This is a genomic window from Streptomyces griseoloalbus, assembly GCA_014650015.1.
GTDB classification, from domain to species: Bacteria; Actinomycetota; Actinomycetes; order Streptomycetales; family Streptomycetaceae; genus Streptomyces; species Streptomyces griseoloalbus.
On sequence record BMUD01000010.1, the window covers coordinates 1 to 112,961 of the forward strand.

The 112,961-nt window shown below is 73.5% G+C and carries 106 protein-coding genes and 2 pseudogenes (1 of these 108 running past the window's edge); 61 read left to right on the forward strand and 47 right to left on the reverse strand.

Going from position 1 to position 112,961, the window contains the following annotated elements:
* Together IE178_RS16735 and IE178_RS16740 are read right to left on the reverse strand one after the other, a co-directional pair.
* Positions 1–575: maltotransferase domain-containing protein (locus tag IE178_RS16735; RefSeq protein WP_193512865.1), on the reverse strand; the 575-nt coding region annotated here is incomplete at its 3' end.
* Positions 576–651: 76 nt separating this feature from the next.
* Positions 652–951 (reverse strand): DUF5133 domain-containing protein, encoded by a 300-nt coding sequence (locus tag IE178_RS16740; protein ID WP_193512866.1) that lies wholly within the window; start codon positions 949–951, stop codon positions 652–654.
* A 364-nt stretch (positions 952–1,315) separates the two neighbouring features.
* Between IE178_RS16740 and IE178_RS16745 the strand changes: the two genes are divergently transcribed.
* Together IE178_RS16745 and glgX are read left to right on the forward strand one after the other, a co-directional pair.
* Positions 1,316–1,828: a pep a2 gene (locus IE178_RS16745; RefSeq protein ID WP_184766734.1), complete on the forward strand. Its 513-nt coding sequence runs from the start codon at positions 1,316–1,318 to the stop codon at positions 1,826–1,828.
* Positions 1,825–3,969 (forward strand): glycogen debranching protein GlgX, encoded by a 2,145-nt coding sequence (gene glgX / locus IE178_RS16750; protein WP_193512867.1) that lies wholly within the window; start codon positions 1,825–1,827, stop codon positions 3,967–3,969. Before IE178_RS16745 ends, glgX begins: the two co-directional genes overlap by 4 nt.
* Positions 3,970–3,989: 20 nt before the next feature.
* On the opposite strand, the gene IE178_RS16755 is transcribed toward glgX, so the two are convergent.
* Positions 3,990–4,793 carry a VOC family protein gene (locus IE178_RS16755; protein WP_193512868.1) on the reverse strand — a complete coding sequence of 268 codons (804 nt, stop codon included), beginning with the start codon at positions 4,791–4,793 and terminating at the stop codon, positions 3,990–3,992.
* A 249-nt stretch (positions 4,794–5,042) separates the two neighbouring features.
* Between IE178_RS16755 and IE178_RS16760 the strand changes: the two genes are divergently transcribed.
* Positions 5,043–5,363, forward strand: coding sequence for an ANTAR domain-containing protein (locus IE178_RS16760; RefSeq protein ID WP_193512869.1), 321 nt, complete (start codon positions 5,043–5,045; stop codon positions 5,361–5,363).
* 25 nt (positions 5,364–5,388) lie between these two features.
* On the opposite strand, the gene IE178_RS16765 is transcribed toward IE178_RS16760, so the two are convergent.
* Positions 5,389–6,180: an RNA polymerase sigma factor SigF gene (locus IE178_RS16765; RefSeq protein WP_184766731.1), complete on the reverse strand. Its 792-nt coding sequence runs from the start codon at positions 6,178–6,180 to the stop codon at positions 5,389–5,391.
* 495 nt (positions 6,181–6,675) lie between these two features.
* Between IE178_RS16765 and IE178_RS16770 the strand changes: the two genes are divergently transcribed.
* On the forward strand, positions 6,676–7,197 hold the full coding sequence (locus IE178_RS16770) for a hypothetical protein (protein ID WP_184766730.1): 522 nt from the start codon (positions 6,676–6,678) through the stop codon (positions 7,195–7,197).
* A 7-nt stretch (positions 7,198–7,204) separates the two neighbouring features.
* Here IE178_RS16770 and hemC read toward each other — a convergent pair whose 3' ends face one another.
* The 3 genes from hemC to IE178_RS16785 form a co-directional block, all read right to left on the reverse strand.
* Complete coding sequence (gene hemC, locus IE178_RS16775) at positions 7,205–8,146, reverse strand: hydroxymethylbilane synthase (protein ID WP_193512870.1); 942 nt, start codon at positions 8,144–8,146, stop codon at positions 7,205–7,207.
* 72 nt (positions 8,147–8,218) lie between these two features.
* On the reverse strand, positions 8,219–8,995 hold the full coding sequence (locus IE178_RS16780) for an NPP1 family protein (RefSeq protein ID WP_193512871.1): 777 nt from the start codon (positions 8,993–8,995) through the stop codon (positions 8,219–8,221).
* Between the two features lie 143 nt (positions 8,996–9,138).
* Positions 9,139–10,119, reverse strand: coding sequence for an ATP-dependent DNA ligase (locus tag IE178_RS16785; protein ID WP_193512872.1), 981 nt, complete (start codon positions 10,117–10,119; stop codon positions 9,139–9,141).
* A 116-nt stretch (positions 10,120–10,235) separates the two neighbouring features.
* Between IE178_RS16785 and IE178_RS16790 the strand changes: the two genes are divergently transcribed.
* The 4 genes from IE178_RS16790 to IE178_RS16805 all read left to right on the forward strand — a co-directional run bounded on the left by IE178_RS16790 (position 10,236) and on the right by IE178_RS16805 (position 14,475).
* A complete protein-coding gene (locus tag IE178_RS16790; protein WP_184766726.1) occupies positions 10,236–10,742 on the forward strand; it encodes a MarR family winged helix-turn-helix transcriptional regulator in 507 nt (168 codons plus the stop codon).
* A 459-nt stretch (positions 10,743–11,201) separates the two neighbouring features.
* Entirely contained in the window at positions 11,202–11,582 is a 381-nt protein-coding gene (locus IE178_RS16795) for a DoxX family protein (protein WP_193513015.1), read from the forward strand.
* On the forward strand, positions 11,579–12,046 hold the full coding sequence (locus tag IE178_RS16800; RefSeq protein WP_184766724.1) for a peroxiredoxin: 468 nt from the start codon (positions 11,579–11,581) through the stop codon (positions 12,044–12,046). Before IE178_RS16795 ends, IE178_RS16800 begins: the two co-directional genes overlap by 4 nt.
* A gap of 59 nt (positions 12,047–12,105) precedes the next feature.
* Complete coding sequence (locus IE178_RS16805) at positions 12,106–14,475, forward strand: SpoIIE family protein phosphatase (RefSeq protein ID WP_193512873.1); 2,370 nt, start codon at positions 12,106–12,108, stop codon at positions 14,473–14,475.
* 51 nt (positions 14,476–14,526) lie between these two features.
* Here the strand turns inward: IE178_RS16805 and IE178_RS16810 are convergent, their stop codons facing one another.
* On the reverse strand, positions 14,527–15,141 hold the full coding sequence (locus IE178_RS16810; RefSeq protein ID WP_193512874.1) for a DNA polymerase ligase N-terminal domain-containing protein: 615 nt from the start codon (positions 15,139–15,141) through the stop codon (positions 14,527–14,529).
* A gap of 53 nt (positions 15,142–15,194) precedes the next feature.
* A complete protein-coding gene (locus IE178_RS16815) occupies positions 15,195–16,025 on the reverse strand; it encodes an aldo/keto reductase (RefSeq protein WP_193512875.1) in 831 nt (276 codons plus the stop codon).
* A gap of 183 nt (positions 16,026–16,208) precedes the next feature.
* Between IE178_RS16815 and IE178_RS16820 the strand changes: the two genes are divergently transcribed.
* Positions 16,209–17,183 (forward strand): TauD/TfdA dioxygenase family protein, encoded by a 975-nt coding sequence (locus tag IE178_RS16820; protein ID WP_193512876.1) that lies wholly within the window; start codon positions 16,209–16,211, stop codon positions 17,181–17,183.
* Between the two features lie 87 nt (positions 17,184–17,270).
* Here IE178_RS16820 and IE178_RS16825 read toward each other — a convergent pair whose 3' ends face one another.
* From IE178_RS16825 to IE178_RS16835, 3 genes are all read right to left on the reverse strand, one after another.
* Positions 17,271–18,776 (reverse strand): metallophosphoesterase family protein, encoded by a 1,506-nt coding sequence (locus IE178_RS16825; protein WP_193512877.1) that lies wholly within the window; start codon positions 18,774–18,776, stop codon positions 17,271–17,273.
* An 88-nt stretch (positions 18,777–18,864) separates the two neighbouring features.
* Positions 18,865–19,620, reverse strand: a complete 756-nt coding sequence (locus IE178_RS16830; RefSeq protein WP_193512878.1) for a dienelactone hydrolase family protein — start codon at positions 19,618–19,620, stop codon at positions 18,865–18,867.
* Between the two features lie 89 nt (positions 19,621–19,709).
* On the reverse strand, positions 19,710–20,330 hold the full coding sequence (locus IE178_RS16835) for an L-threonylcarbamoyladenylate synthase (protein ID WP_184766505.1): 621 nt from the start codon (positions 20,328–20,330) through the stop codon (positions 19,710–19,712).
* A 143-nt stretch (positions 20,331–20,473) separates the two neighbouring features.
* Between IE178_RS16835 and IE178_RS16840 the strand changes: the two genes are divergently transcribed.
* The 3 genes from IE178_RS16840 (at position 20,474) to IE178_RS16850 (ending at position 24,516) form a co-directional block, all read left to right on the forward strand.
* A complete protein-coding gene (locus tag IE178_RS16840) occupies positions 20,474–21,964 on the forward strand; it encodes a helix-turn-helix domain-containing protein (protein WP_318280095.1) in 1,491 nt (496 codons plus the stop codon).
* 268 nt (positions 21,965–22,232) lie between these two features.
* Positions 22,233–22,469, forward strand: coding sequence for a hypothetical protein (locus IE178_RS16845; protein ID WP_184766507.1), 237 nt, complete (start codon positions 22,233–22,235; stop codon positions 22,467–22,469).
* Between the two features lie 388 nt (positions 22,470–22,857).
* A complete protein-coding gene (locus tag IE178_RS16850; protein ID WP_184766508.1) occupies positions 22,858–24,516 on the forward strand; it encodes a catalase in 1,659 nt (552 codons plus the stop codon).
* Between the two features lie 4 nt (positions 24,517–24,520).
* Here the strand turns inward: IE178_RS16850 and IE178_RS16855 are convergent, their stop codons facing one another.
* Positions 24,521–25,408, reverse strand: coding sequence for a fructosamine kinase family protein (locus IE178_RS16855; RefSeq protein ID WP_193512880.1), 888 nt, complete (start codon positions 25,406–25,408; stop codon positions 24,521–24,523).
* Between the two features lie 200 nt (positions 25,409–25,608).
* Between IE178_RS16855 and IE178_RS16860 the strand changes: the two genes are divergently transcribed.
* From IE178_RS16860 to IE178_RS16875, 4 genes and pseudogenes are all read left to right on the forward strand, one after another.
* Positions 25,609–25,932, forward strand: coding sequence for a hypothetical protein (locus IE178_RS16860; protein WP_184766510.1), 324 nt, complete (start codon positions 25,609–25,611; stop codon positions 25,930–25,932).
* A 73-nt stretch (positions 25,933–26,005) separates the two neighbouring features.
* Positions 26,006–26,539 (forward strand): DoxX family protein, encoded by a 534-nt coding sequence (locus tag IE178_RS16865; RefSeq protein WP_193512881.1) that lies wholly within the window; start codon positions 26,006–26,008, stop codon positions 26,537–26,539.
* A gap of 94 nt (positions 26,540–26,633) precedes the next feature.
* Positions 26,634–27,197 (forward strand): hemerythrin domain-containing protein, encoded by a 564-nt coding sequence (locus IE178_RS16870; protein ID WP_193512882.1) that lies wholly within the window; start codon positions 26,634–26,636, stop codon positions 27,195–27,197.
* A 359-nt stretch (positions 27,198–27,556) separates the two neighbouring features.
* Positions 27,557–28,791: pseudogene (locus tag IE178_RS16875) on the forward strand (MFS transporter).
* A gap of 277 nt (positions 28,792–29,068) precedes the next feature.
* Here the strand turns inward: IE178_RS16875 and rfaE2 are convergent.
* The 9 genes from rfaE2 to IE178_RS16920 form a co-directional block, all read right to left on the reverse strand.
* On the reverse strand, positions 29,069–30,490 hold the full coding sequence (gene rfaE2 / locus IE178_RS16880) for a D-glycero-beta-D-manno-heptose 1-phosphate adenylyltransferase (RefSeq protein WP_193512883.1): 1,422 nt from the start codon (positions 30,488–30,490) through the stop codon (positions 29,069–29,071).
* Positions 30,487–31,113: a D-sedoheptulose-7-phosphate isomerase gene (locus tag IE178_RS16885; protein WP_184766516.1), complete on the reverse strand. Its 627-nt coding sequence runs from the start codon at positions 31,111–31,113 to the stop codon at positions 30,487–30,489. The genes rfaE2 and IE178_RS16885 overlap by 4 nt, the downstream gene beginning before the upstream one ends.
* A 91-nt stretch (positions 31,114–31,204) precedes the next feature.
* Positions 31,205–32,482: a glycosyltransferase gene (locus IE178_RS16890; RefSeq protein WP_193512884.1), complete on the reverse strand. Its 1,278-nt coding sequence runs from the start codon at positions 32,480–32,482 to the stop codon at positions 31,205–31,207.
* Positions 32,479–33,444 (reverse strand): glycosyltransferase, encoded by a 966-nt coding sequence (locus tag IE178_RS16895; protein WP_193512885.1) that lies wholly within the window; start codon positions 33,442–33,444, stop codon positions 32,479–32,481. Before IE178_RS16895 ends, IE178_RS16890 begins: the two co-directional genes overlap by 4 nt.
* Complete coding sequence (locus tag IE178_RS16900; protein ID WP_438874384.1) at positions 33,441–33,911, reverse strand: glycosyltransferase family protein; 471 nt, start codon at positions 33,909–33,911, stop codon at positions 33,441–33,443. Before IE178_RS16900 ends, IE178_RS16895 begins: the two co-directional genes overlap by 4 nt.
* The gene (locus IE178_RS16905) at positions 33,908–34,975 is read right to left on the reverse strand and encodes a glycosyltransferase family 2 protein (protein WP_193512886.1); all 1,068 of its coding nucleotides are present in this window, start codon (positions 34,973–34,975) and stop codon (positions 33,908–33,910) included. Before IE178_RS16905 ends, IE178_RS16900 begins: the two co-directional genes overlap by 4 nt.
* Complete coding sequence (locus IE178_RS16910) at positions 34,972–36,639, reverse strand: carbamoyltransferase family protein (RefSeq protein ID WP_193512887.1); 1,668 nt, start codon at positions 36,637–36,639, stop codon at positions 34,972–34,974. Before IE178_RS16910 ends, IE178_RS16905 begins: the two co-directional genes overlap by 4 nt.
* Positions 36,640–36,712: 73 nt before the next feature.
* On the reverse strand, positions 36,713–37,675 hold the full coding sequence (locus tag IE178_RS16915; protein WP_193512888.1) for an NAD-dependent epimerase/dehydratase family protein: 963 nt from the start codon (positions 37,673–37,675) through the stop codon (positions 36,713–36,715).
* Between the two features lie 298 nt (positions 37,676–37,973).
* Entirely contained in the window at positions 37,974–38,480 is a 507-nt protein-coding gene (locus IE178_RS16920) for a hypothetical protein (protein WP_193512889.1), read from the reverse strand.
* Between the two features lie 308 nt (positions 38,481–38,788).
* Between IE178_RS16920 and IE178_RS36015 the strand changes: the two genes are divergently transcribed.
* From IE178_RS36015 to IE178_RS16950, 6 genes are all read left to right on the forward strand, one after another.
* A complete protein-coding gene (locus IE178_RS36015; RefSeq protein ID WP_308433336.1) occupies positions 38,789–38,917 on the forward strand; it encodes a hypothetical protein in 129 nt (42 codons plus the stop codon).
* Between the two features lie 196 nt (positions 38,918–39,113).
* Positions 39,114–39,302, forward strand: a complete 189-nt coding sequence (locus IE178_RS16930) for a hypothetical protein (protein WP_184766523.1) — start codon at positions 39,114–39,116, stop codon at positions 39,300–39,302.
* A 22-nt stretch (positions 39,303–39,324) separates the two neighbouring features.
* Positions 39,325–40,020 carry a hypothetical protein gene (locus IE178_RS16935; RefSeq protein ID WP_193512890.1) on the forward strand — a complete coding sequence of 232 codons (696 nt, stop codon included), beginning with the start codon at positions 39,325–39,327 and terminating at the stop codon, positions 40,018–40,020.
* On the forward strand, positions 40,017–41,015 hold the full coding sequence (locus IE178_RS16940; RefSeq protein WP_193512891.1) for a DUF6895 family protein: 999 nt from the start codon (positions 40,017–40,019) through the stop codon (positions 41,013–41,015). Before IE178_RS16935 ends, IE178_RS16940 begins: the two co-directional genes overlap by 4 nt.
* Positions 41,012–41,929: a DUF6895 family protein gene (locus IE178_RS16945; RefSeq protein WP_193512892.1), complete on the forward strand. Its 918-nt coding sequence runs from the start codon at positions 41,012–41,014 to the stop codon at positions 41,927–41,929. Before IE178_RS16940 ends, IE178_RS16945 begins: the two co-directional genes overlap by 4 nt.
* Positions 41,926–43,023 carry a serine hydrolase domain-containing protein gene (locus IE178_RS16950; protein ID WP_193512893.1) on the forward strand — a complete coding sequence of 366 codons (1,098 nt, stop codon included), beginning with the start codon at positions 41,926–41,928 and terminating at the stop codon, positions 43,021–43,023. The genes IE178_RS16945 and IE178_RS16950 overlap by 4 nt, the downstream gene beginning before the upstream one ends.
* Before the next feature lie 76 nt (positions 43,024–43,099).
* On the opposite strand, the gene IE178_RS16955 is transcribed toward IE178_RS16950, so the two are convergent.
* From IE178_RS16955 to IE178_RS16980, 6 genes are all read right to left on the reverse strand, one after another.
* Complete coding sequence (locus tag IE178_RS16955) at positions 43,100–44,470, reverse strand: trypsin-like serine protease (protein WP_193512894.1); 1,371 nt, start codon at positions 44,468–44,470, stop codon at positions 43,100–43,102.
* Between the two features lie 171 nt (positions 44,471–44,641).
* Positions 44,642–46,306 carry an alkaline phosphatase D family protein gene (locus tag IE178_RS16960; RefSeq protein WP_193512895.1) on the reverse strand — a complete coding sequence of 555 codons (1,665 nt, stop codon included), beginning with the start codon at positions 46,304–46,306 and terminating at the stop codon, positions 44,642–44,644.
* Positions 46,307–46,575: 269 nt separating this feature from the next.
* Positions 46,576–47,343, reverse strand: a complete 768-nt coding sequence (locus IE178_RS16965) for a metallophosphoesterase family protein (protein ID WP_184766530.1) — start codon at positions 47,341–47,343, stop codon at positions 46,576–46,578.
* Positions 47,340–47,627 (reverse strand): BON domain-containing protein, encoded by a 288-nt coding sequence (locus tag IE178_RS16970; RefSeq protein WP_184766531.1) that lies wholly within the window; start codon positions 47,625–47,627, stop codon positions 47,340–47,342. Before IE178_RS16970 ends, IE178_RS16965 begins: the two co-directional genes overlap by 4 nt.
* 21 nt (positions 47,628–47,648) lie before the next feature.
* The gene (locus IE178_RS16975; RefSeq protein ID WP_184766532.1) at positions 47,649–48,338 is read right to left on the reverse strand and encodes a nucleotidyltransferase family protein; all 690 of its coding nucleotides are present in this window, start codon (positions 48,336–48,338) and stop codon (positions 47,649–47,651) included.
* Between the two features lie 144 nt (positions 48,339–48,482).
* Positions 48,483–48,953, reverse strand: coding sequence for a MarR family winged helix-turn-helix transcriptional regulator (locus IE178_RS16980; protein WP_184766535.1), 471 nt, complete (start codon positions 48,951–48,953; stop codon positions 48,483–48,485).
* Positions 48,954–49,126: 173 nt separating this feature from the next.
* Here IE178_RS16980 and IE178_RS16985 point away from each other — a divergent pair, with 173 nt between their 5' ends.
* The 5 genes from IE178_RS16985 (at position 49,127) to IE178_RS17005 (ending at position 57,229) form a co-directional block, all read left to right on the forward strand.
* Entirely contained in the window at positions 49,127–50,095 is a 969-nt protein-coding gene (locus tag IE178_RS16985; RefSeq protein WP_193512896.1) for an alpha/beta hydrolase, read from the forward strand.
* A 93-nt stretch (positions 50,096–50,188) separates the two neighbouring features.
* On the forward strand, positions 50,189–50,809 hold the full coding sequence (locus IE178_RS16990; protein WP_438874385.1) for a hypothetical protein: 621 nt from the start codon (positions 50,189–50,191) through the stop codon (positions 50,807–50,809).
* A 24-nt stretch (positions 50,810–50,833) separates the two neighbouring features.
* Positions 50,834–55,174: a cation-translocating P-type ATPase gene (locus IE178_RS16995; RefSeq protein ID WP_193512897.1), complete on the forward strand. Its 4,341-nt coding sequence runs from the start codon at positions 50,834–50,836 to the stop codon at positions 55,172–55,174.
* 237 nt (positions 55,175–55,411) lie between these two features.
* Positions 55,412–56,485 (forward strand): alcohol dehydrogenase catalytic domain-containing protein, encoded by a 1,074-nt coding sequence (locus tag IE178_RS17000; RefSeq protein WP_193512898.1) that lies wholly within the window; start codon positions 55,412–55,414, stop codon positions 56,483–56,485.
* 144 nt (positions 56,486–56,629) lie between these two features.
* Positions 56,630–57,229, forward strand: coding sequence for an Rv1733c family protein (locus IE178_RS17005; protein ID WP_193512899.1), 600 nt, complete (start codon positions 56,630–56,632; stop codon positions 57,227–57,229).
* Positions 57,230–57,301: 72 nt separating this feature from the next.
* Here the strand turns inward: IE178_RS17005 and IE178_RS17010 are convergent, their stop codons facing one another.
* Both IE178_RS17010 and IE178_RS17015 read right to left on the reverse strand, forming a co-directional pair.
* A complete protein-coding gene (locus tag IE178_RS17010; RefSeq protein WP_184765144.1) occupies positions 57,302–57,751 on the reverse strand; it encodes an SRPBCC family protein in 450 nt (149 codons plus the stop codon).
* A gap of 106 nt (positions 57,752–57,857) precedes the next feature.
* Positions 57,858–58,547 carry a class I SAM-dependent methyltransferase gene (locus IE178_RS17015; RefSeq protein ID WP_193512900.1) on the reverse strand — a complete coding sequence of 230 codons (690 nt, stop codon included), beginning with the start codon at positions 58,545–58,547 and terminating at the stop codon, positions 57,858–57,860.
* Positions 58,548–58,643: 96 nt separating this feature from the next.
* On the opposite strand from IE178_RS17015, the gene IE178_RS17020 reads away from it, so the two are divergent.
* A complete protein-coding gene (locus IE178_RS17020; protein WP_184765146.1) occupies positions 58,644–59,096 on the forward strand; it encodes a flavodoxin family protein in 453 nt (150 codons plus the stop codon).
* A gap of 18 nt (positions 59,097–59,114) precedes the next feature.
* On the opposite strand, the gene IE178_RS17025 is transcribed toward IE178_RS17020, so the two are convergent.
* Positions 59,115–60,194: a YihY/virulence factor BrkB family protein gene (locus IE178_RS17025; protein WP_318280098.1), complete on the reverse strand. Its 1,080-nt coding sequence runs from the start codon at positions 60,192–60,194 to the stop codon at positions 59,115–59,117.
* Positions 60,195–60,299: 105 nt separating this feature from the next.
* Between IE178_RS17025 and IE178_RS17030 the strand changes: the two genes are divergently transcribed.
* The 3 genes from IE178_RS17030 to IE178_RS17040 all read left to right on the forward strand — a co-directional run bounded on the left by IE178_RS17030 (position 60,300) and on the right by IE178_RS17040 (position 64,097).
* Positions 60,300–60,932 carry a GNAT family N-acetyltransferase gene (locus IE178_RS17030; protein ID WP_193512901.1) on the forward strand — a complete coding sequence of 211 codons (633 nt, stop codon included), beginning with the start codon at positions 60,300–60,302 and terminating at the stop codon, positions 60,930–60,932.
* Positions 60,933–61,162: 230 nt separating this feature from the next.
* On the forward strand, positions 61,163–61,840 hold the full coding sequence (locus IE178_RS17035) for a lytic polysaccharide monooxygenase auxiliary activity family 9 protein (protein WP_193512902.1): 678 nt from the start codon (positions 61,163–61,165) through the stop codon (positions 61,838–61,840).
* A 286-nt stretch (positions 61,841–62,126) separates the two neighbouring features.
* On the forward strand, positions 62,127–64,097 hold the full coding sequence (locus tag IE178_RS17040; protein ID WP_193512903.1) for a DUF1996 domain-containing protein: 1,971 nt from the start codon (positions 62,127–62,129) through the stop codon (positions 64,095–64,097).
* A 300-nt stretch (positions 64,098–64,397) separates the two neighbouring features.
* On the opposite strand, the gene IE178_RS17045 is transcribed toward IE178_RS17040, so the two are convergent.
* A complete protein-coding gene (locus IE178_RS17045) occupies positions 64,398–65,330 on the reverse strand; it encodes a DUF4232 domain-containing protein (protein WP_193512904.1) in 933 nt (310 codons plus the stop codon).
* Positions 65,331–65,465: 135 nt separating this feature from the next.
* Here IE178_RS17045 and IE178_RS17050 point away from each other — a divergent pair, with 135 nt between their 5' ends.
* Positions 65,466–65,657 carry a hypothetical protein gene (locus IE178_RS17050; protein ID WP_184765151.1) on the forward strand — a complete coding sequence of 64 codons (192 nt, stop codon included), beginning with the start codon at positions 65,466–65,468 and terminating at the stop codon, positions 65,655–65,657.
* Positions 65,658–65,690: 33 nt separating this feature from the next.
* Here IE178_RS17050 and IE178_RS17055 read toward each other — a convergent pair whose 3' ends face one another.
* Positions 65,691–68,285, reverse strand: coding sequence for a SpoIIE family protein phosphatase (locus tag IE178_RS17055; RefSeq protein ID WP_184765152.1), 2,595 nt, complete (start codon positions 68,283–68,285; stop codon positions 65,691–65,693).
* Positions 68,286–68,446: 161 nt separating this feature from the next.
* On the opposite strand from IE178_RS17055, the gene IE178_RS17060 reads away from it, so the two are divergent.
* On the forward strand, positions 68,447–69,028 hold the full coding sequence (locus IE178_RS17060; RefSeq protein WP_184765153.1) for an AMIN-like domain-containing (lipo)protein: 582 nt from the start codon (positions 68,447–68,449) through the stop codon (positions 69,026–69,028).
* Positions 69,029–69,059: 31 nt separating this feature from the next.
* Here the strand turns inward: IE178_RS17060 and IE178_RS17065 are convergent, their stop codons facing one another.
* Positions 69,060–69,752 carry a GAF and ANTAR domain-containing protein gene (locus IE178_RS17065; RefSeq protein ID WP_229875802.1) on the reverse strand — a complete coding sequence of 231 codons (693 nt, stop codon included), beginning with the start codon at positions 69,750–69,752 and terminating at the stop codon, positions 69,060–69,062.
* A 170-nt stretch (positions 69,753–69,922) separates the two neighbouring features.
* Here IE178_RS17065 and IE178_RS17070 point away from each other — a divergent pair, with 170 nt between their 5' ends.
* From IE178_RS17070 to IE178_RS17100, 7 genes are all read left to right on the forward strand, one after another.
* Complete coding sequence (locus IE178_RS17070; RefSeq protein ID WP_229875800.1) at positions 69,923–70,666, forward strand: restriction endonuclease; 744 nt, start codon at positions 69,923–69,925, stop codon at positions 70,664–70,666.
* A gap of 220 nt (positions 70,667–70,886) precedes the next feature.
* Positions 70,887–71,153 carry a hypothetical protein gene (locus IE178_RS17075; RefSeq protein ID WP_184765154.1) on the forward strand — a complete coding sequence of 89 codons (267 nt, stop codon included), beginning with the start codon at positions 70,887–70,889 and terminating at the stop codon, positions 71,151–71,153.
* A 106-nt stretch (positions 71,154–71,259) separates the two neighbouring features.
* Complete coding sequence (locus IE178_RS17080; protein ID WP_193512905.1) at positions 71,260–72,132, forward strand: oxygenase MpaB family protein; 873 nt, start codon at positions 71,260–71,262, stop codon at positions 72,130–72,132.
* A 97-nt stretch (positions 72,133–72,229) separates the two neighbouring features.
* On the forward strand, positions 72,230–72,736 hold the full coding sequence (locus IE178_RS17085) for an SRPBCC family protein (protein ID WP_184765156.1): 507 nt from the start codon (positions 72,230–72,232) through the stop codon (positions 72,734–72,736).
* Entirely contained in the window at positions 72,729–74,378 is a 1,650-nt protein-coding gene (locus tag IE178_RS17090; protein ID WP_193512906.1) for a phytoene desaturase family protein, read from the forward strand. The genes IE178_RS17085 and IE178_RS17090 overlap by 8 nt, the downstream gene beginning before the upstream one ends.
* 100 nt (positions 74,379–74,478) lie before the next feature.
* A complete protein-coding gene (locus IE178_RS17095; protein WP_184765158.1) occupies positions 74,479–74,973 on the forward strand; it encodes a hypothetical protein in 495 nt (164 codons plus the stop codon).
* Positions 74,970–75,851, forward strand: a complete 882-nt coding sequence (locus tag IE178_RS17100; RefSeq protein ID WP_193512907.1) for an SDR family oxidoreductase — start codon at positions 74,970–74,972, stop codon at positions 75,849–75,851. Before IE178_RS17095 ends, IE178_RS17100 begins: the two co-directional genes overlap by 4 nt.
* 73 nt (positions 75,852–75,924) lie before the next feature.
* Here the strand turns inward: IE178_RS17100 and IE178_RS17105 are convergent, their stop codons facing one another.
* The 5 genes from IE178_RS17105 to IE178_RS17125 form a co-directional block, all read right to left on the reverse strand.
* Positions 75,925–76,791 (reverse strand): hypothetical protein, encoded by an 867-nt coding sequence (locus tag IE178_RS17105; protein WP_193512908.1) that lies wholly within the window; start codon positions 76,789–76,791, stop codon positions 75,925–75,927.
* On the reverse strand, positions 76,788–78,962 hold the full coding sequence (locus IE178_RS17110) for a polymorphic toxin-type HINT domain-containing protein (RefSeq protein WP_193512909.1): 2,175 nt from the start codon (positions 78,960–78,962) through the stop codon (positions 76,788–76,790). Before IE178_RS17110 ends, IE178_RS17105 begins: the two co-directional genes overlap by 4 nt.
* A 49-nt stretch (positions 78,963–79,011) precedes the next feature.
* Positions 79,012–79,236, reverse strand: a complete 225-nt coding sequence (locus tag IE178_RS17115) for a hypothetical protein (RefSeq protein ID WP_193512910.1) — start codon at positions 79,234–79,236, stop codon at positions 79,012–79,014.
* A gap of 291 nt (positions 79,237–79,527) precedes the next feature.
* Positions 79,528–80,685, reverse strand: a complete 1,158-nt coding sequence (locus IE178_RS17120; protein ID WP_318280099.1) for a serine hydrolase domain-containing protein — start codon at positions 80,683–80,685, stop codon at positions 79,528–79,530.
* A gap of 34 nt (positions 80,686–80,719) precedes the next feature.
* A complete protein-coding gene (locus IE178_RS17125; RefSeq protein ID WP_438874390.1) occupies positions 80,720–81,802 on the reverse strand; it encodes an alpha/beta hydrolase in 1,083 nt (360 codons plus the stop codon).
* Positions 81,803–81,990: 188 nt separating this feature from the next.
* Here IE178_RS17125 and IE178_RS17130 point away from each other — a divergent pair, with 188 nt between their 5' ends.
* On the forward strand, positions 81,991–84,387 hold the full coding sequence (locus IE178_RS17130) for a helix-turn-helix domain-containing protein (protein ID WP_318280109.1): 2,397 nt from the start codon (positions 81,991–81,993) through the stop codon (positions 84,385–84,387).
* A gap of 68 nt (positions 84,388–84,455) precedes the next feature.
* A pseudogene (locus IE178_RS36950) lies at positions 84,456–84,527 on the forward strand (IS6 family transposase); the annotation flags it as partial.
* 199 nt (positions 84,528–84,726) lie between these two features.
* Here the strand turns inward: IE178_RS36950 and IE178_RS17135 are convergent.
* Genes IE178_RS17135 through IE178_RS17145 form a run of 3 tightly spaced genes read right to left on the reverse strand, consistent with a single transcriptional unit; the run spans position 84,727 to position 88,276 of the window.
* Positions 84,727–85,740 carry a DUF5914 domain-containing protein gene (locus IE178_RS17135; protein ID WP_193512913.1) on the reverse strand — a complete coding sequence of 338 codons (1,014 nt, stop codon included), beginning with the start codon at positions 85,738–85,740 and terminating at the stop codon, positions 84,727–84,729.
* Complete coding sequence (locus IE178_RS17140; protein ID WP_184765166.1) at positions 85,737–86,750, reverse strand: phytoene/squalene synthase family protein; 1,014 nt, start codon at positions 86,748–86,750, stop codon at positions 85,737–85,739. Before IE178_RS17140 ends, IE178_RS17135 begins: the two co-directional genes overlap by 4 nt.
* Positions 86,747–88,276: a phytoene desaturase gene (locus IE178_RS17145; protein ID WP_184765167.1), complete on the reverse strand. Its 1,530-nt coding sequence runs from the start codon at positions 88,274–88,276 to the stop codon at positions 86,747–86,749. The genes IE178_RS17140 and IE178_RS17145 overlap by 4 nt, the downstream gene beginning before the upstream one ends.
* 355 nt (positions 88,277–88,631) lie before the next feature.
* Here IE178_RS17145 and IE178_RS17150 point away from each other — a divergent pair, with 355 nt between their 5' ends.
* The 3 genes from IE178_RS17150 to IE178_RS17160 are packed head-to-tail and all read left to right on the forward strand — an operon-like array spanning position 88,632 to position 92,157.
* Positions 88,632–89,825, forward strand: coding sequence for a lycopene cyclase family protein (locus IE178_RS17150; protein WP_229875790.1), 1,194 nt, complete (start codon positions 88,632–88,634; stop codon positions 89,823–89,825).
* 35 nt (positions 89,826–89,860) lie between these two features.
* Positions 89,861–90,592 carry a class I SAM-dependent methyltransferase gene (locus tag IE178_RS17155; RefSeq protein WP_193512914.1) on the forward strand — a complete coding sequence of 244 codons (732 nt, stop codon included), beginning with the start codon at positions 89,861–89,863 and terminating at the stop codon, positions 90,590–90,592.
* Positions 90,589–92,157, forward strand: a complete 1,569-nt coding sequence (locus IE178_RS17160) for an FAD-dependent oxidoreductase (RefSeq protein WP_193512915.1) — start codon at positions 90,589–90,591, stop codon at positions 92,155–92,157. The genes IE178_RS17155 and IE178_RS17160 overlap by 4 nt, the downstream gene beginning before the upstream one ends.
* Before the next feature lie 44 nt (positions 92,158–92,201).
* On the opposite strand, the gene IE178_RS17165 is transcribed toward IE178_RS17160, so the two are convergent.
* The 4 genes from IE178_RS17165 to IE178_RS17180 form a co-directional block, all read right to left on the reverse strand.
* Positions 92,202–92,630, reverse strand: coding sequence for an ATP-binding protein (locus IE178_RS17165; RefSeq protein ID WP_184765171.1), 429 nt, complete (start codon positions 92,628–92,630; stop codon positions 92,202–92,204).
* 76 nt (positions 92,631–92,706) lie between these two features.
* Entirely contained in the window at positions 92,707–92,856 is a 150-nt protein-coding gene (locus tag IE178_RS17170; RefSeq protein ID WP_184765172.1) for a hypothetical protein, read from the reverse strand.
* 93 nt (positions 92,857–92,949) lie between these two features.
* A complete protein-coding gene (locus IE178_RS17175) occupies positions 92,950–94,026 on the reverse strand; it encodes a DUF6745 domain-containing protein (protein ID WP_193512916.1) in 1,077 nt (358 codons plus the stop codon).
* A gap of 55 nt (positions 94,027–94,081) precedes the next feature.
* Positions 94,082–94,408 (reverse strand): DUF8820 family protein, encoded by a 327-nt coding sequence (locus IE178_RS17180; protein ID WP_184765174.1) that lies wholly within the window; start codon positions 94,406–94,408, stop codon positions 94,082–94,084.
* Positions 94,409–94,631: 223 nt separating this feature from the next.
* Between IE178_RS17180 and IE178_RS17185 the strand changes: the two genes are divergently transcribed.
* The 10 genes from IE178_RS17185 to IE178_RS17230 all read left to right on the forward strand — a co-directional run bounded on the left by IE178_RS17185 (position 94,632) and on the right by IE178_RS17230 (position 104,850).
* Positions 94,632–95,588 (forward strand): STM4015 family protein, encoded by a 957-nt coding sequence (locus tag IE178_RS17185; protein WP_193512917.1) that lies wholly within the window; start codon positions 94,632–94,634, stop codon positions 95,586–95,588.
* 7 nt (positions 95,589–95,595) lie between these two features.
* Entirely contained in the window at positions 95,596–96,552 is a 957-nt protein-coding gene (locus tag IE178_RS17190) for an STM4015 family protein (protein WP_193512918.1), read from the forward strand.
* Positions 96,533–97,735, forward strand: a complete 1,203-nt coding sequence (locus IE178_RS17195; RefSeq protein ID WP_193512919.1) for an STM4014 family protein — start codon at positions 96,533–96,535, stop codon at positions 97,733–97,735. The genes IE178_RS17190 and IE178_RS17195 overlap by 20 nt, the downstream gene beginning before the upstream one ends.
* A gap of 61 nt (positions 97,736–97,796) precedes the next feature.
* Complete coding sequence (locus tag IE178_RS17200; protein ID WP_193513019.1) at positions 97,797–98,618, forward strand: STM4013/SEN3800 family hydrolase; 822 nt, start codon at positions 97,797–97,799, stop codon at positions 98,616–98,618.
* On the forward strand, positions 98,615–99,985 hold the full coding sequence (locus tag IE178_RS17205; RefSeq protein WP_184765178.1) for an STM4012 family radical SAM protein: 1,371 nt from the start codon (positions 98,615–98,617) through the stop codon (positions 99,983–99,985). Before IE178_RS17200 ends, IE178_RS17205 begins: the two co-directional genes overlap by 4 nt.
* A 10-nt stretch (positions 99,986–99,995) precedes the next feature.
* Entirely contained in the window at positions 99,996–100,844 is an 849-nt protein-coding gene (locus IE178_RS17210; RefSeq protein ID WP_193512920.1) for an STM4011 family radical SAM protein, read from the forward strand.
* A 56-nt stretch (positions 100,845–100,900) separates the two neighbouring features.
* Positions 100,901–101,329: a hypothetical protein gene (locus IE178_RS17215; protein WP_193512921.1), complete on the forward strand. Its 429-nt coding sequence runs from the start codon at positions 100,901–100,903 to the stop codon at positions 101,327–101,329.
* A gap of 104 nt (positions 101,330–101,433) precedes the next feature.
* The gene (gene pgm / locus IE178_RS17220) at positions 101,434–103,074 is read left to right on the forward strand and encodes a phosphoglucomutase (alpha-D-glucose-1,6-bisphosphate-dependent) (protein WP_193512922.1); all 1,641 of its coding nucleotides are present in this window, start codon (positions 101,434–101,436) and stop codon (positions 103,072–103,074) included.
* Between the two features lie 305 nt (positions 103,075–103,379).
* Complete coding sequence (locus tag IE178_RS17225) at positions 103,380–104,372, forward strand: alpha/beta fold hydrolase (RefSeq protein WP_193512923.1); 993 nt, start codon at positions 103,380–103,382, stop codon at positions 104,370–104,372.
* Between the two features lie 64 nt (positions 104,373–104,436).
* A complete protein-coding gene (locus IE178_RS17230) occupies positions 104,437–104,850 on the forward strand; it encodes a cupin domain-containing protein (protein ID WP_193512924.1) in 414 nt (137 codons plus the stop codon).
* A 13-nt stretch (positions 104,851–104,863) separates the two neighbouring features.
* Here IE178_RS17230 and IE178_RS17235 read toward each other — a convergent pair whose 3' ends face one another.
* Complete coding sequence (locus IE178_RS17235; protein ID WP_193512925.1) at positions 104,864–107,686, reverse strand: AfsR/SARP family transcriptional regulator; 2,823 nt, start codon at positions 107,684–107,686, stop codon at positions 104,864–104,866.
* A 362-nt stretch (positions 107,687–108,048) separates the two neighbouring features.
* Between IE178_RS17235 and IE178_RS17240 the strand changes: the two genes are divergently transcribed.
* From IE178_RS17240 to IE178_RS17265, 6 genes are all read left to right on the forward strand, one after another.
* Complete coding sequence (locus IE178_RS17240) at positions 108,049–108,846, forward strand: hypothetical protein (protein WP_193512926.1); 798 nt, start codon at positions 108,049–108,051, stop codon at positions 108,844–108,846.
* A 49-nt stretch (positions 108,847–108,895) separates the two neighbouring features.
* The gene (locus IE178_RS17245; RefSeq protein WP_184765186.1) at positions 108,896–109,252 is read left to right on the forward strand and encodes a hypothetical protein; all 357 of its coding nucleotides are present in this window, start codon (positions 108,896–108,898) and stop codon (positions 109,250–109,252) included.
* 167 nt (positions 109,253–109,419) lie between these two features.
* The gene (locus tag IE178_RS17250; RefSeq protein ID WP_193512927.1) at positions 109,420–110,685 is read left to right on the forward strand and encodes a glycosyltransferase family 4 protein; all 1,266 of its coding nucleotides are present in this window, start codon (positions 109,420–109,422) and stop codon (positions 110,683–110,685) included.
* Positions 110,682–111,497, forward strand: a complete 816-nt coding sequence (locus IE178_RS17255) for a transferase (protein WP_193512928.1) — start codon at positions 110,682–110,684, stop codon at positions 111,495–111,497. Before IE178_RS17250 ends, IE178_RS17255 begins: the two co-directional genes overlap by 4 nt.
* 58 nt (positions 111,498–111,555) lie before the next feature.
* Positions 111,556–111,702, forward strand: a complete 147-nt coding sequence (locus IE178_RS17260) for a hypothetical protein (RefSeq protein ID WP_193513029.1) — start codon at positions 111,556–111,558, stop codon at positions 111,700–111,702.
* 259 nt (positions 111,703–111,961) lie between these two features.
* Positions 111,962–112,961, forward strand: partial view of a substrate-binding domain-containing protein gene (locus IE178_RS17265; protein ID WP_184765189.1) — the 5' portion only. Its footprint extends 101 nt past the window's final position; the window shows 1,000 of its 1,101 coding nt (coding positions 1–1,000); it begins with the start codon at positions 111,962–111,964; its stop codon lies off the right edge, out of view.

The window sequence follows — 112,961 nt, forward strand, 5'->3', positions numbered from 1 at the left end:
AGCAGGGGCAGGGGCTCGCTGCTGGTGACCAGCTCCCGCAGCGGATGCCGGGCCAGCACCGCGTCCACCTCCGGCGTCAACGCCGCCGCCAGCCGGGTGGCGCAGGGCAGGGAGTCGTCGCGCAGGGTCCGGGCCGCGGTCAGGAGCACGGCCTGGCCGTCCTCCCGCGGGACCCCGGCGGCCGCGCGCTCGTGGAGGTCGGCGCCCTCCTCCAGGACCAGCCCCGTGTCGATGCCGGCCGGCACCTTGACGGTGGCGGTCCCGCGCCAGGTGGCCACGGGGTCCCCCCAGGCCTCGACGCGGTAGGTCCACCGGCCCGGAGCGTCCGCGACGACCTCCGCGCCCCACCGGTCCGTGCCCGGCGCCAACTCCCGCATCGGAGTGAACGGCCCCGGACGCCCCTCGGGATCCTTCAGGACCACATTGGCGGCCACCGCGTCGTGCCCCTCACGGAAGAGGGTCGCGGTGACCTCGAACGTCTCACCCACTACGGCCTTCGCCGGCCGCCTCCCGCAGTCGACGGACGGCCGGACGTCCCGTACCGGGATACGACCGATGGTCCGGGTCGTCTTCATGGGTCTGTGCACCTCCGCCGTGCTCGGGCCCGGGCCGTTGCGCCGGACGTGGGACCACCTGGCGGCGGGAAGGTCCTTACCTTCCCGCCGGGGAGCGCCGCTCGATGGCGGGCGGGCCCCGTCTGGCCGTCGCGGCCGGACGGGGCCTGTCGTTCTGTTCCTGCGGACAGGTGACCAGGGGGGTGCGCAGGTACCGTTCGGCGGCGTCCGCGGCCTCCCGGGCGCAGCGCTTGCCCATCAGCACACAGAGCGTGTAGCCGGAGTCCTCGAAGGTGGCCCGTACGGTGTGATCGGTGGGGGCCGCCAGCATCACGCGCTCCCACGCCCGGTAGCGACGCAACTGCCGGGCGACTTCGGCTTTGGCGGGTAGCAGCATGGCGCCGTTCACCTTTCCGGGGCTCGATGGGGGCGCGTTGTCCCGACGGTCGGGCGGCGGCCGTGCGCGCGGAACGCACGGACCCGTAACGGCGATCGAGGTCTTCACACATGGTGCACGGGTGATGACGCATCGTCTTGTTGGATTTTCAACCACTCGGGGCGGCATCCCGGCGGGTGGAGGCGCGGCCCCGTGCTCGGTTGTCGTCACGGGCGCCTCAGTCGTGCGCTCGTGTTGCACGGATGGACCAATGCCCTCACTCTGAAGGTGACTCAGAAGCGATACCCGCTCACGTTCCGTGTCCGGGGGCTCGCCCCGCAGGGGCGAGGAGGAACGAGAGCTTCGCGGTGAGGAGCCAACGACCATGAAGAGCGCAGTGCCCTGCTACTACCACCTCGACGTGGAAGTCAGCCCGGAGAAGGTGGGACAGGTCAGCCGCATACTGGCCGCTCACCTCCGGTTCTGGGACCTGGAGAACCTGATGGAGCCCGTCTGCGGCGGCGCCGAGATGCTGCTGCGGGCCATCGACGAGCACGCCACCGACAAGAACACGTCGATCGAGATGTGGTGGAACGGCCAGCACCTCATCACGGCCATCGGGGACAACGACCGCGCCCTGCGCCCCGACCAGGAGCTGCGCGGCTGTCTCGAGCACATCGCGGCGAGCAGCGACGGCTGGGGCTGCTGCGCCACCGAGACCGGCAGCAAGGTCATCTGGTTCTCGCAGCGCGCCCGCGCCGGCGAGCGTGTCCCGCTGGTGCCGACCGCGCCCGACCCGCGCGAGAGCGAGGGCCTGGACCTGCCCCGCGAGGTGGCCGTCGCCCAGCTGACCGGACGGGTGCGAACGCCGGGCGGCCTCCTGGAGGAGGCCCGGTGACCCGGCGACGGAACCGGAAAGGGGCGCCCGCGTGGAGCGGGCGCCCCTACCCGCTGGGTGCGGCCTTCGACGGCGAGGGCACCAACTTCGCGCTGTTCAGCGAGGTCGCCGAACGCGTCGACCTCATCCTGGTGGAGGACGACGGCCGGCACAGCGCCGTACGGCTCACCGAGGTCGACGGTTTCGTCTGGCACGGCTACCTCCCCGGCGTCGGCCCCGGACAGCGCTACGGCTACCGGGTGCACGGACCGTGGGCCCCGGCGGCCGGCCACCGCTGCAACCCGGCGAAGCTGCTCCTCGACCCCTACGCCACCGCGGTGGACGGACAGATCGACAACCACCCCTCGCTCTACGAGCGCAGCCCGCACGGACCCGACCCGGCCGACAGCGCCGGACACACCATGCTCGGCGTGGTGACCGACCCGGCCTTCGACTGGGGCGACGACGCCCGGCCGGGCCGCCCCTACGCCGACACCGTGATCTACGAGGCCCACGTCAAGGGCCTCACCCGCACCCACCCCGACGTCCCCGACGGACTCCGGGGCACCTACGCCGGTCTGGCGCACCCCTCGGTGGTCGAGCACCTGACCTCCCTGGGCGTCACCGCGGTGGAGCTGATGCCGGTGCACCAGTTCGTCCAGGACGGTGTGCTGCAGGGACGTCACCTCGCCAACTACTGGGGCTACAACACCATCGGCTTCTTTGCCCCGCACAACGCCTACGCCGCCCACGGCACCCGCGGGCAGCAGGTCAACGAGTTCAAGGACATGGTGAGGACCCTGCACGCGGCCGGGCTCGAAGTGATCCTCGACGTCGTCTACAACCACACCGCCGAGGGCAACGAGAAGGGCCCCACCCTCTCCTTCCGGGGCATCGACAACTCCTCGTACTACCGCCTGGTGGACGGCGACTGGTCGCACTACTACGACACCACCGGCACCGGCAACAGCCTGCTGATGCGCCACCCGTACGTACTGCAGCTGATCATGGACTCACTCAGGTACTGGGTCACCGAGATGCATGTCGACGGCTTCCGGTTCGACCTCGCGGCCACCCTGGCCCGGCAGTTCCACGAGGTGGACCGGCTGTCGGCGTTCTTCGACCTCATCCAGCAGGACCCGGTGATCAGCCGCGTCAAACTGATCGCCGAACCCTGGGACGTGGGCGAGGGCGGCTACCAGGTGGGCAACTTCCCGCCCCTGTGGTCGGAGTGGAACGGCAAGTACCGCGACGCCGTACGGGACTTCTGGCGGGGCGAGGAGCACACCCTCGGCGAGTTCGCCTCCCGGCTGACCGGCTCCTCCGACCTGTACGCGCACAGCAGGCGCAGGCCGCGCGCCAGCGTCAACTTCGTCACCGCGCACGACGGCTTCACGCTGCGCGACCTCGTCTCGTACAACGACAAGCACAACGAGGCCAACGGCGAGGACAACCAGGACGGCGAGAGCAACAACCGGTCCTGGAACTGCGGCGCGGAGGGCGCCACCCGCGACGCGGCCGTGCTCGAGCTGCGCGCCCGCCAGCAGCGCAACTTCCTCGCCACGCTGCTGCTGTCCCAGGGCATCCCGATGCTCTCCCACGGCGACGAACTGGGCCGCACCCAGCGCGGCAACAACAACGCCTACTGCCAGGACAACGACATCAGCTGGGTCGACTGGCGGCTGACCGACGAACAGCGCGACCTGCTGCGCTTCACGCGGACGCTCATCTCCCTGCGCCTCGACCACCCCGTGCTGCGCCGCCGCCGCTTCTTCCGCGGCGAGACCGCGCGGCACGCGGACCAGCCGCTGCCCGATCTGGTGTGGCTGCTGCCGGACGCGCGGGAGATGACCGACGACGACTGGCAGCGTTCCGACGCCCACTCGGTCGGTGTGTTCCTCAACGGCGACGCCATCGCCGAACCGGACGCACGCGGCCGGCCCCTCGTCGACGACTCCTTCCTGCTGCTGCTCAACAGCCACTGGGAGCCGGTGGACTTCCGCCTGCCGGACGCGGCCTACGGCGAACGCTGGACGGTGCTGATCGACACCGCCGACCCGGACGGCACCCCCGACGAGTCGGAGCGCAAGTGGGGAACCGCCCTCACCGTCGCCGCCCGCGGCCTGGTTCTGCTGTCCCGTCCGTCCCGCACCTCACCGTGACCGGCCGGCCCCGGGCGGTGTCATCGTTCGGGGCGTGAGGTCACCGTGAACTGGGCGCCCTCGTTGTCGCGCAGCACGGCCTCGTCGGCGGCCTCGGACAGGACGCTGCCGCCGTGCCGCTCGGCGGCGCGGGCGCAGGCCGCCACGTCCTTCACGGTGAAGTGAACCTGCCAGTGCGGCCGGATCGCCGGGTCCGGAGCGGATCCCGCGGCCCCCGACTCGATCCGCGCCACCACCTGCCCGCCGCTGCGCAGCACCACTTCCTCGCCCTCGTAGCGCACCTCGCAGCAGCCGGGCTTGTCGGACGCCCAGTCGAAGACCTCGCCGTAGAAGATGGCGGCGTCGAACGCGTCACGGGTGTGCAGCCGGATGAACGCCGGCTGCGCGCGGCGCCAGGTGGGCCAGTCGGTGAACAGCTCGCCCTCCCAGATCCCGAACGTCGCCCCGTCCCGGTCGGCCAGCAGCGCCGCACGCCCGGGCGGCAGGGAGATCGGACCGACCGCCGAGGTGCCGCCGCGCTCCTGCACCCGCGCCGCTGCCTCGTCGGCGCTGCGCACCGCGAAGTACGGCGTCCACGCCACCGCCATCTGCCACATGGTGGCGACCCCGGCGATCCCGGCCACCGGCGCGCCGTCGGCCAGGGCGATGCGGAACCGGTCGCCGAGCCGGACCTGACGCCACTGCCAGCCCAGGACGGCCCCGTAGAAGTCCTCGGTCGTCTTCACGTCGCGGCTGGTCAGACTGACCCAGCAAGGTGCCCCGAACACGGAGTGCGTCGAGAAGACGTCCGTCGTCGCGGCGGTGGAGGGCATGTCGTGGTTCATGGCAGTCGCGTCCTGATCTCGTTCGGCCCGGCAGCCACCCGGATGACACCAGTGTCCGCCGGATACCGGTCCGGGCGCCTGCCGAGTACCCCGGCGGCGGCTCCGAAACGGCGACGCCGACCGCCCGGCCCACCCCGGTGGCACAGGGCGGTCCGCGTGGTGACGATGGAGGGATCGGACACTGGGTGAAGGCACTCAAGCACTATGCGAAGGCACCAGAAGAGCGGCACACCGGACCCGGAGGTGACCATGCCCACGGAAGGGGGCGCGGACCGGATCCTCCAGCTGGAGGAAGAGGTACAGCAACTGAAGGACGCGGTCGCCTCGCACGCGGTGGTGGACCAGGCGATCGGCATGATCGTCGCACTCGGGCGGGTCTCGCCCGACCAGGGCTGGACGGTGCTGAAGGAGGTCTCGCAGCGGACGAACATCAAGCTCCGCAACGTGGCCGACATGATCCTCGTCTGGGGGCGCACCGGCCTGCTGCCCGCACACGTGCGGACGGTACTGGAAGAGGTGCTGGACCGGCTCGGGCCCACCCAGATCCCGGGCGCGCCGCCGGAGTGCTGACGCGCCCGCGCCGCGCGGATCCCGTTCAGCCGGCCTCGGCCTGCAGCTCCTCGCGCAGATGGGTGAAACAGCTGCTGAGCAGCCGGGAGACATGCATCTGCGAGATGCCGAGCTGCTCGGCGATGGAGCTCTGCGTCATCCCCCCGAAGAACCGCAAATAGAGGATGAGCCGCTCGCGCTCCGGCAGCGCCTCCAGACAGGGCCGCACCGCCACCCGGTCGACGACGGCGTCGTAGGCCGGGTCCGGACCGCCGATCGCGTCCCCGAGGGCGTATCCGTCGGTGCCCGGCATCTCCGCCTCCAGCGACAGCGCGGAGAAGCACTCCAGCGCCTCCATACCGGTGCGCACCTCGCTCTCGGTCAGCCGGGCGTGCTCGGCGATCTCCGCGACCGTGGGCGCCCGGCCCGGAGTCGTCTGCGCCAGCTCCTTCGCCGCGTGCCGCACGCGGTTGCGCAGGTCCTGCACCCGGCGCGGTACGTGCAGGGTCCACATGTGGTCGCGGAAGTGGCGCTTGATCTCGCCGGTGATCGTGGGCACGGCGTACGCCTCGAAGGCGTTGCCGCGCGCCGGGTCGTAGTGGTCGACGGCCTTGACCAGACCGAGGGCCGCCACCTGGTACAGATCCTCCAGGGCCTCACCGCGTCCCCGGAACCGGACGGCGATCCGCTCCGCCATGGGCAGCCAGACCGTGACCAGTTCGTCGCGCAGCATGCTGCGCTCGGGCCCGTCGGGCAGCCCGGCCAGACGGGCGAAGTCCCCGGCCGTGTCCGGGGAGTCGTCGTGGGGGTGCGGCTTCCTGGGCCTGACGGTACGCATGGCGCGCACCTCCCTGAGCAGGTGCCGGATGGACAGTACCCGTGGGAAGCGGCGGCTCGGACCACGGAAGGCCCGCGGCCGGCGAGCGGTCCCCACGGACGTGCCTCCTGTCCGAAGCACTGGGAATCCCATTCCCCGTACGCCGTCATTTCAAAACGGTTCCCGGAATTCCGTGGGGCGCATTCGCGGATGACGTACGGTCCGGAATCAAGAGAATTCGTTCAGTGAAATGCGCGGCGGTGGGGCGGGGGGACGGCGCCCGCCCCACCCCGCCGTCGCGGACCGCTCCCCCGGCCCGCCGGTGATCACTGCGCCGGACGTGATGTGCGGCACGCCGTCGCCGTGAGCCGGACGGCCGGTCGGGGAATTCCTCCAGCGCAGCGCTTGATCACTGATCAGATGGGGCGAACCGCCTGACCACAGCGCATTCTGCTCATTTGACAGTGCGCTGAGCCCACAGATAGGAAACAGCGGACCGAAGTCGAGAGGTGCACTGTGTACGAGCCGAACGTGGTGGGCGACTGGCAGGAGTGCGACGAGCATGCCGGTCTGCGGGTCCGCGTCCACCGTCTGGAATCCGGCGAACCGCCGCGCGGCCGGGATGACGCCGCCGAGGGGCTGACGTACTTCAGTGTCCGCGTGACCGTCGAGAACCGCGGCGAGAGGCCTTTCTGTATTCATCTCGAGGACGGCCAGATCGACGTACGGACCGGGCCCGACGGCGAGAGCGCGTTCATCGACTGGCGCAACTCGCAGTTCATCGAGGGCTTCGACGTCTACCCGTTGCGCCGGGTCACCGCGGTGCTCTACGCGGCCGCTCCCGAGGCGTCCCTGAGCCATGTCGACGTCCAGGTGCAGTTGCGGGCCGACGAGGAGTGGGCCGGCCGCCGGCTGTGGGCGGGCGGCATCGGTGTGCAGGAGGTGTCCGCCGGTGCTTCCGCGGGCGCGTGCCGGGACGGCCTCGCGCAGCAGGTGAGCGTCTTCCTGCAGGAGCAGGCCGAGGAGGGCACCGCCTGAGCCGGTGTCAGTGCGGGATGCCGTCGATGATCTCGCGGGCGCCCTGACGCAGCAGGGCCACGGCGACCGATGTGCCGAGCGTCTCCGGATCGAGCCGTCCCGCCCACTCGTGCGCGTTCAGCCGGATCTTGCCGTCCGGCGTGAAGACGCAGGCCCGCAGGGACAGCTCACCGGTGCGGTGCACGCGGGCGTGGCCGGCGATCGGGCTGTTGCAGTGGCCCTGCAGCACATGCAGGAACATGCGTTCGGCGGCGGCCTCGCGGTGGGTGTCCGGGTGGCCGAGGGCGCCGACCGCCCCGATGAGATCGGCGTCGCCCTCGCGGCACTGCAGGGCGAGGATGCCCGCGCCGATGGGCGGCATCATCGCCTCGGGGGAGAGGACCTCGCTGATCACGTCACCGCGGCCGATGCGTTCCAGGCCGGAGACGGCCAGCAGCAGGGCGTCCGCCTCCCCGGCCGCGAGCTTCTCCAGCCGCCGGTTGGCGTTGCCGCGCAACGGTACGCACCGAAGGTGCGGGTGGGTGGCGGCCAGTTGGGCGACCCGGCGCACCGAGGAGGTGCCGATCCGGGTCCCGGGGGCAAGCTCGTCCAGGGTGAGGCCGTCCGGGTGCACGAGGGCGTCGCGGACGTCGTCCCGCTTCAGGAACGCGGCGAACACCGTGCCCGCCGGGAGCGGCCGGTCGGCGGGCACGTCCTTGACGCAGTGCACGGCGACGTCCGCCTCACCGGCGAGCAGCGCGGCGTCCACCTCCTTGGTGAACGCGCCCTTGCCCTCCACCTGCGACAGATCGCCCAGCCACGTGTCCCCGGTCGTCCTCACCGGCACCACCTCGGTGCGCACACCGGGATGGGCGGCGGCCAACTCCGCCCGGACACGCTCCACCTGGGCGAGCGCCATGGGCGAGTCGCGGGAGACGATCCGGATCGGTTCGGGGGTGGGCATGCCCACACGATAGACCCCGACGGCCCCGGCCGTGCCGGGACGCCGAACGGCGCCCCGGCGTCAACGGGCGTGCCGCGTTCAGGCGTTCGGGTCGAACGGAATGCCCGACGGCTTGGCCGCCGCGAGGTGGGAGGTGAAGCTGCCGTCCTTCAGACCGAAGTTGGCGCTGCCGAAGTCGTACGAGGTGAGCTTGTCGCGCAGCCCCGCCGGATAGCCGTTCCAGCCGACCAGCGCCGGGTACTGCCAACTGCCCTTGTGGTTCTCCGGCGGCTCGTCGCCCGAGCCCGCGAGGCGGAAGCAGTGGGTACTGATGCCGTCCTTGTGGTACACGATCTTCGGATGCGTGCCGTCGAAGCGGACCGCCGAGCGCGCGTGGATCGAGAACGAGCCGTGGTTGGACGTCGAGACGTACTGCACGGTGTCGTTCTGCACCCACACCACGACGTGCTCCCAGTCGTGGCGGTGGCCCCCGAGGCTGCTGCCCGGCAGGGCCTGGTCCTTCTCGAAGTACAGGCCGTAGATGATGGCGCACCAGCCGTTGTTGCACTTGGAGCGCGCATAGCCGTTGGTGCTGTCCAGGTCCGAGGCGTCACGGCAGTTGCCGTTGAGCGCGCCGGTCGGGTTGAGGCCGGTGTTGACGGCGCCGTCCGGGCCGATGGCCGGTGTGGGGTAGCAGCCGTCGGTGTCGTAGTCGTAGGCGGGCTGGTAGGTCTGTTCCAGCCCGTCCGCGTTGGCCGGCAGGGCGGGGGGCGGTGCGGCGAAGGCGGTGGCGGGAAAGGCGATGACCAGGGCGACCGCGCCGGCCAGGCCGGTCAGCCATCTCCTGCGGTGCGTTCGGGACGTGCTCGACGACACTGCGTCCTCCTTTGGTGCGGGCGCAGCCCAACCACTGTGGGGGGCAAGAGGGTTCAGCATCCCCGCTGGACGCATACATGCCAAGAGGTCGCAGGCGTACCGCTGGTGAAGCACGGCCCAACACTCGCGGTGGCGAGTCCGGATCACACCAGGTCTTCCGGAATGTCGGCCGCCGCCTCCTCGGGTGCGAGGTCCGGCCTGAGGCGCAGCCAGGACGGCTGGCGCAGCATCCCGTCCCGGGTACGGGTGCTGTAGCGCACCTCGCCGACCAGCCGGGGCACCACCCAGCGCGCGCCCGGCACGGCCGGCGCGGGGTCGAAGGGGCACACGTCGGTCGCCCCCGCCCGTAACAGCGCGGCCAGTTCCGCCCGTTCGGCCTCGCTCCAGCCGGTGCCCACGCCACCGACGTACCGCAGCCGCCCCGCCGCCCGCTGCCCGACCAGCACGGCGCCCGGCAGGCCGGTCAGCCGTCCCTTGCCGGGCAGCCAGCCGCCGACCAGGACGTCCTCGCTGCGCATGTTGCGGATCTTGATCCAGGCGCGGGAGCGCACGCCGGGTTCGTACACCGAGTCCAGCCGCTTGCAGACCAGGCCCTCGAGGCCGTGGTGAAGGGTCGCTCGCAGCGCCTGGGCACCGTGGCCGGTGATCGCGGCCGGAGTGGACCAGGCCGGCCCGTCGAGGGCGAGGTCCAGGAGCGCCTCGCGGCGCCCGGTGTAGGGCACACGGATCAGCGACCGTCCGGCCAGATGCATGACGTCGAACAGCACCAGGTGGACGGGGACCACCGCCGCCCGCCGGGCCGCCCTCTCCGGGGAGTGCGCCAGGCCCATGCGGGACTGCAGCAACTGGAAGCTCGCGCGGCCGCGCTCGTCCAGTGCGAGCACCTCGCCGTCCAGGACCGCGCGCGTGGCACCGAGGGCGGTGGCCAGCGGCCGGAGTTCGGGGTACGCGCCCGTGATGTCCTGGCCGGAGCGGGCGCGCAGCACGACGGTGCCGTCGCCGGGGAGGTAGATCACCGCCCGCTGGCCGTCCTGTTTGGTCTCATAGGCGAAGCGGGCGTCCGCCGCCGGGGGCGGCAGGGTGCCGGGGGTGGCGAGCATCGGCGGGATCAGCGGCAGGGTCACGGGTGAGATGTGGACATCCGTGCGGACCGCCACGCGCAGGCCGCCGGGGATTCGCCCGAACGGTGGGAAGGCCGGCGATTGATTGAGTTACGCAATGAGATGGTAAAGTGCGGCGCATGCCCACACCCCCGCTCTCCGACGTCCCCGCCTCCCCGGAAGTGGCCGAGATCGAGCGCGCGCTCCACCGCATCACCTACCTGAGCACGCGCGCCCGTCAGCACGAGCGGCTGATGGCCATGGCGGGTGTGCCGCTGGACCGGGCGGCCGTCGCACTGCTGCGGCAGATGGCCGACACCGAGCCGATGCGGCCGGGGGAGCTGGCCGCCCGGCTGGGCGTGGAGGCGTCGCACGTCACGCGCACGGTGCAGCAGCTGGAGAAGTCCGGACATGCCACCCGCGTCCCGGACCCCGACGACCGCCGCGCCCAGCGCATCGAGCTCACCGACGCCGGCCGGGAGGCGATCGCCCGGATCCGCGAGACCGGGGTGCGGGGCATGCAGGTGGCCCTGGCCCACTGGTCGCCCGAGGAGCTGCGGCAGCTCGCCACCCTCTTCCACCGCATGGTCGACGACTTCCTCGCCCACCCCACCGACGAGGAAACGGAACCCGCCCCCACCGCCTGACCCGGTACCTTGCCTCGTTCCCGCCCCCGGGTGCGCTCACGGACGTACGACGAGACGAAGGCGCTCGGTCGGACGAGGACGACCGACCGGCCGGCAGGCGACGGCGCCCGGCGGGCGCGGGAGCGACGGCCCGTCGTCCCGGCAGGCCGCGACCGTGCCACCCCCGCCGCTCCCGCGGGACCCCGTCGAGCGGGTGACCGCCACGCACGGCGCCGCGCCCACCACGGCGGCCGGCGGTGCCGGCAGCGCAGAGGCGTGCGGTCCGACCACGACGACCACGACGCCCATGACTCATGACGACCATGACGCCCACGACTCATGACGATCACGACGATCACGACGCCCACGACGCCCACGGCGGCGACGAGCGGCGACGAGCGGCGACGAGCGGCGACGAGCGGCGGCGCCGGCTACTTACTGTCCGGTAATATCGCGCGGCAGGTCATCAGAGGAGGAACCGTGTCCCGGTCCGAACGCTCACCCCTGCTGCTCGCCGGCCTGCTGGCCGTCGCGGGCACCGCCCACTTCGCCGCCCCGCGCCAGTTCGACCACATCGTGCCGCGTTCCCTGCCCGGCTCGCCCCGGACCTGGACCTGCGCGAGCGGCGCCGCCGAACTGGCGCTGGCCGCCGGTGTGGCGCTGCCCCGTACCCGCAAGGCCGCCGCGCTGGCCGCGGCGGCCTTCTTCGTCGGCGTGTTCCCCGCCAACGTGAAGATGGCCGTCGACTGGCGGCACCGCCCCACCCCGCAGAAGGCCGTCGCCTTCGGCCGGCTGCCCCTGCAGCTGCCGCTGGTGCTGTGGGCGCGCCGCGTCGCCAAGGGCGCGGAGGGCCGGGCGTGAGCGGGCGCCCGGAGAAGGGCGACACGGTCGAGGACTTCGCGCTGCCGGACGAGACCGGCACCGTCCGCCGGCTGTCGGATCTGCTCGCCGGGGGGCCGGTGGTGCTGTTCTTCTACCCCGCCGCCCTGAGCCCCGGCTGTACCGCGCAGGCCTGCCACTTCCGGGATCTCGCCGCCGAGTTCGCCGCGGCCGGCGCGCGACCGGTGGGCATCAGCGCGGACGCCGTCGAACGACAGGCGGAGTTCGCCGGACGGCACGGCCTCGGCATGCCGCTGCTGTCCGACGCGGACGGCGCGGTCCGCGAGCGGTTCGGTGTGAAGCGGGGGATCGCCCTGGCGCCGACCAGACGTGCCACCTTCGTCATAGGCCGGGACCGGACCGTCCTGGAAGTCGTCCGCAGTGAGCTGCGGATGAACGTCCACGCCGACCGGGCGCTCGCCGCGCTCCGTGACCACCGCACCTGACACCACCCGGACGCACGGTCGCGGTTGATACAGGCACGTAATGGGACGATCCTGGACGAATGGAGGACGCCTCCGCCGTGGTGGTCGTCGACGCCCGCGGCATTGTGACGGGGTGGAGCGAGGGCGCCCGGCGGCTGACGGGACACCCGGCCGAGGAGGCCGTGGGACGGGCCGTGCGGGAGTTCTTGGCCGCGGACGCCCCGCCCCCCGGCACGCCCCTGGCATCCGGCCGGGCCGCGCTGCGCCACCGCGACGGCCACTCCGTACCGGCCCGGCTCACGGTCCGGCCCCTGCTCGGCGCCGTGGGCACCCCGGCCGGACAGGTGATCACCGCCGGGCCGCCCGACGCGGCGGAGACCTCCCTGGCCGCGAGAGCGTTCCAGCAGGCGTCCATGCCGATGTCGATCTTCGACACCGAGCAGCATTACCTGGGGGTCAACGACGTGGCCTTCCGGATCATGGGCGGGCCGGTGCAGGACCTGCTGGGGCGGCCCTACCTGCACACCGTGGACGAGGGCGCGGACACCCTCGGCATCGCCCGGCATCTGCGCCGCGTCGCCGAGACGGGCGAGCCCCTGCGCTACGAGAGCGTCACCCGGGCACCCGCCGAAGGTCGCTCGCACGCCTGGAACATCGAGATGTGGCCGGTCCGGGACGGATCCGGCGAGGTGGTCGGCACCGTGGTCGCGGCGTTCGACAGCACCGAACAGCACCGTGCCCGGCGGCGCCTGGCGTTGCTGAACGAGGCCGCCGCCGGCATCGGCACCACCCTGGACGTCGTACGCACCGCCGAGGAGCTCGTGGAACTCCTGACGCCGGCGTTCGCCGACTTCGCCGCCGTCGACCTGCTCGACTGGGTGCTCGGGGCCGACGAACCCCCTGCCCTCCCGGAGAGCGGGATCGAGCTGCGTCGCGTGGCGCACGGCTCCGCCGCCCACGGAAGCCACGGGGCGGCCGTGCACCTCGGCCAGACGGACGTCCACCCGTCGTACTCCCCGCCCGCGCAGGCGCTGCGGGAGTGCAGAACGGTGCTCGCCCGTGCGGGCGAACCGGACTTCGACCGGTGGATCGCCGAGCGCGTCGCGCCCGCCCCGACCGTCCGCCCACGCCCCGCCGCCATCCATTCCCTGCTGGCCGTCCCGCTGCGCGCCCGCGGCACCACGCTCGGCGTCGCGGTCGCCGTGCGCAATGTCCACCCCGACGAATACGTCGCGGAAGACGCCGTTCTCGCCGAGGAACTCGCCAGTCGCGCCGCCGTCTGTGTGGACAACGCCCGCCGCTTCGCCCGCGAACGCACCACCGCGCTGATGCTCCAGCACAGCCTGCTGCCCAGGGGACTGCCCGGCCAGGCCGCCGTCGACGTCGCCCACCGCTATCTGCCCTCCGGGTCGGCGGCCGGCATCGGCGGCGACTGGTTCGACGTCATCCCGCTGGCCGGCAGCCGGGTCGCCCTGGTCGTGGGTGACGTCGTCGGCCACGGAATCCCCTCCGCGGCGACCATGGGCAGGCTGTGCATGGCCGTGCGCACCCTCGCCGACGTGGACCTCCCGCCCGACGAACTCCTCACCCACCTCGACGACCTGGTCTCCCATCTCTCCGCCGGCGACCGCGACGACATCGGCGAGCTCGGCGCCACCTGCCTGTACGCCGTCTACGACCCGGTCTCGCGCCGCCTGAGCGTGGCCGCCGCAGGGCACCCCGCGCCGGCCCTCCTGCTGCCCGACGGAACCTGCGGGCTCATCCCCGTGAACGCGGGCCCGCCGCTGGGGGTGGGAGGGCTGCCGTTCGAGGCGATGGAGCTCCAGCTGCCCGAGGGCAGCGTCGTCGCCCTCTACACCGACGGCCTCGTCGAGGACCGCGACCGCGACATCGATCGCGCCACGGACGACCTGCGCCGTGCCCTGCAGGTGCCCGCCGACTCGCTGGAGTCCCTGTGCGACGGTGTGCTCAAGCACGTACTGCCGGAGGAACCCGGTGACGACGTGGCCCTGCTGCTGGCCCGCACCCGGGCCCTCGGCGCCGACCGGGTCGCCACCAGGGACGTGCCGCCGGACCCCGAGGAGGTGGGCGCCGCCCGGCAGTGGGCCACCGACATGCTGGCCGCGTGGGGACTGGACGAGATCGCCTTCATCACCGAACTCGTCGTCAGCGAACTGGTCACCAACGCCATCCGGTACGGAGTGCCCCCCGTCAAGCTGCGGCTGATCCGCGACCGCACCCTCATCTGCGAGGTCGCCGACGCCAGCTCCACCTCACCGCATCTGCGCCGCGCCCACGCCTACGACGAGGGCGGGCGCGGACTGCTGCTGGTGGCCCAGCTCACCCAGCGCTGGGGCAGCCGGCAGACGGGCGGCGGCAAGACGATCTGGGCGGAACAGCCACTGCCCGACCCGGCGCAGGGTCTGTCCGGCGGATCGGGCCGGGGGTGACCGTCGGCGTCCTGCGACCCCGCGTCTGCGGCATGAGCCGCCGGAGGAGCCCTATGGGGGCCCCTCGCCCTCCGCGGCGACCTGGGCGAGGGTACGGCCGGACCGTGCCGACCGCGCCCGTCGCGGATCCGGGGCGCCGCGACCGCCGGCGCCCCCCTTGGCTGCCCGGACCAGGAGCCACGCCTGCTCACCGCCGTCGTCCCCGTCGCGGAAGCGGGTGAGGGCGTACTCGCCGTGCAGCTTCGACCCGCGCAGCCGGAACGTGGCATGGCCGCGCGCCAGCGACTCCGCGAAGTCGACGGGCCGGCCCCGGCGGTCGTGGCTGAGCGGCTCGTACGTGCCGTGGTCCCAGACGATCACCGTGCCGCCGCCGTACTCGCCGCGCGGGATCACCCCCTCGAACTCCTCGTACTCCAGCGGATGGTCCTCCGTGGGCACGGCGAGCCGCTTGTCGCGAGGATCGGCGGACGGGCCCTTCGGGACCGACCAGGACTTCAGCACCTCGCCCACCTGGAGCCGGAAGTCGAAGTGCATCCTGCGCGCGTCGTGGATCTGCACCACGAAGCGGGGTTCCCGGCCCGGCGCGGCCCCGGCCCCCCGGGGCTCACGCGTCCGGCCGAAGTCCCGCTTGCCGTGGTAGTCCCGCAGCCGGTCCCGTTCGCCCACCGTGCCGCTCCTTCCCGTACCCCACACCGCACGCGCGGGCCCCGGGTACCCGGTCAGAACTCCTCGTGCACCTCCGGATCCCCGCCGATCCGGCGGTGGGCCCGGTCGGCGACGGCCCGCATCTGGGCGGCGTCCAGTTCGAAGCCGAACACGTCGAGGTTCGCGCGCTGCCGCACCGGGTCGGACGACTTCGGGACGGGCAGTGCGCCCAGCTGGAGGTGCCAGCGCAGCACCGCCTGGGCCGGGGTCACCCCGTGCGCCTCGGCGACGGCGGCCACGGCCGGGTCGTCCAGGAGCCGCGAACCACGGCCCAGCGGGCTCCAGCTCTCGACGAGCACGCCCTTGTCCGCGTGGTAGGCGCGCAGCTCCTCCTGCGGGAAGAGGGGGTGCAGCTCGATCTGGTTGACCGAGGGCAGCACCCCCGTCTCCTTCTCCAGCCGCTCGATATGGGCGGGCGTGAAGTTGGAGACGCCGATCGACCGGACGAGACCGTCCTCGCGCAGCTTGATCATGGCCTTCCAGGAGTCGACGTACTTGTCCACGCGGGGGAGCGGCCAGTGGATCAGATAGAGGTCGACGTACTCCAGGCCGAGCCGGGCCCGGGACTCCTCGAAGGAGGCGAGTGTCTCCTCGTAGCCGTGGTGCCGGCCCGGGAGCTTCGTCGTCACGACGATCTCCTCGCGGGGCACGCCGGCCCCGGCCACGGCACGGCCGACACCGGTCTCGTTGCGGTAGTTGGTCGCGGTGTCGACGAGGCGGTAACCCGCCCGAAGGGCCGTGGCCACCGCCCGCTCCGCCTCGACGTCGTCCATCGGCCAGGTGCCCAGACCCAGGGCGGGGATCGTCGTGCCGTCGTTGAGGGTGTGGCTCGGGATGGTGATCACGAGGGGGCCTTCCCGTTGACAGTGTCGTCCTCCCAGCGTCGCGGACGGTGGGGGCAATGATCAACCGGGACGGGCGGGTCCGCGCGGACGAGGCCCTGTCGCCAGGCCCGCCCGACGCTGCCACGATCTTCCCGGGACCCGGTCCGTACGGGGCCGGGGGGACGAGCGACGGAGTGGGGACGCATGACGACGGACAGGGGCGGCGTGACGGACGGGGAGCGGAGCGCGGCGGTGGAGGTCCATCCGGTCGCCGGGCACATCGGGGCCGAGGTCACCGGTGTCGACCTCGCCGGTGACCTCGACGACGCCGTGATCGCCCGGATCAGGGCGGCGGTGCTGCGCTGGAAGGTGGTGTTCTTCCGCGGCCAGCGCCTCGACCACGCCGGACAGGTGGCGCTGGCCCGCCGGTTCGGCGAACCGGTCGTCCTGCCGCGGCGCGGCAAGGCCTCGCCGCCGGACTTCCCCGAGATCGAGACGACCGCGGACCGGCTGGAGCTGGGGGGCCGGTTCGGCATGGAGCACGACGAGTGGCTGCGCCGCCGGCGCCACACCCTGCTGCGCGGCTGGCACTGCGACCACGGCGCCCGCGTCGACCCGCCGGCCGCGACGATCCTGCGCGCCGAGACCGTCCCGCCCTACGGCGGCGACACCACCTGGTCGAACCTGGCCGCGGCGTACGCCGGCCTGTCCGCCCCGGTGCGCGAGTTCGCCGACCGGTTGCGCGCCGAGCACCGTCTCGGGGTCGGCTACCAGCCCCGGCCCGGCGACGACGCCTATGTGCGCCATCTGCTGGACCACCAGACCGCCTCCGAGCACCCGCTGGTGCGCGTGCACCCGGAGACCGGGGAGCGGGTGCTGTTCGTCAACGGCTACTACGTCGAGCAGATCACCGGGCTCTCCCGCCCCGAGAGCCGGGCCGTGCTGGAGATGCTGCTGGAGCAGGCGAGCCGGCCCGAGTACACCGTGCGGTTCCGGTGGGAGCCGGGCAGCGTGGCGTTCTGGGACAACCGGGCCACCATCCATCTGGCCCCGGGCGACACCGCCCACCTCGAGCACCCGCGGATCATGCACCGGGTGATGATCGCCGGTGACGTCCCGGTCGGCGTGGACGGACGGCCCTCGCGGCCCCTCACCGGCACCGCACCCGGACGCTGGTAGCGGACGCCCGGCGGGCCGGCGGCGAGGCCCTTCCGGCGGCGAGGGCCCTTCCCGGGGGGCCTCCCCGGCGCCCCGGCGCCCCCCAGGTCACTTCAGCGGGATGGTCACCTCGTCCTCGACCGGCGGGGTGACCTCCTGAGCGCGGTGGCCGGTGGCCGCGTGACAGCGCAGCCGGATCTCGTCCGGGCCGACGTCCAGACGCAGGAAGCACTTGAAGAACGGCGGGCTGTAGGTGGCCGAGCCCGGCGAGAACACCTGCGTGTAGATCTTGCGCACGGGCAGCCGGAACCGTTTGGCCCGGTCGGGCCGGCGTCCGGTGCCGAGCAGTCCGGCGACCAGCCGCATCCGGCGGGTGAGCCGGGGCGGTGCGCCCTGGACCCTGGTGGGCCCGATGCCGAGGCGTTCCGCGATCACCGTCATCGCCTCGGACTCGGTGAGGGTGAAGAAGCGCCGCATCCGCAGCCGGCGCCCGTAGAGCGCGCTGTAGAAGGCGAGCGAGTCGCCGCGCAGCGGATAGCAGCGGAAGTCCCGTTCGGTGACGCCGGCGACGTCGACCCCGGGGATGGTGTGCGTGGCGTGCATGAACGCCCCGCCGCCGCCCGCCACCACGTACTGGATGGTCCGGCCGTCGGCCAACCGCACCGGGTAGCGCTGGTAGTTGTGGATGTCGCCGCCTATCGCCGCCACATAGTGGTGGCCGGGATCGCGGACGATGTCGTCGACGGTGCCGCCGCCGTCGATGGGGCACGGGTGGTGCGAGCCGTCCACGTACAGGGGCGAGCCCGTGACCAGGATCTTGGGGCGCGGGCCCCGGGAGACCTCCCGCAGCCAGGCGCCCTGTTCGGCGTCGAGCGTGCCCAGCAGGCCGGTGTCGATGCCTATGATCCGCACCGGTCCCGCGTCGATCGCCCAGTACGGCCCCGGCTGCACGGCCTGCTGGGCGGGCCCGGACCGCAGCGTGCGTGCCTCGGCGAGGCGCCCGCCGTCCCCGGGACGCGGCCGGTGCCACAGCAGGGAGCGCAGCCAGTCCCGGGTGAGGGGACGCGGGGCGGGCCCGGGCGGCAGCGGCGGGGCGTCGTCGCAGAAGACGCGCATGAAGCCGTCCAGGTCCTCGTACCAGTCGTGGTTGCCGGGTATCGCGTAGATCGGTGCCTGATAGTCCCGGTACGGGCGGAAGAACTTGGTGAGATAGTCGTCCGCGCTGCCCACCGGGTAGATCACATCGCTGGCGAGCACGGCGAAGGCGGTGTCCCGGCCCTCCTTCAGCAGACCGGGCACCACCGCGTACTGGGGCTCGTCGCCCTCGCCCGTGTCACCGAGGACCAGGAACGAGAACCGGTCCGGGTCGTCACGCCGGATGACCTTGTCGGCGGGTGCGCCGGCCGCCGCCCGCTGGGCGACCCGCCGGGCGCGGGTACGCCCCGTGGGATCCCCGAACCAGGAGGCCAGGACCCCGTTGCGGGCGGCCCACAGCATCCTCGGGTCGAGCCAGGAGATCCTCTCGACCCGAGACGGCATCAGCCGCCGGTACGCACCGCGTTCCGCGCTGCCCCAGCCGGCACCCTCGGCGGTATCGCGTGAAGAGTCGGACACCGGTGCACGGTAACAACGGCGCGGCCGCCCGCCGGAGGGCGGGTGGCCGGTGAACCACCCCCGGCCGGCGCCCGGTTGGCGGCGGGCTTCAGAAGGTGCGGCCCAACAGGTCGAGCAGCGCCGCCCAGTGACGCTCGTCCGCCTCCTTGTCGTACGCGGCCGTGTCGGACTGGGTGTAGCCGTGCCCGGCGCCGGTGTACACCTCGCAGCGGTGCCGGACGCCGGCGTCCGTCAGGGCCCGCTCCAGGCGCTCGATCTGCTCCCCGGGCAGCGAGTGGTCCCGGTCGGCGTGGCCGAAGTACACCTCGGCGGTGATCCGGCCGGCCACCCGATGCGGACTGTCCGGCGCGTCCGTCGCCAGCCGGCCGCCGTGGAACCCGGCCGCGGCGGCCACCCGGTCCGGGTGGGTGCCGGCGGTGCGCAGGGACAGCGCCGCGCCCATGCAGTAGCCGGTCACCGCCACCGGGCCGTCGGCCGCCGCCGGGCACTCGGCGAGCCACCGCAGATACGCTCCGGCGTCACGCATCGCCCGCTCGGGCGTCAGCTCCCGCATGACCGGCCCCAGCTGCTGGAAGATCTCCGGCCGCGCCCCCGGGTCGATGAACTCGGGCAGTTCGACCACGGGAGCACGCCCGCGCCGGTAGAACAGGTTCGGCACCAGGACGGTGTAGCCGGCCTCCGCCAGCCGGTCGGCCATCGCCCGCAGCCGCGGACGCGGACCGAAGGCGTCCATGTAGAACAGCACCGCCGGCCGGGGAGCCCCGTCGACGGGATGCGTCAGATACGCGTCCGCGGTGCCGTCCTCGGTCGGGATGTCGACCTGGGTTCCCTGTACGGCGGTCATGGCGGGGCTGCCTCCCTGAGGGCTGCGGGCCGGTACGGATCACGGCCATCGTGACACGCCGGCCGGGGGCCGCAGGCGGCGCGGTGCCCTCACTCGAACCGCGACACGTCGCCCGCGCCCCGCCGTACGACCTCCGGCTCACCGCCCGAGAAGTCGATCACCGTGGTCGGTTCGGTGCCGCAGTCGCCGGAGTCGATCACCGCGTCCACCACGTGGTCGAGCCGGTCCTTGATCTCCCAGCCCTGCGTCATCGGCTCGTCCTCGCCGGGCAGCAGCAGGGTGCTGGACAGCAGGGGCTCGCCGAGCTCCGCGAGCAGCGCCTGGGTGACGACGTGGTCGGGGATGCGCACGCCGACCGTCTTCTTCTTGGGGTGCTGCAGCATGCGCGGCACCTCCTTGGTCGCGGGCAGGATGAACGTGTAGCTGCCCGGGGTCGATGCCTTGACCGCGCGGAACACGTCGTTGTCGATCCGTACGAACTGGCCGAGCTGCGCGAAGTCCCGGCACACCAGGGTGAAGTGGTGCCGGTCGTCCAGTTTGCGGATCGTGCGGATCCGGTCGATGCCGTCACGGCTGCCCAGACGGCAGCCGAGCGCGTAGCAGGAGTCCGTGGGGTATGCGATCAGGGCGTCGGAGCGGATGCCGTCGGCGACCTGCGCGATGGTGCGCGGCTGGGGGTTGTCGGGGTGCACGTCGAAGTACTTCGCCATTCACCGAGCTTATGCCGCCCGGCCGCGCTCGTGCCGCCGGGGCGGTCCGGGTGCGCCGTCGCGCCGGGATGAGCGGCGCGCGTGGGTGCGGTAACGTCCCCGACCCGAACCCGGGGGACGGCGAGCGGACGAGGGGGGCCGAGGTGACAGGCGGTAACGACGGAACACGGCGGACGCCCACGGCGGCCGGGGAGCACCGGGCGTGGGCGCGGGAGCTGCTGCAGCATCTGCGGCCGGGCGGGCGCGACGTCCGCAGGGTCGTCGACTGGCTGGCCGGCGCCGTGCACGCGGAGGTGTCCCTGCGGGACGCCGCCGGCACGCTCCTCGCCGGGACCAGGGTGCCGCTGGACGAGTCCCTCCTCGCCGGCCTCGGGTCGGGACGGATCGCCTCCGCCGCCTATGAGGGGGCGGGACACCACGTGCGCCTGGTCAAGATCGGGCACCGCGCGCAGGTCTGTGTGCTGGCAGTCTCCCGTAAGGCCCGCTTCGACCGGCACACCTCTGACGTCGTCACGCACACCGCCCAGGTGATCGAACTCCTGCTGACCGCCCGTGAGACGACCGCGGCCGGACACCGGCTGCGGCGGGCCACCGCCGATCTGCGGCTGGCCATCCTGCAACTGCTGATGGTCGAGGACACCGTCGCGGCCCGCCGGGTCGCCGCGGGTCTCTGGCCGGGCCTGCTGGACGCCGACACGGCGTGCGTCTACGTCATCGAGTCCGAGCCGGCCCGGCGCGAGCGGCTCCTGGAGGAATGCCTCGACACCACGCGGGAGGAGGCCCTCGTCGTGCGGTGCCCGGCCATGGACGGCCATGTGATCGTGGTCAGTCCCCGCGAGGCCACCGCCGACGCTCTGCGGTCCCTGGTCGAACGGCATCCGCGGACCTTCCTCGGCGGCAGCGTCCGGCAGAGCCTCGCCCGTACCGCCGCCGCGTACGGGCAGGCCGTCAGCGCCCTGGCGGTGGCCCGGTTCCGGGCGGACAAGACGGCCGTCTACGCCGAGCGCACCCACCCGGAGCGACTGATGGACCCGGCGGCCCTGCGCGGCTGGACGGCCCTGGTGCTGCGCCCGCTCGACGCGCTGCCGCACCACACCCGTGCCGAACTCCTCGCCACCACCCGCCTCGGCCTGGAGTTCACCGCCGTCAACGCCGCCAAGATCCTCGGCGTCAGCCGCAACACCGTGCGCGCTCGCATGGATCGCGTCGAGACCATGCTCGGCGTCGACTTCGGCGACGTCACCGCCCGCGCCGTCGTGCACCTGGCGCTCCACACCCAGATCAACGTGGTGGACGGCCGGGCGGGCACCGCCCCCGGCGCGCACGCCCCGCGCCTCGCCGACCTGCTGGCGGGCCCCGCCGTCGGCGCGTGGGCACAGGAGCTGCTGGGGCGACTGGACCGGGACTCCCGCAACGTGCGCCGCACGGTGCGCACCTGGATCGCCGCCGGGGGCAACGCCGAGCGGGCCGCGCGGGGTCTGGGGGTCCACCCCCAGACCGTGCGGGAGCACGTGCGCAGCGCCGAACCGGTCCTCGAACGCCGGCTGCTGACCCCCGGGACGGACCTGTACGAGGTCGTCCTGGCCCATCTGGCGGTGGGTGACCTGCGGCAGCCACTGCTCGCGGGTGAGTAAAACCGGGCCTTTCGGACTCGGTTGTGCACGGATGAGCCCTCCGGCGGCTCCAGCGGGCATCGGTGCGATACACAGGCGCGCCCCGTTCCGCATAGTTTCGGGACATGGCGGGGGCACGACCGGAACGGGGGACCGGTCGCGTCCCCGCTCCTTTGCCGCTGTGTGCCTTCGGCCAGGACGGGTACCCGGCCGCCGCTGTGGAGGCCCGCCGGCCGGAACGCACCGGTGCGGGTGGGCCCGGAACGAGCACCGCGAAGAGGAGGCCCGGATGACCAGTGAGACGGAGACCGGCGGCGTCACCGGCACGCAGGACAAGGACTACAACCTGATCTGGTACGTCGAGGCGTGCCTGAGCAACGCGCTGCGCCTGGAGAGCTACATCCAGGACGCCGAGCGCGCCAAGGACACCGAGGTCGCCGACCTGTTCCGCAAGGCCCAGGCGGACAGCCGCAAGGGCGCGGAGCTGGGCAAGGGGCTGTTGAAGGCCCGCCTGGACGGCGGCTGAACGCCGCTTCGTGAGGCCCGGTCGCCGTGGGACGCGGTGGCCGGGCCCCGCCGTGTCCCGGCAAGGTCCGGCGGCTGGGCGGGTGAGGGCCGGGAGGGTGACGTCCGGCAGGGTGACCGCTACTGCCGATCGACAACCGCGGGTGCGCCAGGAGGCGACGCTCCATGCCGAAGCCCACTGGCGACGGCGCCGACATGACGTACGGCCGGGTGATCCGCCTCGACCTGCGGACACTCACCGGCGCACTCGGCCGCCTCCTCACCCGGCCGCCGGCCCCACACGGGCGCGGTCCGCCGCTCCGAGTCGCCGCCCGCGACGATGCGCGGCAGCATGGCCCCCGTACGCACGCCATCGGGGGGATGCCGAGCAGCGCGAGGAGCCCATCATCATGACGGACGTTTCGAGCCGGGGTCCCGCTCCGGGGGACGACCGCAAGGTACTCACCAACCGACAGGGCCATCCGGTCTACGACAACCAGAACCAGCGCACCGTCGGTGCCCGAGGCCCGGCCACGCTGGAGAACTACCAGTTCCTGGAGAAGATCAGTCACTTCGACCGGGAACGCATCCCCGAGCGCGTCGTGCACGCCCGTGGCGTCACCGCCTACGGCTACTTCGAGGCGTACGGGAAGTGGGGCGACGAGCCGATCTCCCGGTACACCCGCGCCAAGCTCTTCCAGGAGGAGGGCAAGCGCACGGACCTGGCCGTCCGCTTCTCCACCGTCATCGGCGGACGCGACTCCTCCGAAGCCGCCCGCGACCCGCGCGGCTTCGCGGTGAAGTTCTACACCGAGGACGGCAACTGGGACCTCGTCGGCAACAACCTGGGCGTCTTCTTCATCCGGGACGCGATCAAGTTCCCGGACGTCATCCACGCCCTCAAGCCCGACCCGGTCACCTTCGAGCAGCAGCCGCGCCGCATCTTCGACTTCATGTCGCAGACACCGGAGTCGATGCACATGCTCGTCAACCTCTTCAGCCCGCGCGGCATCCCGGCGGACTACCGCCACATGCAGGGCTTCGGCGTGAACACCTACAAGTGGGTCAACGCCGAGGGTGAGACCAAGCTGGTCAAGTACCACTGGATGCCCAAGCAGGGCGTGCGCGGCATGACGGCCGAGGACGCGGCGAACGTCCAGGCGGAGGGGCTCGGCCACGCCACCAAGGACCTCTACGAGGCGGTGGCGCGGGGCGAGTACCCGGAGTGGGAACTGGTGGTCCAGATGATGGACGACCACGAGCACCCGGAACTGGACTTCGACCCGCTGGACGACACCAAGACCTGGCCCGAGCAGGACTTCCCGCCGAAGCCGGTGGGCCGGATGGTGCTGAACCGGATGCCGGACAACTTCTTCGCCGAGAACGAGCAGATCTCCTTCGGCACCGGCGTCCTCGTCGACGGCCTGGACTTCTCCGACGACAAGATGCTCGTCGGCCGGACCTTCTCCTACAGCGACACCCAGCGCCACCGGGTCGGCCCGAACTACCTGCAACTGCCCGTCAACCAGGCCAAGCACGCGGACGTACGCACCAACCAGCGCGACGGCCAGATGACGTACCACGTCGACGGCGCCGGCGAGAACCCGCACGTGAACTACGAGCCGTCGATCACCGGCGGTCTGCGGGAGGGTCAGTACCCGACGCACGACGAGCAGGGCCCGGAGATCCGGGGCCGGCTCACCCGCAGGCGCATCCCGCGCGCCAACGACTACCTGCAGGCCGGCCAGCGCTACCTGCTCATGGAGGACTGGGAGCGCGACGACCTGGTGAAGAACTTCGTCGACCTGATCTCCCAGTGCGACCGGGAGGTGCAGGAGCGCATGGTGTGGCACTTCCTGCTGGTCGAGAACGACCTCGGCCGCAGGGTCGGCGAAGGCCTCGGCATCATGCCGGAGGACGTCGCCCACCTCGATCCCCTCGCCGGCCAGGACCTCACGGACGAGGACCGCAAGCGGCTGGCCAACCTCGGCGACAACCCCCCGCGTGACGTGGAAGGGCTCACCATGACCCACTGCGTCCCCGACGAACGGCACGTGGTGACCCGGTGAGGGGTCACCCGGCCGCGGCCGACCGCGCCACCGCGAGCGCCTGCTCGGCGTAGCCGCGCCCGAACAGCACGGCGTGCACCAGCAGCGGAAACAGCTGGTGCACGCCGACGCGTGCCTCCCACCCGTCGGCGAGCGGCGCCACCCGCTGGTAGCCGTCCAGCACCGCGTCCAGATGCGGACAGCCGAAGAGGCGGAGCATCGCGAGGTCGGTCTCCCGGTGCCCGCCGTGGGCCGCCGGGTCGATCAGCCGGACGTGCCCGTCATCGCCCCACAGCACATTGCCGTTCCACAGGTCGCCGTGGAGCCGCGCGGGCGGCTCGGCCGGCCCCGCGAGCTCCGGCAGCCGCTCGCAGACCCGCTCCACGACGCCCGCCTCACCGGCCCGGACGGTGCCGTCGTCGACCGCCCGGCGCAGATACGGCAGGACCCGGTGCTCGGCGTACCAGCCGGGCCAGTCGTCGCCGGTGACGTTGCGCATCGGGGCGAGCCCGATGTACGCCTCCACCGGACCGCCCGGCGGCGGAGCCCCGAAGGCGGGCGCGCCGGCCGCGTGCAGGGCGGCCAGGTCACGGCCGAACCGGACGGCGGCCTCCCGCCCGGGCGGGCCCTGCGTCACCAGATCGACGACCAGCCGGCGCGCGTCGTGACCGTGCACCACCGGTACCCGCACCGTCCCCGCCCCGGCCAGCCAGCGCAGCCCCGCCGCCTCGGCGCGGGCCGCCCCCACGCCGTCGGCCCGCTTCACGACCACCACCCGGCCGTCGTCGAGGGCCACCTCGGCGAGCGAGCCGGACAGCGCGCGCACCCCGGTGACCGTCCGCTCGGTGAACCGGGCCGCAACGGCCCTGGCCCCGTCACCGTCCTGTGCCGCCGAACCGGATGGGAAGGTCATGGCGGGGCTCCTCACTCGCGCGGGCGGGTGGCAGCGGGACCGCGTCCGCACCGGCCCTGCCACGCCGGACCGGGGCACCCGGTCGTGCCCAGCGTACGAACTCCCGCCGCGCCCGCATCCGCCGCCGGCCCATCACGCGGGACGGTGAAATCCCCCCGCCCACCGATCGAACGCCGGCGTGCCGGGGGAGCACTGGGAACATGACGAGTTCATCGTTCCAGCGCACCCTCACCCTGCCCGCCTCGATCTGCGAACAAGCGGCACAGCACCTGGAGCAGGCCGCCAGGCGGACGGTCGACGGAGCCGGAATCCCGCTGAAGGCGTTCCGCGCGGCCGCCGACAGCGACTACACCCTCCCCGTCTCCGTGGTGGAACAGGCGGCGGGCTGTCTGCTGGTCCTGGCCACGGAGACCGCCCAGACCGTACGGCCCTCGGTGCTGCGCACCACCATCGGCATCGCCCTGTGCCTGCGCGACGCCGTCCAGGCCGTCCACCAGCCCGCACTCACCACCCGGTTCTGGTGAGCGCGCGCCGAATGGTCCCCACCCCGAGGGGAACCCGGCGAAGGTCCACCACCCACACCCCCAGGAGAAGGCCATGAGTCTGTTGCGCGTCCTCGGCCGTCCGATGCTCGCCTCGATGTTCGTCGCGGGCGGGCTGGATTCCGTCCGCAACCCCGAGGCCGTCGCGGCCGTCGCCGAGCCCGTCGTACGCCCCGTCACCGACCGTGTCGCCGTGCTGCCGGACCGCACCGAGGACGCGGTACGCCTCAATGGCGCCGTACAGCTCGTGGGCGGACTGCTGCTGGCCACCGGACGCATGTCCCGCCCGGCCGCGCTCGCGATCGCCGCCACGCTCGTGCCCACGACGCTGGCCGCGCACCGCTTCTGGGACGAGGAGGACCCCGAACGGCGCACCCAGCAGCGCGTCCACTTCCTGAAGAACCTCGCCATGTTCGGCGGGCTGTTGATCGCCGCCGACGACACCGGCGCCGCCCCCTCCCTGCTGTGGCGCAGCCGGCACGCCGCCCATGATCTGCGTCGCGACGCCCACCTCGTGCATCAGTCCGTGCGGGCCGGTGCCCGCCCCGCCGCCGCGGCCGGCCGCGTCCGGGCCAAGCTGCCCGGGTGACGCACACCGCGACCGCGTTAGCTCCCCGGCGGCGAGGGGACCCGGAGGCGGAGTGGACCCGGCCGGGTGCCACCACGAACCGGAGGTGAAGGACATGGGACATGGAGGCAACGTCATCGACGAACTGGTGACCGATCACCGGGAAGTCGAGGAGATCTTCGGAAAGATCGAGCAACTGCCGCCCGGCCACAAGGACCGCAAGGTGTACGCCGACCAGGCCACGATCGAACTGGTCCGGCACTCGGTGGCGGAAGAGGCGTACCTGTACCCGGCCGTGCGGGAGCACGTGCGCGGAGGGGACGCCCTCGCCGACAAGGAGCTCGAGGACCACGCCAAGGCCGAGCAGCTCATGAAGGACATCGAACGCTGTGACGCGGGCGACCCCGAGTTCGACCGGCTCGTCGGCTCGCTGATGACCGAGATCCGCGAGCACATCGCCGACGAGGAGCAGAACCTGTTCCCGCTGCTGCGTGCCTCCTGCTCCACGGACGCGCTCGACCAGCTCGGTGACAAGATCCGCCAGGCGAAGAAGACGGCCCCGACCCGGCCGCACCCGGCCGCCCCGGACAAGCCCCCGGCGAACAAGCTGCTGGCACCGGGCGCCGGAATGGTCGACCGGCTCCGCGACGCGCTGAGCGGGCGCGGCAAGCTCGGCTGAGACGTCGGAAAGAGGGGCCCGTCGCCGGCGCGACGGGCCTCTTGCCTGCGCCCGCCCGGGCCCCGGCCGCTGTGATCAACCACACTGACCCTCCCAAGTCCCCCGTACATGGGCACATTTGGCGCGCGCCTTTTCTGCCGTGCCCCGCTCCTCGCAACGACTCGGCGGTCCCTTCTGCCACGATGGTCCGCGCCCTGTCCGGCGACGGGAGCCGCCGCGCAGCGCAGCCGGCGTTCCGCTCCCGCGCCCCTCCCGCTGAGCCCTCCGGCTCGTCTTTCGAGTAGCGCACTGTGTCTTCCTCGCCCACCCCTGCCCATCCCGTATCCCGCGCGCCCTGGCGGTCCCTGAGACACCGCAGCATGCGCTGGTGGTCCGTCGCGAACCTCGTGTCCAACGCCGGCACGTGGATGCAGCTCACCGTGCAGAACCTGCTGGTCCTGCAGATCACCGGGTCCGCCGCCGCCACAGGTCTGTCCATGTCCGTGCAGGCCGCTCCGGCCCTGCTCATGAGCGTCCTCGGCGGCGCGGCCGTCGACCGCTGGCCGCGGAAGGTGACGGCCGCCGTCAGTCAGGCCCTGCTGGCCGTGATCGCGTTCACCACGGCCGTCCTGGTGATGCTGGACCGGCTCGACATGACGTCCCTGATGGTGCTGGCCGCCGTCACCGGCATCGTCGCCACCGTCGACAACCCGGCCTGTGCCCTGCTGGGCAACGACCTCGTCCCCGCCGAGGACGTGCCCTCCGCCATCGGAGTGGGCGCGCTGGTGTTCAACGCGGGCCGGCTCGCGGGTGCCGCGTTCGCCGGGGTGACGGTCGGTTTCCTCGGTACCTCCGCGGCCTACTTCGCCAACGGGTTCTCCTTCCTCTTCGTGACCGCGGTCATCCCCTTCCTGCGCCCGGCCGCGGGGGCGGTCCGCCATGTCGCCGGGAGCGGCAAGCACCCGCGGCGCGACCTGACCGTCCGCGAGGGGCTGACCTTCTTCGCCCGCCGGCCCCGGCTCCTCGCGCTCGCCGGCGTCACCGGCATCAGCGCGGTCTTCGGCCGCAACTACGGGCTCACCCTGGCGGTCCTGGTCACCGGGCCGCTCGCGGGCGGTGCGGGCGCGTTCGGCACGGTGTCGACCGTCCTCGCCGTCGGCGGGATTGTCGGCTCGGCGCGCGGCTGCGCAGGCCGTCCGTGCGGCTCGTCGGCGCCCTCGCGGCGACGGGCGCGCTGCTGCAGGTGGTGGCGGGCATGTCGCCGTCGCTGGCCGTGCTGCTGGTGCTGGTCCTGCCCATGGCCGTCGTCGAGTCCGTCTCCGACACCGCGGGCACGGCCGTCCTGCAGACCGACCCGCCCGCCCATCTGCGCGGACGCGTGCTCGGCGTCTGGGGCGCCGTCGGCACCGTGTGGGGCCTGGGCGGCCCGCCCGCCCTCGGTCTCCTCATGGAACTGGCCGGCCCGCGTGGCGCCCTGATGAGCGGCGGTCTGATCATCGCCGGCTCGATCGGCGCGGGTCACCTCCTCCGCTCCCGCCGGACCCCGGCCCCGGTCCTCCTCCGCACACCCGACGCCGACGCGACCGGCCGCCCCGCCCTGGAGGCAGCGGCCTGACATCCCCCCTCGGCCCGTCCGGCGTGTGAGGCCGGGGCCCGCCCAGGGCCGACGGGGGTCCGGGGCGCAGCCCCGGGGGCGTCCCGCCCGTCCTCCCTCGGCCCGTCCGGCGTTCGAGGACACGGAGGGTCCGGCGCACAGCCCCGGGGACGGGGCGGGGCGGGGCGGCGGGGGCGAAGAACCCTCTCCGCCCACGGCGGCCGGTGCCGCTCCCGAGGGGCTCCCAGGACCCGGCCCGCCCGCTCCCTGCCCCGGCCGTCCCTTCCGGAAGGGGCCGTTATCCGTCCGGGGACTTCAGGGCGACCGCCGCGGCCCGTGCCGCGCGGCGGGTCAGGAGGGTCGTGGAGCGGCCGTCCAGGTAGGGCAGGACCACCGCCTGGCCGCCCCAGGTGCGCAGCACCTCCGCCTCGGGCAGGGCCTGCACGGAGTAGTCACCGCCCTTGACCCACACGTCGGGCCGCAGCCGGCCCAGCACCGCTTCCGGTGTGTCCTCCTCGAAGACCACGACCGCGTCCACGCTCCCCAGCGCGGCCAGCACCCTGGCCCGGTCCGCCGCCGGGGTGAGCGGGCGGCCCGGGCCCTTGCGTCGGGTGACGGAGGCGTCGGAGTTGAGGCACACGATCAGACAGTCGCCGATCCGCCGGGCGCTCTCCAGCAGGCCGACGTGCCCGGCGTGCACCAGGTCGAAGCAGCCGCCGGTGGCGACCACCGTCCCGCCGCGCGCCCGCACGTCCTCCGCCAGCTCGAACGCGTCGGCCGCGGGAGTGCGCGCGGGGCCCGGGACGGCCGGCGTGTGCCACAGGTCCGGGTTCCCGGCCCCGCCCGCCGCGACGAACGCGGCGGCCTCCGCGACCGCCCGCTGCAGCGCCTCCTCGGGCAGCAGCCCGTCGGCCAGCGCCGCGACGGTCGTCGCGGCGAAACAGTCCCCCGCGCCGCACGGATCGCCGTCGGCCCGGAACGGCGCCGGGATCAGCATCGGGGTGCCCCCGCCGGGCCGGGTCAGCAGCACCCCGCGGTCGCCGAGCGTCACGGCGACGCCCGCCGCCCGCCAGCGCTCCGCCAGCTCCGCCCCGCGCTCGGCGAACGCTCCCAGCGAGGAGCCGTCCGGCGATGTCCCCTGCGCACCGGCGCACAGGGCGACCGCCTCGGCGGCGTTCGGCGTGACGATGCGAGCCCCCGGCACCGGCGGGTCGCCCCTGGGGTGCGGATCCCACACCAGCGGGGTGTGGCGGGCGGCGTCCTCCAGCTGTGTGCGGACGGCCCCGGCGGTGTGCCGTCCGTAGTCGGCGACGAGGACGGCGTGCGCGTCCGCGAGCGCCTCGCGCACCGCGTCGTCCGGCTCGCCGGGTGTTCCGCCGCCCCGGTCGATGCGGACCACGGGCCGCCCGCCCGCCAGTACCCGCGTCTTCACCGGCAGCGTGCCGTGCAGCGGCAGCTCCAGCAGCCGGACCCGGCCGCTGAGCCCCCGGCGTACGGCCTCGCTGGCCGGGTCGTCACCGAGCGCGGTCACCAGGACCACGTCCCGGCCGCCGCGGGTCGCGAGCGCGGCGGCCAGCCCGGCCCCGCCCGGGTGCCGGCGGTCACCGGTGACGTCGACGACCGGGGCGGGCGCGTCCGGCGCCAGCCGGGTGGCGACCCCCTCGATGTCCTCGTCGAGCAGTACGTCCCCCACCACCACGACAGGCTTCGGTCCGGTCATGACACCCTCCCGGGTACGGCCGCCGCACGCCGCCCGAGGGGCGTGGACACGGCGGCGTCGAAACACTCGCAGAGCAGGTGCACGGCGACCAGATGCGTCTCCTGGACGGTCGCGGTGCTGCCCGCCTCCACGCACAGCGCCTCGTCGGCGGCCTCCACCAGCGGGTTCGGGCCGGGCCCGGTGAGCGCCCACACCCGCAGTCCGGCCCGCCGGGCCGCCACCGCCGCCGCGATCAGATTGGCGCTGCGGCCCGAGGTGGACAGCAGCATCAGGACGTCCCCGGGGCGCCCGTGGGCGTCCACCTGGCGGGCGTAGACGTGGTCGAAGCCGTAGTCGTTGCCGATGGCGGTGACGCTGGAGGTCTCCGCGTGCAGGGCGAGCGCCGAATAGGCGCGCCGCTCCTGGCGGTAGCGGCCGACCAGCTCGGCGGTCAGATGCTGGGCCTGGGCGGCGCTGCCGCCGTTGCCGGCGGCCAGCAGCCGTCCGCCGTCGGTGAGGACGGTGGCGAGCCGGCCGCCCCAGTCGGCGATCCGGGGCAGACCGTGCCGGCGGAAGCGGTCGAGGGCCTCCTGCAGCGACCGGCAGTGCAGATGCGCGGCGTCGAGCGCGGGGTGTTCGTTCATCCTGTTCGGGCGCACCGCCTCGGTGAGGACGGCGGCGGGACCCGCACCTCCTTCCAACTTCGGACGTCGGCGGCCGATCACGGCCGGCGGGTCAGCCGGTCCGGGTCGCGGCGGATTCCGCGTCGAGGACCTCGCAGTACGCCGCCTCGGTGGCCGCGGCGATCCGCGGCCAGCCGTAGCGGCTGAGCACCCGGCGGCGGCCGGCCACCCCGCACGCCCGGCGGGCCGCCGGATCGGCGAGCAGACCGGCCACGGCCCGGGCCAGCGCCTCGGGGTCACCGGGCGGCACCAGCCGGCCCGTGCCCGGGTCGGCGACCGTGTCGAGCTGTCCGCCGACCGCGCTGGCCACCACCGGACGGCCGCAGGCCATGGCCTCCAGCGGGACGATCCCGAAGGGCTCGTAGTCGGCCGGGCACAGCACCACGTCGGCGGAGCGCAGCAGGGGCGGCACCCGGCCGGTGCCGACCCCGCCGGTGAACCACACCCGGTCGGCGACCCCGGCGTCCCGCGCGACACCGCGCAGCCGGCGTACCTCCGGGTCGTCGTCGAGGCGGTCCCGAGGGGGTCCGCCGACCAGCACGAGCTCGGTGCCGGGCAGCCCGGCCAGCGCGGCCACCGACACCGCGGCGCCCTTGCGTGGCACCAGCCGTCCCACCTGCACCAGCCGGTGCCGGTACGGGCCGCCCGGCGCGACCGGACCCACCGGTGAGAACCGGTCCGTGTCGACACCGCACGGCACGACGCCGATCCGGTACGCCGGCACCCCCATCCGTGCCAGTTCGGCGACCTCGTCCCGGCAGGTGGCGATGACGCGGTCGCAGCCCAGCCCCACCTCGGTCTCGCAGCCGATCCGCTCCGGCGGACTGGTGTCGGCGAGTCGCTGGTGCCGCCGCTTCACCGTGCCCAGCGCGTGGAACGTGTGCAGCAGCGGCAGCCCCAGCTCCCGGGCGGCCCACAGCGAGGCCATGCCCGACATCCAGTAGTGCGAGTGCACCACGTCCGGGGTGCGCGCTCGCCACACCCGGGCCAGCCGGCGCCCGAACTCCTCCATGTACGGCAGCAGCCGGTCCTTGGGCACCGGTTCCGGGGGGCCCGCCGGCACATGGTGCACCTCGACACCCGCACGGAGCGTCACCCGGTCGGGCAGGTCGGGCGCGTCGCGGCGGGTGTGCACGGTGACGCGGTGGCCGCGGTCGGCGAGCGCCCCGGCCAGGGCGGCGACATGGACGTTCTGCCCGCCCGCGTCCACCCCGCCGAGCGCGGCGAGCGGACTCGCGTGCTCCGAGACCAGCGCGATGTCCAGCACGCCGGGGGCGAGGCCGTCGCCGCCGAACGGACCGGCGGGCAGGGAACCGGGGCTCGGCGTCATGAGCACACCTCCGTGATCAGGCGCTCCCAGTCGTCCAGGAACCGCTTGAGCCCGTACCGTTCGAGGGCCGCCTGCCGGGCCCGCGTGCCGTCCGCGGCGGCCGCCTCGGGATCCGCCAGATAGCGGCGGGCGGCCCGGACGAGGACGTCCGGCCGGGTGGACACGGTGCCCGCGCCGCTCGGCACCGCCTCCACCGCCTCCGTGGTGGCCAGCGCCAGGACGGGCATGCCCAGGTGCATCGCCTCCAGCAGGGACAGTCCGAGGGAGGTCCAGCGCACCGGGTGCAGATACATCCGCCGGTCGGCCATGGCCGCGTGCAGTGCGCGCTGCGGCAGGTCGGCCGTGCGGCACCGGTCCGGCGGCAGCCCCAGGTGCCCGGCCAGACCCTCGGTGCGCATGCCGAACACGTCCAGCGGCACCGCCTCGGCGAGCGCCGGCAGCAGGTCCGTACCGGTGTACCGGCCGCGCCGAAGCGGCTCGTTGACGACGACGGCGGCCCGGTCCAGCCGGCCGGTGTACCGGTGACCCGGGTCGACGACGCCGTGCTCGATCACCACGGTGCGGGTGGTGCCGCAGTCCCAGAACAACCGGTTGAAGTGGGTGACGTGCACGATCGTCAGATCGGGGCGGTCGGCGAACGGATGCCGGGTGTCGGGTACGTCGCCGTCCGGGGCGTTGTGCTCCAGGTACACGGCCGGCACGTCCCGGCCGGGACGACGGCCGCCGAGCAGGCGCTCGGCGAGACCCGACTCGTGGGGCCGCTGCAGGACGACCAGGTCGAACGGTGTGCGCCGCAGCTGTTCCGGCGTGGCCTCGCGCACCGACGCGGGCCAGGAGAAGGTACGGGCCCGTCCGAGGCCGTCCGGACCGCGGTCCGGGGTCACCGGGACGACGTAGGTGTGCGGACCCTGGACGAAGGCCGTCGTCCAGGAGCCGTGCACATGCCACAGCAGAATGTTCATACGGCCGCTCCTCGGTCCGTCTGCTCCCCCTGCCCCCGCCGCCGGCGCCGGGAATCCGCCGGGGAGCCCCACAGCGCCGCGACGGCGGCGAGCACATCGGCGTCGTCGATCCCGTCGAGGCAGGGACGACCCGGCACGGGGCAGCGCCGGGCCCGGGTACCGGCACAGGGCGCCGCCCGGTCGCCGAGCAGGAGGTGCGGCACGCCGTGCGGAGCCCATCGCTCGGCCGGCACCACCGGCGCGCACAGACGGACGACCGGTGTCCCGACCGCGGCGGCGAGAGGGGCGGGCCCGGTGGTGCCGGCCACCACCACCCGCGCCCGGGCCGGCACTCCGGCCGGCCGCCGCAGCTCGGTGGCACCCCCGAGGTCCGGGCCGTGCCGCCCGGCGACCCGCGCGGTCGGCTCCCGCTCCGCCGGACCGCCGGTGCCGGTCGCCGGGATCGGCGGGCGGACGGGGCGGGTCATGATTCCAGCCGTTCCCCGACCGCCGGACGGTGCTCCGGTGCCGGGCCGCCGGGCCGGTGCGAAGGATGGGGCGGGGCGGCGCGGTGGACGACGTACCCGCGCAGCCGGTGCCAGGCGGCGGCCGGCGGGATGAGCGCGCTGGTGAGGGCCATGGTGACGATCTCGTCCCGGGTGCGCGGACCCGGCAGGATCCGGGCGAGGGCGAACTGGGCGGTTCCCGCCAGCCAGCCGGCGGCTCCGACCGCCGCGACGCCCGCTCGGCCGGACAGCGCGCCGCCCACCGCCGCCAGACCGGCAGCCGTCACCGCGAGATGCACCGGCAGGCGTCCCCGGGGTGCCCCGGCCCGCCGCCACCAGCCCCGTCCGTGCAGCCGGGTCATCAGCACGTCGTCGGCGTTGCCCGCCTGGAGCCGTACGGACACCCAGCGCCCGGCCGGCCGCACCGGATGGGTGGTGGTGCGGCCGCCCTCGGACAGGGTCCAGCCGGCGTCGAGCATCCGCAGCGCCAGGTCCGCGTCCTCCCGGAAGGCCCTGCGGAACCGCTCGTCGAAGCCGCCGACGGCCTCCAGCGCCCGACGGCGGTACGCCATGTCGGCGGTGATCCAGCGGGCGGTGGCGAGACCGGCCGTGGTGCGCTCCCAGTCGGTGGGCCGGCGGTCGGCCGGCAGCGGTACCTCGATCCGGGCGGTGATCCCGGCGGTGGCGACACTGGCGCCGGCGAGGTCGAGGGCGAGGTCGTCGGCCCAGGTGGGGCCGGGGACCACGTCGTCGTCGAGGAAGACGATCCAGGGCACGTCCCCGGCGGCCCGCCACCCGGTGTTGCGTGCGGCGGCCGGTCCCCGCGCGCCGCCCGGTACGACGAGGGTGCGTGAACGCAGGGACGGCGGAACGTCGGCGGTCAGCGGTGCCCCGGCGGGATCCGGGCGGTCGTCGACCACCACGACCCTCGCCGGGCCGGGCCCGTCCGCCTCGGCCAGCGCCCGCAGGCACACTCCCAGGCCGGGCCGGCCGAGCGTCGGCACCACCACCGCGTACTCGCCGCCCGGGGCGGCGGGCCCGGTCATCGCAGACCCTCGCCGTCGTCGTCGGAGCGGAAGAGTTCGCCGCGCCGGATCGCGTACGGGCCGATGGCCAGCAGATCGACGGGGGACGAGCCGAAGCACTCCAGGGCGTCGCGTGGGTCGTCCACCATGGGCCGGCCCGCCGTGTTGAGGCTGGTGTTGACGACGACGGGCAGCCCGGTCAGCCGCTCGAACCCGGCCAGCATCCGCGCCACCAGGGGCTCCCGCGCCGGGTCGACCGTCTGGATGCGGGCGGTGCCGTCGACGTGCACCACGGCCGGGATCCGCTCCCGCCAGGCCGGGGCCACGTCGTGCACGAAGAGCATGTACGGGCTGGGCAGCGGCCCGTCGAAGATCTCGGCGGCCCGGTCGGCGAGCACCATCGGCGCGACCGGCCGGAACTGCTCGCGGCCCTTGACGTCGTTGAGCCGCTCCAGATTGCCCGCGTGTCCGGGATGCGCCAGCAGCGAGCGATGGCCGAGCGCCCGGGGACCGTACTCGCCGCGCCCCTGGAACCAGGCGACGATGCCGTTGTCCGCCAGGGCCCGGGCCACGGTGGCGGCGATGTCCGCCGGCCGCTCGAAGGGGACGGCCGCCGTCTTCAGCCACGCGCCCAGTTCCGCGTCGGACCAGTCCCGCCCGAGGTCGGCGCCGGTCATCGGCTCCGGCTCGTCACCGGCGTCGGCGGACAGCAGCAGGGCGCCGCCCAGCGCGGTCCCCGCGTCGCCGGCCGCCGGCTGCACCCACACCCGGGAGAACGGGCCCTCGCGGGCGATCCGGGAGTTGGCGACGCAGTTCAGGGCGACGCCCCCGGCGAGGGCGAGCACCCGGTCGTGGGTACGGCCGTGCAGCCAGCGCACCAGGTCCAGCAGCGTCTCCTCCAGCACGGCCTGGGCACTGGCGGCGACATCGGCGTGGTCCTGGGTCCACGGTTCGTCCGGACCGCGCGGCGCGCACAGCTCGTGCCAGGGCACCCCGGTGGCGTGGAAGCCGCCGTCGCCCGTCGGATACACGTACCGGCGCAGCTCGGGCAGCATGCGCGGGGCGCCGTGGGAGGCGAGGGCCATCACCTTGAACTCGTCGGAGGACCGCAGGAAGCCGAGGTGCCCGGTGAGTTCCTCGTAGACCAGGCCGAGCGAGTGCGGGAGGTCCTGCGCGTACAGGGGTTCGAGCCGGTCGCGGACGCGGCGGGCGGCGAGGTGGGAGGCGCGCTCGCCCCGGCCGTCCAGCACGAGGACGGAGGAGTCCTCGGCGTCGGGTGCGGCGAAGGCGCCCGAGGCGGCGTGCGCCATGTGGTGCGGTACGAAGCGGACGACGCCGGGATCCAGACCGGGCAGCGCGGTGCCCAGGAAGCCGGGGGCCTCGCGCGCGTAGGTGAGCCGGAGGTGGTCCCAGGGGTCGTCCAGGCCCATGGCGTCGGCGGGGCGGGCGAGCGCGGGGTCGAAGGAGTAGGCGACCGCGTCGAGGTCCCGGGGGCGCAGCCCGGCCCGTTTCAGGCACCAGGCGGCGGCCCGCTCGGGCAGTTCCCAGGCGGAGAACGGCACCGGCCGCTTGCCGTGCTTGCGCCGGGAGAAGCGTTCCTCCTCCGCGGCGGCGACGGTCCGCCCGTCGACCACCAGGGCGGCGGCGGGGTCGTGGAAGAGGGCGTTGATTCCGAGGATGCGCATGGGCGGACGGGCCTTTCACGGATCGGGGCGGCCGGCGGGCCGCGGTGTCCTGGGCCGGAGGGGACGGCCGCGCTCACCGGCCGGCTTCGGCGCGGAACCAGGCGATCGTGCGGCGCAGACCCTCCTCCGCGCCCACCCGTGGCTCCCAGCCGAGCTTGTCGAGGGCCAGCGTGATGTCCGGGCAGCGCACGGCCGGGTCGTCCACCGGGCGTTCGATGTAGCGGATCTCCGAGTCGGAACCGGCGAGTTCGACGACGAGCCGGGCCAGGTCCAGCATCGTGATCTCACCGGGGTTGCCGATGTTGACGGGGCCGCGCATGCCGTGGGCGGCCGCCGCGAGGATGCCGGCCACCGTGTCGTCGACGTAGCACAGCGAGCGGGTCTGGTGGCCGTCCCCGGTCACGGTGAGCGGCTCGCCCGCCAGGGCCTGCCGGACGAAGGTCGGCACGGCACGGCCGTCGTGGCCGCGCATCCGGGGGCCGTAGGTGTTGAACAGCCGCACGATGCAGGTGTCGGTGCCGTGGGTCTGCGCGTGGGCGGTGGTCAGCGCCTCGCCGAAGCGTTTGGCCTCGTCGTAGACGCTGCGCGGGCCGACCGGGTTGACGTTGCCCCAGTAGCGCTCGTCCTGCGGGTTCTGCTGCGGGTCGCCGTACACCTCCGAGGTGGAGGCCAGGACGAAGCGGGCCTCGGCGTCCTGGGCGAGCCGCAGCGCGTTGCGGGTGCCGAGGCTGCCCGTGTCCATGGTGTGCAGCGGCAGCCGCAGATAGTCCGCGGGGGAGGCGGGGGAGGCGAAGTGCAGGACGAGGTCGGGAGGCCGGCCGACCGGCAGCTCCTCGGCCACGTCGGCCTGGACGAGCGTGAATCCGGGCCGTTCGAGCAGCGGGGCGATGTTCTCCGGCCGGCCGGTGCTGAAATCGTCCACGCACGTGACGGCGGCGCCCGCGTCCAGCAGGGCGGCGCACAGATGGGAGCCGACGAATCCGGCGCCGCCGGTGACGACGGCGTGCTTCCAGTTCCGGGATATGGCGCTGGTCATGTCGCTCAGCCCTCCGTCGGAGGTGTCGGTAACCGGGCCGACACGATGCCTTCGGCGTCGGGCCGAGGCCGTCGACCCCTCGATCAGCGTGGGCCGCGCCCACCCACGTGGCACGGGCGCCTACTGCAAACCGGTGAATGACGGAGCGTGACGACTCCGTCATGTGCGCCGTTTCCGCTGGTCGCAGGCGTGAGGGGGTGACTTCTCGGTGCCGCGCTGGAACCGCCGCACAGGCCGGGCGGCGGCCCGGCCTGAGCCCGGGGCGGGCCCCGGCGGTTCGGGCGGGGGCGATGCGTGGTCAGGGGACGAGAGTGGAGTCCGGGTCCAGGCGGGCGAGGAGGGCCGAGTGGTGGAGGGTGGCCACCGGGGCGAGGAGGTCCGGGTGGCGCAGGAGGGCCGCCGCGTGGCGGTCGGAGGCGTCGGGGGTGAGGAGGCGGCGGAACTCGGCGGACGCGTTCCCGGTGAGCGCGGTCACCGCGGCGGACGCCAGCGCGGGGTCGGCGAGCAGACAGGCGGCCCAACTGGCCACGACCTCGTCGACCCACGTGCGCCAGGCCTGTGCCGCGGTGTCCTGGCCGGAGTCGGCGCCGGTGACCCAGTCGAGCCGGGCCGAACCGCCGGGGCCCGCCAGCCCCACCAGGGCCGCGTCCATCGCCGTCGGGTACCGGAGCCTGGCCGCGACCGTCACCGCCTGCCGCGCCTGCGCCTCGCACAGGGCGGAGGCCAGCGCCCCGCCGGGCGTGGGGAACGAACGCGTCAGCCACTGCGCGGTGGCCGCGATGACCGGGGAGAGATCTGTGTGCACTGCGGGCCGTCCGAGCCGATGGGGTGAGGGGACCGCACGGAACGGTAGCCCCCCGCGCCCCCGTCCCGACATGACCCGGACCTCGTTCGGCACGTGGTCTCGGCCACACCCGGACGGGTACCGCGCCCGCCCCCGGAGTGTCCCGGGACACCGCAGGGGCACCCGGCGGCCACGGACGTACTCAGCCGCCCCCCTCGTCGACCGCACCCCGAAGCGAACGGCCCGTCGGACGAGACGAGCTGATCCCTCGGGGCCGCGGCGACCCCGCCCCGGGCCACCGCTGCCCCGGCGAGGGCGTCACCGTCGGCGTGCCGGAGGCGCTCGCGGTACGGCTCGCCCGAATGGCGTACACGGTGCCCGGGCAGAACCTCACGATCCCGCTGGACCGCGTGCCGACCCGCCCGCACAGCGGAGTCCTCCTCGCCGGAATCCGCTGAGAGGGCGTCAAGGGCCGTATACCCCCGCCGGGTTCCACCGTCCGCGGCGCCGCCGCCGGCAGGGTCCTCCTCTCCCACGCACCGCCCCCGGCATGTTGAAGAAGTGACGAAAGTGGGCCACGGGAAAAGTGGCACGGTTTGTCTGATTCGGGTGATTCTGGGAGTGGACGTACTCGCTACACCTCAGGGAGATGTCATGCGTTCCGACGAAACAGTCACCCAGGAACTCACCGGTATACAGAGCACCGACATCGAGGCGGCGCTCGACCCGGTCGAGGCCGACGGTGTGTACCGCGACAGTCGGCAGTGCGCCGCCCTGGCTCTCTTCACGGGCGCGGGGAAGCTGCTGCTGTCGCCGCCGACCCCGCGTCCGAAGAAGGGCTGAACGGATCGACGGGAGTAGTCAGATGGAGCAGTCGGGCACTTCGACCCTCTTGCAGGGCGCGGTGCAGGACCTCGCTTCCGGTGTGGTCTCCGCCCTTCGGGGCGGAGACCACACGCGATCGGTCCTCCCGGCGGGGACCGACGGGGAAGCGGGAGATCTCGCGCTCGCCGCCGTCCGCGTACTGGGATCCGACGCACTGCTGCCGGCCCTGCTGCTGCGCACCCCACCGGACCCGGCGGAGGTGGCCGTGTTCCGGAAGGCCGTCGAGGCGTACCCGCCCCGCGCGGATGCCGCGCCCACCGTCCGCTGGAGCCACTGGGGCATGGCACGCACACTGCGGCGGGTCGACCCCTCCGTCACCGCCGGACCGCCGGACGAACCCGGCACCGGCTGGCTCGACGAGGCGGGCTGGCAGACCCTCACCCACCAACTCGCCGTGCTGGCCCCGCTCGCGCTGCCCGGTGAGGACTGTGCGGTGAGCCGCCTGGCCGGGTGCCACCCGGTCGACGTCGCCCGCGGATTCGTCCGCGCGGTGCGCCGCAGGGACTGGCGGCAGGCCGCCGGGGCCGGCCGCTGGCTGACCCTGCTGCCCGCAGTGCCGGACACCGTGGGCCTCGCATCGGGCCTGGACTTCGTGGAACTCATGGGCGGACAGGACCCGCTCGTCGCCCTGCACGTGCAGGCGGCGCGGCTGATGCGGTCCGGAGCACGCGTGTGACCGCGCCCGACGACACCGGGGACATCCGGCAGGTCGCCGAGGACGCGCTCGCCTGGGTGGACACGCGCCGCGCCGGCTTCGCCCTCGGCGAGGACGCCCTGGCGGTCGACGGCGAGGTCGACAGCAGCTGGAAGCCGCTGGGTGAACTGGCCCAGGTCTGCGCGACCGTGGCCCATCACACCGCTTCCTTTGACCCGCTGCACGCACGGGCCCGCGCGCTGCTGGACTTCGCCTGGCAGGAGACGGACGGAGGCGAACTGCTCCGGCGGCTGCAGCGGTTGGAGCCCTTCGCGACCTACCCCCTGGAGGTGTACGCCGCCCTGGCCTCCGCCGGGTTCCGGCACCCCGCCTTCGAGGAGGCGGCCGCCGTGGTGGCACGCACCCGGGGATGGCGGCTCACCGAACAGGACCCGACCCGGCGGCTCGGCGTCCTGCGCGCCGAGGAACGCTGCGGCATCCACCGGCCCGGGCAGGCGCCGCACATGCTGACGCGCACCTGGCTCGGCGGACTGTCCGAACCGTGGACCTTCGAGCGCGACGCCGGATACGCCCTCACCCACGTGGTCTTCCACCTCACCGACTGGGGACGTGACGCGGACGGCCTGCCACCGGACCTCGTCACCTATCTCGCCGACTGGCTGCCGCCCTGGCTCGACACCTGCCTGGAGGCCGGGATGTGGGACCTGAGCGGCGAACTGCTGGCCGTGGCCGCGATCGTCGCCCGCCGGACCGGCGATCCGGTACCGCGGGACGCCTGGCGGACGATCCGCGCCGCCCGGCGCCCCTCCGGCGAGGTCCCGCTGCAGGACCGGGACCCGGCACCGGCGGACCCCGTCGACGCCGAAGTCCCCGACGACGGGCGGTACTTCCTCCACCACTACCACTCCACCCTCATGGCCGCCTTCGCGGCGGTACTGACCAGTGCCCGCCCGGCAGGCCCACCCGCCGGCACCGGGGCGCGGCACCGGCACGGCGGACAAGGAGCGCCGGCATGACCGACACCCGCCTCATCCACACCGTCGGAGTCGGCGCCATGGAATGGCTCTGGACCCACCGCGACGGCTTCCGGCTGGAGCCCGACGCGGATCCGGAAGTCGGCTTCCTGGAACGCTTCAAACCCGTCGGTGAACTCGCCCTGGTCTGCAAGGTGCTGTTCCGCGAGGGCGTCGCGGGCTCCCGCCAGGCTCAGCTCGCCCGCCAACTGCTCGACCACGTCTGGCGCGAGACCCTGGACGGCGGCACCATGCTGGTGCGCGGACAGCGGACCGAACCGGCCTCGCCGATCCCCTTCGAGGTGTACCTGCCGTTCCGGGAGCTCGGATACAGCCGGCCCGAGGTGGAGCGCGCCGTCGTACTGAACCACCGGCTGGACAGCTGGCAGGCCTTCGAGGCGACCCCGACCCGGCGGCTCGGCCTCTCCGCGTTCCAGCGCCGCTTCGGCCTCACCCCCCGGCCCTCCGAGTCCGAGGCCCTGCGCACCACCTGGCTGGCCCGCACCCCCGAACCCTGGACCGTCGAGGGCCACATCGCCTATGACATCACCCACTGCGTGTTCCACCTGACCGACTGGGGTGAGAACCCCGAGGGCCTGACCCCGGACATCGCCGGCTACCTCGCCACCTGGCTGCCGGCGTGGATCGACGACTGGCTGGATCTGAAGCGCTGGGACCTGCTCGGCGAACTCCTCGTGGTCGACGCCTGCCTGCCCCGCCCCACCCTGGACGAGCCGGCCTGGCAGGCCTTCGCCGCCGCACAGCAGCCGGACGGCGCCATGCCCGCGATCCGGACGATGCCCGAGGGCGACCCGGAAGCGGTCTTCGACATCGTCTACCACTCGACCCTCGTCGCCGCCTTCGCCTCCGTACTGGCCACCTCCCGTGCCCTGACCGAGCTGGCCCGGGTCCGATGACGACGGCGTCCCGCACGCCCTGGCCGGGCCGGCCGCTCGACGGGGACGACGAGCCGGCGGCACGCCCGGACCCGGACTCCACGCCGGACGACGAGCCCTGGGGGGCACGGCTCGAGGACGCCGTCGCCGCGGCCGACGCCCCCGACGCCGTCTTCGCCCTCTCCCGCCACGGCCACCGCACCGTACGCACCGGCGGGACCGGCCCGCCTCCGCCGCACCCCCGCGACACCCTGCGCTACGAGATCGGCTCGGCCACCAAGACGTTCACCGGGCTGCTGCTGGCCCGGCTGACGGACAGCGGCCGGGTGTCCGGCGGGGACGCGGCCGTCACCCTCCTCGACGGCGGCCGGCCGGCCGGTACGGCACCGATCACCCTCGCCCACCTCATCACCCACACCGCCGGACTGCCCGCACTCCCGGCCGGTTTCCACGCCCGGGCCCTGCCCGCCTGGCGCACCAACCCCTACGCCCGGTACCCCGACGCGCGCGTGATCGACGCCTTCCTGCGCCACCGCCCCCGCCACCGGCCCGGCACCCGCTGGCGCTACTCCAACTTCGGTGTCGCCGTGCTCGGCCACGCCCTCGCCGCCGCCACCGGCACACGGTGGCAGGACCTGATCACCGGTCAGCTGCTCGAACCCCTCGCGCTCCACGACACGGCCCTGCGGGCGGACACCCGAGGGCGCGATGCCACCGGGCACGGCAAGGACGGCACGACAGCTGTGCCCGCCTTCGACGCGGGCGGCTTCCAGGCGGCCGGCGCCGTCCGGGCCACCCCGCTCGACCTGCTCACCTTCCTGGAAGCCCATCTCGACCCGGCCCGCTCACCACGGCTGGCCGGCGCGCTGCACGCCGTACGCACTCCCGTGCTCCGCCGCGGGCTCGGGCACCGGCACGTGCACACCGTCGCCTGGTTCCGGCACCCGACGGACGGCGGCCCGCTGTACTTCCACAGCGGGGCGACCCTCGGCCAGCAGGCCTTCCTCGGTTTCCGCCCCGACACCGGCACCGCCCTGGCCGCGGTGTGCACCCGCCGTTACCGCGCCCACGATCCGTTCCCGGCCACCGCCCACGCCCTCCTCGCGGAGCAGTGACCCGGCCCCCCGGGACGACTCGGCGCCGACCGCGGCGCCAGGCCGCCATCGGCGCCGTCCCGTTCCGGTCGGGCGGTCACAGCCGCTGCCACAGCGCAGGGGTGCCGGCGGGCGCCCACGCGCCCTGCGCCTGGTGGGTCTGCAGGCACTGGTACCGCACACCGTCGCGGGTCACCGTGGTCCCGGCCTCGTAGACCCGGCCGGACGTCCACGCCTGCGCGCCGTCGTCCTGCTGCTCCGGCGTCGTCTGCGCGGCGGCGGTGACCAGCGTGAGCCCGAGGTCGCTCAGGATCGGGTTGACGGGCTGGAAGAACGTCGTACCGCCGCTGGCGCAGTCCCCGGAACCACCGGAGGTGACGCCCTGCGCCTGGGCGCCCGCGACATACGGTCCGCCCGAGTCACCCGGCTCGGCGCACACCGTCGTCCGGGTCAGCCCGTCGACCCTGCCCTCCGCGTAGCTGACGCTCGTGTCGTGCTGCTCGATGGTCCCGCAGTGCCATCCGCTGGTCGAGCCGGAACGGCACACCGACGCCCCGACGAGCGCCTGCGCCGAACCGGTGACCTGCACCTCCTGACCGTCCCGCGCCTTGACGTCGGGCGTGGGCCTCCACTGGTCGTTGGTGGCCACCCACGCCATGTCCTTGCCGGGGAAGGCGGAGGCCTGGAAGGTGCCCTGTGCGGTGCGGTCGTACCCGGTCGTCGTCGCGCCGGGCCGTCCGCAGTGGCCGGCGGTGGCGAAGCCCGCCTGCTCGCCCTTGGTGACGGAGAAGCCGACGGAGCAGCGCGCGAAGTCGTCGATGTAGAAGGCGTCGCCGCCGGTGACGTCCTGCAGCAGACGCGGCCGTACCGTCGTCATGCGGATGCCGATGTCCTCCCCTTCGAGCCCCGCGGCCTTGACGAAGGCGCTGCCGGCGGCCTGGCTGGTCGCCTGCACCATGATCCGGTTCTTCGGTACGTCGACGTACCAGACGGGCGTGTCGAGGGTCTTGACCCGGGTGGCCGCCGCGTCGAGTTTCCGCTTGGCCGCCTGGAGGTCGGCGAGTGTCCGCTCGACCACCGCGGCCGTGGCGCCCTGGGCCTCGATGGCCGGCACGTCCTTGTCGTCGGTGGTCGCGACCGTGAGCTCATTGGAGGTCTCGCCGCGTACCCAGGCACCGGCGAACCGGTCACCCAGGGCGTTGCGCAGCCGGCCCGCGCGGGTGCCCGCCTCCGCCTCGTTGACCAGCCGTTGGGAGGCCTGCTCCGAGTTCAGGCCCAGGTCGCGCTGGAGTGCGGCGAGCAGATGCGGCGACGGCCGGTCGGCGCCGAGGGTCTGGGCGGCGGTGGGTACCGGCCCCGCCGCGGGCGTGGGGTCGGCCACCGCGGCGGAGGGGAGTCCGGCGAGGACGAGGGCGCCGAGCGCCGTGAGGGCCGACCGGCGCGCGGTCCGCGCATGGCTGGGGAGCATGCGGACGTCTCCTTCGTTCGGGGTGCCGCTGTGGGTGCAGCTGCCGCGGAGCCTTAGGCCTTGCCCGTGGCGCCCGACGCGATGTCACGACACGCGGACATTCGCCCGTTGGTGACACGAACGGGCGCCGTGTGCAGTACGCGGCCGGGGCGTCGGGCACGCGGGGCGTCGTCAGACGGGCGTCAGACCGGGCGAACCCACCTCGGTGACGAAGGAGGCGGCCGTGGAGACCGGAGCGCCGGGCGTCGTCACGGCCGGGACGATCCGGAAGTCGGCCCGCGCGTTCTCGCGGCCCAGCTCGACCCGCACATAACCGCGCCGGCCGTCGTAGAACCGCAGGTGGGGGTTGGCCCGCAGGTAGGTGTCCCAGTTGGCCGGCCGCTCGGTCCCGTTCCGGCCGCTGGTGACGGAGGTGCACGTCAGCTCCGTGCCCAGGGTGGCGGAGTCCGGGTCGTCGAAGTCGTCCTTGATGTCGAAGGCGTACCCGACATGGACGTCCCCGGTGAGGACCATCCAGTTGGCGACTCCGGCCGCCTTCGCGCCCGCGACGAGACGGCCGCGGCTCGCGCGGTAGCCGTCCCAGGCGTCCATGGACACCTTGGCCTCGGCGTTCAGGTCCATCCTGCGCTGCGAGAAGCACACCTGCTGGGCCATCACGTTCCACAGCGCCGTCGAGGTGCCCCATCCGTCGGTCAGCCAGCGCTCCTGCGCGTCCCCGGTCAGGCTGCGCGCCGGGTCGTCCGACTCGGGCCCGGGCACGTGCGGCACGTCGCCGTAGGCCTGGTCGTCGCGGTACTGCCGGGTGTCGAGGATGTCGAACTGGGCGAGTGAGCCCCAGCGCAGCCGGCGGAACAGCTGGGCGTCGGGGCCCTCGGGGAGCTGGTCGGCGCGCAGCGGCTGGTTCTCCCAGTAGGCCCGGTAGGCGGCGGCGCGGCGGATGAGGAACTGGTCCGGGTCGCTGCCGTTCTCGTCGACGGCGCCCGCGTAGTTGTTCTCGGTCTCGTGGTCGTCCCAGGTGACGACGAACGGGTGGGCGGCGTGGACGGCACGCAGGTCGGGGTCGCTCTTGTAGAGCGCGTAGCGCATCCGGTAGTCCGCCAGGGTCGTCGTCTCACGGTTGAACACGGACGGCAGCACGACGTCGGTGTAGTTGCGCGCCCCGCCCGCGGAGTTGACGGCGTACTCGTAGAGGTAGTCGCCGAGGTGGAGGACCACGTCGACGTCCTCCTGCGCGAGGTGCCCGTGCGCCGTGTAGTAGCCGTCGTGGTACGCCTGGCACGCCACCGCGGCCAGCCTCAGGCTCGCGGTGGCGGCGTCGGCGGCGGGAGCGGTGCGGGTGCGGCCGGTGGGGCTGATCCAGGCGCCCGTGCGGAACCGGTAGTAGTAGTGGCTGTCCGGATCCAGGCCCTGAACGTCGACGCGCACGCTGTGCCCGTACTCGGGGTGGGCGGCGGCGGTGCCCTGCCGCACGACCAGGGCGAAGGCCTCGTCGAGAGCGACTTCCCAGGAGACGTCGACCCGTTGCTGACCGAGACCCCCGTCCGGTTCGAAGGGAACCGGGGCGAGCCGGGTCCAGATCAGCACCGAGTCGGGCAGCGGGTCCCCGGAGGCGACGCCGAGCGTGAAGGGGTCGTCGGTGATCCGGGCGGTGTGGAGCCGCGGCGCGGCGAAGGCGCCGCGCGTGGGCAGGTTGGTGGTGAAGGCGAGGGCGGCGGCCGCGGCGGTGACGGTCAGGAAGCGACGGCGGGCCAGGTGCCGTGCAGCGGCGCGCAGTTCGGTGTCGTGCGGGGTGAGGGTGAGCTGGGACGGTGGTCCGGGACGGCCCGACAGCGCCATCTGATGTCCTCTCGTACGGGGTCGGGCGGATCGACGGGCGCAGGCCGGCGGCGGGCGTGGGCAGGCGAGCGCGGTCCGCGCCCGGGCCGGTGCGTGGCGACGTCGGCCACGGGCGCGGAGTCTGCATCTAAACAGACAAAATGCATAAAGGGGGCACGCCTTGCGGGGTGTTCACACAGGAGGCGGTACGGGCGGGGTGTCGGGCGCGGAGAAGCGCCGCCGGTGTGTACCGACGGCGCTGGGGGCTGGGGGCTGGGACGGTGACCGGCTCAGGCGGTGCTCGCCTCCGTGCCCGAGCCGGCGCTCACGCGTTCGCGCACGGGCAGGTGGTAGACGTGGAAGGCGCGGCCGATGACCGGCTGGGCGACGTTGCGCACCTTGACGCCTCCGGTGGTCATGCCGTGCTCCGTGCCGGCGTGCGCGTGCCCGTGCACGGCGAGGTCGGCGCCGGCCGTGTCGATCGCCTCGGCCAGCAGATAGCTGCCCAGGAACGGATAGATCTCCAGCGGTTCCCCGGCCAGGGTCTCCGGTACGGGGGAGTAGTGGGTGAGGGCGACGCGGACGTCGCAGCCCTCCTCCTCCAGTCGTTCCAGAGAAGTGCGCAGGCCGTCGGCGCACCGGCGGGAGAGCCGGACGAACTCCTTCATCACCGGCTCGCCGAACTCCCCGGCGCTCGCTCCGACGAACCCCCCGCCGAACCCCTTGGTGCCGGCCACGCCGACGCGTGCGTCCCCGGCCCGCACGACCGCCGCCTCCCCCTCCAGGACATGGGCGCCGGCGTCCCGCAGGACGGCCGTGACCTCGTCCGGCCGGTCGTCGTGGTGGTCGTGGTTGCCGAGCACGGCGACCACCGGAACGCCCAGGCCCCGGATCTCGTCGGCCACCACCCGGGCCTCCTCGACGGTGCCGTGCCGGGTGAGGTCCCCGGCCAGCAGCAGGAGGTCGGCGCACTCGGGCAGGGTCTCGAAGGCGGGGCGGAGCACGCCCCGCGTGTCGGGACCCATGTGGATGTCACCGACGGCAGCGATCCGGATCATGACAGCTCCTCCGCGTGATCGGGCGACGAGGGCTCGCTGACCACGATGTCGCAGTGCACTTCGAGCCCGGCGAGCTCCTCCCGTACGGTGCTCAGGACGTCCTCGCGGCACCTGGCCGAGGGGACGGTCCCGGTGACCAGTACGGTCCCGCCGCGGACCTCGGCCCGCACACCGAGTTCGCCGAGTTCCCCGGAGGCGAGGCGGTCCTGGAGGTGGGCGACGCGGTACTCCGCGCCCTGCCCGGCCGGTGGGCCGCCTGCGGATCCGGCGTCGTGGGTGTTCATGGGCGTTCCTTCCGCGGACGTTCAGATGACGTTCAGGCGTTCCAGGAGGAAGAAGAAGGCGGCGGGCATGGGCTCGTCCCCGCAGTCGCGCCGTACCCGGTCCCAGTCGACCTTCTCGCGCAGGGCGCGGGCGATGGGCAGGACCGCCCCGAAGTCGCAGTGGTGCTCCGAGAAGGCGGCGATCAGCCCGGACAGCAGATCGGTGGGTGCCAGGACTGGCATGCGCACCGATTCCACCGGGAGTTCCTGCGCCCGGTGGAGCATCTCGGCGGAGACGGGCCTGTGCGCCAGTTCGAAGATGAGGTCGACGTCCTGGCCGAAGCAGGTGGCCTTGATCAGCCAGTCCTCCGGCGGGGTGTAGACCGTCAGCCCGGCCGCGCGGAGCGTGGCGGCCACGGACTCGGCGTCCTCGGGGCGGACGCAGAAGTCGACGTCGTGCTGGAGATTCCCGCTGCCGCCATGGGCGTGGACGGCGACGCTGCCGGCGAGTGCGAAGAGGTGCCCGCCCCGTTTCAGTACCGCGCCGACCTGCTTGGCCGCCTCCAGGATGGCCTGATTGCGGTCGCGGGGCAGTTCCGGGTCGCCCTCGTGGGGCGGTGTCCCGCGGCGTACGTCCAGGGGCGGTGCCTGCCCCGGGGCGTCCGAGGCCAGACGGAGGTCCGGGTTTCCAGGGCGCCGGACGAGCGTGGCGTCCTCGCCGTTCTCCGTCATGACCACTTCCTTTCACCGACCGGACGGGTCGCACGGCCGCCGCCCGTTCCCCGCCGGGGGACGGGCCTGCGCGTGCTGCCTGCACCTAGTACCCGGCGCGTCCGTTCCGACACGGACGCGGGTGAACGGCGCGCGGCCCCCGGCTCAGCGCTCCGTCACGTTGGCGACGAGCAGGCGCAGCAGCTGTTTGGCCGTGGCGTCCTGCTCGGGGGTGAGGCCCATGGCGTCGCCGATGGCCATCGGGACCGCGCGGGCGCGGTCCCGGAGCCCGGCGCCCTCGTCGGTGAGGCGGATGGCGACGGAACGCTCGTCGTCGCTGCGTCGCTCGCGGCGCAGCAGCCCGTTCGCCTCCAGGCGCTTCAACAGCGGGGAGAGGGTGCTGGACTCCAGCTGGAGCGCGGCCCCGAGCTCCCGTACGGAGATCGAGTCCCGCTCCCAGAGCACCAGCAGGACCAGGTACTGCGGGTAGGTCAGGCCCAGCTCGTCCAGCAGCGGGCGGTAGCGGGCGGTGACCGCCCGGGACGCCGCGTACAGGGCGAAGCAGAGCTGGTCGTCCAGGAGCAGCGACCTCTCGGCCGATGTCGTGGCGCGGCTCCCGTCCGTCGTGCCGTCCATGGTGATCACCCACGTTCCCTGTTGCGGTCCTGCCCGATTCTATCGGGAGCGAACGAGTCGCCCACTAAATAGTTGCGCACGACTTAATGGTGCGCTACTTTCCTCGTGTGCCGCCGATCCCGGTGGGCTCCGCTCCAGGACCCGGCGGCGGCACCAGATCCGAGGAGTACGTCATGACCGGCACCACCGCCCACCGTCCCGTCCTCGAGCCGGCGGCCCAGGCCTTCGCCGAGGCCACCGCGAATCCGCCCTACCTCTTCGACCTGGGCCCCGTCGAAGGCCGCAAGGCCGTCGACGAGGTGCAGTCCGGCGACATCGCCCGGCCGGCCGTCGACGAGGAGTGGGTGACCGTCCAGGGCGGGCCCACCGGCAGTGTCCGCGTGCGCCTCGTCCGCCCCGCCGGCGCCACCGGACAGCTGCCCGTGATCCTCTACATCCACGGCGCCGGCTGGGTCTTCGGCAACGCCCACACCCACGACCGCCTGGTCCGCGAACTCGCCGTCGGCACCGGCGCGGCGGTGGTCTTCCCCGAGTACGACCTCTCGCCCGAGGCCCGCTACCCGGTCGCCATCGAGCAGAACTACACCGTCGCCCGCTGGATCGTCACCGACGGCGCGGGCAGGGACCTGGACGCCACCCGGATCGCCGTGGCGGGCGACTCGGTCGGCGGCAACATGACGGCCGCGCTCACCCTGATGGCCAAGGAACGCGGCGACGTCCCCCTCGTGCAGCAGGTGCTCTTCTACCCGGTCACCGACGCCAACTTCGACACCGAGTCCTACCGCCTGTTCGCCGAGGGCTACTTCCTGCGCCGCGACGCCATGCAGTGGTTCTGGGACCAGTACACGACCGACGAGGGCCGGCGCGCCGAGATCACCGCCTCCCCGCTGCGCGCCACCACCGAGCAGCTCACCGGACTGCCCCCGGCCCTGGTCGTCACCGGTGAGGCCGACGTGCTGCGCGACGAGGGCGAGGCGTACGCCGAGAAGCTCCGCCGGGCCGGGGTCCCCGTCACCGCCGTCCGCTACCAGGGCATCATCCACGACTTCGTGATGCTCAACGCCCTGCGCGAGACGCACGCCGCCGAGGCCGCCATCACCCAGGCGATCGGCGTCCTGCGCGGAGCGCTCGGCACCGCCTGACCCGGACGGGCCGGAAGACCGGCTCGGGCGTACAAGAAAAGCGCTCGGGCCGGTCAGGGCTGAATATGGGGCAAAAGGTAGGGAAGTCGATGAGTGCCCCTCAGGGATGCGCTCGTGGAGGTCGACATGGACCAGCACACGTCTCGTGCGTCGGATCTTCCGCAGCCCCTGCGGGCCGTCGTCTCGGGCCTGCGGCATCTGCCGGGCGCGGAGCAGGTGGGCAGGGTGGCCGGCGGCACCCTGGACGCGATCGGCGCGGTGTCCCCGCGCGGACGCCGGATGGCCGTCTACGCCGGAGCCGGGGTGCTCGGTGTGGCGGGCGTCGTCGAATGGCCGGTGGCACTGACCGGCGCGGCCGTCGCCTGGCTCACCCAGCCACACCCGGGACAGCGGCAGGACGGCGAGCCGGGCACACCCTCACCGGCCGGAGCGGACGGGCAGGGCGACGAGCGGGCCGAGATCGGCACGCGGAGCGACCGCGCCCCCGCCGAAACCCCCGCCGGCCCCGGCGACCGGCTCACCCCCTCCCGCCACCGGCCCGGCCAGGCCGAACACCCCGTGCACGAACAGCCCGCCAAGGTGGGCGACACCGCCACCGCCTCCGCCCTGAAACAGGTCGCCGAGGCCACCACGCACCACGGCTCACACCCCGGCCCCCACCCGGACCGGGACGGTGCACCCGGGCAGCCGCGCGACAGCCGGCCCACCCGCTGAGCCACGACCACGGGACACCCTCAGATGCTCACACGCTTCGATGTCGCCCCTCTCGCCGGGGCCGTGGCGGGAGCCGCCGCAGGCGCCGCCCGCGGCACCGCACAGGGCATGACGTCCGTCCACGACACGACACGCCGCCTGGGCCACGTCGCCCGCAACGCCCTCGGCGGCGGCCGGCACTGGCGGGCCGGACACCGCGTCCATCTCGCCCTGCGGCACCCGGACGCCGCCGTGGGGCCGCTCGCCCGCAAGGCCGCCGCCGAACTCCTCGACCATCCGGACGTACTGACGGCCTACTGGGACGAAGGGCTGTCCCGTCTCGTGGTGACCGCCGTGACGGACGCGGCCGGCGACCGCGTGGCCGAACAGGCCGTCGCGATCGCCGCCCGCCTCGGACTGACCGAGGACGCCGGCCCGGAGGACGAGACCGGGACCGCCCACCCCGGCGACCCGCGCGAGGTACGGGTCGCCGCCACCGCGCTGCTGCTGGACGCCGCCGGCACGGCCGGCGCCCTCACCGCCAGGTCACTGGGCCTGCCCCGCGGCCCCAAGGCGGTCACCGCCGCCGTCACCCTGCTGCGCGAGAACCCCCGCTTCCGGGCGCTGCTGCGGCAGCGGTTCGGCAGAAGCGGCACGGAACTCCTCCTCGCCGCCGCCAACGCCGCCGCGCACGGCGCCGCACAGTCCCCGGTGGCCCTCGTACTCGACGCACTGCTGCGCACCGGCCAGCTGACCGAGGCGGCGGCCCGCGCGGCGGCCTTCGAGGCACTGCACGACGACCTCTGCCTCGACGAACGCACCAGCATCCCCTGCCCCGCCGGCATCCGCCCGCCCCTGCGGGTGACGCCCGCCCAGGCGTACGCGGCCCACGCCGGCACCGGCAGCCTCGCGGGCGCCGCCGCCACCCTCCTCGTCACCCACGACACCGGGGAGGCGGCGGAGGCCGTCCTGGCCGGATCCCCCAAGGCCGCGCGCTACGGCCCCGGCGCCTTCGACGCGGTCCTCGGCACCCACCTCGCCCGGTCCGGCGTCCTGGTCCGCAGTGGGCAACGGCTGCGCCAACTGGAGATCGCCGACTCCCTCGTCCTGCACGCCGACGCCCTGCGCGGCCACGCCCGGCCCACCGCCGGCCACGACGACGCGCCCGCCCTGTTCGAGGACCCCGTCGACCCCTGCGCCGAAGCGGTCCTCGACGCGGCCCGCCGCGCCGGGCTGCACGTCGTGATCACCGGTGGCTCCGACCTGAAGGACATCACCCGCCTCGCCGACGAGGTCGCCCCCGCCGACCTGCCCTTCGGCGACGTCGTCAGGGCGCTGCAGAACGACGGGCACATCGTGGTGAGCGTCGCCCGGGTGGCGGAGCACGGGGACGCCGACGTGGCGGACGGACTGCCCGCCGGGGACGTGGCGGTCGCCCTCACCGACTCCCGCGCGGCGATCACCTGGGGCGCCGACGCCCTCGCCCCGGGCGGACTCGGGGACGTCTGGCGCCTGCTGACGGCGATTCCGGCGGCCCGCCGGGTCGGCCGCCGTTCGCAGACCCTGGCCCGCGCGGGCGCCGCCCTGTCGGGACTCATGGTGGCCCGCGGCGGCACACCCGGCGGCCGGCTCTGGCGGCGGCTCACCCGGCACGCCCCCGTGAACATCGCCGCGGCGGGCGCCCTGCTCACCGGCTGGACCGAGGCCGTGCGCGTGGCCCGCGCCACGCCGCCCGAGCCCCGGCTGCACGTGCCCTGGCACGCCCTGGAACCGCACCAGGCACGCGACCTGCTGCGCGACACCCGCACCGACGAAGAGCCGGGCGGACTCGCCCTGCTCGCCGAGCGTTCCCGGCAGCGGGCGGCACGGCTCACCCGTACGCCCGCGGCCGCCCCCGCCCGCTGGACCTGGCAGGCGGCGGGCGCCGTCCGCCGCGAACTCGACGACCCGCTCACGCCCGTCCTGGCCACCGGGGCGGTCGCCTCGGCGCTCCTCGGCTCGCTCGTCGACGCCCTGCTCGTCGTCGGCGCCATGGACATCAACGCGGTGGCGGGCGGCCTGCAGCGGCTGCGCGCCGAACGGGCCCTCGCCCGGCTGGCGGCCCGGCAGCAGCCCACGGCACGCCGGCAGGTCACCCGCGAGCACACCGTCACCGTCGACGCCGCCCAACTGCGGCCGGGGGACCGGATCAGCCTCGGCTCCGGCGACGTCGTACCGGCGGACGCGCGGCTGCTGGAGGTGGACGGGCTCGAGGTCGACGAGTCCGCGCTGACCGGCGAGTCCCTGCCCGTGACCAAGGCCCAGGACCCGACCCCCGGCGCGCCGGTGAGCCGGCGCACCTGCATGGTCTTCGAGGGCACCACCGTGGTGGCCGGCCGGGCCGACGCACTCGTGGTGGACACCGGCGACCGCACCGAGGCCGGCCGGGCCGTCGCCCTGGCCGCCCGCACCCCGCCGCCCGCCGGCGTCCAGGCACGGCTGCAGGAACTGACCCGCAAGGCCCTGCCGGTGACCCTCACCGGCGGGGCACTGGTCACCGGGCTGTCCCTGCTGCGCGGCAGCCCGGTACGACGGGCCGTCAGCGGCGGTGTGGCCGTGGCCGTCGCCGCCGTCCCGGAGGGCCTGCCGCTGGTCGCGACCGTCGCCCAGATGGCGGCCGCCCGCCGGCTCTCCCGGCGCGGCGTCCTGGTCCGCACCCCGCGCACCCTGGAGGCGCTCGGCCGGGTCGACACCGTCTGCTTCGACAAGACCGGCACCCTCACCGAGAACCGCCTGCGCCTGGTGCGGGTCGCCACCGCGGACGGCACCGTCCTCGCCCCGGACGCCGAACCGGCCGTGTCCGTCGTACGGCTGGCCGCGCGCGCCTGCCCGCAGGAGGAGACGGGCGAGGGACGCCGGGTCGCGCACGCCACCGACGAGGCGGTCCTCGACGTCGCCCCGCCCGACGACACCTGGACGGCCGACGGCGAACTGGCCTTCGAGGCCAGCCGCGGCTACGCGGCGGCGGTCGGCCGGGACGGCGACGCGGACGGCGGCGCGCTCCTCGTCGTCAAGGGAGCCCCCGAGACGGTGCTCCCCGCCTGCCGGGACCTCCCCGGCGACGCGACCGGCACGGCCCACACCCTCGCGGGCCAGGGGCTGCGCGTCCTCGCCGTCGCCCGGCGCCCGTGCCGGGGGACCGACGCCGGCGCCGAACTCGACGCCGACCTCGCGGACCTGGAGTTCGTCGGACTGATCGCCCTGGCGGACGTGCCGCGCGACACCTCCCAGAAGCTGCTCACGGAACTGCGCCGGGCCGGCATCCTGCCCGTCATGCTCACCGGCGACCACCCGGAGACCGCCCGGGCCATCGCCCTGCAACTGGGCTGGCCCGAGGAGACCGGTGTCGTCACCGGGGACGAACTCGTCGACATGAGCCGCAGCGACCGGGCCCGCGCCCTGCGCGGCGCCGCCGTCGTCGCCCGGGTCGCGCCCGAACAGAAACTCCACGTCGTGGAGGCCCTGCAACAGGCCGGCCGCGTCGTGGCGATGGCGGGCGACGGCGCCAACGACGCCGCCGCCATCCGCGCCGCCGACGTGGGCGTCGGCATCGAGGCCCGCGGTTCCGCCGCCGCCCGCAACGCCGCCGACCTCGTGCTCACCACCGGCGACCTGTCCGTCCTGGTGGACGCCGTCGGCGAGGGCCGCGCCCTGTGGCGCAGCGTCGCCGACGCGGTGAGCATCCTCATCGGCGGCAACGCGGGCGAGGTCGGCTTCAGCGTGCTCGGCACCCTGCTCGCCGGTTCCTCTCCGCTGTCGACCCGTCAGCTGCTTCTGGTCAACCTGCTCACCGACATGTTCCCCGCCATGGCGGTGGCGGTGACGCCGAGCGACGACCCGGCGACGGCCGCGCACGCCGCGACCGGCCCGATGGGCCTCGACGTCCTCGGCGCGCCCTTGCTGCGCTCCATCCGGCGCCGGGGCGTGACGACCTGCCTCGGCGCGGTCACGGCGTATCTGATCGGCCGTCTCACCCCTGGCACCGAACGCCGTTCCACCACGATGGCCCTGTGCGGAGTGGTCGGCGCGCAGCTCGCGCAGACCCTGTCCGGCCGCCGCCACAGCCCCCTGGTGTGGGCGACGGCCCTGGGCTCCGCGGCGGTGCTCGCCGCCCTGGTGCAGACCCCCGGCGTCAGCCACTTTTTCGGCTGCACCCCGCTCGGCCCCGTCGCCTGGCTCGGCATCGCCCTGGCCATCACCCTGTCCGCCCTCGCCCCACGCCTGGAACGCATGGAGCGGGTACGCCACCTCTACGACGCCGCCACCCGCCTCGCCGAGCACCTCGGCGACGCCGCCCGCCGGACCCGCCCCTTGCTGCACAGCGGCATCGCCCGACCGGTGGCGTGACGGCACGCCGTGGGGGTGGTCGTCACCGGCCGGCGGCTCAGCACGGCACGCCGTGGGCGGTCGTCACCGGCCGGCTCACGGGGATCGTCCGCGGCGCCACAGCAGAACCGCCGCAGTGCGCCCAGACTGGAAGAGCAGGGCGGCCCCGGCACCCACCCGGGGATCCGCCGACGCGAGGCGGGCGCGGGCGCGCCCGGCGCCGCGGCCCGCCGCACGGCGAGAAGGGTGAGGATCGGCATGAAGGGCTACGTCTTCCACGGCCCAGGGCAGTCCGCCTGGGAGGAGGTTCCCGACCCGGCAGTCAAGGAACCCGACGACGCGATCGTGCGGGTCGAGGCCGTCACCATCTGCGGGACGGACCTGCACATCCTCAAGGGCGACGTGCCCGAGGTCCGCCCGGGGACCGTCCTGGGTCACGAGGCGGTCGGTGAGATCGTCGAGACCGGCGGCGACGTGCGCACGGTCCGCCCGGGGGACCGGGTCCTGGTCTCCTGCGTCTCCGCCTGCGGTCGCTGCGGCTACTGCCGCGAGGGTATGTACGGCCAGTGCCGGGGCGGCGGGGGCTGGATCCTCGGCCACCACGTCGACGGCACCCAGGCCGAGTACGTCCGTGTCCCGTACGCCGACCTCTCGGTGTATCTGCTGCCCGGCGCGCTCGCGGACGAGGACGCCGTACTGCTGTCCGACATCTTCCCCACCGCCTACGAGGTGGGCGTGCTCAACGGGCGGGTGCGTCCCGGCGACACCGTCGTCGTGGTCGGCGCCGGGCCCGTCGGGCTGGCCGCGATCGCCACCGCCCGGCTGTTCGCGCCCGAGCGCATCGTCGCCGTGGACCTGGCCGCTTCCCGGCTCCGGGCCGCGAAGGAGTTCGGTGCCGAGGCCGTGGCCGACGCGAGCGAGGCGCCCGAACAGCTGATCGCCGACCTCACCGGCGGGCTCGGCGCGGACGTGGCCATCGAGGCGGTGGGCGTGCCGGAGACCTTCGAACTGTGCGCCCGGGTGGTGCGGCCCGGCGGACATGTCGCCAACGTCGGTGTGCACGCCGCTCCCGCCACCCTGCACCTCGAGGACCTGTGGATCAAGAACGTCACCATCACCACCGGACTCGTCGACACCCACTCCACCCCCACCCTGCTGCGGATGGCGTCCGCCGGCCGGCTGCCCACGCGCCGCATGGTCACCCACACGTTCCCGCTCGACCTGATGCAGGAGGCGTACGACGTCTTCGGCAACGCCGCCGAGACCGGGGCGCTCAAGGTCGTCCTCGGTGTGCCGCAGCACGAGGTGGTCCCCGTCCACCCGACGGTCTGACGGGCCGTACGCCAGTCGGCACGGACCGCCGCCGGTCGTCGCCGCCCCGGACGGCCGCGCGCGGCAGAACGGGTCGTGCGGCCTGTGCGGGACGAGGGCCCAAGGGTCCACCCTGGAGGTACCCGTGCGAGGAGGTGACCTCCCATGGCCAGGACGCAGGGTCCGCGGCCCCGCAGGGTGCGGCTGTGGCGATGGCGGAGGAACCCGCTGCGTCGCCGCAGCGATCTGCTCGAGGCCTGGGTACTGCTCGCCACCCTTGTCCTCGCCCTGCTGCTCGGGGCGTTCTGCGGTCTGGTGGCGGCCGGCGCCGTGGACGGGTCGCTCGCCGAGCGCCGGGAGCGGACCCGCACCGTCCCGGCCGTGGTCGCCCAGGACGCCGCTCACGCACCGTCCACACCCGTGACGGAGAACGGGGACGGCGGCGTCTGGGCGAAGGTGCGATGGACCGCCCCGGACGGCACCCGCCGCACGGGCCGCGCGGAGGTCGAACCGGGCAGCAGGGCGGGCACCGCGGTCACCGTGTGGACGGACCCCTCGGGGCGGCTCGTCTCCGCACCGCCCGAGGGCGCCGAGGCGAGCTTCCAGATCGTCATGGCCGGTGTCACGGTCGCCGTCGCCGCCGGGGGCTCGGTCCTGCTCGGCGGATGGCTCGTCCGGGCCCGGATGCGGCGGCGGCGCCTGGCGCAGTGGGAGACCGAGTGGCGGCAGGTCGAGCCGACATGGCGCAGGCGGATGACGGGCTGAGGCGGAGCGGTGGCCGCTCCGCCTCGGTACGTGCCGGTGAACAGCCGTCCGGGCGCCCGGACGGCGCCCGGGTCAGACCTCGCCGCGCCAGGCGCCCGTCTCCAGACCGCGCTGCTCGATGAACTCCTTGAACCGCTTCAGGTCACCGCTCACCTGCCGCTTGACGAAGCCGAGCTTGTCACCCACGTTCTCGGCCGGCCCGTCGGGGTCGAAGTCCATCTGCAGCATCACCTTGGTGGTGGTGTCCCGCAGACGGTGGAAGGTGACGACACCGGCCTGCCTCGCCTCGCCGTTCACCGTGGTCCACGCGACGCGCTCGTCCGGAACCTGCTCCGTGATCTCGGCGTCGAACTCCCGCTGGACGCCGCCGATCTTCGTCACCCAGTGGGTGAGCGTGTCGGTGCGCTGCTCGATGCGCTCGACGCCGCCCATGAACTCCGGGAAGCTCTCGAACTGCGTCCACTGGTTGTAGGCGGTGCGGACGGGGACGTCGACCTCGATCGATTCCTCTACCTGCGACATGGACCAGGTACCTCGCTTTCCGATGGGGAACGCGATGCGGGTACCTGATTGCGCGCCGGACAATCATGGAGATCGCGTGAGACCGGACAGCCGGTGCCGTGGGGCGTCAGCCGCCGGGTTCCGCCTCCCCGCGCCGGCAGTGCAGGAACAGCTGCGGCTCCGGCATGGCGTCGGGGTGGGTCGGGCTGAACATCACGCTCTGCTCCGACTCCACCGTCAGGCCCGCCCCGCGCACGAGGGCGATGACGTCCTCGGCCGCGAAACTGGTCACGCGCACGGGCTGCCCCATGAACACCCCGTCGAATTCCTCGACGTCCAGCGGCACCGTGGCCAGCACGAGCAGGCCGCCCGGACGCAGCGCCCGGGCCAGCCGGCCCACGAGCTCCGACTGCTCCGTCCGGGACATCTGCAGCAGCGCGAAGTACACACAGACCGCGTCGAACGAACCGTCCTCGAGCGTCATACGGCGCACATCGGCGCACCGGAACTCGGCCTCGGGCACCTGCCGGGAGGCGATCCGCACCATCACCGGGGACACGTCGACACCCAGCACCCGGTGCCCGGCCGCGGCGAGCGCGGCGGACGTGGGCCGTCCCGTCCCGCTGCCCACGTCCAGCACCCGGCTGCCGGGCGCCAGCCGTGCGAGCAGCCGGTCCAGCGACGCGCGGTGGGCCGAGGAGGAGGCGAACGCCTTCTCGTACTCGCTGCCCAGCGCGTCGAAGACCGCCGCCGCCGGTGACCCGTGTTCCTCGTCGACCACAACGCACCCCCGTGTCCGTGTACCGATGCGGGGCATCGTGTCACTCCCGTCGCGCCCCCACAACGGGGAACGGGCCGCGGCGTGGCACCGGCCCGGCTTGCGGGCGGGGGGACCGGCAGGCAGGGTCGGTGCGTGCCGACACTGCTGATCGTCCATCACACGCCCTCGCCCAACTGTCAGGCGATGTTCGAAGCCGTCCTCTCCGGTGCCACCGCCCCGGAGATCGAGGACGTCCGGGTGGTGCGCCGCGCGGCGCTGTCCGCCACCGCCACCGACGTCCTGGACGCCGACGGCTACCTCCTCGGCACCCCGGCCAACCTGGGGTACATGTCGGGGGCGCTCAAGCACTTCTTCGACCAGGTCTACTACCCGTGCCTGGACGCCACCCGGGGCCGGCCCTTCGGGTACTACGTGCACGGCGGCAACGACGTCACGGGTGCCGTGCGGGGCATCGAGTCGATCACGACGGGGCTCGGCTGGCGCCGCGCCGCCGACACCGTGACCGTCACCGGGGAGCCGGACAGGTCCGCCGTCGAACGGTGCTGGGAACTGGGCGCCACGCTCGCCGCCGGCCTGATGGGCTGAGACCGGCCGCCGGTGCCGTCAGCCCCCGTCCATGCGCCGCCGGTCCTGCTCGTCCCACGCGCGGGTGTCGCGCGGCTGCGTGTAGGGCTCCGCCTCCGGCGGATGACCGCCGGCGATGGCCCGTTGCCGGGCGATCTCCGCGTCGAACTCCAGCCCCAGCAGAATGGCCAGGTTGGTGATCCACAGCCAGATCAGGAACACGATGACACCGGCCATCGTGCCGTAGGTCCTGTTGTAGGAACCGAAGTTGGCGACGTAGAAGGCGAACCCTCCGGAGGCGATCAGCCAGATCACCAGTGCCAGGAAGCTCCCCGGCGTGATCCACCGAAATCCCCTGACCTTGGCGTTCGGGGCCGCCCAGTACAGCAGGGCGATCAGGACGACGACCAGGACGACCAGGACCGGCCACTTGGCGATCGACCACACGGTCAGCGCGGTGTCGCCCACACCGAGCGTGTCGCCCGCACGACGGGCCAGCCCACCGGTGAAGACCACGATCAGCGCACTGACCACGGCCAGCACCATGAGCGCGACCGTCACCCCCAGCCGCACCGGCAGCACCTTCCACACCGGACGGCCCTCGGGAATGTCGTAGACCGCGTTCGCCGAGCGGATGAACGCCGCCACATAGCCCGACGCGGACCAGACGGCCAGAACCAGACCGACGATCGCCATGATCGAGCCGATGCCCGCGTTGCCCTGCAGCTGCTGCACCGCCCGGGTGATGATGTCGCGGGCCGCGCCGGGGGCGAGCTGCTGCAGGTTGTCCAGCACCTTGTCCGTGGTGGACCTGCCGGTGAGGCCCAGCAGCGACACCAGAGCCAGCAGGGCCGGGAACAGCGACAGCACGCCGTAGTACGTCAGGGCGGCGGCCCGGTCGGTGAGTTCGTCGTCCTTGAACTCGCGCAGACTGCCTTTCAGCGCGGCGCCCCACGCCCCCTTGGGCAGCTTGCCCGGCGTGTCCGGCGCCGCCCGTTCCACCTCGTCGCCCGGCCCGGGCTCATCGGCCACGCGCTCCGCCCGGTCGCCCGGACGGTGCTCGTCCGTCACGCTCTGAGGGGCTTGTCGGTCGTTTCGCCCCGGGATATGCAGCTTCATGGCCGCCGGGTAACCGGGGACCGGCCCGTCAATCCAGGGTGTCCGGGCATCGTCCCTGGTGCAAAAGGGTTGTGGGAGCGCTCCCATGGATGGAGGATGCCGCGCATGACCGAGCCCCCCAGGATTCGTCCGTACCGCCTCGAGGACCGGCCGGTCCTCGACGACATCTGCGTCCGCACCGCGCACAACGGCCAGGACAGCCGCCCCTTCTACACCGACCCCGGCGTCTTCCCGGACACCTTCGCGGCCCCCTACGCCCATCTGGAGCCGGAGCTGGCCTTCGTGCTGGACGACGGCTCGGGACGCGCGGTCGGCTACATCCTCGGCACCGCCGACACGGCCCGCTTCGCCGAGGACTTCCGCGCCGTGTGGTTGCCCCTGGTCGCCGACCGTCACCCCGAACCGTCGGGGCAGCCGCAGACCCCGGACGAGGCGATGGCCCGGCTGCTGCACCACCCCGAGCGGATGGTCGTCCCGGAGCTGGCCGCCTGGCCCGCCCATCTGCACATCGACCTGCTGCCCGAGTGGCAGGGCCGCGGGTACGGCCGGAAGCTGATGCGGACCTTCCTCGCGGCTCTGCGGGACAGGGGAGTGGCGTCCGTCCATCTCGTCATGGCGACGGCCAACAAGCCCGCCCGGGCCTTCTACGACCGTATGGGCTTCGAGGAGATCGACGCGCCGATGGACGACTCGGTCGTCTGCCTCGGGCGTACGACGGGGGATCTCGACCGGCTCTGACGAACCGGTCGGACCGGTTCGCCGGAGCCACTTCGACGAACCGGTCCGGCGAACCGGCGCCCTCGTCCATCGAACGCGTCGAACGCGCCACAACCCATGGGGAAGTGGCGTGAATCACCGTTGCCGCTCCGCTATGGGAAGCGCAGCCTGTGCACTGGGAGCGCTCCCACTGTCCCTTCGTGGGTCGCGCACCCCTATCCCCACAACCCCCACAGTGGAAAGAAGGATTCATGACTTGGCATGGTCATGACGTGTTGATCCCGCTTCGATCCCGTGTGACGCTCGCCCTCAGCGTCATCGCCGCCGCGCTGCTCTGTCTGATCCCCTGGAGCGGCACCGCCGTCGCCCACGGCTCCGTGCTCGACCCCGCGTCCCGCAACTACGGTTGCTGGCAGCGCTGGGGGAGTGACTTCCAGAACCCGGCGATGGCGCAGCAGGACCCCATGTGCTGGCAGGCATGGCAGGACAACCCCAACGCCATGTGGAACTGGAACGGCCTCTACCGCAACGGCTCCGCCGGTAACTTCCAGGCCGTCGTGCCCGACGGGCAGCTGTGCAGCGGCGGGCGCACGGAGGGCGGGCGCTACAACTCCCTGGACACGGTGGGCGCCTGGAAGACGACGAACGTGAACGACGACTTCACCATCAAGCTGTACGACCAGGCCAGCCACGGCGCGGACTACTTCCTCGTCTACGTCACCCGGCAGGGCTTCGACCCGGCCACCCAGCAACTGGGCTGGGACGACCTCCAGCTGGTGGCCCGCACCGGTGCGTACGGCCCCAGCCAGAACTACTCGATCCCGGTGAGCACGTCCGGGCTCAGTGGCCGCCATGTCGTCTACACGATCTGGCAGGCCTCGCACATGGACCAGACGTACTTCCTGTGCAGTGACGTGAACTTCGGCTGAAGCGGCGGGACTTCGTCGCTCCGTCCCGAGTCCCCGCCGGACGCGCTCCGTCCGGCGGGGACTCGGGGCTTTTCCGCGTCTGCGTCTCCTGGGATCGCGCGAAGAAGTCGTGAGGGCCTTGAACACACGGCGGTCCGCCTGCGTATGGGGCGTGGGAATCCCCTGCCGACCCCCGCGACAGAAGCGTAGGAGTACTGCCTTGGCACGCAACACACGCAGACGCCCAAGAGGTCCACAGCGCGCGACCTTTGCCGCGGTCGCGCTGATCCTGGGCGGAGGGGGGCTGATGGCGGCCAATGTCTACGCTTCCGCGACGGTGGACGACGCCCCCGTCGAGGGAACGGGTCAGGCGCGGGTGCTGGGCGGTGCCACCATCGACTGCCCGGATGTGGCGACCAGCCTCACGGCGGTCCCCGAGCAGGCGCGACCCGAGGTCGACAAGGAACTCGCCGCCCTGGACGAGCAGATCGCCCAGGCCTACCAACGCCTCGGGGAATCGGCCGGGGCCGTACGGCAGGACGCCGGCTTCGCGGACGACGAAATCGTCGGTCCTCTCGAGGAGGAGCGGTCCGCGACCCTCGAGCGCATCGCCGCCGCCATCGACAAGGTGGGAGACCGCCCCGCGGGCCTCGACGAACTCGCCGCCTGCGCCGTGCGCGACTCCGGCAACGCGTCCGGCCGGCCGACCGGCGGTCAGGACGATGGTGGCCAGGACGGCGGCGGTCAGGACGGCGGCGGTCAGGACGGTGGCGGCGGCCAGAAGGGTGAGCAGGGCCAGGGCGGCAACGGGGGCCAGGCCGGCAACGGTCCCGTCGCCGCGGACTACGCGGACATCGAAAGCGTGCGGCCCGACGTCGTCGAGCCGAAGGTGACGAAGGGCGCCTCGCGCGGAACCTTCACCAGCAGTTGCGGAGTCAACGAGAACGGCCTGTTCAACTCCGACAACGTGATCGCCGCCCCCGGCGTCAGCAACGGCGCCCACCACTTCCACGACTACATCGGCAACCAGTCCACCAACGCCTTCTCCAGCGACGAGGAACTGGCCAAGGCGGACACGAGCTGTGAGGACCGGGGAGACAGGTCGTCGTACTACTGGCCCGTCCTGCGGCTGCAGAACGGAACCCAGGAACAGGACGCCAACTCCCCGGGCGGCGGCATCGAGGGCAACGCCGGTGAGATCGTCACGCCCAAGGAGGTCACGCTGACCTTCGTGGGCAACCCGCGCGGCGAGGTCACCGCCATGCCGCGGCTGCTGCGCATCATCACCGGCGACGCCAAGTCCTTCGTCAACGGCCCCGCCAACGCCAACGCCTCCTGGAGCTGCACCGGTTTCGAGGACCGGCAGCTGAAGGACAAGTACCCGCTGTGCCCGCAGGGCAGTGACGTCGTCCGCACGTTCGACTTCCAGAGCTGCTGGGACGGCCGCAACATCGACAGTGCCAACCACCGTACGCACATGGCGTTCGCGGACGCCGACGGCACCTGCCCGTCCGGCTTCCGCCCCGTGCCGCAACTGGTCCAGCGCATCGTCTACGACGTCGACGCGCCGAGCCTGGACGACGGCGGGCGGACGACACCGCTGTTCGCGGTGGATTCCTTCCCGGAGCAGCTGCACAAGCCGGTCACGGACCACGGCGACTTCATCAACGTCTTCGACGAGGACCTGATGCAGGAGATGGTCGACTGCATCAACAGTGGCCGCACCTGCGGCGTGGGTGCCGGCGGCGGCGAGGAGCCGGGCGGCGGGGAGCCGCAGGAGCCGCAGGAGCCCCAGGAACCCACGCCCTCTCCCGGTGCCCCGGACGAGGGCGGCAACGGTGACGGCGGCGAGCAGCCCGGTGACGGTGCGGAGGGACCCGGTGACGCGGAGCAGGAGAACCCGTCGGAGCCCCCGGCCGACGCGCCGGGCACCGAGGAGCCGGGCACCGAGGAGCCGGTGGACGAGGGCGCCACGCCCGAGGGCGGCGAGCAGCCCGAGGTCTACGCCTCGCCCTCGGCCGAGGACGACACGGGCGCGGGCGGCCGGACCGGGAGCAACGACGCCGACGAGGGCGAGGACGGCGACGAGGCGGCCCAGGAGACGCCCGGCGCCGGCACGCCGGCCAGTGGCGGCGACGCCTCGGCCGTGGACGGGACCGAGCCGCAGGCCGTGACGGGCGGGCTGGCCGAGACCGGCACCCAGCTCTGGCCCGCCGCGGCGGGCGCGGTCCTGGTCATCGCCGGTTTCGTCGTACTGCGCCGCGTGCGGCGCACGTGACCTGATCCCTTCCCCTGCCACGCGCTCGGTCGGACGGCGGCGGAACCCCCGGGTCCCGCCGCCGTCCTCCGTTTCCCCGGACCGACCGGCCGTCACGGCACGTCCGCCCCCGGCTCCGTCCCTCCTCCGCCCCGGCCCGGTGCCGAGGACGCGGGCCGCCGCCGCCCCGGCAGGGGGCGGGGGCGGGGGTCGGGGCGGCGCGGTCGTACGGCCCGGCCCAGGGCGCCGGCCCGACGCCGGGCAGCACGGCGGTCCGCTTCGGGGTCCACTTCGCCCCCGTCGTCGTGGACCGATCGCGCGTCAGGGCGACGACGGCGGCCTGTCCTGCGGTTCCTCCTCCCGCTTCTTCCACGGGCCGATCCCGAGCTTCCCCGTCGTCCCGAGATCGAGTTCCGGGACGACCGTCACCCAGTCCGCGCCGGACTTCGCCCGCACCCGCACGTAGGGCGCGTTGACGGGCGTGCCCGCCTGCACGGTGTTGCGCCACACCAGGCCCGCCCAGGCGCCCTCGCCCGGCTCGAGCACGAGCGGCAGGGCGGGACCGTCCGCTCCCGTACCGCCGGCGACGGAACCGCCGTCGTGCAGGATCCGCACGCCGTCCACCGGCTCGTGCCCCTCGTCGAGGAGCTGGACGTCGGGGTAGCCGTGCAGCGAGTAGGGCCGGGTGCCGCAGTTCTCCAGATGTACCGAGACGACCCGCAGGCCCATGGCGGCATCGCCGTCGTCGGCGTACACCCGCAGGCCGGAGGCCGGGCAGGGACCCGTCGTGGACGGTGCCTCGTCCGCCGGGACGCTGCGCACCTTGGCGATCCGTACCCGGCTCACGTTCTGTGGGCCCGCCATCGACTCGCCCAGCTCGATCCTGCCGGAGACGGTCCGGCCGGGCTCGACGCCCGCGACGGTCCGCTCGGTGTTGTCCAGCACGGCCCCCGCGTCGGACAGGAGGTCGAACGTGACCGTGTAGGTGTGGGGTTCGGACCCCGTGTGGGTGACCTCGAACAGGGCGCAGCCCCGGCTTCCGCCGCCGTAGCCGGTGATCCGCACCGCCTCGCGCTCCTGTTCGGCGGCCTTCCCGGGCAGGGACGGGTGCGGTGCGTGGGAGGGCTGTCCATCGCAGGACGCACCGGACGGCGGAGGCTGGGCGCTCGGCCCGTCAGCCTGCTCGGTTTCGCACGCGGTCAGGAGCAGGACGCCGGTGAGGGCGGCGGGGAGGGAGAGGAAAGTGCTGCGCATGTGAGGAGTTGATCAGTACCGGCCGCCAGTGGCTATGACGGAAGCCATGCTTCCGGCCACCGGTGTGTGACACTGGCGCGGAGGCCGCGGTGTTGCCCGAGGGGGAGCGTCGGCCGGCCGTAGAGGGGAGTTGCCGTGGACAAGGGGACGGTGCGCGCGCACGAGGACACGGATGCGGCGGCGGCGACCGCACGCCACGCCCGCTTCGGACGTCTCCCGGAGCCGGTCCGGCCGGAGGACATGGTCGAGGAACAGCCGGCCGTCGCGCCGGACCCGGCCCGGAACGCCTACGACCCCGACGAGTGGCTGGTGCGCTACTGCCTGTGAGACCGCCCGGGGTCGGCCGGTGCGACGCGGATCTCAGCGTGCGCCGGCGCAGTCGTACGCCGTCAGCAGCAGCGCCACGTCGTCCGGCCGGTCCTCCGTCCGGCGGGCGGTCCTGATCAGCTGGTCGGCGAGCCGCTCGACCGAGTCGGTGCGCTCGCGGGCCAGACAGTCGCGGATGGCCTCGATGCCCGTCTCTATGTCGCTGCCGGGCGTCTCGACGAGCCCGTCCGTGTAGAGCGCCAAGACGCTGCCGGGGGCCAGCGTGAGTGTCGTGACGGGGTAGACGGCGTCCGGCTGCACACCGAGCAGCACGCCACCGGGCAGGTTGAGGCTCTCGGTGCGTCCGTCGGGGTGGCGCAGCAGGGGCGGGGGATGACCGGCCCGGACGGCCAGGGCGCGGCCGGTTCCCGGATCGAGCTCGATGTAGCAGCAGGTGGCGAAGACGTCGGTCTCCAGCTCGGTCAGCAGCTGGTTCGTATGGGTGATGACCTCCTGCGGTGGCCGGCCGCTGGCGGCGAAGGCGTGCACCGCGCTGCGCAGCTGCCCCATGACCGCCGCGGCGCCGACGCTGTGCCCCTCCACGTCACCGATGACCAGCGCCACCCCCCGCCCCGTCCTGATCACGTCGTACCAGTCGCCCCCGATGGCCATGCCCTGCGTGCCGGGCAGATAGCGGCCGGTGGTCACCATCCTGTCGATGGCGGGCAGCCGGTGCGGCAGCAGGCCCTCCTGCAGCCCGCGCGCCACGGCCGACTCCGCGTCGTAGAGCCGGGCCCGCTCCATCGCCTGCGCGGTGAGCCCGCCCAGCGCGGTCAGCGCACTGCGCTCCTCCGGAGTGAACCGGTGCGGGGTGCTCCAGCCGAGGATGCAGGAGCCGACCGGACGGCCGGAGGCGATCAACGGCAGGAACGACCAGGCGTTCATCGGGTCCAGCGTGAGCCCGGGATAGGCGTCGACCAGCGCTTCGGGCGACTCGAAGAACAGCGGCAGCCGGGTGGTCAGGGCGTGCACGCCGGGCAGGTCGGCGTCGAGCGGGACCCCTTCGAAACGGTCGAGGAAATGCTCCGGGTAGCCGGACTCCCAGATCAGGTACATCCGCCCGTCGCGGATCGTGTACAGGGCGATCTCCTGCGCGCCGAACCCGGGCAGCACCTGTTCGGCGACGGCCCGGCACACATCCCTGACGGTGACCGCCTCGGTCAGCACGCTGGCCATCTGCACCACGCGGTAGAGGGCCCCCGCGCGGGCCGTTCCGACCAGCTCCGACGGCGGCGCCGCGGTGGCCCCGCCGACCGGCGACAGATTCCGGCCCTGCTCCGTCCTGGCGGGAGCGTTGGTGCGGAACACGCGCACGGTCAGCCCGTGCACCCCCGGATACAGCACGAACCCCAGCCAGACGCCCTCCGGGTCGTCAACCAGATACGACACCGGCTCCTGCGACAGCATCGCCGCCCGGTAGCGGTCCTCGTACGCCGGATCGCGCAGCCAGGTGAGCACCTCCCACGGATAGTGGCCGAGCATGTGTTCCAGGTCGCACCCCAGCAGTTCCTGGCAGCGGCGGTTGGCGTAGACGATCCTTCCGTCCTGGTCCAGGGAGAACAGTCCGTCGGGCAGCCGCTCGGCGGCCTCCGCCGCGGTGACGCCACCGGCCGCGTCGACGACGGCGCCCACCAGGAGCCGGGTGGCCCCTTCCGCCCGTACGACATGTCCCCACAGCTCGACCGGCCGGTAGCGGGTGTGCCCGTCTTCCTCGATCTCGTCCAGCACCCTGAAGTGCCGCCCCCTGACCTGTCCGGTGTCCGCCGCCTCCCGTCGGCTCGCCCGCAGTTCGTACAGGTCGTCGGGGGACACCCGGTCCTCGACCTCCGCCATGGTGCCGCCGAACTCGTCCCGGGTGACACCCAGCAGGGACAGCGCGTCGTCGTCCCCGGACCACCGGTCGCCGTCCAGGTCCCACTCGATCATGCCGACCGACACGGTCCGGGCGGGCGGAGTGGGCAGCCGCACGCTCACCGGCTGGTCGTCGTAGTCGATCGCGTACGCGACGGCGTCCGGGTCCGTCCGTCCGGGCACCTGCCGGGCGAACGCGGTGAGGCTTTCCTCCATGTCCCGCACGGCGCCGTGCAGCACCGCCCGTACCGTCTGCTCGCTCACCGGCTCCCGGTTGGCCGAACGCAGGACGGTCAGGACTCCCACGCATGCGCCACCAACCCGCACGGGGTGGTAGGCGGAGGCGAACGAGTACGGCAACGCGGCGGTGAACTGCGGGAAGCGCAGCATCGTCGCCGCCTCGTTCGGCAGCCACAGGCTCTCGCCGCTGCGATACGCCTCGGACATCGGCAGCGCACCGCCCACGGGCACCCGCCACCAGGACCTCAGCAGCGACCGCGGAACACCGCACACCATGCAGAGCACCAGCGAGCGCCGGTCACGCGAACGCAGATACACCAGTCCGCCGTAGCCCTGGATGTCCCGCACCGCCGCCACCGCGGACTCCGCGAGCGCGTCCTCGATCCGCGCCGCCCCGTCCCCGCCGCGGTGCTCCGTCGCGCCCCGGTCCTCCTCCGCACCCCCGCCGAGCACGACTGCCGGCCGCTCCCCGCGCGGTGCGGCGGCTGCATCATCCATGGCGCGCCCTCCCGGTGCGGACGCATGGGACATTCGTTCGCTCCCCACCAGGATGTGCCATGCCGGGCGGTCCGGCGACCGGCCGGACCACAGCCGCAACCTTCGGGGCATCCCGATCGTCTCACCTGATATCAGAAGGATGTGAGCCCAGGGGGCCGAAAATGCTTGAAACAAGGACAATCTGTGTGACTCTGGCGCTCGTGGGCACCGCGCTGGCAACGGCGGCGGTCCCGGCCGTCGCCACCCCGACGGCGGCCGTCCGGACCACGGCCTGCCCGACCGGCTGGGGCGGCCTCGCCAAGTCCGACGCCGACACCACGACCACCCCGGTACGGAACATCAGGACCGGCCGGCACGCCTGCTACGACCGGATGGTCGTCGACCTGCCCGGCACCGCGCGCGGTGGCCTCGGCTACACCGTCCGGTACGTCGACCGCCTCCACCAGGACGGATCGGGCCGGCACATCCCCCTCGCCGGCGGCGCCGTCCTCGAGGTGCGGGTGGCCGCACCCTCGTACGACCCCGCGAACGGCGAGCCCGCCTACCCGGCGCGCGCCGGACGCCCGCTGCCGGGCGTCGACCTCACCGGGTACCGCACCTTCCGGGACACACGGTTCGCCGGCAGCTTCGAGGGCGAGACCCAGGTCGGCCTCGGCGTACGCGCACGACTGCCGTTCCGCGTCCTGCAAGTACAGGACCACATCGTGATCGACGTCGCGCACACCTGGACGGGCGGGCGCTGAGCACCTCCCGGAGCGTCCGCCGCCGCACGGCTCACTGATCCACGGCGCCCGTCTCGCAGACCCGGCGCGCCACCTCACGCAGTTTGGTGTTGGTGCGCTGGGACTGCGTGCGCAGGATCTCGAAGGCCTGGTCCTCGGTGATGTGGTGGCGGCCCATCAGGATGCCCATCGCCTCGCCGATCGTGTGCCGGGTGGCGAGGGCCTCCTGCAACTGGGAGTCGCTCAGGGCGCTGGAGAAGGCGACCGCCGCATGGGAGGCCAGCAGCCAGCCCGCCGTCTCGCTGTCCTCGGTGAACGCCCCGGGCTTGCGCGAGTACATGTTGAGGGCGCCCAGCTCCTCCTCGCGCGTGTACAGCAGGAACCCCATCATGCTGCCCACCCCGAGCTCCCGGCAGCGGGGCACGAAGGAGGTCCAGCGTTCGGGGTCCTCGGTGAAGTCGGGGATGCGGAAGACCCGTTCGGAGATCTCGGGCCGGGCCGCGTCGAAGCAGGGACCTTCGCGCAGACTCTCCTGGAGGCGGTCGCTGTCGGTCACGAGTTGTTCGGTGGGCGCCACCGAACTCACCCGGCCCCGGCGCAGGACGAGGATTCCGGAGGCGTCGCAGCCGTCGACGAGTTCCACCGCCGAACTCGTGATCTGCCCGAGCGTGGCGTCGAGGGTCTGTTCCGCCAGAAGATCACGGGCCATGGAAGCCATCTGCTGGGCGAAACCCCGCCAGTCCACCGTCCGCCTCCCTGGGTTGCCGCAGTCAGCACACACCGCATGTACCCCACGCGGATGTGCGGCACGCCGGTGAACGGTCCGAAGCCGGGCAGACGGCGTAAGTGATCTTCGGTGGTCCGCGTGACCCCGGGTGCACGTCCTGTCGGCCGCCACAGAGAGGAACCACCACGGTGACCATGCCCCAGCGCCGTACGCGTCCGATGCCCCGCGGGCGCCGCTTCGACCTGCGTGCGACGGCCATGTTCTTCGGCCTGCTCGCCACGGCCCTGATCATCGCCGGCTTCGCGGTGCGCGCGCTGGCCGGGGTGGCGCAGCGGCGCCCGGTATGGGCCGTCGTCCTGCTGTGCGTGGTCGCCGCGGCCCTTCTGGCCCACGGACGCAGACGGCGGCGGCTGTCCGCGGCGCGGATCGCCCGCCGGGCGGGCGAGGCCCTGGAGCAGGCCACCACGGAGGCACTCGACGCCCTGGACACGCCTTCACCGGCACCGGCACCGCCGACGGCCCGCGCCATCGACTACGAGGCGCTGAACCCCGAGGAGTTCGAGGAGGCGATAGCGGCCCTGTGCGTACGCGACGGCTGCTCACAGGTGCAGGTCGTCGGCGGAGCCGGCGACCTGGGGGCCGACGTGGTGGCCCTGTCCCCCGAGGGCCGCCGCCTGGTCATCCAGTGCAAGCGCTACGGCGACGACAACAAGGTCGGCTCCCAGGATCTGCAACGCTTCGGCGGCACCTGTTTCGCCGTCCACGAGGCGGACGTGGCCCTCGTCGTCACCACCAGTGACTTCACCACGCCGGCCGCGGAGTACGCCGAGCAGTGCGGCATCGTGTGCGTCGACCGCGACGCCCTGCTCGCCTGGAGCGACGGCCGGGCACCGGAGCCCTGGGCGGCGGGCACCGTTGCCCCCGACTGCTAGCGGTGTCGTTCGGATCAGGCCGACTCCAGCCAACGGCGCCTTGCGGTCGAGCCGAGCGGGGTCCGGTGTGTGCGGCTGCGAGGCGGAGGAGGCCGCCAGGGCGGAGCCCCGGCGACCGACGACGACGCGGCGGACGCGCGTGCCGCGCCCCGCGACCCCGGCATGATCCGAGCGGCACCGCCTTGGACCGATTGTCAGTGGCGGATGCCACCCTGCCGGTATGGACGAGCTGGAGTTCATGCGCGGCAGGGTCTACGGGGCGGATCACGATGATCCCGGGCCGCGCGACGGACGGTCGTACGTGGAGCTGGCCGGCGGGCCGCTGGACGGCCTGCTGCTGGACATCACCGACCGCGGTGAGACGGAACTGAGGCACGGCGTCGGTCTGCGCACCGAGATAGGACGCTACGGCGCGGGCGGACGCTCGGTCTACGTGCCCCGCGGCGAGGGCGGCCGGGTGTACGACTGGCGGGGCGACATCCCCTGAGCCGCCGGGCGGGCCGCGTGCCCGGGGGTTCCGGGCAGGGCGGCGGGGCAGACGTAGCGTAGGGCGTCCACCGGTCGTGGGGGGCACGAGGAGGGCGGAGCGAGCCATGGGACTGCTGACGGAAGGCGGCTCGGCGCTGCGCGACCGGGTCGGTCACGCGATCTTCTCCCGGGTGGCCGGACCGGACGGCCCCGACAACCGCGCGCGCATCCACGGCACGCCGGGCCCGCGCTGGTTCGGGCCCGAGCGGCCGGTCAGAAGGGTGCACGGGGACGCGTCGATGTTCATCGGCGGACTGTCGGCCCTGCTGCTCCAGTCGCTCCACCCGCTGGCCATGGCCGCGGTCGCCGGGCACTCCGGGTTCCGCGGGGACCCCTGGGGGCGGCTCCAGCGGACCAGCACCTTCCTCGCCGTCACCACCTACGGCACCGCCGACAGCGCCCAGCAGGCCGTCGACCGGGTCAGGGCGGTCCACGAGACGGTGCGCGGCACCACCGCGGACGGTGCGGAGTACTGGGCCGCCGACCCCCATCTGCTGTGCTGGGTGCACATCGCCGAGGTCGACAGCTTCCTGCGCGCCCACCAGAGCTACGGCGCCCGTCCGCTGGACGACGCGGGCTGCGACGCGTACGTCGCCGACATGGCGCGCATCGCCACCGCGCTCGGCATACCCGACCCCCCGGTGGACCGCGCCGGACTCGCCGAGCGGCTGGCCGCCTACCGCGGTGAGCTGCTCGCCACGCCCGAGGCGCGCAGCACCGCCCGCTTCCTGCTGCTCAGCCCTCCCGTACCGCTGCTCGCCCGGCTGCCGTACGGCGTCCTCGCCGCCAACGCCGTGTCCCTGCTGCCGGGCTGGGCCTCCCGCGCGCTGTGGCTGCCCCGCGTACCCCCGGCCGAGGGCGTGTGCGTACGCCCGCTCGGCACCGCCGTCACCGCGGGCATCCGCTGGGCCCTGGCCCCGGCCCGCGACGGGGTCTGACACCGGCGCACACCTTCGCTCACCCTCCGCCGGTTGACGCGTGCCTGAAGGGGCACTCAGTGCTGACTGGTGTCGCTCGCGGACCCGGGAGGAAGAAGTGGCAGTTCGCCATCGTCTGATTCGTACGAGCCCGCAGACCGTCTGGGCCGTCCTCGCGGACGGCACCCGGTACGCGGAATGGGTGGTGGGCACGTCGTCGTCGGAGCCGGTGCGCGGGCACTGGCCGCAGCTCGGCTCGGCGATCGGCTTCGAGGTGCGCTTCGGGCCCATGAGCCTGACCAACGAGACCGTGGTCCGGCGCTGCGTGCCGGGCGAGGCCCTGGAGCTCGAGGCTCTCGCCGGGCCGCTCGGCACGGCACGGATCGCCATCGACGTGCGCCCCTGGGGCGACCACAGCCTGGTGATCGTGGACGAGCATCCGCTGCGGGGAGCGGGGGGCCTGGTGCACAACGTGGCCGTGGAGGCCCTGATCCAGATCCGCCACCGCACCATGCTCGCCAGGCTGGCGAAGATCTGCGAGCGCGAGGCGGCCGAGGAGGAGCGGCGCCGTCCGCTCGGACAGGTCGTGTCACCGGAGCCCGACGGGGGAGGCGCCCGTGCCTGACGCCGTGGTGATCGGGGCCGGCCCCAACGGACTGGTCGCGGCCAATCTGCTCGCCGACGCCGGCTGGAGTGTGGAGGTCCTGGAGGAGCAGCCGGAGCCCGGTGGCGCCGTACGCCACGACCGGGGCGCCCACCCCGACTTCGTCAGCGACCTGTGCAGCTCCTTCTACCCGCTCGCCGCCGCCTCCCCGGTCCTCGCCGGGCTGCGGCTGGAGCAGCACGGGCTGCGCTGGAGTCATGCCCCGAAGGTCCTCGCCCACCCGCTGTCCGACGGCAGGTGCGCGGTGCTCGACCGTCGTGTCGACGTCACCGCCGACTCCCTGGAGGCCTTCGCGCCGGGCGACGGAGCCGCCTGGCGCCGGCTGCACGACGCGTGGCAGACCCTTCGCCCGGACCTCCTGGGCGCCCTGTTCACCCCGTTCCCACCGATCCGTTCCACGGCCCGGCTGGCCGTCCGACTGCGCGGCACGGGCGGACTGCGCATGGCGCGCACCCTGATCCTGCCGGTGCGCCGTCTCGCGCAGGAGGAGTTCCTGGGTGAGGGCGGCGGGCTGCTGCTGGCCGGCAACGCGCTCCACGCCGACCTGGCGCCGGAGGCCGCGGGCAGCGGCGGCTACGGCTGGCTGATGTCGATGCTGGGACAGACGTACGGCTTCCCCGTGCCGGCCGGTGGTGCCGGAGCCCTCACCCGGGCCCTGGTGCGGCGCCTGGAGGCACGCGGCGGGGTGCTGCGCTGCGGGCAGCGCGTCGACCGGATCGTCGTACGCGGCGGCCGGGCGGCCGGTGTGCGCACGGCCGGCGGCGAGACGGTCGCGGCCGGCCGCGCCGTCCTCGCGGACGTGGCCGTGCCCTCCCTGTACGGCGAACTCCTCGACCCCGCGCACCTTCCCGCACAACTCCTGTCCGACCTGCGGCGCTTCCAGTGGGACTTCGCCACCTTCAAGGTCGACTGGGCGCTCGACGGCCCGGTGCCCTGGCGGTGCGAGCAGGCCGCGGGCGCCGGAACCGTCCATCTCGCGGACGGTCTCGACGAGCTCACCCGCTTCGCCGCCCAGCTCGCCACCGGCACCGTCCCGGACCGTCCCTTCTGCCTCTTCGGCCAGATGACGACCTCGGACCCGTCCCGCTCCCCCCGGGGCACCGAGTCCGCCTGGGCGTACACGCACGTGCCGCACGACATCTCGGGGGACGCGGGCGACGAGTCCCTCACCGGCGCCTGGGACGCCAAGGAGCAGGAGATCATGGCCGACCGTGTCGAGCGGCAGGTGGAACGCTTCGCGCCCGGGTTCCGGGCCGCCATCCGCTCCCGCCGCATCCTCGCCCCGCCCACCCTCCAGTCCCTCGACCGGAACCTGCACGGCGGCGCCATCAACGGCGGCACCGCGGCCATGCACCAGCAGCTGTTCTTCCGCCCGGCGCCCGGCACCGGGCGACCCGAGACGCCCGTCAAGGGCCTGTACCTGGCGTCCGCGGGCGCCCATCCGGGCGGCGGCGTGCACGGCGCGCCGGGCGCCAACGCCGCACGCGCCGCGCTGCGCCGCCCCCTGGCCCCGGGCCTGGCCGGGGCGCAGCGGCTGCTGACCCACCGGGACCGCACCGGCCGCAGGCAACCGGACGCGGGCCACCGGGAAGACGGCGGATGACCGGCGCGCAGACCGGGCCGGCCGCACCCACGGCCCGGCCGCACCGTCCCCGGCGCGGCGGGGCCCGGCACCACCACCTACCACCGGCGGAGGCGAGACGATGACCGGACACGACGACGGCCCCGACCACGCCCACCGGCGCCCCGAAGGCGTCAGCGACGAGACGGTGGAGGCGCTCGGATCGCTGTCGAAGGCACTGGAGACGACCGAGCGCGCCCGGGGCCACCTCTACAGCTTCCACCAGCTCACCGGCACCGCCGACCTCGAACTGGACCGGGCGGTCGAACTGCTGCACAAGGCCGGGCATCCGGACTGGGCCGAGACGGTGCGCACCCAGGTACTCGGCCGCAACGTGATTCCCGGCCACTGGACGTTCCAGATCGTCGAGGCGTACGACACCACGTACTACCAGCCGTTCAGGGAACTCGGACAGGCCGCCGTCGAGGAACTGGCCGAGGGCCGGGACCACCTCTACGAGGCCGAGATGAAGGAAGCCCGCCGCACCGTCGGCCACCCCGACCACACCGCCCGCCCCGACTCCACCCCGCGGGCTCGCCCGGGCCGGGACGGAGCCCACGAAGGGAACGGCCGATGAACGCCCACCCCCTGCGCGACCGCACGGTCGTGATCACGGGCGCCGCACGCGGGGTCGGCGCCGCCCTCGCCCACGACCTGGCCCGGCGCGGTGCCCGGCCGGCGCTGCTCGGCCACGAGAAGGCGGGACTCGAAGCGGTGGCCGCCGGCCTGACCACGAGGACACTGGTCCACGAGGTCGACATCACCGACGAGGCCGCCCTGGCCGACGCCGCCGAGCGGGTCAGGACACACCTCGGCACCCCCTCCGCCGTGGTGGCCAACGCCGGTATCGCGGAGGGCGGTCCGTTCGTCTCCTCGGATCCCGCCCGCTGGCGGCGCGTGATCGACGTCAACCTGACCGGCAACGCGGCCACGGCCCGCGCCTTCCTGCCGGACCTGCTGGCGACGAAGGGCTACTACCTGCAGGTCGCCTCGCTGGCCTCGATCGGCGCCGCACCGATGATGAGCGCCTACTGCGCCTCCAAGGCGGGGGTGGAGGCCTTCGCCCACTCCTTGCGCGCCGAAGTGGCGCACCACGGTGTCGCCGTCGGTATCGGCTACCTGAACTGGATCGACACCGACATGATCCGCGACGCGGACCGCTACCCCGTCCTGCGCGAGCTGCGCGGCCACATGCCGCCGCCGGCCCGCCGCGTCTACCCGGCGGCCCTGGCCGCCGCCCGGCTCGCGGCTGCCGTGGAGCACCGCAGTACGGCCGTCTACCTGCCCCGCTGGCTTCGCCTGGCACAGATCGCGCGGGCCGGGCTGCCGCCCGTGGTGCTGCGGGTGGCCCGCCGTGAGCTGGCCCGGCTGGAGGCCGAGGGACCCCTGCGGCACACGGGACTCCTGGGCGGCGGCGGCGCGGCCGACCTGAGCACCACCCGACCGCGACGGTGACGCGGCCGGGCCGGGGGTCGGCCGGTTCGGGAACCGCCCCGGGCGCTGTCAAAACCTGGGCATTCACTCTGCCTCAACTATTCGTACCCGGATTCTCCCACTGTCCCCTGGCCACCCCGTCCGCGTCCGGTACGACGGCGCACCAGTCGCCTACCGCCGCATCGGCCAGCATGAGGGAGAAGCCGTCCTTCGTGACCTCGCAGAGTGTGTCGGCTCCACCGGGGTAGTTACGGTGAGCCAGTTCGCCGTGCAGCAGCGGGGCCACGAAAGCGGTGAAGTCGTCTTCCAGGAGCTCCGCTCTGGGGTTCAGCTCCGGCTCGGTGGCCACACAGACCAGCGAGCGTGGCCACAGCAGCCGGGCCACTTCGGCTGTGCTCTCCGGTGTCACGCGGAACCATCTGCACCCGTGAGCGCCGTACGCCCAGCGCTCGCAGACCAGGGTCAGGCGCTCGGACGCCTCCGCCACCTTCGCCCAGAAACCGTCGTCCGCGACGGCGTCGACGGGGTCCGAGACCTCCGTGGGTTCGGGAGCCGCGTCTCGCCACCGGAACGTCACGCCCTCACCATGGAGTCCCGCCAGATCGGCGGCCACCGCCGGTGTCGTGTAGACGTGTACCGCCCCGTCCCATCCCGACTCGATCTGAAGCCGGCCCGATGCGGTGAGCTGACAGTAGGGTCCGCGCCCGGCTGCCATTGCCTCGGCGAGACCGATCGCCTGCGGCGGCCGGACCACCGCACCGTTGCGCAGGCCGCGTTGCCCCTCGGGAAGGGGCTCACTCACCAGCAGCCAGCCGACCTCCAGGAAGTCGGCACCGCTCTTCTCGATCACGGCTGCGAGCACCTGGCGAAGCTCCGCCGCGTACGGACTCCAGGCAGCCGCGTCCGCCAGCTCCTCGCGCGCGCTCTCGCTGCGAGGGCTGATGATCAGCTCCTTGCTCATTTCTTCAGCCACTTGAGGCCCCGCAGCTCTCCGTTCGGCCCGATGTCCAGGCCGTAGGTTCCGTCACGGGCCGAGTCCTTGGTCGACTGGAAGGGATTCTTGTCGTTGGAGCCCTTGAACACGGCCTCCTTATGGTGTCCGGTCCGGTCGAAGGTGATGAATGTGGGCTGGCCGCTCCCTGCCTTCTTGTTCTCCCAGATGGGGGTCTTACCCGCGGACAGCTTCTTGGTCTTCGTGTATCCCAAGAACGTCGCGATGTTGTCGGCTTGCGCGCGGGTGAGATTGTTGAGATTGCACTTGTCGCCGCTGTTGTGAACGAGGACCGGCGTATCCCCTGCCAGCACATAGTACGTATGCAGGCCATTGACGGTGAGGTCGTATGTGCGTTGCGGGCTCTGCTGGTCGCGGACCTCGGTTACGGCCACGCCGGCGCCGTTCGGGGTGCGCAGTTCATCGCCGACCCGGAGGTCACCGGCGTCCTTCCACCTCTGGTCTGCCTCCAGCCAGAACGGGTGACGGTCCGTCGCCGTGATCGTGGCCGGCCCATGGTCGGTGGTGACGGTGAGCCGGGTGAAGTCCTTGTCGCCCTCGGTGGTGAAGGTGTTGGTCACCGGCCGCGTGGCGGTCAGCCCCAGGTGCGGATCACTGGCGGCGATCCGGTCCCCGATACGTATGTCCTCGATGGCCCGGGTGGTGCCGTCCGCCAACAGCACCCGGGTGCCGGAGGGGAAGCTGTGCGGCTTGGCGCAGGCCGCGGCGTCCTGCTCGGTCTTCGCCTGGTTGGCGAGTTTCTGCGCTTCGACCTTGGCCAGGGCGCGGGCGTCGATCCAGGTGTTGGCGCGGAGGGGGTAGGTGAGCCGGACCTTGCAGCCGCACGCCCGGGCATCGGCCTCGGCCTGCGCCTGGACGCGGGCCGCGACCGAGGCGTAGAGCGGCCCGGCTCCCGGGTTGGAGCACTTCAGGGTGCCCGAGACGTTGCTGCCCCGGAGGGGGAAGGTGCGCTGTGGGCTGGTGCACTGACCGGCGGGCTTGCCGTCGATGGAGAAAGTCGCGCTCAGCACGGCGGTGACTTCGCCCTTGGTGACGCGTTCCTTCCGGGCGATGGAGGAGACATCTCCGGTGAAGTTCTGGGTGGCGGTGCAACCCGACGGGCTGCAGTCCATCTCACCCGCGCCATCGAGGGTGAAGGTGATGCCTTTGTCGGTCGCGTCCTTGAGCTGGTCGGCGTACTCGACCAGGGTGTCGAGCATCTTGTCGGCCGCGTCGGCGAGGACCGGGGTCAGGTCCATTCCCTCGCCGTCGCCGGACGCCAGCGGCCCGGTGGTCACCCTACGGGGGACTGCTGGCACCTCTCCGTTCTCGAGCTGGTCCCTCATGTCGGAGAGGTCTTCGCGGATGTCGTAGGCCTCCAGCCGCAGCACCCGGTGCGGCTTGGCCTTCGTCACCAGCAGGCGACCGGCCGATGTGTCGATGCCGAGCGCGGGCGTTCCGTTCACGCTCGGCTGCTGCCCGGACGTGCTCGATGTCTTCGACTCGTTCGCCGGCGGGGGTGTTTTCTCCAGGTCAGTCAGGGCTTTGGCCAGCACGGCCGCCAGACGTGAGGGGGCGATGGTGCGGGCCAGTGCCTCGTCCATGAGTTCGGAGCCGTCGTCCATCCCCACGGTCCACTCGCCGGGCGGCGCTTTCTCGCCCGCCGCCACGTCCTCCCTGGGGGCGGGGTCGACCTGCCAGCGCATGAAGGTCCTGCCGCCGATGCGCAGCACGTCCCGGCCGTGGTCGGTGCGTCCGGAGGAGGGGGTGCTGAACTGGCTGCCGCTGGCGGTGACGGTGATGTCGTTCTCGGTGATACCGAAGGCCGAGGTGTCCTTGTAGCGCAGGCCGGGGGCGTCGGCCAGGGAGTCGACGGCTTCCTTGAACGGTTGCAGGTTCCGTTCTGTCCCGGCCTGCTGCTCGTCGGACCCGTCATGCCCGCCCAGTGCCGGCAGTCCGGCGACCAGCGCCAGGACGAGGGCCACCACGCCGCTCAGCAGCACGAGTCGTTGGCGGCTGGTCAGCTCCTGGAGCCGGCGGAACCCGGCTCCGCGTGGCCGCCTCGGCGGATGACCGGGCCGGGGCGGTGTGGTCGGCGGTGGCCCGGGCTCCGTGCCGTCCGTGGGGGTGGGTTCGGTCATGCCATTCCCTTCGATGGGTCGGTATTCCGTGGAACCGGCGGCCCGTCGCCTACCGCTGGCACGAGGCGATGATCAGGAGCAGGAGCAGTGCGATCCCGATCACCGGGAGGCAGCCGACGGATTCGGGGTTCTTCCGGTTGATCTCGACGCTGCCGCCCGGGACGAGTTGGGGGTGGCGGTCGGCATAGTGGGCGACCGAGAGATCCTCGGCCTCGGACTCGGTGGTCCACCGTGTGGAGAAACCACATTCGCCGCACCGGTAGCGGTATGCCATGTCGGCTCCTTGATGCCGCAGGTAGGGGTGGAGGGGTGGTGTCACGCCTGCCTCGGCGTGGCACGGAGAACGGGCCGGAGGGTCGGCCGGTGGGGGTCCGTCATGAATGACCGGCCCGGCAGCGGCCGTGGTGGGGCGCCGTCTGCGCGGTGCCCGGTCATCGCAGGAGCGGGTCGGGACCTGGCCCGTTGACACCGGGAGCCAGGGGTTGAGGGGCAAGAACCGGGGCGGGGAGCGGCCCGGCCGGGCCGCTCCCCGCCCCGTGCCGTTCTGCGCGGGGCGGACGTGGAGTCAGGGGCGTTGCGCCGCGTCCTCGCACAGAGCCGTGTCCAGGAGTTCGTGCAGTTGGTCGGCCGGTTGGTTGACCTGGAACAGCGCGTTGGTCACGACGGACGCGTGCCGGCCGTTCTCGGCGACCATGGTCTGCGACATGTAGCCGGGCACCCCGCCGCTGTGGCCCCAGGCCACGATGCCGCAGGACAGCTCCTTCCTGCCGATGCCGAGGCCGAAGCTGACATGGGGTTCGGTCTCCCGCACCTTCTGCATCTCGGCCAGGCCCGCGGCCGAGACGACTCTGCCCGCGAGCAGCGCCTGGTAGAAGGCGGTGAGGTCCTCCAGCGTCGAGATCATCGCCCCCGCGCTGCTGAAGAGGGACGGGTCGTAGGTGAGGGCGGGCGTCCAGAAGTAGAAGCTCCCGACGCGTACGCCGTGGTAGCCGTTGACGGCCGGGGTGGGCAGGGCGCGGTCGCCGGGGGCGGGGAAGACGGTTCGGCTCAGGCCCAGTGGTTCGATGACGCGGCTGGTGACGGTCTCGTGCACCGGCTGCCCCGTCACCTTCTCGATGAGCATGCCGAGGACCAGGTAGTTGGTGTTGGAGTACGTGAAGCCGGTCCCGGGTGCGGAGACCGGTGCATGGCTCAGCCCCTTGCGCACCAACTCGGCCAGGTCGTACGTACCGTCCGGGTTGGATACGGGCTCATCGACGACCACCTGCGGGGTGTAGGCCGCGAGTCCGCTGGTGTGCTGGAGCAGCTGGCGCACGGTGATGCGGGTGCCGTCGTAGCCGTTGCCGGTGACTACACCGGGCAGGTAGTCCGCGATGGCCGCGTCCAGCGAGATCTTGCCCTCGTCGACCAGTTGCAGCACCACCGCCGCGGTGAAGGTCTTGGTCTGGCTGCCGATGCGGAAGTGCTCGTCCGACCGGATGGGCCGGTCGCTGTTGAAGGTGCCCGTACCGGCCGACAGCGTCCAGGATTCGCCGGCGCCCCCGGCGTGGATCGCGGCGCCCGGGCCCGCGCTCGCCTGGAACGCCTTGAGCGCCGCGAGTGTGGCGGTGTGGTCGTCCTCGGCCGTCCCGGCATGCGCCGCCGGGGCCGCCAGCGTCAGCATCGTCGCGCACACGGCGCCGACCACAACGGGGAGTTTCGTCCTGTTCCGTTTGATCACCATGGTGTCCACTCCTTCGAGAAAGGTCACTGTGACGTCAGTTCGTTGCCGCTGCCTCGAAGGCGGCCTCCAGGCGCGGGACGTAGTCCGCGAACGCGGGGGCCCAGCAGCCGTAGTTGTGGCCGCCGTCGCAACCGGGGGAGAGCGATGTCCCGTTGCCGTAGTCGACGAGCCGGCTGGGGATGCCGAGCCGGTCCAGACGGGCCTTGACGGTGGCGGCGGCGGTCGCGGTGTGGGCGTCGATCAGACCCCGGTCCCCGGTGTAGAGCGTGACCTCGGTGTCGTGGAGCTTGGACAGGTTGGCCGGAGCGGCGGGATCGTAGGCGTTCCAGAGGTGGTCGGCACCCAGGAACGGGTACGGCGAGCCGAAGACCGCGTCGCTGTCGACGTACGATCCGTAGCCGGTGCACGTGCCGGTGCCGGACGGGCTGGAGGAACTGCTCGCCGCGCACCAGGCGCCCGTGAGGTTGAGCTCTGTGGCCAGGACCGCCGCGCGGACCTCGGCCATGGCGAAGTCGATCCCGCCGGACAGCGAAGCGGTGTGGCCGAACAGGTCGGGCCGGGTCTGGGCGTAGTGCAGCGCGCCGGAGCCGCCCATGGACAGGCCGACGACTGCCCGGTGCGCGCGGTCGGGAACGGTGCGCAGGTTGGCGTCGATGTAGGGGATGACCTGCTCCAGGTGGAAGGTCTCCCACCGGGCCGCTCCCACCGCGGTGTTCTGCATCAGCCAGTCGGTGTACCAGCCCTTGAGGCCGCCGTCCGGGATGACGGTGATCATCTTGTCGGAGCGCAGGGCGGGGGCGGCCACCGCGTCGTTCACGCTGCCGCCGCCTCCGTGCAAGAAGTATGTGACGGGCCACCGCTTGTCCGGGTCGGCGGCATATCCGCGGGGCAGGAAGACGCGGATCTTGTGCGGGCCGGACACCTGCGGTGTGGTCACGGTGATCGTGAAGTCGGTGCTGGAGTGCACTTCGGTCGCATCGGCGACCTCCGTCAGGCCGAAACCGTCGGTGAAGTCGGGGACGACCGGTGTGTCCGCCCGGGCGACGGAGCCGACGAGAGCGTTCGGTACCAGGGCCGCGAGCAGTACGCCGATGGCGCGAAGGCGGCGAGGCGTCAGAGATCTCAACCTGGCGTCTCCTCTGTGTGATGGGACCGGCGAGGCCGCCGGCTCGACAACGGTGGCGTTCGCGCAGCTCGGGGAACAGGCCAGGAGACCGGCCATGTGTGACCGGTCGTCACGCTACGCTCTGGCTGGCCTTTGGTACCCGTGCGAGGTGGGAGCCCGGATTGACGGACGAATTAGGTGTGCTTCTACGCCAGTTGCGTAAGCGCGCTCGCCTCACACAGGAGCAGTTGGCGGAGCGGTCCACGGTGAGTGTGCGCACCATTCGCAGGCTGGAGACGGGCAGGTCCACCGATCACCGACTGAGGACACTGCACCTGCTGGCGGACGCCCTTGAGGTCGGGACGGAGGAGCGGCGGCAGCTCACGGACACCCTGGACAGGGCGCAGCAGGCAGCGGCCGTCGAGCCGCCGGCACCGGCACCGGCCGCACCGGCCTATCCGCCAAGACCGGCACCGACCACACCGGCCGATCCGCCGGCCGGCGGGCTCGCCGATGCCGCTGCCTTGCTGGCCCGTGAGGTCCGGCGCCGCTGGCAGCGCGAGGAGGGGCACCGCCGCGTCCACGATCCTTTTCCGCTCCCCGTGCGATGGCAGCCGGTTCCGGCCGAGTTGATGGATCGCCCGGAGAACATCCAGCGCCTGCCACCGGGAGCCACGCCCCAAAATCTGCATCTGAGCGGCGACCTGCGGAGCGTGGTCGAGACCTACCGGAGCATCGCCTCCGGGAGACTGGTGATACTCGGCCGGGCCGGCTCCGGAAAGTCGGTGCTGGCCATCAAGTTCGCCCTCGACCTCCTGGCGGCCCCCGCCGCTCCGGCCCGGGTGCCGGTGATCTTCAGCATCGGGTCGTGGGACCCGACCACCACCACGTTGCGCGACCTCCTGGTCGACCGGCTCCTCCGGGACCACCCGCACCTGGCCCGCCAGGTCCCCAGCGGCTCGACGCTGGCCGCCGCGCTGGTCGACGCCGACCTGATACTGCCGGTCCTGGACGGGTTCGACGAGATCGCAGAAGCCCTGCGCGCAGCAGCGCTCGAAACGCTCAACGCCACCTCCCTTCCGCTGGTCCTGACCAGCCGCCGGGACGAGTACGCTCGTGCGGTCCGCGCGGTGCACGCACCGTTGGTGTGGGCCGCCGGCATCGAACTCACCGACCTCACCGTCGAGGACCTCGCCGCCTATCTTCCCCGGACCGACCGGCTCGTCGCCCACGGCGGCGAGGACGGTGGCGCGGGTGTGTGGGATGCCGTCCTGGAGCGGCTGAGCGTCCGTAACGCGCCGGCGAGCACCCAGCTCGCCGAGGTGCTGCGCACCCCTTTGATGGTCATTCTGGCGCGGACGATGTACAGCGAGGCACCCGGGAAGGACCCGGCGGAGCTGCTCGACACCGCACGCTTTCCCACCGCGAGCCACCTGGAGGAACACCTGCTGGCAGGCTTCGTACCCACGGTCTACCGGCACCGCGCTCCCGAACAGGTCGACGCCGGCCGCAGGCAGCGGAACCGGGACCCGGACCAGGTCCAGCGCTGGCTCGGCTATCTGGCGCACAGTCTGACCCAGGGCGCGCACGACCAGCAGGACCTCGCCTGGTGGCGGCTCGGTCAGAACCTGCGGGTGTCCACACGCGTCCTGCACACCGTGCTGGTCTCCGCGCTGTGCATGGCCATGGCCACCTGGCTCGTGCAGCTGCTTGCCACCGCCTCCGGGCACATCGAGCCGGCAGGGCTGGGACCGTCCTTGTTGTATGGGCTGCTGGTCGGGATGTTCTCCGGTGCCGCCTTCGGCGTCACGTACTTCGCGCTGGCCGTGTTCGGCCGAACCACCGTCGTTCCGTCCCGGGTGCGGCTCAGACTGTCCGCCGCGGACCGTCGGGCCGGGCGGAGACCCGTCCGCACGTTCTTCACCCGCTTCGGATTCATGCTGCTGGGGGGCTCGGTGCTGGGAATCGGGTACTCCTGGGCGGTCGCCCTAGTGAGTGTGCTGGCCGGCGAGCTCACCCTGTCGCACACGGAACTGATGAAGATCGTGCTCATCAACACGCTGCTCTACGGGCTGATCATCGGCCTGACGGCCGGGCTGGTCTTCGGGCTCCTGGCGGCGTTCGAAGCGCCCATGGACATCACCGCCGCGGCCACGCCGATCCGGCTGCTGTCCGTCAACCGTACGACGGTGGGCCGACAGCTCCTCGTCCTCGCTCCGGCACTCGGTCTCGGAGTCGTCCTGTGCGGGTACGTCGTGGTCTACCTGTTCCAAGGGCTGCTGGGAACACTGCTCTGGCCGCTACAGGGAGCTGTTCTCCTCGGGACGGCCGGGGGGCTGGGCGGGACGACGGCCTACGTGCTCGCGTTCACCGCGTGGGGACAGTGGCTGACACTGTCCCGGGTCTGGCTGCCGATGACGCGCAGACTGCCCTGGGACACGGTCGCCTTCTTGGAGGACGCCTACCATCGGGGTGTGCTGCGCCAAGCCGGTGCCGTCTATCAGTTCCGCCACATCCGGCTGCAGCGGCACCTCGCTCAGTCCTACCGTCATCGGCACATCGACCGCGCACCGGACGACGCCGGTCAAGACCGCTGACGGGCACCGCCACGTTGGCTGACCGGGTGGGATGCTCTTCGGGTGGGTCAGGCCGGGAGGGGTTGTCCGTGGACAGCGCGCCGCCGTCTTACAAAGGGCACCGGTACCCGGTCGAGGTGATCTCCCACTGCGTGTGGCTGTGCAAACGCAACAACGTGACAACGCCCCGCCCCGGGGTGGCGGTGGCCGCCTGGAGCGGCGCCCGGCGGCGCGGGCCTTGTGCCGCGGCGTGAGTCGGCCGGAGCCGGCGTCCGGCGGTCCGGGAGCCGCCCCCCGATGTGGCGGTGCGTCCGGCATCGCCCCGGGACGTGGCGGTGACCCGGCCGCAGCGGCGCCCGGTCAGCCCGGGAACCGCCCCGTGGAGCGCAGCGACCAGCGCCGCTCGGCATAGGCCAGGTCGTCACGCCACAGCCGCCCGGCCGCGGCCCGCACGAGCGGACGCAGCAGCGGGGCCGCACCGCGCGCCAGGGCGAAACCCGGACGGCCGGAGGCCGCCACCACGGCCTCGACGACCGCCGTACGGGGCCGCCCCCGCTCGTCCGTCCCCAGCGGAGTGGCATGGGTCTCCACCACGGATCCCACGCCCTCGCCCTCGGTGATGCGCATGACGACCGTGCGCGGTCCAGGAGCGGTGAACACGGCCCGCACCGGCACCACCAGCCGCCCCGCCACCTTGAAGGACACATCCACCGTGAACCCGTCCTCGCTCCCGTGGGAGCCGTCCGGCGCGCCGGCCACGGTGAGGTCGACGAACGAATAGGGGTGGAACCAGGCCCCGTGCCAGGGGTCCAGCCGGTTGGCCACGACGTCCTCGGGCTCACAGGTCCCCACCCCGGCGTACACGGCCGTCAGGGCCCGCGCGGGAGCGGGCCGCCGCGGCACCACCGGCGCGTCCAGCGGCGGTTCGCCGCCGACCGCGTCCAGCCGGACCCACAGCAGTACGCCGTCGTCGTGCGCCGGGAACGGCTCCCAGCCCGCGAAGGGGACGCCGTCCAGGGCGAGTCCGTGCCAGTGGCACACCAGGGTGCCGCAGCGGACGGGACTGTCCCGCAGGGGCGCGCCCAGATGCGGGCAGATCCCGGGCCCGGCGACCGGACGGCCGGCGGCGTCCCGCCAGGCCACCACCTCCTGCCCCGCCACGGTCCGCGCCAGTGGACGGTCGCCGCGCACGTCACGGGAGGCGCCCACGACGTACCAGTTGCCGGACGGACGCGCCTGGGCCCGCTTCAGCGCCCCGGCGATGACGGCGGGCCGGGCCTCGCGCCAGGTGGGACGCTGCCGCTCCCACGGCACCGCGTGCCTGCGCAGGGACAGCGGCAGGCGCCGGCGCCCGCCCGCGCCGCCGGTGCTCACGCGACCCCCTCGGGAACCGGCGGGCGCACCCCGTCATACGGGCCGAGCGGACGGACGAGCGGGCGCCGGCCGGCGCCACGGGCGCGCAGCCGGGCGGCGACCACCCGGGCGACCCCGTCGGCGGCGACCACGCAGCGGCGCCGGCCGGGGACCACCGCCCGGCGGTGCACCACGGAGTAGCCGTCCCGGGCCACGGCGTCCAGGATCGCGCCGTACAGCACGAACGCCGCACGGATGCACGGCCGGGACACCGGGTCGAGCATCTCCAGACCCGGGGCCGCCTCCCGGTACACGCCCCGCGTCAGCGCCTCGAACTCCTTCAGCGCCGAGACGATCCTGAGGTCGCGGCGGCCCGTGTCCCGGCTCCACCGCAGCAGCGCCCGGTCGGCGCCGTGCGCGGCGAGCAGGTCCGCGGGCAGGTACACGCGCCCCCGGTCGAGGTCCTCGCCCACGTCGCGCAGGAAGTTGGTGAGCTGGAAGGCCACGCCGAGGGCGGCCGCGTGGGGCGCCGCCGTCTCGCGCGGGACGACCGTGCCGAGGACCGGCAGCATCTGCAGCCCGATGACCGCCGCGGAACCGTGCATGTACCGGCGCAGGTCCGCGTAACCGGCGTAGTCGGTGACCACCAGGTCGGACCGCATGGCGGCCATGAAGTCGGCGAAATGGGCGTGGTCGATGCCGTACCGGAGCGCCGTGTCCGCGACGGCCCGCACCACCGGTTCGCCGCCGGCGCCGTCCCGCAGGGCCTTGTCCAGCTCCCGCTGGAGCGCGGCGAGTTCGGCGTCCCGGCGCGCGGGGCCGGCGCCGGTGCCGAGCGCGTCGACGATGTCGTCGGCCCAGCGGGCGAAGCCGTACAGGGCGTGCACGGCGGGGCGCCGCTCCACGGGCAGGAGCCGGGTGGCGAGGAAGTACGTCCTGCCGTGCCGGGCGTTGAGCCGGCGGCAGTGGCGGTAGGCCTCGCGCAACTCCGGGTCGGTGACGCCCGCCGCGTCGAGTTCACGGTCGGTCATACGGAAGCCTCCTGCGCGGAAGTGAGGGGGAGGCGCGGCCGTCCCGGGCCGCCGGTGATCCGTGCCGCGGCCAGCTTCCCGGACAGCAGCACGGTCGGCACACCCACGCCGGGGGTGGTGCCACAGCCGGCCAGCACGGCGTTCTCGGTGCCGCGGACCAGGTTGCGGGGGCGGAAGGGGCCCGTCTGGGCGAAGGTGTGCGCCGCCGAGAACGGCGTACCGGCGGCATGCCCCCGGGCCCGCCACGTGGCGGGGGTGACCAGGCACTCGGCCTCGATCGCCGAACCGATGCCGTCCAGACCACGCCGCTCCAGCTCACGCAGCAGGGCGTCCCGGTAGCGCGGGGCGAGATCGGTCCAGGCGGCGGCGCCCGGACCGATGTCGGTGTTGGGGCACGGGGCGAGGACGTAGTGCAGATGGCGTCCCGGCGGGGCGAGGGACGGGTCGGTCGCGGTGGGCCGGGTGATGAGCAGCGACGGGTCACTCATCAGCCGGCCGGTGCGGGTCAGCTCGTCGAAGGTGGTGCGCCAGGCGGCGCCGAAGTCGAGGGTGTGGTGCGCCAGCCGCGGCCAGGTCCGGTCGGTGCCCAGGTGCAGCACGACCGCGGACGGGGAGTGCCGCAGCCGCACCGGGCGGCGCGGCCTGCGGCCGAGCAGCGCGTAGGCGACGGGCAGGTCGGGGGTGAGGACCACCGCGTCACAGGGGACGCGACCCTGGTCGGTGACGACCGCGGTGATCCGGTCGCCGGAGCGTTCCAGCCGGCTCACCTCCTGGCCGAACCGGAGTTCGGCGCCCGCGTCGGCGGCGGCGTCCGCCATGGCCCGCGGCAGCGCGTGCATCCCACCACGCGGGAAGTACACCCCGGCGACGGTGTCCATGTAGGCGATCACGGCGTACGCGGCCAGGGCCCGGGCCGGCGGGACGCCCGCGTACAGGGCCTGGAAGGAGAAGACCCTGCGCAGCCGCTCGTCCCGCAGGAACCGCCCGATGCGCGCGTCCAGCCGCCCGAAACCGCCGAGCGCCGCCAGCCTCGCGAGATCGGCGTTCAACAGGCCCAGCGGCGAGTCGAAGTTGGCGTCGATGAAGCGCCGCATCTGGACCCGGTGCAGCCGTTCCAGCCAGCCACGCAGCCGCAGATAGCCCGCGGCCTCCCGGGCACCGGCGAAGCGCTCGACCTCGGCGGCCATCGCATCGGCCCCGGTGTGCACGTCGAGGCCGCTTCCGTCGGCGAAGCGGGCCCGGTACGCCGGATGGAGCGGGACCAGCTCCACACGCTCGCGCAGACAGTCACCGACGGCGGCGAACGCCTCGTCCGCCAGGTCCGGCATGGTCAGCACGGTGGGACCGGTGTCGATCCGGAAGCCGTCGAGTTCCATCCGCCCGGCGCGCCCGCCGGGCCCCGCGTCCCGCTCGACGACGGTGACACGCCGCCCCGCGCCCAGCAGATGCAGCGCCGCCGACAACCCGGCCAGCCCGGCTCCCACGACGACGACATGATCGGTACGGCCCGGCACGGTACGCGTCATCGACCGGCCTCCGCGCCGACACCGGTGCGCAGGGGCGCCCCGGCTTTCACACGGTCGGGCCGCACCCGGATGGTGGATCCCGGCGGCCGGACGGTGGGTCCCGGCGGCCGGACCGGGCGCGGCGCGGGCGGCGGCCCCGGTGCGTCCGGATCCTTGGGCTCTGTGGGGCGCATCCCGGTCTCTCCCTTTTGTCGGCGCGGTTCGTCGGCAGCGCACTTCGCTCCGGCACGGACCGGCCATGCCTTCCCGCCCACGCCCGCGGCCTCACCTCCGAGTGACCCGGATCCGATCGGGCACACGGACTGGACCGCCGGCCGGGTGCGCGCGTGCCGCGACACAGGAAGGAGATGCCGCCGTGCTGGAGACGGACGTCGCCGTCGTCGGGGCGGGAGCCGCGGGACTCTCCCTGGCCCACCGCCTGGCCGAAGCCGCGCCCGGGGCCCGGCAGCCGTCGACGGTCCTGCTGGACGCACCGCCCGGTCCCCTGCGTCCGCCGCCCCGGACCTGGTGCTTCTGGGAGTCCGGCCCCGGCCGGTTCGACGCGGCGCTCACGGCGTCGTGGCGGCACCTGCGGGTGCGTCCCCCCTCGGGTACGGCGATCGACGGCGACATCGCACCGCTGCGCTACAAGATGATCCGCTCCGAGGACTTCGAACACCTCGTCGCGCACGACCTGGCCGCCCACCCGGCCGTACGGCGTCTGGAGGCGAGGGTCGAGACCGTGGAGGACGTACCCGGGGGAGCGCTGGTCCGGCTGCGGGACAGCGACGGCCGCCCGCGGGTCCTGCGGGCCCGCTGGGTGTTCGACTCACGCCCCCTGGGCAGCCTGCCGGCCGCCCGCACCACGCTGCTCCAGCATTTCCACGGCTGGTTCGTCCGCACCGCCCGGCCCGCCTTCGACCCCCGCACCGCGGAGCTGATGGACTTCCGCGTCCCCCAGCCCGCCGACGGCCTGTCGTTCGGCTACGTCCTGCCCGTGGGCCGCCACCAGGCACTGGTGGAGTACACCGAGTTCTCCCACCGCCCCCTCTCGGCGAGCGGCTACGAAGCGGCGGTACGACAGTACGCCGAGGAGGTCCTGCGCCTCGGTGAGCTCCGGGTCCTGTCCACCGAGACGGGCGTCATCCCGATGACCGACGCCCCGATGCCCCGGCAGGTCGGCGAGTCGGTCTTCCGCATCGGTGCGGCGGGCGGCGCCACCCGCCCCTCGACCGGCTACACCTTCGCCGGAATCCAGCGCCAGACACGGGCCGTCGCCGCCGCCCTGCGCCAGGGCCGCCGGCCGGTGCCGCCGCCCGCCCACCCGGCCCGCTCCCGGGCGATGGACGCCGTGCTGCTGCGTGCCCTGGACAGCGGCCGGGCGGACGGTCCCGCGCTCCTGTGCCGCCTCTTCGCCCACGTGCCCATGCGGCGACTCCTGCTCTTCCTCGACGGCCGCACCCGGCTGCACCAGGACCTCGCCATCGGCCTGCGCGCCCCCGTCGGGCCGATGCTCCGCTCGGCGCTGGAACTGCCCGGACTGCCCCGCCGCCCCTTCGACACCCCCTGACCCGCCCACCCGGCCCTTCGTTTCCCGGAGCCCCCATGACCCTCCTGCGCGACGAGCGGCTCGCCGCCGCCTTCGACCACGCCGCCCGCCGTTACGACGCCCTGGTCGCCGCCAACCCCGGCTACCACGCCCAGCTGCGCCGCTCCGTACGCCGCCTCGGACTGCCCCGGGGCGGCGAGGGACTGCGCGTGCTCGACCTCGGCTGCGGCACCGGCGCCTCGACCGCCGCGCTCACCGCCGTACTGCCGGGCGCGCGGATCACCGCGGTGGACGCCTCCGCGGGCATGCTGGAACGGGCCGCCGCCAAACCCTGGCCCCCCGGCGTCACCTTCACCCGGGCCCCGGTGGAAAGACTCGCGCGAGCAGGTGTGCGCGGGCCGTACGACGCGGTGTTCGCCGCCTACCTCCTGCGCAACGTCACCGATCCCGACGCCGTGCTCACCGCGGTCCGCGGGCTGCTGGCACCCGGCGGACGCCTCGGCGTGCACGAATACACCCTCGGCGGACGCCGCCTGGACCGTGCGGTGTGGACCCTGGTCTGCCGGGGCATCGTGCAGCCCGCGGCCACCGCGCTGGGGGATGGCGAGCTGTACCGCCATCTGTGGCGCAGCGTCGTGGAGTTCGACACCGCCGACCGCTTCGCGGACCGGCTGCGCACCGCCGGGTTCGACCGGGTCCGCGCCCTGCCCCTGCCCGGCTGGCAGACGGGCATCGCCCACACCTTCACCGGCCGGCGCCCCCTCCCGGAACAGGACGCCGCACGATGACCCGGCCGCCGCGCCGCCCGCCCGCCGCCCGCCACGGCCGGGACCGCCGCGCCAGGGTGCTGCCGCCCCCGCCCGGCACCGCGCGGATCGAGGGCGCCCGCCCCACCACCGCCGTGGTCGGCGGCGGCATCGCCGGACTGGCCGCCGCGACCGCCCTGGCCGAACGCGGAGTGGGCGTGACGCTGTACGAGAGCATGCCCTTCCTGGGAGGGCGGGCTGGCGGATGGCCGGTCGACCTGAACGACGGCACCAGGGCGACCATGAGCCGGGGCTTCCACGCCTTCTTCCGCCAGTACTACAACCTGCGCGGTCTGCTGCGTCGTACCGACCCCGGCCTGGAACGCCTCACGCCCCTGCCCGACTATCCGCTCCGGCACGCCGACGGGTCGGGCGACAGCTTCCGCCATGTGCCGCGCACCCCTCCCTGGAGCGCGGTCGGCTTCGTCGCGCTCAGCCCTTCCTTCCGCCTGCGTGACCTGCGCCGTATGGACCCGGTCGCGGCCCTGCCCCTGCTCGACGTCCGCGTCCCCCGGGTCTACCAACACCTCGACACCGTCAGCGCGGACGACTTCCTCGAAGCCGTCCGCTTCCCGAGCAGCGCACGTCACCTGGCGTTCGAGGTGTTCTCCCGCAGTTTCTTCGCCGACCCGCGCCGGCTGTCGGCGGCCGAGATGGCCCTGATGTTCCACATCTACTTCCTCGGGTCCTCCGAGGGCCTGCTGTTCGACGTGCCGTGCGCCCCCTTCCCGGCCGCCCTGTGGGAACCCCTCGCCGCCTACCTGCGACGACACGGTGCCGACCTGCGCACCGCCACACCCGTGGAGCACATCGCGCCCACCGCGGACGGCGGATACGACGTGGCCACGACCGGGGACGAGCGGCGCCACGACAGCGTGGTCCTCGCCCTGGACACCGCCGGGCTGCGTACGCTGATCGCCCGCTCCGGCCGGCTGGGCGACGCCCCGTGGCGCGAGCGCGTCGCCCGGCTGCGCAACGCCCCGCCGTTCCTGGTCACCCGGCTGTGGCTGGACCGGCCCGTCGCACCCGACCGGCCGGGCTTCCTGGGCACGAGTGGCTACGGCACCCTCGACAACATCAGCGTGCTGGAGCGGTATGAGGACGAAGCGGCCCGGTGGGCGGCACGCACCGGAGGATCGGTCGTCGAACTCCACGCGTACGCCATGTCGCCAAAGGCGCCTCGTGACGTCGAGCAGAAGCGGCTGATCGGGCAGCTGCACCGGGTCTTTCCGGAGACGCGCACGGCCACGGTCGTCGACGTCCGGCACGAATGGCGGGCCGACTGTCCCCTGTTTCCCGTGGGGGGTCATGCCGGCCGGCCCACGGTGCGCACCCCCGACCCCGGCGTGATGATGGCCGGTGACCTGGTGCGCACCGATCTGCCCGTGGCGCTGATGGAACGCGCGGCGACGACCGGGTTCCTGGCCGCCAACGCCCTGCTTGAACGCTGGGGCGTGCGCGGGCAGACACTGTGGACCGTGCCCGACCGGGGACGCGGTGCCGTGCTGCGGGGCCTGGCCGGGTGGGGAGCACGAACCTCGCGCTGACCACGGCGCCGCGCGAGGTGGCCGGCCCTCACGCACGGGGCCGGTCAGTGCCGGGTGGGGGTGTCCTGTGCCCCGGGCACCCGGAAACAGGCGGTGACGGTCTTGCCGTGGGGGCACGGCCGGGCCTCCCACGCGTCGGCCAGCGCGTCGACCAGGAACATGCCGCGTCCGCCGACGCGTTCGGTGCTCGGTTCCCGGGGCGCCGGAAGGGTGGCGGAGGTGTCGTGCACCGAGATGTGCAGACAACGGTCGTCCCACGTCATGGTCAACTGCGCGTTGCTGCGGGCATGGACGTGCGCGTTGGTGACCAGCTCCGAGACGGTCAGCAGCACCGAGTTCGCCGTCTCGGGAGCGGTGGTGGTCCAGCCCAGCGTGTCCAGGTGCTCGCGTGCCCAGTCCCGGGCCGCCTTCACCCCACGGTCCATTGGCAGCGAGCGCGCCCAGCCCACCGCCCGGACCGACGATTCGTTCATAATGGTCCTTTCCGGTCACGTCCGCGCGGCCCGGGCGTGTGCGTGCCGGACCGCGCGGAGACGAAGGCGGAGAGAGTCAGCGGTGGCCACCGCGGAGCCTGCCCAGCAGACGCTGGGCCTGGGCCCGGCGCCGGGGGTCGGCGGCGGACCGTCGCACCTGCTCGGTCGTACGCCGTCCCTGGGGGCTCCTCGCGAACTGCTTGATGCGCTCGATCATGCTCGGCATGGCGCTGTTCCTTTCCGTGGTGTCCGCTCACGTCCTTGATGTACTCCGCCTACCCGCTGCGGGCGGAGTCAGCCCCCGGGCGCGGGGACGGGCTCACGTCTCCTTCAGCGGCTCGTACACCTCCGCTCCCAGACCGAACGTCCACGCCACTCCCTCCCGGGCCGTCCGGGTCGTCGGCGGCACACGCAGCCAGTACGTGCGGTAGGTGCCGTCCGGTTCGGGGGTGGAGTTGAGGACCTCGACCATGACGACCGGCTCGTCGTCGGGCAGTGCGATGCGCCAGAGCGTGCCCGTTTCGTCCTGATGCAGCGGCTGCGCCCCGGAGTCGGACAGGTAGCGGTCGTACCCGTAGTACTCGAGCATGACCCGCCGCAGTTCCGCGTTGTCCTCCTCCCGGATCCGCTCCGGTGTGAGGGTGCGCAGCTCGTCCAGGAAAGCGCGCGTCACCGGCATGCCGCGCCAGGCGCACAGGGCGAAGCCGTCGGGGAACTCCAGCGCGGGGCCGTCGCCGTGGTCGAGCCGGCCGGCCTCGTCCCGGTGCAGGGCGACGGGCCGTTCGCACACCACCGCCACCTTCTCGAACGGCCACCACCAGCCGGCGCTGCGGCACACCTGGGCCGGCCCGGCGAGCGGGGACCCCGCGGAGTCCAGGGCGGCCAGCCACGGCGCGTCGTGCTGCCCGAGCAGCGCGTCCAGCAGGATCAGCCCGATCTCCGTACGGGCGGCCGGGTCGTCCTCGGCGAGGTCGTCGAGCACTCCGGCGCGGATCCGGTCGACCAGCGCCTGCGTGGCGTCCCACAGGGCACCTCCCGTCTCCGACCAGCGCCGGGACCAGCCGACCGCACCCAACTCCTCGTGCAGCCGGCGGCGTTCGGCCGCCCACGGCGCCGTGCGCACCGCCTCGCGCACGCTCGCCCCGAGATCCGTCCCCCGTCGTATCAGCGTCACGCCCTCGCGCGGCGATCCGGCCCAGATCACGCGCTCGGGCTCGGCCAGGCCGGCGCTCCGGTACGCCAGCCGGACGCCCTCCTCCGCCGCGCCACGGTCGGCGGGCACGGCGGCCACGGCCCACGCGCGCCAGCGCGCCGTCCCGTCCGCGCGGTCCCCGCCCGCCTCCTGTTCGAAGCTCCCGGTCACGGCCGCCGCCCCGCTCTCCTGCGTGATCGTCATCGTCAACGTCCCCTGCCTTGCTCGGTTGTGGTGTCTCGTCGGGTCGCCGCGTCCGTCAGTCGGCCACGAGCCGCACCGAGCCGGGCACGTACTCCCGCTGCCGGATCACGCGGAACCACCCCTTGGGCAGCGCGATCGCGGCATGCTCCTCGTGGACCACCCGGCCACCGTCGGGAAGATGCAGCAGGAACGGCCCGGACGGGCCCGGCTCACGGATGAGATCGCCCCGGCCGAGCACCGCGTGCGCGTGCCCGGTGACCTCCCCCAGCGCCAGGACGAGCCGGCCCTTGGCGTCGCGCGGCTCCTTGGGCGCGTCCGGGACATGGGACGGCACCGCCTCGTCCGCGACGGGCACGATCAGCACATCTCCCTGCCGGTACATGACTCTCCCCTCCGCTCCGGTGCACGGCGCTCCGGAGTCCATGGCGCAGACAGTACGAGCGGGCACTGACAACGGGCCGTCACGAGCCCCGCCGCGGGGCGTTGTCAGTCGTTGTTGGTAGAACTGCTGCACGCATCGCCGAACGGCTCGCACCCGGCGCCCCGTGACGGCCTCGCCCACGCGCCACCCCCTTTTCCCATGCCGCACGACAGGAGCAGCCCGGATGACCATCGGTAGCCACCTCGAGGAGCTGTACGGCCTCCCCGCCTTCACCTTCCCCGGGCGCGACGAGTCGACGAAGCTGCCCGAACCCGACGCCGTGGCCTGGTGGATCGCCGCCCGGACGTACGACGCCGAGGAGGGCTGGGCGGAGACCTTCGACCGCTTCTGCGCCGAGGTCGACACCACGCGGGTCCGCGCCCTGATCGTCGGCCTCTGGGAGGACGCGTACGATTCCGGCCCCACCGAGGTCATCGAGGCACTGGTGGCCGCGCGTGACCGGCTGCCCGCCCTGCGGGCGGTGTTCCTCGGGGACATCGTGGGCGAGGAGTGCGAGATCTCCTGGATCAACCAGACCGACGTCACACCGCTGCTGGCCGGTTTCCCCGCACTGGAGGAGTTGGGCGTGCGCGGCGGCCAGGACCTGGCGTTCCCCGCGGTGCGCCATGACGCGCTGCGCAAGCTGGTCGTGGAGACCGGAGGTCTCCCGGCGGAGGTCGTCCGCGGGGTCGCGGCCAGCGAACTGCCCGCACTGGAACACCTCGACCTGTGGCTCGGCACCTCCTGGTACGGCGCCGACAGCGAGGTCACCGACCTCGAGCCGATCCTCTCCGGCGCCCGGCTGCCCCGGCTGCGGCACCTGGCCCTGCGCAACAGCGAGATCCAGGACGAGATCGCCGCCGCCGTGGCCCCCGCCCCCGTGGTCGCCCGGCTCGAAGTGCTCGACCTGTCCATGGGCACCCTCGGCGACGACGGCGCCACCGCCCTCCTCGGCGGGCAGCCACTGACCCATCTCAAGAAGCTGGACCTGCATCACAACTACCTGAGCGAGCCCCTCCGGCAGCGCGTGCGCGAGACGCTCGACCCCGCGGGCGTCGAGGTGGACCTCGACCAGGACGACGCCGACTGGGACGAGGACGACGACGGCACCGTCCACCGCTACGTCTCCGTGGGGGAGTGAGCACGGCGTGAGCCACTACCCCTCACATCTGACGTACTTCCACGGACTGCCCGTGCACCACTTCGACGGCGCCGAGGACGAGCAGGACTGCGGTCCGGACCTCCCCGCCCCCGCCTCGGTCGCCTGGCGGCTGACGGCCGAATGGGAGGTTCCGTTCGAGGAGCGCTGGAGCGCGTTCCTGGACCGGGTGTGCACGGAGGAGGTCGTGGCCCTGGTCATCGGCACCTGGTGGCAGGAGTGGGACGAACACGGCATCGATCCGTGCCTCGACCTGCTGACGGCCGAGGCACACCGGTTCCCCAGGCTGCGCGCGGTGTTCCTCGCGGACGTCGAGTCGGAGGAATCGGAGATCTCCTGGATCAAACAGGGCGACGTCAGCCGGGTGCTGCGTGCCTGGCCCGGCCTGTACGAGCTCGGCCTGCGCGGCGCCGAGGGCCTGGTGATCGAGCCGCTGCGGCACGAGTCGCTGCGCCGGCTGCGGATCGAGTGCGGCGGTCTGCCCCCCGAGCCGGTGCGGGCCCTGGCCGCCTGCGACCTCCCCGCCCTGCACCACCTGGAGTTGTGGCTGGGCACCAACTGGTACGGCGGCGACTGCACCGCCGACGACGTCCAGGCGCTCCTGGCCTCGCTGGGCCGCCGTTCCGGGCTGCGCCACCTGGGCCTGTGCAACAGCGACATCCAGGACGAGATCGCCGCCGCGGTGGCCGCGGCGCCCGTCGTCGCGGGTCTGGACTCCCTCGACCTGAGCATGGGCACGCTCAGCGACGCAGGGGCGACCGCGCTGCTCTCGGGGCAGCCGCTGACCCATCTGCGGGCGCTCGACCTCGGGCACCACTTCATGAGCGACCGGATGGCCCACCGCGTGCGCGAGGCACTGGGACCGCACATCCCGGACCTCGGCCTCACGCCCGCCCGGCGCAGCTCCCACCGCCCGGAGGAGCGCTATGTCGCGGTCGGCGAATGACCCGGGGCGGGCCGGCCCACCGGTGCGCTTCGCCGTCGTGGGCAACCCGGAGAACCGCAGGGCGGCCCTCTTCGCCGACGCCGCCCGCGCGGCCGGACTGCCCGCCCCGCGCATGGTGCCGTGGGAGCGGGTCCTGCGCTCGGGCGGAGCCGAGTTCGCCGCCGACGAGACCGTCCGGCTCGACTCACCCGGCGAGAACCCAGAGGTCGACCGTCTGCTGCGGGGCGCCCAGGACCCCACCCGGGTGGAGGGTTCGGCCCTCTGGTACACACGGTTCATCCAGGCGTCACGCGGCCTGCGCGGCGGCGTCCGGCTCGACGACACCGACGAACTGGCCGTGCTGTTCGACAAGCGGCACTGCCACGCCGCCCTCGCCGCCGCGGACGTGCCCGTGCCCTGGTCACCGACCTCGGGCCCGGACGCCGCCCCGGTGGCCGGCTGGGACGACGTACGTGCCGCCATGCGCGACCACCGCATGCCGAGGCTCTTCGTCAAACTCGCCCACGGTTCCTCGGCCTCCGGGGTGCTCGCCGTCGAGTCGTCGGGCCGGGGCCGCATCAGAGCCACCACCTCCGTCGAACTCACCCCGGACGGCAGGCTGTTCAACTCCCTGAAGGTGTGCCGCTACGAACGGGAACGCGACATCGCCGCCATCGTGGACGCCCTGGCCCCGGACGGTCTGCACCTGGAGCGCTGGCTGCCCAAGGCCTCCCAGCGGGGCCGCGCCGCCGACCTGCGGGTCGTGGTGGTGGCCGGCCGCGCCACCCACGCGGTGGTCCGCACCAGCAACGGCCCGCTGACCAACCTCCACCTCGGCGGCAGCCGGGGCGACCTCGACGCGGTCCGCGACGGCGTCGAAGCGGCCGGCGGGCGCTGGGCGGACGTCCTCGCCGTGTGCGAGCGCGCGGCGGCCTGTTTCCCGCGCACCCTGTGCGTCGGCGTCGACCTGCTCCCGGCCGTCGGCTGGCGCCGGTTCGCGGTCGGCGAGGTCAATGCCTTCGGCGACCTGCTGCCCCGCCTCACGGGGCTGCCGGGCAGCGGAGCGGAGGGCCTCGACACGTACGCGGCCCAGATCGCGGCCGTCCTGCGCCGCGCCCACCCGAGCACCGGCACCGGCCATCAGGGCAACGAGCACCATCAGCGCCACCAGCACAGAACGGGAACCACCCATGTCAGCGCCTGAACCGGCACCCGCGCCCCCGACGCACGACCCGCACGGGGCCTCCGCGCCGGGCCACCCGGACATGAACGAGGTCGTCGGCAGCCACGACATCCTGCTCGTCACCCTGGACACCCTGCGCCACGACGTCGCCGCCGAACTCGCCGCCGCCGGCCGCATCCCGAACCTGGCCCGCCATCTGCCCGGCGGCCGCTGGGAGAAACGGCACGCCCCGGGCAGCTTCACCTACGCCTCCCACCAGGCGATCTTCGCCGGCTTCCTGCCGACACCCGCAGAACCCGGCCCGCACCCGCGCCTGTTCGCGGCCCGCTTCGCCGGCAGCGAGACGACGGCGGAGCGCACCTTCGTCCACGACACCCCCGACCTGGTGTCCGGCCTCGCCGAGGAGGGCTACCGCACGGTGTGCGTCGGCGGGGTCGGCTTCTTCAACAAGCGCGGCCCGCTCGGCTCGGTCCTGCCCGGCCTCTTCCAGGAGTCCCACTGGGAACCGGAGTTCGGGGTCGCCTCGCCCACCTCGTTCGAGGCCCAGGTGACCCGCGCCGAGCAGGTGGTACGCGAACTGCCGGACGAGCAGCGCCTGTTCCTGTTCGTCAACGTCGCCGCACTGCACCAGCCCAACTGGTTCCACCGGCCCGGGGCGACCCCCGAGGACGGCGACACCCGCGCGACCCACGCCGCGGCCCTTGAGTACGTGGACCGGCACATCAGCCGGCTGTTCGCCGCCGCGAGCAGCAGGCGCCGCTGCTTCGCCATCGTCTGCTCCGACCACGGCACCGCCTACGGGGACGACGGCTACACCGGCCACCGCATCGGCCACGAGTCCGTGTGGACCGTGCCCTACGCGCACTTCTTCCTGGACCACACACCCGCCGAGGCCGCCCGATGACCACCGTCACCCCCGCCCGGACCGGCACCGACGCCCCGTCGAGCCCGTACCGCAGCTACGTCTACGCCTACCCGCACAAGACGGCCTACCGCGCGCTCCCCGAACGCCCCCGCCTCAGCACCCTCTGGGCCACCGAGCCCAAGGACGCCCTCTCCCTCTACCTGCACATCCCGTTCTGCGAAGTCCGCTGCGGCTTCTGCAACCTGTTCACCCGCATCGGCGCCCCCGACGGCCTGACCGGCGCCTATCTGGACGCCCTGGACCGGCAGGCGGCCGCCGTGCGGGACGCGCTGGGGGAGCGGGACCCGGTACGGTTCGCGACCGCGGCCTTCGGCGGCGGCACCCCCACCTTCCTCACCGCCGCCGAACTGGAGCGGCTCTGCGACATCGCGGAGCACCGCATGGGCGCCGACCTGCGCGCGGTCCCGCTGTCCGTGGAGGCCTCGCCCGCCACGGCCACCACCGACCGCCTCGAGGTCCTGGCGGCGCGCGGCACCACCCGCCTCAGCCTGGGCGTGCAGAGCTTCGACGACACCGAGGCACGCGCCGCCGTACGGCCCCAGCGCCGCGCCGACGTCGAGGCGGCACTCGGCCGCATCCGCGACGCCCGGATCCCCGTCCTCAACATCGACCTGATCTACGGCATCGACGGGCAGACGGAACAGACCTGGCTGCGCTCCCTGGACGCGGCTCTCGCCTGGCACCCCGAGGAGCTCTACCTCTACCCCCTCTACATACGCCCCCTCACCGGTCTCGGCCGCCGCGCCGGCGAGACGGACCCGGCCTGGGACACCCAGCGGCTGCGCCTGTACCGCCTGGGCCGCGACCACCTCCTCGCGCACGGCTACGAGCAGCAGTCCATGCGGATGTTCCGCCGCGCGGACGCACCGCCCCAGGGCGCGGACGACTACGCCTGCCAGACCGACGGCATGATCGGACTCGGCTGCGGCGCCCGCTCGTACACCGCCGGACTGCACTACTCCTTCGACTACGCCGTCGGCATGCACGAGATCCGGGGCATCATCGACGACTACGTCTCCCGCCCGGCCGCCGACTTCGCCCACGCCGAGTACGGCCGCCGCATGGACACCGGCGAGGCCCGCCGCCGGCACCTCCTGCAGTCCCTGCTCCAGGCGGCGGGACTCGACATCGCCGACTACCGCGCCCGGTTCGACGGCCGCGCGCCGAAGGACGACTTCGCGGCCGAGCTGTCCCGCTTCGCCGCCCGCGGCTGGCTGGCCGACGACGGCCCGGGCGCCACGGTCCTGCGCCTGACCCCCGAGGGCCTGGCCCACTCCGACGCCATCGGCCCGGAGCTGTTCTCCCCGGCCGTACGGGACGCCATGGCCGCCTACGAGCGGAAGTGAGCCCGCCCCGATGGACCTGACCCTCCTCTACCGCGGCCCGCTGGCCAGCTGCGACTACGACTGCCCGTACTGCCCCTTCGCCAAGCGCCGCGACAGCCGTGACCAGCTCCGCGCGGATCGCGCCCGCCTGGAGAGATTCACCGACTGGGCCACCGGGCAGACCACCGACCGGCTCTCCCTGCTGTTCACACCTTGGGGCGAGGGCCTGGTCCGCTCCTGGTACCGGCGCGCCCTGACCCACCTGTCCCACCAGCCGCACATCCGCCGTGTCGCCATCCAGACCAACCTCAGCTGCCGCACCGACTGGATCGCCGGCGCCGACCTGGACACGCTCGCCCTATGGTGCACCTACCACCCGGGCCAGACCCCCTACGACCGCTTCCTGGCCAAGTGCCGGGAACTGGACCGCCTCGGCGCCCGGTTCAGCGTCGGCATCGTCGGACTGCCCGACCACCTCGACGCGGCCCGCCGGCTGCGCGCCGACCTGCCGGACCAGGTGTACCTGTGGGTCAACGCCGCCGAGGGCCGCACCTACGACGACGCCGAGGCCGACGTGTGGACCGCGCTGGACCCGTTGTTCCCCTACAGCCGCCGGCCCCACGCCAGCGCGGGCCTGCCCTGCCGCACGGGGGAGTCCGTGATCTCCGTCGACGGCGAGGGCACGGTCCGCCGCTGCCACTTCGTCCGCGCGGAGCTCGGCAACCTCTACGACGGCACCTACCGGCAGGCACTGCGCCCGCGCCCCTGCCCCCTCACCACCTGCGACTGCCACATCGGCTACGTCCACCTGGAGACGCTGCCGCTGTACGACGTGTTCGCGGGCGGTGTGCTGGAACGCATACCGGCGTCGCTCACGTAGGGAGGGTCGCGCCGGCGGGCGTGTTTGCCGCCGGAGTCAGCGGCAAGTCGGTGTCCATGAGCGAACAGAACAAGAGCACGCAACGGAAGACCACGTCCACCCGGTCCACCGCGTCCAAGGCCCAGGAGGCGACGGACAAGGCGACCGCTCCCGCCCAGCGGGCGGCCGGTCACACCGCCACCAAGGCGGGTGACGCGGCGTCAGCCGTCGCGTCGGGCGCCGAGCGCGCGGCGACAGCGGCGAACGGCGCCGTGCGGAGCGCGGCCAAGGGAGTCGAGGCGGGCCGCCGCGTCGCCGTCGCCACCTCGGGGCAGGTCGCGGCCACCGCCAAGACCGCCTGGACGGTCATCGCCAACCGCAGGCTCGTCGCCGCCGGTGCCGCCGCCGGTCTGACCGCGCTGACCGCCGCCTCCTACGCGGTGGGCCGCCGCGCGGAGCGCCACACCCAGGGGCCCCTCACCCGGATGACCGGCGGACGGATCTGACGCCGGGGTGGCCGCGCGGGCCCGGGCCCACTCGCGCGGCACCGCCCCGAAGGGGAAAGATGTGTCCGCAAGCGAAGAATCAACCCATGCCAAGGAGTGGGCACATGCAGCACGAGCGAGCGGGCGGCCCGGCCGGCCCCGAGGATCTCGTCGACGTCGCTCGGCTGGTCACGGCGTACTACGCACTGCACCCCGACCCCGAGGACCCGGGGCAGCGCGTCGCGTTCGGGACGTCCGGACACCGCGGCTCGTCCCTGGCGGCCGCGTTCAACGAGGACCACATCGCCGCGACCAGCCAGGCCATCTGCGAGTACCGCGCGGTCCAGGGCACCGACGGCCCGCTCTTCCTCGGCGCCGATACCCACGCGCTGTCCGAGCCCGCCCGGGTCACCGCCCTGGAGGTGTTCGCGGCCAACGGGGTCACGGTGCTCATCGACAGCGCCGACGGCTACACCCCGACCCCGGCCGTCTCGCACGCCATCCTCACCCACAACAAGGGCCGCGCCACGGGCCTCGCGGACGGCGTCGTCGTCACGCCCTCGCACAACCCGCCCGCCGACGGCGGTTTCAAGTACAACCCGCCGAGCGGCGGCCCCGCCGGCTCGGACGCGACCGGCTGGATCCAGGACCGGGCCAACGACATCATCCGCGGCGGTCTCAAGGACGTCCGCCGCATCCCCTACGCCCGCGCCCTGGCCGCCCCCGGCACCGGCCGCCACGACTTCCTCGGCACCTACGTCGCCGACCTGCCGAGCGTGCTGGACCTGGACGCGATCCGCGCGGCCGGCGTCCGTATCGGCGCCGACCCGTTGGGCGGGGCGTCCGTCGCCTACTGGGGCCGGATCGCCGAGCAGCACGCTCTCGACCTGACGGTGGTCAACCCGCTCACCGATCCCACCTGGCGGTTCATGACCCTGGACTGGGACGGCAAGATCCGTATGGACTGCTCGTCGCCGTACGCCATGGCGTCCCTCATCGGGCAGCGCGACCGCTTCGACATCGCCACCGGCAACGACGCCGACGCCGACCGCCACGGCATCGTCACCCCGGACGCCGGGCTGATGAACCCCAACCACTACCTCGCCACGGCCATCGGCTACCTCTACGCGCACCGCGGGCAGTGGCCGTCCGCGGCCGGGGTCGGCAAGACGCTGGTGTCCTCCGCGATGATCGACCGGGTCGCCGCCGACCTCAAGCGCGAACTGGTCGAGGTGCCCGTCGGTTTCAAGTGGTTCGTGGACGGACTGTCCGACGGCACCCTCGGCTTCGGTGGCGAGGAGTCGGCCGGTGCCTCCTTCCTGCGCCGGGACGGCTCGGTGTGGACCACCGACAAGGACGGCATCATCCTGGCGCTGCTCGCCTCCGAGATCACGGCGGTCACCGGGAAGACGCCCTCCGAGCACTACGCCGCGCTCACCGCCCGTTTCGGCGAGCCCGCCTACGAGCGGATCGACGCACCCGCGACCCGCGAGGAGAAGGCCCGCCTCGCGAAGCTCTCCCCCGCCCAGGTCACCGCGGACACCCTCGCCGGCGAGGCGGTCACCGCGGTCCTCACCGAGGCACCGGGCAACGGCGCGTCCATCGGGGGCATCAAGGTGGCCACGGACAGCGCGTGGTTCGCCGCCCGGCCCTCCGGCACCGAGGACGTCTACAAGATCTACGCCGAGTCGTTCCAGGGCCCCGACCATCTCCGCCGTGTCCAGGAGGAGGCCAAGGCCGTGGTCCTCGCGGCCCTGGGCGGCTGAGCCGCACCCCGCCCCGGCGCACCCCGGTCACCTTCCGACGAGGCCGGGGTGCGTCAACCCGCCCCGACGCAGGGACGTCGCCGTGGGCAACTTCGCGGGCCCCTCCTGAGGCCGCTGGGCAACGGTGTCGCCGGGCCCCTCGTCGAGCGGGCACCGACCTCCTTCTTTTGCCGAACCGGCAACAACCCTCGTCCCGCCCGAGCCGCCCCGTCCATGCTCGACGGACGCCCTCCGACGCCGTGCGACCGTCTCCGACGCCGTGCGCCCGAGAGGTCCGACGATCCCGGACAACCCTGGAGAACCCGATGTCACAGCACCCGGTGAACGAGCTCACGCACCGGCTGGTCCCCTCACCCGCGGGCCGCCTCCACGTGGTGGAGCAGGGCAGCGGCCCCTTGGTGCTGCTCGTCCACGGCTTTCCGGAATCCTGGTACTCCTGGCGCCACCAGCTGCCGGCCCTGGCCGCGGCCGGCTACCGCGCGGCGGCCGTCGACGTCCGCGGCTACGGCCGTTCGTCCCGGCCGGCCGCCACGGACGCCTACCGCATGCTGGAACTGGTGGAGGACAACGTCGCGGTGGTGCACGCCCTCGGCGAGCGGACCGCCGTCGTCGTCGGCCACGACTGGGGGTCGGCCATCGCCGCGAACTCCGCCCTGACCCGGCCGGACGTCTTCCGCGCGGTGGCCATGCTCAGCGTCCCGTACGCCCCGCGCGGCGGCCCGAGGCCGAGCACGATCTTCGCCTCGATGGGCGGCGACGAGGAGTTCTACGTCTCCTACTTCCAGGAGCCCGGCCGCGCCGAGGCGGAGATCGAGCCCGACGTACGCGGCTGGCTCGCCGGGTTCTACGCGGCCCTGTCCGCCGACACCATGCCCGCGGCCGGCGCACCCGACCCCCACTTCGTCGGCCCGGGCGGAACCCTGCGCGACCGCTTCCCCGCCCACCGGCTGCCCGGCTGGCTGAGCGAGGAGGATCTCGACGTCTACGCCGGGGAGTTCGAACGCACGGGCCTGACCGGGGCGCTGGCCCGCTACCGCACCATGGACCGTGACTGGGAGGACCTCGCCGACCACGACGGCGCCCCCCTCACCCAGCCGTCCCTGTTCATCGGCGGAGGCCTGGACGCGTCCACCACCTGGATGGCCGACGCCATCGGCGCCTTCCCCGTCACCCTCCCGGGCCTGTCGTCCTCCCACATCCTCGACGGCTGCGGGCACTGGCTCCAGCAGGAACGCCCCGCGGAGACCAACCGCGTCCTGACGGACTGGCTCACGGCCCTGCCCAAATCTGCATGTTAGATTCCCATTTGCAAGGCGACCGCGGACAACCGGCGCGTCCACGCACAGGGGACGGTGACAGCTCATGACGTCAGAAGGCAGCGACACACCCGGCGGCGACGTCCCCCTCCCGCGGATCCTGTACGACACGGCCGCGCCGGCCGCCCCCGACGGCCCGTCCGCGGGCGCCCTGTGGCGGCTTGCCGAGCCCGGCCGCCAACTCGACGCCAACGTCGTACGCCTCCCGCCCGGACACCGGGTCGACACCCATCGGGAGCCCGACCTCGACGTCCTTCTGCACGTCCTCGAAGGCGCCGGAACCCTCACCGGCGCCGACGGCCCCCACCCCCTCCCGGCCGGCACCCTGACCTGGCTCCCGCACGGCTCCACCCGGAGCCTCGCCGCCGGCCCCGAGGGCATGACCTACCTCACCGTCCACCGCCGCCGCCCCGGCATGCGGATCCGGCGCCGGGACCGGGCAGCCGGCGCCGGCGACTGACACCGCACCCGGGTCACCGGGCGACGGCGCCACCCGCGCCGAGCGAGTCGAGCAGCGCGCGGACCTGCTCCCCACGTGACGGGTGGACCTCGATGTCCAGGTAGATGTCCCGAGCCTGTTCCAGCACCCGTCGCGCGGCGCCCGGGTCACCAAGAGCCAGGTGGACCTGGCCGAGGTGCACCAGGGCCTCCGCCTCGTTGAAGCGGTGGCCCAGCGCGCGGTGCAGTTCCAGGCCCCGCCGGTGGCACGCGAGGGCCTGCGCGTGCTCTCCGAGCTGCTGGTAGGCGTAGCCGAGCGTGTCCAGGGTGTCGGCCTCCCCCCGCAGGTCGCCCAGCTCCTGCTGGATGGCCATGGCCTGCTCGCAGTGGGCCACCGCCGCTCGATGGTCCCCCTGCTGCGCATGGTCCCAGGCCACGGCGTTCAGGGCGCGTGCCAGCCCGGCCCGGTGGTCCAGCTGCGCGAACAGCCGTACCGCGTTCTCGTCGTGACGCAGAGCCGCGGACCGGTCGCCCGTGTACTCGTGGAGCCAGCCGAGAGTCAGGTGGGTGTGCGCCTCGGACAGCGTCTGACCGCTCTCCTGGGCCAGCGAGAGAGCCCGGGTCAGTCGGCGGTGCGCCGCGTCGTGGTCGCCCGCCTCGGCGCGCTCCCAGGAGAGCGCGCGCAGCGACTCGGCCTGGGCGGCCGCGTCACCGAGCCGTGTCGCGGCCGCCAGCGCCGTGGTGTGGACGGCCGCGACGTCGCTCCACCGTCCGCTTCGGGTCAGGAAGGTCGTCAGGGCCCAGGCCAGTTGCCAGGCGTGGGACTCGTGGCCGTGGCGCGCGGCCTGGTGCACGGCCGCGACGAGCGCCGGGTGCTCCCGGGTGAACCATTCCATGGCCTGGCCATGGGTGGTGAGTTCCTCCGGCCGCGAGCCGGGGGCGGCCGGTGACAGGGGAACGGGGTCCCGGTGCGGGTGCAGGATGCGGTCGGCCGACCAGGCGGTGTGGAGATAGTGGTCGAGGACCCGGATACGGGCGGTGCGCCCCTCCGCGCCGTCCACGGAGCCGGCCACTTCGATGGCGTACGTGCGCAGCAGGTCGTGGGAGCTGAACCGGCCGGGGGCGTGCTCCTGGAGGAGGTGGGCGGCCCGCAGCCGGTGCAGCGCCCGGCGTGTCCCGGCCGGGGGGAGGCCCGTGAGGCTGCGGACCGCCGGCCGGGCGATGTCGGGACCGGGGGCCTGCACGAGCTGGCGGAACACCCGGGCGGTGTCCGGATCGAGGGCGCGGTAGGAGGAGGCGAAGACGGTACGCACGTCGGTGGCGCTCTCACCGGTGCCCAGGGCGTCGAGGCGGGTGCTGCTCTCGCGCAGTTCCTCGGTCAGATCGCCCAGGGTGACCACCGGGTTGGTGGTGATCCGGGCGGCCACGACGCTCAGGGCGAGGGGCAGACCGGCGCACTGGTCCACCAGGGCGGTGGCGGCGTCGGGTTCGGCGGCGACCCGTTCGGCGCCGAGCCGGCCGGTCAGCAGCTCGCGCGCCGTGGTGGAGTCGAACCCGTCGACCGTCAGATGGGTGACCTGGTGCGATGCCGTCAGTCCGGTGAGCTGGTCGCGGCTGGTGATCAGGACGGTGCAGGCGGGCGTGCCCGGCAGCAGCGGCAGGGTCTGCTCGCTGTCATGGGCGTTGTCCAGGACGAGGAGCATCTGCCGGTCCGCCAGCAGGCTGCGGTACAGGGCCGCCTGGGCGTCGGGGGCGGCCGGTACCCGTCCGGGCGGGACGCCGAGGGTGTCGAGGAAGCCGCGGATCACCATGAAGGGATCCGCGGGGTCCCCTGAGGGCGTGAAACCGCGGAGGTCGGCGAAGAGCTGGCCGTCGGGGAACTGCTGATACCGGCTGTGTGCCCAGCGCAGCGCGAGCCAGGTCTTGCCGACTCCGCCGGGACCGCAGATCACCGACATGGGCATGGTGGTGCGCGGTTGGGTCTGGGGCGCGAGCAGTTTGTCCAGGACGGAGAGTTCCGCGTCGCGGCCGACGAAGCAGGCGGGCGGAGCGGGTAGTTGGCGGGGGACCGGCGGGGTTTCCGGGCCCGCGGGAGGGCGCCGCGGGGAAGCCTGGGGAGGGGACAGCGCAGGGTCGTCGGCAAGGATCTGCCGGTGCAGACCGCGCAGACGTGGTCCCGGGTCGGTGCCCAGCTCGCGCGACAGCCGCCGCCGTACGGCCTCGTAGCTGGCGAGGGCGTCGGCGGCACGGCCGGTGCGGTAGAGGGCGAGCATGAGCTGACCGGCCAGACGTTCGTCCAGGGGGTGCTCGCCGGCGCGTGCGGTGAGCTCGGGCAGCAGTTCGCCGTGGTGTCCGATGCGCAGGCGGATGTCGACGTGGTCCAGCTCGGCCGAGAGCCGTTCGCGCTCCAGGGCCTGGCGCAGGTCGGAGAACCACGGGACGTCCACGGTGGCGAAGGGGTCGCCCCGCCACAGCCCGAGCGCCTGTCGCATCAGGGCAGCCGCCCGGGTGTCGTCGGCCTCCCGGGCGCGTGCGACCAGGTCCCGGAACAGGTGGAGGTCCACGGACAGCGGATCCGCCTCCAGTACATAGCACCCGGGGCGCCGGGAGATGGCCACCTCCGGTGCCGCCTTCAGGGCCTGGCGTAATCGGGACAGGTATCCGTACAGCGTTTCCCTGACCCGCTGGGGTGCCCGGTCGCCCCACACCCGGTCGATGAGCGCGTCCACCGGAACCGCGCGGTTGACGTCCACGAGCAGCGCGGCCAGCACGCACCGCTGCCGCATGTGTCCCACGTTCGCGGGACGCCCCTCGACGCGCGCCTCGATCGTGCCGAGCAGACCGAACTCCACCACCATCCGTCCCCCTCCGTCCCGTTTACGTTAGTCACTCGGCAAGCGCTCCCACCAGGCGATTCAAGGACGTCCCAAGGTTCGTCCCCGGCCAGGGACGCACGGTTGACCCGACGGCAGGGCAGCGGGGCGGGCGCACGAGGTGCCCGGGCCCGCCGGTGCCCGGGGATACCCGCGGAGACAGGGGGAGTGTGATGCGACGTATCGGCCGGGCAGTGGGAGCCGCCGTGTTCCTCGTGTGCTGCACTGGGGGATGCAGCACGCCATCGGGGGCGGGGAACGCGGAGCCGGGGACGGGGAGCACGCGGCCGTCCCTGGCTCCGCTGCCGCCGCCGGAACCGGGGATCAGCCTTCCGCTGGACTCCTATGTGCCCTCGCCCGAGGAGCAGGGGCGGTCCGACCGGGCACAGGCGGCGCTGGAACGCGCCTGTCTGGCACGCTTCGGACTCCGCTGGGAGGGACCGGGCAGGACGGCTCTGGAGACCGGCCGGCGGATGGCCCTGTCGCGGCAGGCGGCACGCTTCGGCGTGACGGACCCGGAACACGCCGAGCGATACGGGTATCACGCGCCGCCCTGGAGCACCTACGACCCTCGGGTGGGAGAGCTGCTGGACCAGCACCAGCACGTCACTCCCGACGTGCGGAAGGTGCTGTACGGCACGGCCACGGAAGCCGGTGGCCGGCCCGTTCCCCGCAACGGGTGCCGTGCGGAGGCGGCCCGGCGGCTCGCGCGGGGCGCCCCACCGGCGGACCGGAACCTTCCGGGCCGGCTGGCGGAGCAGGCCGCCGCCGCGGCCCTTGAGGACCCCCGGTTGTCGGCCGTCGTAGGCGCGTGGCGCTCCTGCGTGACCGGTGCCGGTCTTCGCTACGCCTCGCCGCAGGACGCTGCCGGAGATCCCCGCTGGAAACGGGACCGGACCCCCACCGAGGAAGAGGTCTCGGTGGCCGTGGCGGACGTCCGGTGCCAGAACGAGGTCCGGTACCTCCCCACGCTGGTGACCGTGACGGCCGGGAAGCAGCGCGAGCTGATCAGTCGTCACGCCCTGGAACTCGGCCGACTCGAACGCCTGAAGGACGTACGGGCGGAGAACGTCGCCGAAGCGCTCGCCGCACAGCCGTCCGGGCCCGAACCCGCGCAGGAGGGCGAAGGGCACGGATCCGGGTGAGAGCGAGCCGTAAGTCAGCACGATCCGCGATCAGAGAGAGGAATTCGACATGCGACGTACGATCATCGCGGCACTGGGTGCCCTTGGCGTCAGCGCGGCATCCGTCGGTCTGTGGGCGACGCCGGCCGGCGCGAGCGACGTCACGCAGGGGAGCGACTGGGCGACCCACGCCTACGACGGGACCTGGTTCGACTACTGCGACGGCGAGGACGACAACCACTCGGTGTGGGGCGGCTACTACACCACCGCCTCCAGCGCCTACCAGACCTCCAGCCCGGTCAACGGATACTGCAGCACCGAGTTCGTGAACGGGGTCCTGACCAACCTGAGGATGGTCGAGGACAACCCCTCCAGCGGCACCAACTACTACGGCGCCTGGCACGGCTACCCGGTCGCCGGCAACTGACCGTCGCAACCACGGGGGACCGCTCCGGCGGCCGGGCCTCTTTCGGGCCCGCCGCCGGAGCGGCGGCCAGGTCCGGGCCCCCGGCCACCGCCGCACGTCCGGCCGACCGCGGGCACAAAGTGATAACAGCGGACAACTCCTGAATACCTCATGCGGTCTAGTCCGCCATGAAGATCTCTTTTCTGATTCACAACGCCTATGGGATCGGAGGCACGATCACCACCACGTTCAACCTGGCGGGCGCGCTGGCCGAGCGTCACGACGTGGAGATCGTCTCGGTGTTACGGCACCGGGAGCACCCCAACCTCACCCCGCACCCCGGGGTGCGACTGCGGGCCCTGGTGGATCTGCGGCGGGAGAAGGACCACCCCCTGCACAGCAGACCGGCGAAGGTGTTCCCCTCCGCCGAGTACCGCCACCACCAGTACAGCGAGCTGACCGACCAGCGGATCGCCGAGTGCCTGGAGGCCACCGACGCCGACGTCGTCATCGGCACCCGGCCCGGGCTCAATGTGCACCTCGCCCTCCAGGCGCCGCGGCGCGTCATACGCGTGGGCCAGGAACACCTCACTCTCGACAACCATTCGCCCGCGCTGCGCACCGCGCTGCGCCGGGCCTACCGCCGGCTCGACGTGCTCACCACCGTCACCGAGGCGGACGCCGCCTGCTACCGGCGCAAGATGCGGCTGCCCGGGGTGCGGGTGGAGGCGCTGCCGAACAGCGTCCCCGACCCCGTGCTGCCCGCCGCCGACGGCACCGCCAAGGTCGTGATCGCGGCCGGCCGGCTGGTCCCGGTCAAGCGGTACGACCTGATCATCGAGGCGTTCGCCCGGGTCGTCGCCGAGTATCCCGACTGGCAGCTGCGCATCTACGGCAAGGGCGAGGAACAGGACCGGCTGCGCGCGCGGATCGAGACGCTCGGCCTGTGGAACAACGTCTTCCTCATGGGCGCGGCGACACCCATGGAAGCCGAGTGGGTCAAGGGCTCGATCGGCGCGGCCGCCTCCAACTTCGAACCGTTCGGCATGACCATCGTCGAGGCGATGCGCTGCGGGCTGCCCGTCGTGAGCACCGACTGCCCCTACGGGCCCGGCGAGATCATCAAGGACGGCGAGGACGGCCGTCTGGTGCCGGTCGGGGACGACCGGGCCTTCGGCGCGGCCCTCCTGGACCTGGTCCGTGACGACGAGCGGCGCCGTCGTATGGGGAGGGCGGCACTCGACAACGCCCGCCGGTTCGCCCCCGGCCCGGTCGTCGCCCAGGCCGAACGCCTGCTCCAGGAGGCGATCGAGGCCAGGGACGGCGGACAGCGCCCCACTTCCGCACCCGGCGGGACACACCACACCCTGCGCACCCAGGGCTACGCCGCCCGTGACCTCGCCCACGCCGCCGCCGCCGGCGCGCTGCGCACCGTACGGAAGGGACGCCGATGAGCCCCGAACGCGCCGCGCAACTCCGCGCCGACTGCTCCGTCGACACCGACGGCCGGATCACCTTCCGTCTGCCGCCGCCGTCGGCCGCACACCCCCGGCTGCTGCTGGTGCTGCGCCCCAAGAAGGGCCGACCCGAGGAGACCACCCACACCCTCGACCTCGAACCCTTCGGCGACGACGGCGAGGTCCGCGCGGTGCTGGAACCACGGCTCCAGCTCGCCGAGGGCCGCTGGGACGCGTATCTGCTGCGCGGCCCGGACGCCGGACGCGAGCGGCTGCGCCCCGGTCTGCGGGACCTGCGCGCGCTCGTGGACGGCGGCCCGGGCGACCGGCCGTCACCGGTCGCCGTCCGGGTGCCGTACGCCACCAAGGACGGTTTCCTCGCGATGCGGACCTGGCTGCGCGCCGCCCACGCGGAGGCCGGCCCTCTCGACGTCACCGGCGCGACGATGACGGTCCGCGCCCGCCTCCACGGCGCCGGACTCTCCGAAGGGGCCGTGGTGACACTGCGGCTGAGGGGCGACACGGGCACCGTGCGCACCTTCCCGGCACAGCCCTCGGGCGGACGCGCCTTCTCCTGCGCCGTCGCCTGTGAGGAACTCGCGGTCGAGGCCGCCGGCACCCGCTTCTGGGACGCCTTCGTCCGCCCCGCCGCCGACGCACCGCTGATCAGAATCGGCCGTCTCCTCGACGACGTGGCCGACCGCAAGGGTGTGTTCGTGTACCCGCAGGTCACCGCGGGCGGGTCCGCGATCCGCCCCTACTTCACCGTCGACAACGACCTGGCCGTCGAGGTGACCGCCCTGGGCTGAACGACGGCGGCGGCCCCGGCGGTGACGCCGCGTCAGTTGGGTCACGAGGCCTGACGCGGTGCGCCCGCTCCCTCAGTACGCGGGCGTCAGCCCGCAGCAGGTGATGCTGCGCACCCTGCCGTACGTGTGGGCCGTCGCCCGCGGCGGCCTGCGCGTCACCGACGGGGTCCGGCCGGCCGGCTCCATCGCCGCGGCACGCGGCTGACGTCAGGCGCCCAGGATCTCCCCATGCCTGGCCCACCGCCGCCGTCTTCGGCCGGGACCTCGTCCCCCTGGCGTCGGTCCAGCATCCACGCGATGCCTTCCTCGCCGGAGCGGCTCCGCGGGAGCTGCGGGCGGAGCGGGCCGCCGACCGCGCGGCGTGACCGCCGTCGCCGGCCGGTCCGGCCGGGTTTCGACACCCCGCACGATCGTTATGATGCCCGTATCGTTCAAACGAACATCCAGGTGCGGGGAGGGGCCTCATGCGGGAGCCGGTCGAGCTGAGGAGGCAGCGGATCCTGGCCGCCGTCGCGGCCCGGGGTTCGGCGCGGGTGAGTGACCTCGCCGCCGAACTGCAGGTGTCGGTGGTGACGGTGCGCCGGGACGTGGAGGAGCTGGCCCGGGAGGGCAGGCTGCGGCGCGGGCACGGCATCGTCCGCTCCACGCTCGCCGCGCAGGACCTGCCGGTGACTCCGGCACCGGACGGCGACACGGTGGCCGTCGTCGTCCCGGAGCGGCACACCTACCTGTACGAGTCCCTGCACGGCGCCCGTTCGGTGCTCGAAGCCGCCGGGAAACGCATCGCGCTGCACATCGCGCCGCAGGTGGCAGGCGCCGAACGGCCGCTGGTGGAGCGGGCCCTCGCGGACGGCGCCGCGGGCGTTCTGCTGGCCCCGCGCTGGCGCACCCGGGCCGACGAGGAGGGCGACTACGCCTGGCTCGCCGCGCTGGACGTGCCCGCCGTGCTGATGGAGCGGCGGCCCCCGCCGGGCAGCGGGCTGCACGCGATGGACTCGGTCTGCTCCGACCACGGCTACGGCGCTCATCTCGCCGTGCGGCACCTGGTGGAGCTCGGCCATCGGCGGATGGTGTTCGCCACCCGGGACGACAGCCCCACCGCACGCACCCTGCGGTCCGCGTTCGCGCGGATCGCGGACGCGCATCCGCTGGTGGAGGAGTGTGCGTGGACCCTGAGCGCCCCGGAGGCCGGCCAGGACGGACCGTACACGGCTGAGGAGACGGCGGAGCTGTCCGCGCTGCTGCGCAAGGTGGGGGCCACGGCCGCGGTGCTGCACGGCGACGTGGACGCGCTGATGCTCGTGCAGCAGCTGGCGGACAACGGTGTGCGGGTGCCGCAGGACTGCTCGGTCGTGGCCTACGACGACGTGGTGGCCGGGCTCGGGACCACGCCGCTGACGGCCGTCGCCCCGCCCAAGGGGGAGGTCGGCCGGGCCGCGGCGGAGCTGCTGCTCCAGCGGCTCG

What these genes read in the sequence shown, in the direction of transcription:
- IE178_RS17180 (WP_184765174.1), bottom strand. Translation starts at nt 94,408, where the DNA reads ATGTACCGGCAGGGAGATGTGCTGATCGTGCCCGTCGCGGACGAGGCG.
- IE178_RS16820 (WP_193512876.1), top strand. Translation starts at nt 16,209, where the DNA reads ATGACGACGGACAGGGGCGGCGTGACGGACGGGGAGCGGAGCGCGGCG.
- IE178_RS17010 (WP_184765144.1), bottom strand. Translation starts at nt 57,751, where the DNA reads ATGTCGCAGGTAGAGGAATCGATCGAGGTCGACGTCCCCGTCCGCACC.
- IE178_RS16890 (WP_193512884.1), bottom strand. Translation starts at nt 32,482, where the DNA reads ATGACGCCGAGCCCCGGTTCCCTGCCCGCCGGTCCGTTCGGCGGCGAC.
- IE178_RS17200 (WP_193513019.1), top strand. Translation starts at nt 97,797, where the DNA reads ATGAACGAGGTCGTCGGCAGCCACGACATCCTGCTCGTCACCCTGGAC.
- IE178_RS17045 (WP_193512904.1), bottom strand. Translation starts at nt 65,330, where the DNA reads ATGCGCAGCACTTTCCTCTCCCTCCCCGCCGCCCTCACCGGCGTCCTG.
- IE178_RS16870 (WP_193512882.1), top strand. Translation starts at nt 26,634, where the DNA reads ATGGGACATGGAGGCAACGTCATCGACGAACTGGTGACCGATCACCGG.
- IE178_RS16835 (WP_184766505.1), bottom strand. Translation starts at nt 20,330, where the DNA reads ATGGCGAAGTACTTCGACGTGCACCCCGACAACCCCCAGCCGCGCACC.
- IE178_RS17255 (WP_193512928.1), top strand. Translation starts at nt 110,682, where the DNA reads ATGAGCCCCGAACGCGCCGCGCAACTCCGCGCCGACTGCTCCGTCGAC.
- IE178_RS16765 (WP_184766731.1), bottom strand. Translation starts at nt 6,180, where the DNA reads ATGCGTACCGTCAGGCCCAGGAAGCCGCACCCCCACGACGACTCCCCG.
- IE178_RS17215 (WP_193512921.1), top strand. Translation starts at nt 100,901, where the DNA reads ATGAGCGAACAGAACAAGAGCACGCAACGGAAGACCACGTCCACCCGG.
- IE178_RS16760 (WP_193512869.1), top strand. Translation starts at nt 5,043, where the DNA reads ATGCCCACGGAAGGGGGCGCGGACCGGATCCTCCAGCTGGAGGAAGAG.
- IE178_RS16975 (WP_184766532.1), bottom strand. Translation starts at nt 48,338, where the DNA reads ATGACGGAGAACGGCGAGGACGCCACGCTCGTCCGGCGCCCTGGAAAC.
- IE178_RS16900 (WP_438874384.1), bottom strand. Translation starts at nt 33,911, where the DNA reads ATGACCCGCCCCGTCCGCCCGCCGATCCCGGCGACCGGCACCGGCGGT.
- IE178_RS16945 (WP_193512892.1), top strand. Translation starts at nt 41,012, where the DNA reads ATGACCGACACCCGCCTCATCCACACCGTCGGAGTCGGCGCCATGGAA.
- IE178_RS16935 (WP_193512890.1), top strand. Translation starts at nt 39,325, where the DNA reads ATGGAGCAGTCGGGCACTTCGACCCTCTTGCAGGGCGCGGTGCAGGAC.
- rfaE2 (WP_193512883.1), bottom strand. Translation starts at nt 30,490, where the DNA reads ATGACCGGACCGAAGCCTGTCGTGGTGGTGGGGGACGTACTGCTCGAC.
- IE178_RS16980 (WP_184766535.1), bottom strand. Translation starts at nt 48,953, where the DNA reads ATGGACGGCACGACGGACGGGAGCCGCGCCACGACATCGGCCGAGAGG.
- IE178_RS17115 (WP_193512910.1), bottom strand. Translation starts at nt 79,236, where the DNA reads ATGGCATACCGCTACCGGTGCGGCGAATGTGGTTTCTCCACACGGTGG.
- IE178_RS17250 (WP_193512927.1), top strand. Translation starts at nt 109,420, where the DNA reads ATGAAGATCTCTTTTCTGATTCACAACGCCTATGGGATCGGAGGCACG.
- IE178_RS16970 (WP_184766531.1), bottom strand. Translation starts at nt 47,627, where the DNA reads ATGAACACCCACGACGCCGGATCCGCAGGCGGCCCACCGGCCGGGCAG.
- IE178_RS17235 (WP_193512925.1), bottom strand. Translation starts at nt 107,686, where the DNA reads ATGGTGGTGGAGTTCGGTCTGCTCGGCACGATCGAGGCGCGCGTCGAG.
- IE178_RS16965 (WP_184766530.1), bottom strand. Translation starts at nt 47,343, where the DNA reads ATGATCCGGATCGCTGCCGTCGGTGACATCCACATGGGTCCCGACACG.
- IE178_RS17075 (WP_184765154.1), top strand. Translation starts at nt 70,887, where the DNA reads ATGGACGAGCTGGAGTTCATGCGCGGCAGGGTCTACGGGGCGGATCAC.
- IE178_RS16985 (WP_193512896.1), top strand. Translation starts at nt 49,127, where the DNA reads ATGACCGGCACCACCGCCCACCGTCCCGTCCTCGAGCCGGCGGCCCAG.
- IE178_RS16755 (WP_193512868.1), bottom strand. Translation starts at nt 4,793, where the DNA reads ATGAACCACGACATGCCCTCCACCGCCGCGACGACGGACGTCTTCTCG.
- IE178_RS16830 (WP_193512878.1), bottom strand. Translation starts at nt 19,620, where the DNA reads ATGACCGCCGTACAGGGAACCCAGGTCGACATCCCGACCGAGGACGGC.
- IE178_RS17155 (WP_193512914.1), top strand. Translation starts at nt 89,861, where the DNA reads ATGACCCTCCTGCGCGACGAGCGGCTCGCCGCCGCCTTCGACCACGCC.
- IE178_RS17095 (WP_184765158.1), top strand. Translation starts at nt 74,479, where the DNA reads ATGACCGGACACGACGACGGCCCCGACCACGCCCACCGGCGCCCCGAA.
- IE178_RS17245 (WP_184765186.1), top strand. Translation starts at nt 108,896, where the DNA reads ATGCGACGTACGATCATCGCGGCACTGGGTGCCCTTGGCGTCAGCGCG.
- IE178_RS17185 (WP_193512917.1), top strand. Translation starts at nt 94,632, where the DNA reads ATGACCATCGGTAGCCACCTCGAGGAGCTGTACGGCCTCCCCGCCTTC.
- IE178_RS16855 (WP_193512880.1), bottom strand. Translation starts at nt 25,408, where the DNA reads ATGACCTTCCCATCCGGTTCGGCGGCACAGGACGGTGACGGGGCCAGG.
- IE178_RS17100 (WP_193512907.1), top strand. Translation starts at nt 74,970, where the DNA reads ATGAACGCCCACCCCCTGCGCGACCGCACGGTCGTGATCACGGGCGCC.
- IE178_RS17110 (WP_193512909.1), bottom strand. Translation starts at nt 78,962, where the DNA reads ATGACCGAACCCACCCCCACGGACGGCACGGAGCCCGGGCCACCGCCG.
- IE178_RS16960 (WP_193512895.1), bottom strand. Translation starts at nt 46,306, where the DNA reads ATGGCGCTGTCGGGCCGTCCCGGACCACCGTCCCAGCTCACCCTCACC.
- IE178_RS17055 (WP_184765152.1), bottom strand. Translation starts at nt 68,285, where the DNA reads ATGGATGATGCAGCCGCCGCACCGCGCGGGGAGCGGCCGGCAGTCGTG.
- IE178_RS16845 (WP_184766507.1), top strand. Translation starts at nt 22,233, where the DNA reads ATGACCAGTGAGACGGAGACCGGCGGCGTCACCGGCACGCAGGACAAG.
- IE178_RS17030 (WP_193512901.1), top strand. Translation starts at nt 60,300, where the DNA reads ATGACCGAGCCCCCCAGGATTCGTCCGTACCGCCTCGAGGACCGGCCG.
- IE178_RS16895 (WP_193512885.1), bottom strand. Translation starts at nt 33,444, where the DNA reads ATGAACATTCTGCTGTGGCATGTGCACGGCTCCTGGACGACGGCCTTC.
- IE178_RS17205 (WP_184765178.1), top strand. Translation starts at nt 98,615, where the DNA reads ATGACCACCGTCACCCCCGCCCGGACCGGCACCGACGCCCCGTCGAGC.
- IE178_RS16910 (WP_193512887.1), bottom strand. Translation starts at nt 36,639, where the DNA reads ATGCGCATCCTCGGAATCAACGCCCTCTTCCACGACCCCGCCGCCGCC.
- IE178_RS17105 (WP_193512908.1), bottom strand. Translation starts at nt 76,791, where the DNA reads ATGAGCAAGGAGCTGATCATCAGCCCTCGCAGCGAGAGCGCGCGCGAG.
- IE178_RS16740 (WP_193512866.1), bottom strand. Translation starts at nt 951, where the DNA reads ATGCTGCTACCCGCCAAAGCCGAAGTCGCCCGGCAGTTGCGTCGCTAC.
- IE178_RS17000 (WP_193512898.1), top strand. Translation starts at nt 55,412, where the DNA reads ATGAAGGGCTACGTCTTCCACGGCCCAGGGCAGTCCGCCTGGGAGGAG.
- IE178_RS17230 (WP_193512924.1), top strand. Translation starts at nt 104,437, where the DNA reads ATGACGTCAGAAGGCAGCGACACACCCGGCGGCGACGTCCCCCTCCCG.
- IE178_RS17225 (WP_193512923.1), top strand. Translation starts at nt 103,380, where the DNA reads ATGTCACAGCACCCGGTGAACGAGCTCACGCACCGGCTGGTCCCCTCA.
- IE178_RS16995 (WP_193512897.1), top strand. Translation starts at nt 50,834, where the DNA reads ATGCTCACACGCTTCGATGTCGCCCCTCTCGCCGGGGCCGTGGCGGGA.
- IE178_RS17120 (WP_318280099.1), bottom strand. Translation starts at nt 80,685, where the DNA reads ATGGTGATCAAACGGAACAGGACGAAACTCCCCGTTGTGGTCGGCGCC.
- IE178_RS17175 (WP_193512916.1), bottom strand. Translation starts at nt 94,026, where the DNA reads ATGACGATCACGCAGGAGAGCGGGGCGGCGGCCGTGACCGGGAGCTTC.
- IE178_RS17145 (WP_184765167.1), bottom strand. Translation starts at nt 88,276, where the DNA reads ATGACGCGTACCGTGCCGGGCCGTACCGATCATGTCGTCGTCGTGGGA.
- IE178_RS17005 (WP_193512899.1), top strand. Translation starts at nt 56,630, where the DNA reads ATGGCCAGGACGCAGGGTCCGCGGCCCCGCAGGGTGCGGCTGTGGCGA.
- IE178_RS17015 (WP_193512900.1), bottom strand. Translation starts at nt 58,547, where the DNA reads ATGCCCCGCATCGGTACACGGACACGGGGGTGCGTTGTGGTCGACGAG.
- IE178_RS17080 (WP_193512905.1), top strand. Translation starts at nt 71,260, where the DNA reads ATGGGACTGCTGACGGAAGGCGGCTCGGCGCTGCGCGACCGGGTCGGT.
- IE178_RS16865 (WP_193512881.1), top strand. Translation starts at nt 26,006, where the DNA reads ATGAGTCTGTTGCGCGTCCTCGGCCGTCCGATGCTCGCCTCGATGTTC.
- IE178_RS17170 (WP_184765172.1), bottom strand. Translation starts at nt 92,856, where the DNA reads ATGCCGAGCATGATCGAGCGCATCAAGCAGTTCGCGAGGAGCCCCCAG.
- IE178_RS17160 (WP_193512915.1), top strand. Translation starts at nt 90,589, where the DNA reads ATGACCCGGCCGCCGCGCCGCCCGCCCGCCGCCCGCCACGGCCGGGAC.
- IE178_RS16950 (WP_193512893.1), top strand. Translation starts at nt 41,926, where the DNA reads ATGACGACGGCGTCCCGCACGCCCTGGCCGGGCCGGCCGCTCGACGGG.
- IE178_RS16955 (WP_193512894.1), bottom strand. Translation starts at nt 44,470, where the DNA reads ATGCTCCCCAGCCATGCGCGGACCGCGCGCCGGTCGGCCCTCACGGCG.
- pgm (WP_193512922.1), top strand. Translation starts at nt 101,434, where the DNA reads ATGCAGCACGAGCGAGCGGGCGGCCCGGCCGGCCCCGAGGATCTCGTC.
- IE178_RS17195 (WP_193512919.1), top strand. Translation starts at nt 96,533, where the DNA reads ATGTCGCGGTCGGCGAATGACCCGGGGCGGGCCGGCCCACCGGTGCGC.
- IE178_RS17025 (WP_318280098.1), bottom strand. Translation starts at nt 60,194, where the DNA reads ATGAAGCTGCATATCCCGGGGCGAAACGACCGACAAGCCCCTCAGAGC.
- IE178_RS17210 (WP_193512920.1), top strand. Translation starts at nt 99,996, where the DNA reads ATGGACCTGACCCTCCTCTACCGCGGCCCGCTGGCCAGCTGCGACTAC.
- IE178_RS17060 (WP_184765153.1), top strand. Translation starts at nt 68,447, where the DNA reads ATGCTTGAAACAAGGACAATCTGTGTGACTCTGGCGCTCGTGGGCACC.
- IE178_RS17165 (WP_184765171.1), bottom strand. Translation starts at nt 92,630, where the DNA reads ATGAACGAATCGTCGGTCCGGGCGGTGGGCTGGGCGCGCTCGCTGCCA.
- IE178_RS16745 (WP_184766734.1), top strand. Translation starts at nt 1,316, where the DNA reads ATGAAGAGCGCAGTGCCCTGCTACTACCACCTCGACGTGGAAGTCAGC.
- IE178_RS17040 (WP_193512903.1), top strand. Translation starts at nt 62,127, where the DNA reads ATGGCGGCCAATGTCTACGCTTCCGCGACGGTGGACGACGCCCCCGTC.
- IE178_RS16930 (WP_184766523.1), top strand. Translation starts at nt 39,114, where the DNA reads ATGCGTTCCGACGAAACAGTCACCCAGGAACTCACCGGTATACAGAGC.
- IE178_RS17140 (WP_184765166.1), bottom strand. Translation starts at nt 86,750, where the DNA reads ATGACCGACCGTGAACTCGACGCGGCGGGCGTCACCGACCCGGAGTTG.
- IE178_RS16805 (WP_193512873.1), top strand. Translation starts at nt 12,106, where the DNA reads ATGGAGGACGCCTCCGCCGTGGTGGTCGTCGACGCCCGCGGCATTGTG.
- IE178_RS16915 (WP_193512888.1), bottom strand. Translation starts at nt 37,675, where the DNA reads ATGACCAGCGCCATATCCCGGAACTGGAAGCACGCCGTCGTCACCGGC.
- IE178_RS16905 (WP_193512886.1), bottom strand. Translation starts at nt 34,975, where the DNA reads ATGACCGGGCCCGCCGCCCCGGGCGGCGAGTACGCGGTGGTGGTGCCG.
- IE178_RS17035 (WP_193512902.1), top strand. Translation starts at nt 61,163, where the DNA reads ATGACTTGGCATGGTCATGACGTGTTGATCCCGCTTCGATCCCGTGTG.
- IE178_RS16850 (WP_184766508.1), top strand. Translation starts at nt 22,858, where the DNA reads ATGACGGACGTTTCGAGCCGGGGTCCCGCTCCGGGGGACGACCGCAAG.
- IE178_RS16790 (WP_184766726.1), top strand. Translation starts at nt 10,236, where the DNA reads ATGCCCACACCCCCGCTCTCCGACGTCCCCGCCTCCCCGGAAGTGGCC.
- IE178_RS16885 (WP_184766516.1), bottom strand. Translation starts at nt 31,113, where the DNA reads ATGAACGAACACCCCGCGCTCGACGCCGCGCATCTGCACTGCCGGTCG.
- IE178_RS16860 (WP_184766510.1), top strand. Translation starts at nt 25,609, where the DNA reads ATGACGAGTTCATCGTTCCAGCGCACCCTCACCCTGCCCGCCTCGATC.